The organism is Streptomyces sp. CG4 (genome assembly GCF_041080655.1).
In the GTDB taxonomy this organism is placed as follows: domain Bacteria; phylum Actinomycetota; class Actinomycetes; order Streptomycetales; family Streptomycetaceae; genus Streptomyces.
This window is the reverse complement of record NZ_CP163525.1, coordinates 5,019,058-5,131,749: the sequence shown is the minus strand read 5'-3', so window position 1 is coordinate 5,131,749 and position 112,692 is coordinate 5,019,058. Positions and strand designations below refer to the sequence as shown.

The 112,692-nt window shown below is 71.0% G+C and carries 102 protein-coding genes, 12 tRNA genes, 1 other RNA gene and 4 pseudogenes (2 of these 119 cut by a window edge); 56 read left to right on the top strand and 63 right to left on the bottom strand.

Annotated elements, in window-relative coordinates; all coding sequences use genetic code 11:
- The 3 genes in view from AB5L52_RS23250 to AB5L52_RS23240 are tightly spaced (each overlapping or abutting the next) and all read left to right on the top strand, a layout consistent with a single transcriptional unit that may run on beyond the window.
- Nucleotides 1-347, top strand: partial view of a hypothetical protein gene (locus tag AB5L52_RS23250; protein ID WP_369365953.1) — the 3' end only. Its footprint begins 769 nt before the window's first position; the window shows 347 of its 1,116 coding nt (coding positions 770-1,116); its start codon lies off the left edge, out of view; the stop codon is at nt 345-347.
- Nucleotides 331-882, top strand: coding sequence for a hypothetical protein (locus tag AB5L52_RS23245; protein ID WP_369365951.1), 552 nt, complete (start codon nt 331-333; stop codon nt 880-882). Before AB5L52_RS23250 ends, AB5L52_RS23245 begins: the two co-directional genes overlap by 17 nt.
- Nucleotides 879-1,178 carry a hypothetical protein gene (locus AB5L52_RS23240; protein WP_351016478.1) on the top strand — a complete coding sequence of 100 codons (300 nt, stop codon included), beginning with the start codon at nt 879-881 and terminating at the stop codon, nt 1,176-1,178. The genes AB5L52_RS23245 and AB5L52_RS23240 overlap by 4 nt, the downstream gene beginning before the upstream one ends.
- Before the next feature lie 2 nt (nt 1,179-1,180).
- Here the strand turns inward: AB5L52_RS23240 and AB5L52_RS23235 are convergent, their stop codons facing one another.
- From AB5L52_RS23235 to AB5L52_RS23225, 3 genes are all read right to left on the bottom strand, one after another.
- Entirely contained in the window at nt 1,181-1,909 is a 729-nt protein-coding gene (locus AB5L52_RS23235) for an SDR family oxidoreductase (protein ID WP_369365948.1), read from the bottom strand.
- Nucleotides 1,910-2,008: 99 nt separating this feature from the next.
- On the bottom strand, nt 2,009-2,677 hold the full coding sequence (locus AB5L52_RS23230) for a nitroreductase (RefSeq protein ID WP_351016483.1): 669 nt from the start codon (nt 2,675-2,677) through the stop codon (nt 2,009-2,011).
- Between the two features lie 462 nt (nt 2,678-3,139).
- Nucleotides 3,140-3,625: a MarR family winged helix-turn-helix transcriptional regulator gene (locus tag AB5L52_RS23225; RefSeq protein WP_351016485.1), complete on the bottom strand. Its 486-nt coding sequence runs from the start codon at nt 3,623-3,625 to the stop codon at nt 3,140-3,142.
- Nucleotides 3,626-3,838: 213 nt separating this feature from the next.
- Between AB5L52_RS23225 and AB5L52_RS23220 the strand changes: the two genes are divergently transcribed.
- From AB5L52_RS23220 to AB5L52_RS23210, 3 genes are all read left to right on the top strand, one after another.
- The gene (locus AB5L52_RS23220) at nt 3,839-4,468 is read left to right on the top strand and encodes a DUF4232 domain-containing protein (RefSeq protein WP_369365946.1); all 630 of its coding nucleotides are present in this window, start codon (nt 3,839-3,841) and stop codon (nt 4,466-4,468) included.
- Nucleotides 4,469-4,708: 240 nt separating this feature from the next.
- Entirely contained in the window at nt 4,709-4,909 is a 201-nt protein-coding gene (locus AB5L52_RS23215) for a hypothetical protein (RefSeq protein WP_369365944.1), read from the top strand.
- A 557-nt stretch (nt 4,910-5,466) separates the two neighbouring features.
- On the top strand, nt 5,467-7,104 hold the full coding sequence (locus tag AB5L52_RS23210; RefSeq protein WP_369365942.1) for a serine protease: 1,638 nt from the start codon (nt 5,467-5,469) through the stop codon (nt 7,102-7,104).
- A 74-nt stretch (nt 7,105-7,178) separates the two neighbouring features.
- Here the strand turns inward: AB5L52_RS23210 and AB5L52_RS23205 are convergent, their stop codons facing one another.
- From AB5L52_RS23205 to AB5L52_RS23180, 6 genes are all read right to left on the bottom strand, one after another.
- The gene (locus AB5L52_RS23205) at nt 7,179-7,694 is read right to left on the bottom strand and encodes a hypothetical protein (RefSeq protein WP_369365941.1); all 516 of its coding nucleotides are present in this window, start codon (nt 7,692-7,694) and stop codon (nt 7,179-7,181) included.
- Nucleotides 7,695-7,890: 196 nt separating this feature from the next.
- Nucleotides 7,891-7,963, bottom strand: a tRNA-Lys gene (locus tag AB5L52_RS23200).
- A gap of 110 nt (nt 7,964-8,073) precedes the next feature.
- A complete protein-coding gene (locus AB5L52_RS23195) occupies nt 8,074-9,588 on the bottom strand; it encodes an amino acid permease (RefSeq protein ID WP_351571150.1) in 1,515 nt (504 codons plus the stop codon).
- A gap of 116 nt (nt 9,589-9,704) precedes the next feature.
- Nucleotides 9,705-11,894 (bottom strand): DEAD/DEAH box helicase, encoded by a 2,190-nt coding sequence (locus AB5L52_RS23190; RefSeq protein WP_369365938.1) that lies wholly within the window; start codon nt 11,892-11,894, stop codon nt 9,705-9,707.
- Nucleotides 11,895-12,249: 355 nt separating this feature from the next.
- Nucleotides 12,250-12,774 carry a hypothetical protein gene (locus tag AB5L52_RS23185; RefSeq protein WP_369365936.1) on the bottom strand — a complete coding sequence of 175 codons (525 nt, stop codon included), beginning with the start codon at nt 12,772-12,774 and terminating at the stop codon, nt 12,250-12,252.
- A gap of 145 nt (nt 12,775-12,919) precedes the next feature.
- Nucleotides 12,920-13,270, bottom strand: a complete 351-nt coding sequence (locus AB5L52_RS23180) for a metallopeptidase family protein (RefSeq protein WP_351016508.1) — start codon at nt 13,268-13,270, stop codon at nt 12,920-12,922.
- Nucleotides 13,271-13,352: 82 nt separating this feature from the next.
- Between AB5L52_RS23180 and AB5L52_RS23175 the strand changes: the two genes are divergently transcribed.
- The 9 genes from AB5L52_RS23175 to AB5L52_RS23135 all read left to right on the top strand — a co-directional run bounded on the left by AB5L52_RS23175 (nt 13,353) and on the right by AB5L52_RS23135 (nt 20,519).
- Nucleotides 13,353-14,963 carry a metallophosphoesterase gene (locus AB5L52_RS23175; protein WP_369365934.1) on the top strand — a complete coding sequence of 537 codons (1,611 nt, stop codon included), beginning with the start codon at nt 13,353-13,355 and terminating at the stop codon, nt 14,961-14,963.
- A gap of 80 nt (nt 14,964-15,043) precedes the next feature.
- Nucleotides 15,044-15,116: transfer RNA gene (locus tag AB5L52_RS23170), tRNA-Glu, on the top strand.
- Nucleotides 15,117-15,152: 36 nt separating this feature from the next.
- Nucleotides 15,153-15,227: transfer RNA gene (locus tag AB5L52_RS23165), tRNA-Asp, on the top strand.
- A 24-nt stretch (nt 15,228-15,251) separates the two neighbouring features.
- Nucleotides 15,252-15,325 (top strand) — tRNA-Phe (locus AB5L52_RS23160).
- A gap of 53 nt (nt 15,326-15,378) precedes the next feature.
- The gene (locus tag AB5L52_RS23155; RefSeq protein ID WP_351016512.1) at nt 15,379-15,576 is read left to right on the top strand and encodes a DivIVA domain-containing protein; all 198 of its coding nucleotides are present in this window, start codon (nt 15,379-15,381) and stop codon (nt 15,574-15,576) included.
- The gene (locus AB5L52_RS23150; protein ID WP_351571139.1) at nt 15,573-15,896 is read left to right on the top strand and encodes a hypothetical protein; all 324 of its coding nucleotides are present in this window, start codon (nt 15,573-15,575) and stop codon (nt 15,894-15,896) included. Before AB5L52_RS23155 ends, AB5L52_RS23150 begins: the two co-directional genes overlap by 4 nt.
- A 160-nt stretch (nt 15,897-16,056) precedes the next feature.
- Entirely contained in the window at nt 16,057-20,001 is a 3,945-nt protein-coding gene (gene hrpA / locus AB5L52_RS23145) for an ATP-dependent RNA helicase HrpA (protein ID WP_351016518.1), read from the top strand.
- A gap of 97 nt (nt 20,002-20,098) precedes the next feature.
- Nucleotides 20,099-20,173, top strand: a tRNA-Asp gene (locus AB5L52_RS23140).
- A 154-nt stretch (nt 20,174-20,327) separates the two neighbouring features.
- Nucleotides 20,328-20,519, top strand: coding sequence for a DUF6274 family protein (locus AB5L52_RS23135; RefSeq protein ID WP_351016521.1), 192 nt, complete (start codon nt 20,328-20,330; stop codon nt 20,517-20,519).
- Nucleotides 20,520-20,977: 458 nt separating this feature from the next.
- Here the strand turns inward: AB5L52_RS23135 and bldC are convergent, their stop codons facing one another.
- Together bldC and AB5L52_RS23125 are read right to left on the bottom strand one after the other, a co-directional pair.
- Nucleotides 20,978-21,184 carry a developmental transcriptional regulator BldC gene (bldC, locus tag AB5L52_RS23130; protein ID WP_003949541.1) on the bottom strand — a complete coding sequence of 69 codons (207 nt, stop codon included), beginning with the start codon at nt 21,182-21,184 and terminating at the stop codon, nt 20,978-20,980.
- 538 nt (nt 21,185-21,722) lie between these two features.
- Entirely contained in the window at nt 21,723-22,565 is an 843-nt protein-coding gene (locus AB5L52_RS23125; RefSeq protein ID WP_369365931.1) for a hypothetical protein, read from the bottom strand.
- Nucleotides 22,566-22,777: 212 nt separating this feature from the next.
- Here AB5L52_RS23125 and AB5L52_RS23120 point away from each other — a divergent pair, with 212 nt between their 5' ends.
- Both AB5L52_RS23120 and AB5L52_RS23115 read left to right on the top strand, forming a co-directional pair.
- Complete coding sequence (locus AB5L52_RS23120) at nt 22,778-23,893, top strand: Glu/Leu/Phe/Val dehydrogenase dimerization domain-containing protein (RefSeq protein ID WP_351016527.1); 1,116 nt, start codon at nt 22,778-22,780, stop codon at nt 23,891-23,893.
- A gap of 291 nt (nt 23,894-24,184) precedes the next feature.
- Entirely contained in the window at nt 24,185-24,442 is a 258-nt protein-coding gene (locus AB5L52_RS23115; protein WP_023548946.1) for a DUF3073 domain-containing protein, read from the top strand.
- Nucleotides 24,443-24,536: 94 nt separating this feature from the next.
- Here AB5L52_RS23115 and purM read toward each other — a convergent pair whose 3' ends face one another.
- The 7 genes from purM to purS form a co-directional block, all read right to left on the bottom strand.
- Nucleotides 24,537-25,610 (bottom strand): phosphoribosylformylglycinamidine cyclo-ligase, encoded by a 1,074-nt coding sequence (gene purM / locus AB5L52_RS23110; protein ID WP_369365929.1) that lies wholly within the window; start codon nt 25,608-25,610, stop codon nt 24,537-24,539.
- 34 nt (nt 25,611-25,644) lie between these two features.
- Nucleotides 25,645-27,174 carry an amidophosphoribosyltransferase gene (purF, locus tag AB5L52_RS23105; RefSeq protein ID WP_351016533.1) on the bottom strand — a complete coding sequence of 510 codons (1,530 nt, stop codon included), beginning with the start codon at nt 27,172-27,174 and terminating at the stop codon, nt 25,645-25,647.
- 202 nt (nt 27,175-27,376) lie between these two features.
- On the bottom strand, nt 27,377-27,832 hold the full coding sequence (locus AB5L52_RS23100; RefSeq protein ID WP_369365927.1) for an META domain-containing protein: 456 nt from the start codon (nt 27,830-27,832) through the stop codon (nt 27,377-27,379).
- Nucleotides 27,833-27,882: 50 nt separating this feature from the next.
- Nucleotides 27,883-28,680 (bottom strand): sterol carrier family protein, encoded by a 798-nt coding sequence (locus AB5L52_RS23095; RefSeq protein ID WP_369365925.1) that lies wholly within the window; start codon nt 28,678-28,680, stop codon nt 27,883-27,885.
- Between the two features lie 130 nt (nt 28,681-28,810).
- Nucleotides 28,811-31,093, bottom strand: coding sequence for a phosphoribosylformylglycinamidine synthase subunit PurL (gene purL / locus AB5L52_RS23090; RefSeq protein ID WP_369365923.1), 2,283 nt, complete (start codon nt 31,091-31,093; stop codon nt 28,811-28,813).
- On the bottom strand, nt 31,090-31,770 hold the full coding sequence (gene purQ, locus AB5L52_RS23085; protein ID WP_351016544.1) for a phosphoribosylformylglycinamidine synthase subunit PurQ: 681 nt from the start codon (nt 31,768-31,770) through the stop codon (nt 31,090-31,092). The genes purL and purQ overlap by 4 nt, the downstream gene beginning before the upstream one ends.
- Nucleotides 31,767-32,039 carry a phosphoribosylformylglycinamidine synthase subunit PurS gene (gene purS, locus AB5L52_RS23080; RefSeq protein ID WP_351016547.1) on the bottom strand — a complete coding sequence of 91 codons (273 nt, stop codon included), beginning with the start codon at nt 32,037-32,039 and terminating at the stop codon, nt 31,767-31,769. Before purS ends, purQ begins: the two co-directional genes overlap by 4 nt.
- A gap of 309 nt (nt 32,040-32,348) precedes the next feature.
- Here purS and AB5L52_RS23075 point away from each other — a divergent pair, with 309 nt between their 5' ends.
- The 8 genes from AB5L52_RS23075 (at nt 32,349) to AB5L52_RS23040 (ending at nt 36,964) form a co-directional block, all read left to right on the top strand.
- On the top strand, nt 32,349-32,666 hold the full coding sequence (locus AB5L52_RS23075) for an Lsr2 family protein (RefSeq protein WP_351016550.1): 318 nt from the start codon (nt 32,349-32,351) through the stop codon (nt 32,664-32,666).
- A 192-nt stretch (nt 32,667-32,858) separates the two neighbouring features.
- Nucleotides 32,859-32,930: transfer RNA gene (locus AB5L52_RS23070), tRNA-Gly, on the top strand.
- A 79-nt stretch (nt 32,931-33,009) separates the two neighbouring features.
- Nucleotides 33,010-33,085 (top strand) — tRNA-Gly (locus tag AB5L52_RS23065).
- A gap of 125 nt (nt 33,086-33,210) precedes the next feature.
- Nucleotides 33,211-34,155 carry an ABC transporter ATP-binding protein gene (locus AB5L52_RS23060; protein WP_369365920.1) on the top strand — a complete coding sequence of 315 codons (945 nt, stop codon included), beginning with the start codon at nt 33,211-33,213 and terminating at the stop codon, nt 34,153-34,155.
- A complete protein-coding gene (locus tag AB5L52_RS23055; RefSeq protein ID WP_369365918.1) occupies nt 34,152-34,985 on the top strand; it encodes an ABC transporter permease in 834 nt (277 codons plus the stop codon). Before AB5L52_RS23060 ends, AB5L52_RS23055 begins: the two co-directional genes overlap by 4 nt.
- Before the next feature lie 24 nt (nt 34,986-35,009).
- Nucleotides 35,010-36,254: a sensor histidine kinase gene (locus AB5L52_RS23050; RefSeq protein ID WP_369365916.1), complete on the top strand. Its 1,245-nt coding sequence runs from the start codon at nt 35,010-35,012 to the stop codon at nt 36,252-36,254.
- Nucleotides 36,251-36,865, top strand: a complete 615-nt coding sequence (locus AB5L52_RS23045) for a response regulator transcription factor (RefSeq protein WP_351571108.1) — start codon at nt 36,251-36,253, stop codon at nt 36,863-36,865. Before AB5L52_RS23050 ends, AB5L52_RS23045 begins: the two co-directional genes overlap by 4 nt.
- A 23-nt stretch (nt 36,866-36,888) precedes the next feature.
- Nucleotides 36,889-36,964 (top strand) — tRNA-Gly (locus AB5L52_RS23040).
- Between the two features lie 43 nt (nt 36,965-37,007).
- On the opposite strand, the gene AB5L52_RS23035 is transcribed toward AB5L52_RS23040, so the two are convergent.
- The 6 genes from AB5L52_RS23035 to ffs form a co-directional block, all read right to left on the bottom strand.
- On the bottom strand, nt 37,008-37,907 hold the full coding sequence (locus AB5L52_RS23035; RefSeq protein WP_351016563.1) for a phosphoribosylaminoimidazolesuccinocarboxamide synthase: 900 nt from the start codon (nt 37,905-37,907) through the stop codon (nt 37,008-37,010).
- A 96-nt stretch (nt 37,908-38,003) separates the two neighbouring features.
- Complete coding sequence (locus tag AB5L52_RS23030) at nt 38,004-39,500, bottom strand: N,N-dimethylformamidase beta subunit family domain-containing protein (RefSeq protein ID WP_369365913.1); 1,497 nt, start codon at nt 39,498-39,500, stop codon at nt 38,004-38,006.
- A 252-nt stretch (nt 39,501-39,752) separates the two neighbouring features.
- Nucleotides 39,753-41,678 (bottom strand): hypothetical protein, encoded by a 1,926-nt coding sequence (locus tag AB5L52_RS23025; protein WP_369365911.1) that lies wholly within the window; start codon nt 41,676-41,678, stop codon nt 39,753-39,755.
- Nucleotides 41,679-41,942: 264 nt separating this feature from the next.
- Complete coding sequence (gene purD / locus AB5L52_RS23020) at nt 41,943-43,211, bottom strand: phosphoribosylamine--glycine ligase (protein WP_351016569.1); 1,269 nt, start codon at nt 43,209-43,211, stop codon at nt 41,943-41,945.
- 472 nt (nt 43,212-43,683) lie between these two features.
- Nucleotides 43,684-46,116 (bottom strand): DNA polymerase III subunit gamma and tau, encoded by a 2,433-nt coding sequence (locus tag AB5L52_RS23015; protein WP_369365908.1) that lies wholly within the window; start codon nt 46,114-46,116, stop codon nt 43,684-43,686.
- Between the two features lie 38 nt (nt 46,117-46,154).
- An RNA gene (gene ffs / locus AB5L52_RS23010) (signal recognition particle sRNA small type) lies at nt 46,155-46,251 on the bottom strand.
- Nucleotides 46,252-46,371: 120 nt separating this feature from the next.
- Between ffs and AB5L52_RS23005 the strand changes: the two genes are divergently transcribed.
- Nucleotides 46,372-46,459: transfer RNA gene (locus tag AB5L52_RS23005), tRNA-Ser, on the top strand.
- Nucleotides 46,460-46,523: 64 nt separating this feature from the next.
- Here the strand turns inward: AB5L52_RS23005 and AB5L52_RS23000 are convergent.
- Nucleotides 46,524-47,021, bottom strand: a pseudogene (locus AB5L52_RS23000) (tyrosine-type recombinase/integrase); the annotation flags it as partial.
- Nucleotides 47,022-47,048: 27 nt separating this feature from the next.
- Here AB5L52_RS23000 and AB5L52_RS22995 point away from each other — a divergent pair.
- Nucleotides 47,049-48,074: pseudogene (locus tag AB5L52_RS22995) on the top strand (DUF1152 domain-containing protein); the annotation flags it as partial.
- Nucleotides 48,075-48,160: 86 nt separating this feature from the next.
- The gene (locus AB5L52_RS22990; protein ID WP_369365906.1) at nt 48,161-48,586 is read left to right on the top strand and encodes a hypothetical protein; all 426 of its coding nucleotides are present in this window, start codon (nt 48,161-48,163) and stop codon (nt 48,584-48,586) included.
- A 153-nt stretch (nt 48,587-48,739) separates the two neighbouring features.
- On the opposite strand, the gene AB5L52_RS22985 is transcribed toward AB5L52_RS22990, so the two are convergent.
- The 3 genes from AB5L52_RS22985 to AB5L52_RS22975 form a co-directional block, all read right to left on the bottom strand.
- Nucleotides 48,740-49,144, bottom strand: coding sequence for a Ser-Thr-rich GPI-anchored membrane family protein (locus AB5L52_RS22985; protein ID WP_351571090.1), 405 nt, complete (start codon nt 49,142-49,144; stop codon nt 48,740-48,742).
- Between the two features lie 737 nt (nt 49,145-49,881).
- Entirely contained in the window at nt 49,882-50,211 is a 330-nt protein-coding gene (locus tag AB5L52_RS22980; protein ID WP_351571087.1) for a hypothetical protein, read from the bottom strand.
- A gap of 541 nt (nt 50,212-50,752) precedes the next feature.
- Nucleotides 50,753-51,355, bottom strand: coding sequence for a hypothetical protein (locus AB5L52_RS22975; RefSeq protein ID WP_369365903.1), 603 nt, complete (start codon nt 51,353-51,355; stop codon nt 50,753-50,755).
- Nucleotides 51,356-51,863: 508 nt separating this feature from the next.
- On the opposite strand from AB5L52_RS22975, the gene AB5L52_RS22970 reads away from it, so the two are divergent.
- On the top strand, nt 51,864-54,236 hold the full coding sequence (locus AB5L52_RS22970; RefSeq protein WP_369365901.1) for a helicase C-terminal domain-containing protein: 2,373 nt from the start codon (nt 51,864-51,866) through the stop codon (nt 54,234-54,236).
- 137 nt (nt 54,237-54,373) lie between these two features.
- Here the strand turns inward: AB5L52_RS22970 and AB5L52_RS22965 are convergent, their stop codons facing one another.
- The 8 genes from AB5L52_RS22965 to AB5L52_RS22930 form a co-directional block, all read right to left on the bottom strand.
- Complete coding sequence (locus AB5L52_RS22965) at nt 54,374-55,189, bottom strand: AfsA-related hotdog domain-containing protein (protein WP_369365899.1); 816 nt, start codon at nt 55,187-55,189, stop codon at nt 54,374-54,376.
- Nucleotides 55,186-56,223: an aldo/keto reductase gene (locus AB5L52_RS22960; protein ID WP_369365897.1), complete on the bottom strand. Its 1,038-nt coding sequence runs from the start codon at nt 56,221-56,223 to the stop codon at nt 55,186-55,188. The genes AB5L52_RS22965 and AB5L52_RS22960 overlap by 4 nt, the downstream gene beginning before the upstream one ends.
- On the bottom strand, nt 56,220-56,945 hold the full coding sequence (locus tag AB5L52_RS22955) for an alpha/beta fold hydrolase (protein ID WP_351016584.1): 726 nt from the start codon (nt 56,943-56,945) through the stop codon (nt 56,220-56,222). Before AB5L52_RS22955 ends, AB5L52_RS22960 begins: the two co-directional genes overlap by 4 nt.
- A 29-nt stretch (nt 56,946-56,974) precedes the next feature.
- Nucleotides 56,975-58,387 (bottom strand): class I adenylate-forming enzyme family protein, encoded by a 1,413-nt coding sequence (locus AB5L52_RS22950; RefSeq protein ID WP_369365895.1) that lies wholly within the window; start codon nt 58,385-58,387, stop codon nt 56,975-56,977.
- Between the two features lie 35 nt (nt 58,388-58,422).
- A complete protein-coding gene (locus tag AB5L52_RS22945; protein ID WP_369365893.1) occupies nt 58,423-59,022 on the bottom strand; it encodes a polyketide synthase in 600 nt (199 codons plus the stop codon).
- Nucleotides 59,015-60,175, bottom strand: coding sequence for a beta-ketoacyl-[acyl-carrier-protein] synthase family protein (locus tag AB5L52_RS22940; protein WP_369365891.1), 1,161 nt, complete (start codon nt 60,173-60,175; stop codon nt 59,015-59,017). Before AB5L52_RS22940 ends, AB5L52_RS22945 begins: the two co-directional genes overlap by 8 nt.
- A gap of 95 nt (nt 60,176-60,270) precedes the next feature.
- Nucleotides 60,271-60,534 carry an acyl carrier protein gene (locus tag AB5L52_RS22935; protein WP_351016596.1) on the bottom strand — a complete coding sequence of 88 codons (264 nt, stop codon included), beginning with the start codon at nt 60,532-60,534 and terminating at the stop codon, nt 60,271-60,273.
- A 394-nt stretch (nt 60,535-60,928) separates the two neighbouring features.
- Nucleotides 60,929-61,912 carry a DMT family transporter gene (locus AB5L52_RS22930; protein ID WP_351016598.1) on the bottom strand — a complete coding sequence of 328 codons (984 nt, stop codon included), beginning with the start codon at nt 61,910-61,912 and terminating at the stop codon, nt 60,929-60,931.
- A 75-nt stretch (nt 61,913-61,987) separates the two neighbouring features.
- Here AB5L52_RS22930 and AB5L52_RS22925 point away from each other — a divergent pair.
- Nucleotides 61,988-62,809 (top strand): annotated as a pseudogene (locus tag AB5L52_RS22925) (LysR family transcriptional regulator); the annotation flags it as partial.
- On the opposite strand, the gene AB5L52_RS22920 reads toward AB5L52_RS22925, so the two are convergent.
- The 5 genes from AB5L52_RS22920 to AB5L52_RS22900 all read right to left on the bottom strand — a co-directional run bounded on the left by AB5L52_RS22920 (nt 62,800) and on the right by AB5L52_RS22900 (nt 69,492).
- Nucleotides 62,800-64,767 carry a copper resistance protein CopC gene (locus tag AB5L52_RS22920; RefSeq protein ID WP_369365888.1) on the bottom strand — a complete coding sequence of 656 codons (1,968 nt, stop codon included), beginning with the start codon at nt 64,765-64,767 and terminating at the stop codon, nt 62,800-62,802. The pseudogene AB5L52_RS22925 and the gene AB5L52_RS22920 sit on opposite strands and share 10 nt — an antisense overlap.
- Before the next feature lie 130 nt (nt 64,768-64,897).
- The gene (locus tag AB5L52_RS22915; RefSeq protein WP_351016604.1) at nt 64,898-65,659 is read right to left on the bottom strand and encodes a glucose 1-dehydrogenase; all 762 of its coding nucleotides are present in this window, start codon (nt 65,657-65,659) and stop codon (nt 64,898-64,900) included.
- On the bottom strand, nt 65,656-66,132 hold the full coding sequence (locus tag AB5L52_RS22910) for a cupin domain-containing protein (protein WP_351016607.1): 477 nt from the start codon (nt 66,130-66,132) through the stop codon (nt 65,656-65,658). The genes AB5L52_RS22915 and AB5L52_RS22910 overlap by 4 nt, the downstream gene beginning before the upstream one ends.
- 10 nt (nt 66,133-66,142) lie before the next feature.
- The gene (locus AB5L52_RS22905) at nt 66,143-66,769 is read right to left on the bottom strand and encodes a GNAT family N-acetyltransferase (RefSeq protein WP_369365885.1); all 627 of its coding nucleotides are present in this window, start codon (nt 66,767-66,769) and stop codon (nt 66,143-66,145) included.
- Complete coding sequence (locus AB5L52_RS22900; RefSeq protein WP_369365882.1) at nt 66,766-69,492, bottom strand: penicillin acylase family protein; 2,727 nt, start codon at nt 69,490-69,492, stop codon at nt 66,766-66,768. Before AB5L52_RS22900 ends, AB5L52_RS22905 begins: the two co-directional genes overlap by 4 nt.
- A gap of 98 nt (nt 69,493-69,590) precedes the next feature.
- On the opposite strand from AB5L52_RS22900, the gene AB5L52_RS22895 reads away from it, so the two are divergent.
- The 6 genes from AB5L52_RS22895 to AB5L52_RS22870 all read left to right on the top strand — a co-directional run bounded on the left by AB5L52_RS22895 (nt 69,591) and on the right by AB5L52_RS22870 (nt 73,100).
- Nucleotides 69,591-70,187, top strand: coding sequence for an HhH-GPD-type base excision DNA repair protein (locus AB5L52_RS22895; RefSeq protein WP_351016615.1), 597 nt, complete (start codon nt 69,591-69,593; stop codon nt 70,185-70,187).
- A 160-nt stretch (nt 70,188-70,347) separates the two neighbouring features.
- Nucleotides 70,348-71,016, top strand: a complete 669-nt coding sequence (locus tag AB5L52_RS22890) for an HdeD family acid-resistance protein (protein ID WP_351016617.1) — start codon at nt 70,348-70,350, stop codon at nt 71,014-71,016.
- 133 nt (nt 71,017-71,149) lie between these two features.
- Entirely contained in the window at nt 71,150-71,470 is a 321-nt protein-coding gene (locus AB5L52_RS22885; RefSeq protein WP_351016620.1) for a hypothetical protein, read from the top strand.
- Nucleotides 71,471-71,532: 62 nt separating this feature from the next.
- Nucleotides 71,533-71,655 (top strand): hypothetical protein, encoded by a 123-nt coding sequence (locus AB5L52_RS22880; protein WP_351016623.1) that lies wholly within the window; start codon nt 71,533-71,535, stop codon nt 71,653-71,655.
- 401 nt (nt 71,656-72,056) lie between these two features.
- On the top strand, nt 72,057-72,353 hold the full coding sequence (locus tag AB5L52_RS22875; RefSeq protein WP_003999914.1) for a type II toxin-antitoxin system VapB family antitoxin: 297 nt from the start codon (nt 72,057-72,059) through the stop codon (nt 72,351-72,353).
- A 105-nt stretch (nt 72,354-72,458) separates the two neighbouring features.
- Entirely contained in the window at nt 72,459-73,100 is a 642-nt protein-coding gene (locus AB5L52_RS22870; protein ID WP_369365878.1) for a LytR C-terminal domain-containing protein, read from the top strand.
- A gap of 107 nt (nt 73,101-73,207) precedes the next feature.
- Here the strand turns inward: AB5L52_RS22870 and upp are convergent, their stop codons facing one another.
- Nucleotides 73,208-73,843: a uracil phosphoribosyltransferase gene (gene upp / locus AB5L52_RS22865; protein WP_351016630.1), complete on the bottom strand. Its 636-nt coding sequence runs from the start codon at nt 73,841-73,843 to the stop codon at nt 73,208-73,210.
- A 95-nt stretch (nt 73,844-73,938) separates the two neighbouring features.
- Between upp and AB5L52_RS22860 the strand changes: the two genes are divergently transcribed.
- The 9 genes from AB5L52_RS22860 to AB5L52_RS22820 all read left to right on the top strand — a co-directional run bounded on the left by AB5L52_RS22860 (nt 73,939) and on the right by AB5L52_RS22820 (nt 79,662).
- Nucleotides 73,939-74,181 carry a hypothetical protein gene (locus tag AB5L52_RS22860; RefSeq protein WP_351016633.1) on the top strand — a complete coding sequence of 81 codons (243 nt, stop codon included), beginning with the start codon at nt 73,939-73,941 and terminating at the stop codon, nt 74,179-74,181.
- 334 nt (nt 74,182-74,515) lie between these two features.
- A complete protein-coding gene (locus AB5L52_RS22855; RefSeq protein ID WP_351017396.1) occupies nt 74,516-75,049 on the top strand; it encodes a hypothetical protein in 534 nt (177 codons plus the stop codon).
- 56 nt (nt 75,050-75,105) lie between these two features.
- Entirely contained in the window at nt 75,106-75,537 is a 432-nt protein-coding gene (gene tadA, locus AB5L52_RS22850; protein ID WP_351016636.1) for a tRNA adenosine(34) deaminase TadA, read from the top strand.
- Between the two features lie 69 nt (nt 75,538-75,606).
- Nucleotides 75,607-75,691 (top strand) — tRNA-Ser (locus AB5L52_RS22845).
- Between the two features lie 314 nt (nt 75,692-76,005).
- A complete protein-coding gene (locus AB5L52_RS22840; RefSeq protein ID WP_351016639.1) occupies nt 76,006-76,185 on the top strand; it encodes a hypothetical protein in 180 nt (59 codons plus the stop codon).
- A gap of 10 nt (nt 76,186-76,195) precedes the next feature.
- A complete protein-coding gene (locus AB5L52_RS22835) occupies nt 76,196-76,489 on the top strand; it encodes a Dabb family protein (protein ID WP_351016641.1) in 294 nt (97 codons plus the stop codon).
- A gap of 185 nt (nt 76,490-76,674) precedes the next feature.
- Nucleotides 76,675-77,535 (top strand): RNA polymerase sigma factor SigF, encoded by an 861-nt coding sequence (locus tag AB5L52_RS22830; RefSeq protein ID WP_369368953.1) that lies wholly within the window; start codon nt 76,675-76,677, stop codon nt 77,533-77,535.
- Between the two features lie 335 nt (nt 77,536-77,870).
- On the top strand, nt 77,871-78,809 hold the full coding sequence (locus AB5L52_RS22825; protein WP_351016644.1) for an RNA polymerase sigma factor SigF: 939 nt from the start codon (nt 77,871-77,873) through the stop codon (nt 78,807-78,809).
- Nucleotides 78,810-78,975: 166 nt separating this feature from the next.
- Nucleotides 78,976-79,662, top strand: a complete 687-nt coding sequence (locus AB5L52_RS22820; protein WP_369365873.1) for a hypothetical protein — start codon at nt 78,976-78,978, stop codon at nt 79,660-79,662.
- A gap of 46 nt (nt 79,663-79,708) precedes the next feature.
- Here AB5L52_RS22820 and AB5L52_RS22815 read toward each other — a convergent pair whose 3' ends face one another.
- Nucleotides 79,709-79,912 (bottom strand): hypothetical protein, encoded by a 204-nt coding sequence (locus tag AB5L52_RS22815; RefSeq protein WP_351016650.1) that lies wholly within the window; start codon nt 79,910-79,912, stop codon nt 79,709-79,711.
- A 205-nt stretch (nt 79,913-80,117) separates the two neighbouring features.
- Between AB5L52_RS22815 and AB5L52_RS22810 the strand changes: the two genes are divergently transcribed.
- The 3 genes from AB5L52_RS22810 (at nt 80,118) to AB5L52_RS22800 (ending at nt 84,155) form a co-directional block, all read left to right on the top strand.
- Entirely contained in the window at nt 80,118-80,654 is a 537-nt protein-coding gene (locus AB5L52_RS22810) for a MarR family transcriptional regulator (protein WP_351016653.1), read from the top strand.
- A gap of 13 nt (nt 80,655-80,667) precedes the next feature.
- Nucleotides 80,668-83,220, top strand: a complete 2,553-nt coding sequence (locus AB5L52_RS22805) for an MFS transporter (RefSeq protein WP_369365871.1) — start codon at nt 80,668-80,670, stop codon at nt 83,218-83,220.
- 113 nt (nt 83,221-83,333) lie between these two features.
- On the top strand, nt 83,334-84,155 hold the full coding sequence (locus AB5L52_RS22800) for a YceI family protein (protein WP_351016659.1): 822 nt from the start codon (nt 83,334-83,336) through the stop codon (nt 84,153-84,155).
- A 46-nt stretch (nt 84,156-84,201) separates the two neighbouring features.
- Here AB5L52_RS22800 and AB5L52_RS22795 read toward each other — a convergent pair whose 3' ends face one another.
- Entirely contained in the window at nt 84,202-84,933 is a 732-nt protein-coding gene (locus AB5L52_RS22795) for a 5-formyltetrahydrofolate cyclo-ligase (RefSeq protein WP_351571029.1), read from the bottom strand.
- A gap of 22 nt (nt 84,934-84,955) precedes the next feature.
- Complete coding sequence (locus AB5L52_RS22790) at nt 84,956-85,339, bottom strand: hypothetical protein (RefSeq protein WP_369365868.1); 384 nt, start codon at nt 85,337-85,339, stop codon at nt 84,956-84,958.
- Between the two features lie 204 nt (nt 85,340-85,543).
- Between AB5L52_RS22790 and AB5L52_RS22785 the strand changes: the two genes are divergently transcribed.
- From AB5L52_RS22785 to AB5L52_RS22770, 4 genes and pseudogenes are all read left to right on the top strand, one after another.
- On the top strand, nt 85,544-85,894 hold the full coding sequence (locus AB5L52_RS22785; protein WP_369365866.1) for a hypothetical protein: 351 nt from the start codon (nt 85,544-85,546) through the stop codon (nt 85,892-85,894).
- Nucleotides 85,891-86,313, top strand: a complete 423-nt coding sequence (locus tag AB5L52_RS22780) for an NUDIX domain-containing protein (RefSeq protein ID WP_369365864.1) — start codon at nt 85,891-85,893, stop codon at nt 86,311-86,313. The genes AB5L52_RS22785 and AB5L52_RS22780 overlap by 4 nt, the downstream gene beginning before the upstream one ends.
- A gap of 66 nt (nt 86,314-86,379) precedes the next feature.
- The gene (locus tag AB5L52_RS22775; protein WP_351016665.1) at nt 86,380-86,850 is read left to right on the top strand and encodes a PPOX class F420-dependent oxidoreductase; all 471 of its coding nucleotides are present in this window, start codon (nt 86,380-86,382) and stop codon (nt 86,848-86,850) included.
- Between the two features lie 86 nt (nt 86,851-86,936).
- Nucleotides 86,937-87,044, top strand: a pseudogene (locus AB5L52_RS22770) (PPOX class F420-dependent oxidoreductase); the annotation flags it as partial.
- Here AB5L52_RS22770 and AB5L52_RS22765 read toward each other — a convergent pair.
- The 8 genes from AB5L52_RS22765 to AB5L52_RS22730 form a co-directional block, all read right to left on the bottom strand.
- Complete coding sequence (locus tag AB5L52_RS22765) at nt 87,045-87,806, bottom strand: TetR/AcrR family transcriptional regulator (protein ID WP_351016668.1); 762 nt, start codon at nt 87,804-87,806, stop codon at nt 87,045-87,047.
- Nucleotides 87,807-87,879: 73 nt separating this feature from the next.
- Nucleotides 87,880-89,274, bottom strand: a complete 1,395-nt coding sequence (locus AB5L52_RS22760) for an MFS transporter (protein ID WP_351016671.1) — start codon at nt 89,272-89,274, stop codon at nt 87,880-87,882.
- A 67-nt stretch (nt 89,275-89,341) separates the two neighbouring features.
- On the bottom strand, nt 89,342-91,579 hold the full coding sequence (locus AB5L52_RS22755; protein ID WP_369365860.1) for a glycosyltransferase family 39 protein: 2,238 nt from the start codon (nt 91,577-91,579) through the stop codon (nt 89,342-89,344).
- Nucleotides 91,576-93,063: a glycosyltransferase gene (locus tag AB5L52_RS22750; protein WP_369365858.1), complete on the bottom strand. Its 1,488-nt coding sequence runs from the start codon at nt 93,061-93,063 to the stop codon at nt 91,576-91,578. The genes AB5L52_RS22755 and AB5L52_RS22750 overlap by 4 nt, the downstream gene beginning before the upstream one ends.
- Before the next feature lie 14 nt (nt 93,064-93,077).
- Nucleotides 93,078-94,742, bottom strand: coding sequence for an ATP-binding protein (locus tag AB5L52_RS22745; protein ID WP_369365856.1), 1,665 nt, complete (start codon nt 94,740-94,742; stop codon nt 93,078-93,080).
- Nucleotides 94,739-95,479 (bottom strand): response regulator transcription factor, encoded by a 741-nt coding sequence (locus tag AB5L52_RS22740; protein ID WP_225826737.1) that lies wholly within the window; start codon nt 95,477-95,479, stop codon nt 94,739-94,741. Before AB5L52_RS22740 ends, AB5L52_RS22745 begins: the two co-directional genes overlap by 4 nt.
- Before the next feature lie 373 nt (nt 95,480-95,852).
- A complete protein-coding gene (locus AB5L52_RS22735) occupies nt 95,853-96,728 on the bottom strand; it encodes a DUF2797 domain-containing protein (RefSeq protein ID WP_369365853.1) in 876 nt (291 codons plus the stop codon).
- A 114-nt stretch (nt 96,729-96,842) separates the two neighbouring features.
- Nucleotides 96,843-97,202, bottom strand: a complete 360-nt coding sequence (locus AB5L52_RS22730; protein ID WP_369365851.1) for an HGxxPAAW family protein — start codon at nt 97,200-97,202, stop codon at nt 96,843-96,845.
- 82 nt (nt 97,203-97,284) lie between these two features.
- Here AB5L52_RS22730 and AB5L52_RS22725 point away from each other — a divergent pair, with 82 nt between their 5' ends.
- Nucleotides 97,285-97,788 carry a helix-turn-helix domain-containing protein gene (locus AB5L52_RS22725; RefSeq protein WP_351016690.1) on the top strand — a complete coding sequence of 168 codons (504 nt, stop codon included), beginning with the start codon at nt 97,285-97,287 and terminating at the stop codon, nt 97,786-97,788.
- Nucleotides 97,789-97,899: 111 nt separating this feature from the next.
- On the opposite strand, the gene AB5L52_RS22720 is transcribed toward AB5L52_RS22725, so the two are convergent.
- Both AB5L52_RS22720 and AB5L52_RS22715 read right to left on the bottom strand, forming a co-directional pair.
- Nucleotides 97,900-97,972: transfer RNA gene (locus AB5L52_RS22720), tRNA-Arg, on the bottom strand.
- Nucleotides 97,973-98,188: 216 nt separating this feature from the next.
- A tRNA-Ser gene (locus AB5L52_RS22715) sits at nt 98,189-98,279 on the bottom strand.
- Nucleotides 98,280-98,450: 171 nt separating this feature from the next.
- Here AB5L52_RS22715 and AB5L52_RS22710 point away from each other — a divergent pair.
- Together AB5L52_RS22710 and AB5L52_RS22705 are read left to right on the top strand one after the other, a co-directional pair.
- Entirely contained in the window at nt 98,451-98,936 is a 486-nt protein-coding gene (locus AB5L52_RS22710; RefSeq protein ID WP_369365849.1) for an SSI family serine proteinase inhibitor, read from the top strand.
- A gap of 356 nt (nt 98,937-99,292) precedes the next feature.
- The gene (locus tag AB5L52_RS22705) at nt 99,293-103,882 is read left to right on the top strand and encodes a PAS domain-containing protein (protein WP_369365847.1); all 4,590 of its coding nucleotides are present in this window, start codon (nt 99,293-99,295) and stop codon (nt 103,880-103,882) included.
- 92 nt (nt 103,883-103,974) lie between these two features.
- Here AB5L52_RS22705 and AB5L52_RS22700 read toward each other — a convergent pair whose 3' ends face one another.
- The 8 genes from AB5L52_RS22700 to AB5L52_RS22665 form a co-directional block, all read right to left on the bottom strand.
- The gene (locus AB5L52_RS22700; protein WP_369365846.1) at nt 103,975-105,633 is read right to left on the bottom strand and encodes a long-chain fatty acid--CoA ligase; all 1,659 of its coding nucleotides are present in this window, start codon (nt 105,631-105,633) and stop codon (nt 103,975-103,977) included.
- A gap of 113 nt (nt 105,634-105,746) precedes the next feature.
- Nucleotides 105,747-106,340 (bottom strand): SigE family RNA polymerase sigma factor, encoded by a 594-nt coding sequence (locus tag AB5L52_RS22695; RefSeq protein WP_351016701.1) that lies wholly within the window; start codon nt 106,338-106,340, stop codon nt 105,747-105,749.
- 292 nt (nt 106,341-106,632) lie between these two features.
- Nucleotides 106,633-107,799 (bottom strand): lipid-transfer protein, encoded by a 1,167-nt coding sequence (locus tag AB5L52_RS22690; protein WP_351016704.1) that lies wholly within the window; start codon nt 107,797-107,799, stop codon nt 106,633-106,635.
- Nucleotides 107,796-108,218 (bottom strand): MaoC family dehydratase, encoded by a 423-nt coding sequence (locus AB5L52_RS22685; protein WP_351017402.1) that lies wholly within the window; start codon nt 108,216-108,218, stop codon nt 107,796-107,798. The genes AB5L52_RS22690 and AB5L52_RS22685 overlap by 4 nt, the downstream gene beginning before the upstream one ends.
- A gap of 13 nt (nt 108,219-108,231) precedes the next feature.
- Nucleotides 108,232-109,257 carry an acyl-CoA dehydrogenase family protein gene (locus tag AB5L52_RS22680; protein ID WP_369365843.1) on the bottom strand — a complete coding sequence of 342 codons (1,026 nt, stop codon included), beginning with the start codon at nt 109,255-109,257 and terminating at the stop codon, nt 108,232-108,234.
- A 1-nt stretch (nt 109,258) separates the two neighbouring features.
- Nucleotides 109,259-110,188 carry a bifunctional MaoC family dehydratase N-terminal/OB-fold nucleic acid binding domain-containing protein gene (locus AB5L52_RS22675; RefSeq protein ID WP_369368952.1) on the bottom strand — a complete coding sequence of 310 codons (930 nt, stop codon included), beginning with the start codon at nt 110,186-110,188 and terminating at the stop codon, nt 109,259-109,261.
- A gap of 41 nt (nt 110,189-110,229) precedes the next feature.
- A complete protein-coding gene (locus tag AB5L52_RS22670; RefSeq protein WP_351570979.1) occupies nt 110,230-111,381 on the bottom strand; it encodes an acyl-CoA dehydrogenase family protein in 1,152 nt (383 codons plus the stop codon).
- 256 nt (nt 111,382-111,637) lie between these two features.
- Complete coding sequence (locus tag AB5L52_RS22665; RefSeq protein WP_351016713.1) at nt 111,638-111,955, bottom strand: hypothetical protein; 318 nt, start codon at nt 111,953-111,955, stop codon at nt 111,638-111,640.
- Nucleotides 111,956-112,324: 369 nt separating this feature from the next.
- On the opposite strand from AB5L52_RS22665, the gene AB5L52_RS22660 reads away from it, so the two are divergent.
- A protein-coding gene (locus AB5L52_RS22660; protein WP_369365840.1) for a bifunctional DNA primase/polymerase crosses the window boundary here: on the top strand, nt 112,325-112,692 show its 5' end (the start). It continues 517 nt past the right edge of the window; the window shows 368 of its 885 coding nt (coding positions 1-368); the start codon lies at nt 112,325-112,327; its stop codon lies beyond the right edge, outside the window.

The following is a 112,692-nucleotide window of genomic DNA, read 5'->3' as shown; positions in this document are numbered from 1 at the left end:
AGGAGTACGACCGACGCTCACGCACCGAACCAGGGGCGCCGGGAACGGGCCTGTGGCCCCCGCTGCCCGCCCTGCCGGACTGCCCCTCGCCCGCGCGCCCCGAGCGGCCACGCTGGGAAGTGCTCCTGAACGGCGGGAAGAAGCGGCTGCGCTGGGACTTCACCCTCAAGGGGCTGATCGTCTTCCGACCGGACTGGACGGCGAGGTTCGTACGGTTCGATCCCACGACCGTACGGATGTCCAGCACATGGACACTCAGCCGACTGGTCAAGCGTGAACTCCAGCCCGTCATGGATCAGTTGACCGCGCTCGACACACGGGAGGGGCTTGGTGACGACAATCCCTGAGCCGGAATGGCCGCCGGAGACACCGGATCGGCAGCCGGACTCACCGCACCCGCAGCCGGAGACACCGGGCTGTCGGCCGGAGACCCTCGACCGGCGGTCGGAGCTGCTGGAGCTGTACAAGCTGGCCGTGGAGATGGCCGACCGCGTCTCCGCTCGCCGAGGCACCGCCAACGCCTTCTTCCTGTCGGTGCAGTCGACGCTGGTGACCCTGGTCGGCTTCGGCTCCCCCAGCCTGGAGAAGTCTCCGTGGTGGGTGCCGCTGGCCGTGGCCCTGACGGGCGTCACCCTGTCCGGGGCATGGTGGCTGCAGCTGCGCAGCTACCGGGATCTGAACAGCGCGAAGTTCAAGGTCATCCACGCGCTGGAGGACCACCTCCCCGCGCGGATCATGGCCGACGAGTGGGACCTGCTCAAGCGCCATCCGATGCCCGGCCGGCGCAACCGCTACGCGGAACTGGGCACCTCCGAGCGCATCGTTCCCCTCGTGTTCGCAGCGGCCCACCTGATCCTGTTCGGGGGCACACTGTCCGTGTGACCTACCTGGACTCGCTCGCCGCCCTCATCCGCTCCTGCCTGGCCCCGCAGGCCAAGCCCCCCGCGGACTCCGACGACCTGTTCCGCCTCTACGCCGTGCTCCTGCTGGCCAAGGGGGACCAGGTGACCGACGAGGACGTCCACAACGCCTGGTGCGCCTGGATGCAGACGGTGAACAGCGACCACAAGGCGCTGATCCCCTTCAACGACCTCGACGAGGAAACACGCGCTGCGGACACCCCGTATACCCAGGCCATCCACGCGGCAGTCCGCAGAAGGGCCCGCGGCCACGAGTAGCGTCAGGAGAGCCAGTCGGCGTAGCGGGTGGCGGCGAGGTGGGCGTCCTTGTCGGTGAGGACGTCGCCCTTGACGACGGCGAACATGCCGGCGGTGGGGTCGGTGACGACGGTGCGGTGATCGCCCTTGTGGGCCAGGGTGATCCGGCCCAGCTCGTCCAGGGTGAAGATCTCGGGGCCCGCGATGTTGCGGATGCCGTTCAGCGGGGCACCCGCGGCGACCTCCGCCACCGCGGCGGCCACGTCCTTGGCGGCGATCGGCTGGATCGGCGTGGCGGGCAGCCGGACGGTGTCGCCGTCGGCGGTCCAGGACAGGACGGCGTCCATGAACTCCATGAACTGCGTCGCCCGGACGATCGAGTACGGGATCGACCCGGCGGCGAGGAGGTTCTCCTGGAGCTCCTTGGCGCGGTAGTAGTCCAGCTCCGGCACCTGGTCCGTGCCGACGATCGAGAGGATGACGACGTGGCCGACGCCGCCCTTGCGGGCCGCGGCCAGAAGGTTGTCCATCGAGGTCTGGAAGAAGGCCGGGGAGGCTTCGTCGAAGGTCGGGGAGTTCGTCAGGTTGACGACGACGTCGGCACCCGCCACCGCCTCGTCCAGTCCCTGGCCGCTGATGACGTCGACGCCGGTGGACTTCGAGTGCGGTACCGCCTCATGCCCGGCGGCGGTCAGGTTCTTGACGACCTGCGACCCGATCAGTCCCGTACCGCCGATGACTGCGATCTTCATGGCGTGCCTTTCATAGAGGTTATGTGCGGAATATGGCATATGGACGGCTATGTGGGCGGGGCAAGGAACGGCCCCTTGATCGCCCGAGGAGGGGCGGCGTCACAGGCCGCCGACGAACGTGACCGTCTCGTCGAGCGGCGCCCGGCCTGTGCGGGCATCGCCCGCGGTGACGTCCTCGAACCCGATCGACATGCCGCAGAAGAGGACGAGCTCGTCCGGGGGTGACAGGACCTCCGCGACGGTCCTGTGAAACTTCGCCCAGGCCATCTGCGGACAGCTGTGCAGCCCTTCGGCGCGCAGCAGCAGCATGACGGTCTGCAGATACATGCCGACGTCGGCCCACTGGGCCGGGCCCATGTCGCGGTCGATGTAGCAGAACAGGGCAGCCGGCGCGCCGAAACAGTCCCAGTTCGCGGCAGCGGCCCTCTGCCGCGCCTCCAGATCCTCGCGCGGGATACCGAGCGCGCCGTAGCGCTGCTCGCCGAAGGCGGACCGGCGCTCGCGGTAGGGGGACTTCAGTGCGGCCGGGTACATCTCGTACTCCGGCTCGTCCCAGGGGTCGCCCAGGGCCAGGCGCTCGCCGGCGCGCTTCTTGATCTCGGCCAGCGGCGTGCCGGTCACCACGTACGCGTGCCACGGCTGGAGGTTCGATCCGGACGGCGCCCAGGCCGCGGCGGACAGAACGCGCTCCAGCGTCTCCCTCGGGACAGGACGGTCGGTGAACCCGCGCACCGCCCGTCGGCTCGTGACCGCCTCATAGACGTCCATGTTCGCCCGCCTCCATCCACTCAACGGGTACGCCTTCGCTACACTCGTAACGGTATCACTCAATACCGTATCGCGTGAAACTATCTCGGGTGCCAAATCACGGCTGCCTTCCGCAGGGCACGGGAGGAGCGTTCGCCGCACACGTGGAGCTCATCGAGGACCTGGAGCGGGAGGACGCCGTCCTGATCGGCGCTTAGGGCACCCTGGTTGTCGTCGTCGCCAGCCGCGGCGGCTCTTACGCGCCGGGCGCCACGCGTGAGTGCTACGAGTTCGTACCTCTCCGCCGGTGCCAGTGACGCCTTGGACCTGGGGCAGGCGGCCCGGCGCCGAGCGCGGCCGGAGGCTCGACCTGTCAGCGGGGCTCACGTCGAGGCGCCGGTGACGCGGGGCGGGGGGTGACAGCGCCGAGCACACCGGCGAGGTACGCGACGCGACAGCCGCGCCACGGGTGCGCGGGCGCGCCTACGCCTCGTCGTCCGCGGGATGGGCGAGCCGGGTCAGGAGATCCGTCAGCTGCTCGGGCTCGCCGCGCCCCAGGTCGGCAACCAGACTTTCAGCCAGCGGCTCCGCCGCCACGTGGGCCGCGTCGAAGAGCTCCAGTCCCTGAGGCGTGATCTCCACCGCCCGGACCCGCCGGTCCCCCGGAACGACCTTGCGTACGGCAAGACCCTTGCGCTCCAGGTCGTCCACGATGCGCATGATCCCGGCCTTGTCCGACCCCGTCGCCGCCGCCAGATCCCGCTGCACCGTGGGACCGTGGTTGACCAGCTCGATCAGCACCGCGAAATGCCGCAACTCGATGCCGAGCGGCCGAAGCGCCTCCCCCATCACCGCGGCCGCCCGCCAGTGCGCCCGGCGCAGCAGCAGGCCGAGGGCGAAGGGCGAGGGATCCCCGGGGCGGTCGGTCGCACGCGAGGCGGTGGTGTGGTCAGGAACGTCGGCGGCCATGGAACCAGACTACTTCATTCGATACGGTATCGTTCGAAACTAAATGTGCCTACGGGACCTACGGGCACACCCGGCCCCTATGGCGACAGGCATGAGCGCAGGCCATGCCGTCACCCTCGGGAACCTTCACGGAGGCGTGCGCATCTCCCTGACCGGGAGGCAGAAGCGGGGCACCCGGCCTCCGCAGGGGTGCTTCACCAGGGGGATGTACTCATGGCACGGCGAACAGCGGCAGTCTCCGCGATCAGCCTGGCGGTGGTGGTGACTGCCGCAGCCTGCGGTCCGGAACACCGTGTTGCCGCGCAGCCGACCTCCGGACCGTCACGGACGACGGCACCGTCCGCCGAGCCGTCACGGACGTCCGCGTCACCCTCACCCTCGGCCTCGGCCTCGGCAGGCGTACGGCCGGGTGCCGCATGCGCCACCCCGCAGTTGCGGTGGAGACTGACGCGCCTTGCCGACAAGTCGAGCAAGGCGCCGACGGCCCTGCTGAGCGCGACCAACACCAGCACCGCCCCCTGTGCCTTCAACGGCTACCCGGAGCTTCACGCCTACGCGGGCAAGGGGCCGGCCGTCTGGTCGGAGCCGAAGGCGAAGGCGCCGGTCCGGCTGGTACTGGACCACGACAAGACGGTCGACTTCCCGCTCTTCTACCCCGCGGCCCCTGCCGCGAACGGCTCCTGCTCCATACCGGTCGACGACGACCCGCGCATCGAGGTGCTGCCACCGCACCCCGCGCACACCGACTACGGCGCATCCGTGCAGATCATTGACGCACACGGCCGGCAGGTGCGCCCCGTGTTCTGCGACACCGTTCACGTGGGCGCACCCCGGCTGCGGTAGACGGCGCAAAGGGAACGGCAACTTCTGCCGGGCCGACGCGCCCCGCACACGAACGGGTGTCACCTCACACCCGGCCAGAGGTACACATGTTCGAAGATTGTGCGATCATGGCAACGGCGACCGCTGATCACGGTCGCCTGGTTGCCGTCTCACAGGCGGCATGGGGGAACGCATCGGGGGGTGCGCTGTGAGCTTGACTCGATCATGGGGGCGTCCACGCCTGTCCACAGGTGGCGGCCTGTGCGTCGGATGACCTTCGCCGGACCGGCTGCCGAGTTCGTCGACTGCCGGGACGCCCGGTGTGCGCGCGGGGCAGCCGTCACCGGGTACCGACATCGCATCCATCGCGGGTCCGCGCCGGGCATCCCTGTGCCCATGGCCGCCTTCCTCGGTCGCGCCCTCGCCTCCACGGCATCGACGGTGACCGCACAGGGCGTCTGACCCATGGCCGCGATCCACCGCCCCGACTGAACCGCCGACACCCGGAAAGTCCACGTCACCACGGAGCCTCCCGACCGCGTCGCCGCATGGCGACAGCGATCCGGATGGCGACAGCGGTCCGGCCGCCGATCGAAATCCGTGCCGACGGACCGCACTTCCCCCAGGCAAAGGCGCGGCCTCGCGCTCTGCGTCGGCCGTCAACCACTTGCGTGGCCCAGGGCTCATCGAGCCCTCCGGCCTGCCCTGACCCGGAGCAAATTAAGTTGCAAAATACACGAATAGGCCTGGGGGGTGTGCTCGCGCTGTCCGCCGCACTCCTGCTGGGCACCGCCACCGCGGCCCGAGCCGCCACACCGGTCCCGGCCCCCACCAGACACGTGACGGCCGACCCGGCACGCACCGGCAGGACAACCGCCGCCGCGAGCCCCTCGGCGTCTGCCGCATCAAGCCCCGCGGCGTCCGCCGCACCAAACCCCTCGGCGTCCGTCACACCGTCATCGGCCGGCGGCGGAACCTGGACGGTCCAGGACGCCATCCGGTTCTGGACACCCCAGCGCATGGCCTCGGCCACCGACCCCTCGGGCCGTATCGCGCAGCCGCGAGGCTGGGCGGCACCGCGCGGGAAGCGATCCATCGCCACCGGGATCACCGGCGAGCACTTCGACGGCATCAAGACCGTGGGCACGCTCTTCACCACCACAGGCGACATGAAGGCCCATCACTGCACGGCCAGCGTCGTAAGCAGCCCGGGGCACAACCTCATCCTCACCGCCGGGCACTGCCTCGGCAGCAACGCGGCCTTCGTGCCCAAGTACGACCACACCAAGACGGCGGGCGAGCAGAAGTACGGCATCTGGCCGGTCAAGGAGTGGTTCCGCGACGCGCAGTACGCCTCGGACCGGAGCGCCAACTCCGACCTGGACTTCGCCTTCGCGAGCCTGAAGGAGAACGGCGGGCGCAACGTCCAGGACGTCGTGGGCGGCGCCAACACCCTCGCCCGCACACCCGGGTTCGTCAACCAGGTGACCGTCATCGGCTATCCCATGGTCAGGTACGACTCCCAGGACCGCGCCTTCCACTGCGCCAACGTCTGGACGACGCCCCTGCCCGCCTACAACCAGATGCAGATCGACTGCGCCGGCATGTGGGGTGGAGTCTCCGGCGGGCCGTGGTTCTCCAAGCTCGACCCCTCGGGCGACACCGGCGAGATCATCGGCAATGTGGGCGGCTTCATGCAGGGCGGACCCGATGTGAGGTCCGACAACCCGCTGTACAACCGGATCACCTACAGCCCACTGCACGGCGACCGGTTCTTCCAGCTCTACGACGACGCCCAGCAGGGCCTGCACGCCGACCACGGCTCCTATCAGCAGCCGGCGCTGCCCTACTCCATGGGCAGCGGCACGACGTGGCAGCACGCCAAGCTGATGGCCGCCGGTGACTTCAACGGCACCGGCCACAGCGACCTGATCGTGGTGTGGACCGACGGCGAGGTGACTCTCTACACCAACGACGGCAACGGCCACTTCATCACGGAACGCCAGTTGCTGGCCGCCAACTCCACCTGGACCCACGCGGAGACGATCACCGCGGGCGACTTCACCGGATCGAACCGGTACGACCTGATGGTCCGCTGGTCCGACGGCGAGGTCACCCTCTTCGGCGACGTCGGCCTCAACGGCCTCAACGTGCCGGGCACCCAGCTGACCGGCCCCAACACCACCTGGCAGCACGCCACCCAGATCGCCGCGGGCCGTTTCAACTCCTCGAACTACGTCACGGACCTGATGGTGCGCTGGTCCGACGGCGAACTCACCCTCTACACCAACGTGGGCGCCGGAGGCTTCGGACAGGAGCACAAGCTCCAGGGCCCCAACTCCACCTGGACCCACGCCACACTGCTGACCGCCGGCGAGTTCTCCGGCAACCAGAAGTGGGACCTGATGGTGCAGTGGTCGGACGGTGAACTCGACAACTACGTCGGCACCACCGCCTCCGCCCTCGGCACCGAGGCACGCATCCAGAACCCCAACGAACTCTGGACCCACAACGCGGTCATGACCACCGGCAACTTCACCCCCAACCACCGCACCGACGACCTTGTCGTCCGCTGGTCCGACGGCGAGACCACGATGTACACCGACACCGGCAAGAACACCCTCGGCACCGAGCACAACCTGGTACCCCACGCCTAAGGAACCGATCCCGGCACACGGATGCGGAACGGGCAGGCCACCCACCTGCCCGTTCCGCCCCAGCACCGCGACAGTCAGCGATGGATGGCTGTCTTGGCGACGACGATGATCAGGCCGAACACGAGGTTCACCAGCCCGGACACCATGACCTGCCGGCGCGACGCGCCGGCTTGCACGGCAGCGACGGTCGCCCAGGCGACCTGCTCGGCCAGGGCGACGCCCAGGGCGAACCACGCCGTTCCGGGGAGACCCAGGCCCAGCAGAGGGCTGATCAGCACGGCGATGGCCGGGGGGAACGCCGCCTGGACCATCGGCCACTCACGGCGGGCCGTGACCCATATTTCGTCCCAGGTCCAGCGCTGCGCGTGGACCCGCTCGCCCGCCAGGCGGGCATAGACGTGCGCGGCCCAGAACACGATGCCGGTCACGAGGAGGAGTACCACGAGGGTGGCGCGGGGGAACGGGCCGACCGCTCCGGCCCCTGCCACCACGGACGCGGCCAGGAGCGCGCCGTAGATCGCCCCCGAATACTCGGTCCGCGGCTCACCGTGCGAGGCGGTTCGGCCGCCTCCGGATGTCCCGCTTGCCACGTCTCCAGGATCCCCGGATCCACTGCGCGGCGCAGAACGACCGTCCCCCTGCCGGGGAGCAGGCCGTCCCTTCGGCGCGACTGGGCTCACGCATCGCTCACGCACGGGCCCGAAAACGCCGCAGCGCCCGAGTCAGCCGAAGCCGAATCAGGCGCTGCACAGCAGGTCAGAGGCCATATCCCCCGCCCGCCATCCGTAGGCCCTGTGGGACTCGAACCCACAACCAATGGATTAAAAGTCCACTGCTCTGCCAATTGAGCTAAGGGCCCAGGCGATGTTGCCTGTCCGAGCATAGCCGGACGCGGCCGAGTCTCCGATCGGGTATCGGTGACCCGGCCGCGTCATCCGGGGCCCGGAGGGGGAGTAGGGGGTGGGATGGTCAGTTTTCTACCGGTTCCGGGGTCGAGGCGCGCTCCCCGTCGAGGAACCAGTGGCGGGCCGAGGCCAGCCACCAGGCCGCGGCGAAGCCGAGGACGACCAGGACGGCGACGGGGGCGTAGTTGAAGGTCTTCCAGGTGACCGGCGAGACCTGCGGGAGCATGAAGAGGATCGTGATCAGGACGACCCAGGTGACGGAGACGACCCCGATCGGGCCCGACCAGCGGCCCAGGTGCCACGGCCCGCGGGCGAAGGCGGCGCCCTTGCGGACCCGGAGGAAGGTCGGGATGACGTAGGCGATGTAGAGGCCGATGACCGCGATCGACGTCACCGCCGCGTACGCCGTCGAGTTGATCAGGTAGGGGAGGCCGAGGGCCAGGGCGCCCAGGGCGGCCAGCCAGACCGCCGCCACGGGGGTGCGGGTGCGCGGGCTGACCGTGTGCCAGACGCGGGAGAAGGGCAGCGCGCCGTCGCGGGAAAAGGCGTAGATCATGCGGCTGTTGGCCGTCACCGACGCCATCCCGCAGAAGAGTTGCGCGCCGATCACGACCAGCAGGAGGAGCTTGCCGGTCGTGGCGCCGAGCGCGTCCAGGAGGATCTGGGCCGGGGGCGCGCCGGTCGGGGACGCGAGTTCCTTGTCGTACGACTGGATCGCGAACGTGAAGCCCAGGAGGAGCACGAAGCCGGCTATCCAGGACGTCCAGATCGAGCGGACGATGCCCTTCGGGCCCGCCGTCGACGCGTCGTGGGTCTCCTCCGTCATGTGAGCCGAGGCGTCGTAGCCGGTGAAGGTGTACTGGGCCATCAGGAGGCCGAGGAGGACGACGTACGGGCCGCTGCCCCAGCCCGTCTCGTTCACGAACTTCGTGAACACGAACGTCGCCGACCGGTGGTGGTCGGGTACGAAGGCGAGCGCGCCGACGATCAGCGCCACGCCCAGCACGTGCCACCACACGCTCACGTTGTTCAGGAACGCGACGATGCGCACGCCGAAGGTGTTCAGCAGGCCGTGCAGGAGCAGGATCGCGGCGAAGAGGAGGACCGTGCGGCCGGGGGTCACCCCGAAGTCGAACTGGAGGTTCAGGTAGGCGCCCAGGAAGGACGCCGCGCCGAAGTCGACGCCGGCCGTCACGGCCACCTGGCCCAGCACGTTGAACCACCCCGTGAACCAGGACCAGGCCGCCGCCGAGCGGGGCGGTGCGAGGCGGTGGGCCCAGAAGTACAGGCCGGCCGAGGTGGGGTACGCCGAGCAGATCTCGGCCATCGACAGGCCGACGAACAGCGTCATCAGACCCACCGCCACCCAGCCCCAGGTGATCACGGCGGGCCCGCCGGTGACCATGCCGAAGAGGTACAGCGTGAGGCAGCCGGAGAGCACCGAGATGATCGTGAAGGAGACGGCGTAGTTCGAGAACGCCGACATCCTGCGGGCGAGGACCTGGGTGTAGCCGAGCTGGGCCAGCCGCTCCTCGTCCGACACCGGATGCGTCTCGCCCACTCTCGCGTCATCTGTCATGCCCCCAGCAATTCCCGCTATGAGGGCGTGACATGCGTCATGCTATGGCCAAAAAGGGCCCGTACGACGTCGTCGTACGGGCCCTTCTGAGGTCACTCGGCAGTGCTCACACCGCGTCAGCCGTTGCGCTTCCAGCGCGGCTTGTCCTCGCGGCGGCCGAAGGAGCCGTTGCCGCGGTGGTCGTCACGGCGGCCGTAAGGGCGCTCGTGGCCGCCGGAGCGGAAGCCGGGACGGTCGCCCTGGCGGTCACGGTTGAACGGGCGGTCGCTGCCACGGTGCCCGGCGCGCTCGTCCCGGCGGAAGCCGCCACGGTCGTCACGGCGGTCGAAGGAACGGCCACCACGGTCATTGCGGTCGCCGCGGTCGTTGCGGTCGTTGCGGTCACGGTCGAACGGACGACGGTCGTCACGACGCTCGAAACCACGGCCACCACGGTCGTCACGACGCTCGAAGCCACCACGGTCGTCACGGCGGTCGAAGGAACGGCCACCACGGTCATTGCGGTCGTTGCGGTCACGGTCGAACGGACGACGGTCGTCACGACGCTCGAAACCACGGCCACCACGGTCGTCACGACGCTCGAAGCCGCCACGGTCGCGGTCGAAGGGGCGGCGCTCGTCGCGACGCTCGAAGCCACGGCCACCGCGGTCACCCCGGTCCTCACGGCGCTCGAAGCCCCGCTCGGCACGGTCACCACGGTCCCGGTCGAAACCGCGGCGCTCCCGGCGCTCGTACGGCGCCGAAGCCGCCGGGCGCTCCTCGCGCTCGGCCCGCTGCTCGGCGGCGGCGGCCTCGGCGACCGCCAGCTCCTCCGCGGCCGTCGCCTGGGCCTCGGCCACCGCGGCCTCCGGGTCCTCGCCGCGCTCGCGGGCGACCCGGGCGACCAGCCGGTCCGACTCCTCGCGCAGCTCGGCGGCGCGGCGCTGGGCACGCTCCAGCTGCTTGGTGAGCTGGGCGACCTCGCGCTCGGCCTGCTGTGCGGCGTTGCCCGCGGACTCGGCCTGGACCTCGGTCATGGAGCGGGCGCCGGTGATCTCGGCGACCTCCGGGTCGAAGGCGCCGGCGCCCTGGATGATGTGGCGCGCGGCGTCGACGCCGGCGTCCTCCATCAGGCGGAAGATCTGGCGGCGCTGGTGCGGCAGGGACAGGGAGACGACCGTGCCGGTGCGGCCCGCACGGGCGGTACGGCCGGCGCGGTGCAGGTAGTCCTTGTGGTCGCCGGCCGGGTCCACGTTCAGGACCAGGTCGATGCCGTCGACGTGGATGCCGCGGGCGGCGACGTCGGTGGCGACCAGGACGTTGACGTAGCCGTCCTTGAAGTCGGCCAGGGTGCGGGTGCGCGCGCCCTGGGTCATGCCGCCGTGCAGCGCGTCGGCCTTCACGCCGGCCTCGCGCAGCTGCTCGGCGACGCGGTCGGCGCCCAGCTGGGTGCGGACGAAGATGATCGTGCGGCCCTTGCGGGAGGCGATCGCGGCGGTGACCGGCGCCTTGTCCTTGGGCTTCACGATGAGAATGTGGTGGGACATCGTCGTGACGGCGCCCTGGGCCGCGTCCACCTCGTGGGAGACGGGGCTGTTCAGGTAGCGGTCGACGAGGGTCTGGATCTCGTTCTCCATCGTGGCGGAGAAGAGCATGCGCTGGCCGCCGGCCGGGACCTGGTCGAGCAGCTCGGTGACCTCGGGCAGGAAGCCCAGGTCGGACATCTGGTCGGCCTCGTCGAGTACGGCGATCTGGACGTCCTCGAGCGAGCAGGCGCCGCGGTTGATGATGTCGCGCAGCCGGCCGGGCGTGGCGACGAGGATGTCGACGCCGCGCTCCAGGGCGTAGATCTGGTTGCCCATGGAGGTGCCGCCGCAGACGACCTTCATCTTCAGGCCGACGACGTCGCCGTACGGCTGGAGGGCGTCGGCGACCTGCATGGCCAGCTCGCGGGTCGGGGTGAGGATGACCGCGCGGGGCCGCTTCTTCTCGGTGCGGCCGCCGGCCAGCGTGGCCAGGGTCGGCAGACCGAAGGAGAGGGTCTTGCCGGAGCCGGTGCGGCCGCGGCCGAGGATGTCCTTGCCGACCAGGGCGTCCGGGATGGTCGCGGCCTGGATCGGGAAGGGGGTCGTCACGCCGTTCTGTGCGAGCTTGCGCACGACACCCTCGGGCAGGCCGAGGTCGGCGAAGGTGATCTGGGGGGACTGGTTGGTGTCAGCGGCCTCGTCGGCCTCGGTGACCTCGGTCGTCGCGTCGGCGAGTTCCTGGTCGAGCTGGTTCAGCTCGTTCTCGGACACGACAAACTGGTCAGTACTGGACACGGACATGCGAATGCGAAACCTTCCGGAGTCTCGTCGGCACGCGCCCGTCAACTCCGTGATTCGCTCACGACCGCCTCAATGCGGTCCGCCACGGCAAGGGAGAGTACGCGCCACACGGCGCGCTCTGCGATGGCGCCGGGCAAATGGGATCAAACGATCTACCACCATACGCACTCACCACCCCTGAAGGCAAACCGATCCTCGTGGCCGCGGGGTGAGCCTCATCACCGCGGGTCCGCTCCGGCCCGGCCGCCGACGCCGGCAGCTCCGCCCCGGGCCCTCGCACCGGTGGCCGCGGCCCGGACACTCGCACCGGTGGCTGCAGCCCGGACGCTCGCACCGGCAGCTTCGGCCCGCTCGCTCATGCCGGTGCGCCCGCCGTCGGCGCCGGCTCGCGCTCGACGAGCTGCGGTCCCGGATCCGCGTGCGCCGAGGAGGACGGCTCGGCCGACGGGGGCTCGGAGGTCGCCGGAGGCGGGGTGGAGGGCGGGGGCTCGGGCGGGGCGGAGGTGGCCGGGGGCGTCGGCGGGGCCTGGGTGGGCGCCGGGTCGCCGGGCGGGACGGTCCGGCCCGGCTTGCCGGGCTTCGCCGGGGCCGTGGGGGCGCTGCCCTGGTCGGACGGGGTGGCCGAGGCGGAGGGCGACTTCCCGGGCTTGGCCTTGCCGCCGTGCTCGTGCTTGTTGCCGTCGCCCGCCCTGCCGTCGTGCCCGCCGAAGCCGCCGGCACCGTCGACCGGGCCGCCGTCGGGCGCCTCCCCGCCGTGCCGGCCCGCCGAGTGCGAGGGCCTGGCCGGGACCGCGTCGTCACCCACGCTCACACAGCCGGCGGCAGCGGCGAGGGTCAGCACCGTGACGGTGAGCCGGACGGGTACGGACAAGGGGCGCACGGCGGCCACCTCCGGAGGCAAGGAACGGAGTCAACCTCCCCAACTCCCGCCGCCCGCAAGAAGACACGCGCCCCGTCCGCATCGACGCCCACTCACAAGCCGACATATGTCTACGGCCCCTCAGCCATCGTGCGTACCTCGCCTCTCATCCATAGCCGAGGGCATGCAGCCGGGCGTCGTCGATGCCGAAGTGGTGGGCGATCTCGTGCACCACGGTCACCTCGGCCTCGGCGACGACGTCCGCGCGGCTGTCGCACATCCTCAGCGTCGGCCCGCGATAGATGGTGATCCGGTCCGGCAGCACACCCGCGTACCACTCGCCGCGGTCGGTCAGCGGCGTTCCCTCGTACAGTCCGAGCAGCTCGGGGTCGTCGGCGGCCGGTTCGTCCTCCACGAACACCGCCACGTTGTCCATGAGCCGCGTCAGCTCCGGCGGGATCCGGTCGAGCGCCTCGGCGACCAGCTCCTCGAACTCCTCACGCGTCATCTCCAGCACACGGTCATTGTCCGGTACGGGGCCCCGTACGAGAGCGGTGCGGCACCGCATATCCGCGCCTGGACTTGGGCATACGGCACCAATGGTCCGCGTTCCCGTCGCTGCCCTCCGCACGATGACGCACCGCCTGCGCCCCGCCGGACACGGCAGCCGCCCGCTCCCCGCCGCAGAACTCCGTGCCCCGAAGCTCCCCGCCCCGGAAGTCACCGCCCGCCCACGCCCCTGGCTGCGCGCCCTCGGTCTCACGGCCGTCGTCCTCGTCGGCGCCTGGCTGGGCCTGCTGATCGTGGGGAACGTACGGGCCCCGGTCGGCCCCATGAACACGACGATGGCGCTGCGCCCGTCGCTCAGCGGCGGCACGAAGATCAATATTTCGCCGTTGGGCGCGCTCACCCTGGACAGCCATGTGGCGCCCGTCCGCCTGGACGTGAACGTGGACCAGCTCGACCCGCTCCGCTCCCAGGCTCTGGTCGACCACCCCGAGCGGATCTCCGGCCTGCAGGACGAGGTCGTCAAGGACGTCGAGCACGACACGCTGGACCTGGCCGTGCGCTCCTGTGCCGCCGTGGTCGCCGGCGCCACCGCCCTCGGCCTCGCCGTCTACCGCAGCCCCCGCCGGGCCCTCACCGCCGGGGGCCTCGCCCTGACCCTGCTGGCCGCGTCCGGGGTGAGCGCGGCCGCCACCTGGAACCCGAAGTCGATTCTGGAGCCGAAGTTCTCCGGACTGCTCAGCTCGGCACCGTCGGTGGTCGGCAACGCGCGCAGCATCGTCTCCGACTTCGACGTCTACCAGAAGGAACTGGCCCGCCTGGTGACGAACGTGACGAAGCTCTACGACGTCACCTCCACGCTCCCGGCCTACCAGCCGGACCCCTCCACCATCCGGGTGCTGCACGTCTCGGACATCCATCTCAACCCGGCGAGCTGGAAGATCATCGCCTCGCTGGTGGAGCAGTACAAGGTGAACGTGATCGTCGACTCCGGCGACACGATGGACCATGGCATCGCGGCGGAGAACGGCTTCCTGGACCCGATCCGGGACCTGGCAGTGCCGTACGTCTGGGTGCGCGGGAACCACGACTCGCAGACCACCCAGCGCTATCTGGAGCGGATGAAGAACGTGCACGTCCTGGACGACGGCCGGGCCCAGACGGTCGCCGGACTGCGCTTCGCGGGCATCGGCGACCCGCAGTTCACCCCCGACCGCTCGGTGGAGCCCGGTGGCGACGCGGCCGAGCAGCTGGCGGGCGACCGGCTGGCCAGCGCCCTGCGCGACCAGAGGGTCCGGCACACCCCGGTCGACGTCGCCGTCGCCCACGAACCGGCCGCGGCGCGCGAGACCGACGGCGAGGTGCCGCTGGTGCTGTGCGGCCATCTGCACCACGAGGGGGACGAGAAGCTGCCCTACGGCACAAGGCTGCGCATGGAGGGCTCCACGGGCGGCAGCGGGCTGCGTGCGGTGGAGCGCAGCTACCCCGCCCCCATCGAGGCCTCGATCCTCTACTTCGACCGCGACAGCCGCCGGCTGCAGGCCTGGGACGCGATCAAGCTGGGCGGACTGGGCGAGACGACGGCGGAGGTCAGCCGCCACCTGGCCGACGACGCCCTCGGCCGGCGGGCCCACCACGGGAAACAGAGCGCCACCCGCACCCCGACGGCCCCTTCGCCCGCCTCTTCCGCACCGTCGCCGTAAACCGTTTTGGCGATACTCCCCGCCATCCCATATGCTTCTCACGTCCCCGACGCGCTGAGAAGCGCCCAGGCGGGCCGATAGCCCTCATCGTCTAGCGGCCTAGGACGCCGCCCTTTCAAGGCGGTAGCACGGGTTCGAATCCCGTTGGGGGCACGCAATACCGTGTGCGACACTGTTGCACGCACGCTTGGTCCTGTGGAGCAGTTTGGAGTGCTCGCCACCCTGTCAAGGTGGAGGCCGCGGGTTCAAATCCCGTCAGGACCGCTGGTGTTTCACGTGAAACACCGTGGCTGGGTAGCTCAGTTGGTACGAGCGTCCGCCTGAAAAGCGGAAGGTCGCCGGTTCGACCCCGGCCCCAGCCACAGCCACGAAGGCCCCGTTCGTCGAACGGGGCCTTCGTCATAGGGGGACACGCATGGCAGACGACTTCCGGGGTTTCGAGCTCGTCCGACGCGGATACGACCGTGCCCAGGTGGACGCCTATCTGACCCGGCTGACCTCGGGTACGGCACCGGAGGCGCCGCCCGTCTTCGACATTGTCCGGCGTGGGTACGACCGGGCACAGGTGGACGCACGAGTCGCGCAGCTGCTGAACGGGGGAGCGGGGAAATGAGCCAGGACCAGGCCACTGCCGTGACGACGGACAGCGCGCTGGAGAAGACCCAGGCGCGGTACGGGCTGCTCGCGTTGATCATCAGCAATCTGGCGATAGCCGCCGTCGCGATCTTCGGGGTGTGGCAGCTCGACGGGGACAAGTCCGTGATCGTCGGCATCCTGACCGCCGCGTTCACCGCCGTGAGCAGCATGACGACCGCGTACATGGGCATCAAGGCCGTCTCCAACACGGCGAAGTCGATCGCCCTGGGCCAGCAAGCCGCTGCGTCGGCCTCGACGCCGACCGTCTCCGCGCCGCCGGCCCAGCGCACGTCCTGAGGCAGCCGACGGTCTCCCGCCGTGGGGTGCCTGTCCTTCACCGAGCGCGGGTCCGTTGTGGTTGATCGCCTCCACGCGGCGGAGCCGCATATCGATACAGCCCCGCCCCCGGTCAAATCGTTCGCGTGTTTTTCCGATGGGGTGCGATCCTGGATCGCGTATGTCTACGCATCCCGCCCCCGTTCTCGGCACCCTCGCTCCCCGTCTGACCGAGTTGTCGCTGCGCGACGCGCATCGACTCGGCCGGCGGCTCGAGGGCGCGCGCAAGATCCGTAAGCCTGAGGCCCGCGCCGCCGTCCTCGCCGAGATCGAGGCGGAGGTCGGCAAGGCCGAGGTCCGGATGGCCGAGCGGCGCACCCGTGTGCCCGCGGTCGGCTACCCGGAGCAGCTGCCGGTCAGCCAGAAGAAGGATGTGATCGCGGCGGCCATCCGCGATCACCAGGTCGTCATCGTGGCCGGTGAGACCGGGTCCGGCAAGACCACGCAGATCCCCAAGATCTGTATGGAGCTGGGGCGGGGCGTGCGCGGCATGATCGGGCACACCCAGCCGCGCCGTATCGCCGCCCGGACCGTCGCCGAGCGGGTCGCGGAGGAGCTGCGGACGCCCCTCGGTGAGGCCGTCGGCTGGAAAGTCCGCTTCACCGACCAGGTGAACCCGGACGCCACCTTCATCAAGCTGATGACGGACGGCATCCTGCTCGCCGAGATCCAGACCGACCGCGAGCTGCGCGCCTACGACACGATCATCATCGACGAGGCCCACGAGCGGTCCCTCAACATCGACTTCCTGCTCGGCTATCTCGCGCAGCTGCTGCCGAAACGGCCGGACCTGAAGGTCGTCATCACCTCGGCGACCATCGATCCCGAGCGCTTCTCGCGGCACTTCGGGGACGCGCCGATCATCGAGGTCAGCGGCCGTACGTATCCGGTGGAGGTCCGCTACCGCCCGCTCCTCGAAGAGGACTCGGAGGACGCCGACCGCGATCAGATCACCGCCATCTGCGACGCGGTGGAGGAACTCCAGGCCGAGGGCCAGGGCGACATCCTCGTCTTCCTCTCCGGTGAGCGGGAGATCAGGGACACCGCCGACGCGCTGGAGAAGAAGAAGTACAGATTCACCGAGATCCTGCCCCTCTACGCCCGGCTGTCGCACGCCGAGCAGCACCGGGTCTTCCAGCCGCACACCGGGCGCAGGATCGTTCTGGCCACCAACGTCGCCGAGACGTCCCTGACCGTCCCCGGGATCAAGTACGTCATCGACCCCGGCTTCGCCCGGATCAGCCGCTACAGCCACCGCACCAAGGTCCAGCGGCTGCCGATCGAGCCGATCTCCCAGGCCAGCGCCAACCAGCGCAAGGGCCGCTGCGGCCGGACGAGCGACGGCATCTGCATCCGGCTGTACTCCGAGGACGACTTCGCCGGCCGCCCGGAGTTCACGGACGCGGAGATCCTCCGGACGAACCTCGCCTCCGTCATCCTGCAGATGACCGCCGCCGGCCTCGGCGACATCGAGAAGTTCCCCTTCATCGACCCGCCGGACCACCGCAACATCCGCGACGGCGTGCAGCTGTTGCAGGAGCTGGGCGCGCTCAACCCGGCCGAGAAGGACGTCCGCAAGCGGCTCACCGATACCGGCCGCAAGCTGGCCCAGCTGCCCGTCGACCCGCGCCTGGCCCGGATGGTCCTGGAGGCCGACAAGAACGGCTGTGTCCGCGAGGTCATGGTCATCGCCGCCGCGCTGTCCATCCAGGACCCGCGCGAGCGCCCGGCCGACAAGCAGACCCAGGCCGACCAGCAGCACGCCCGCTTCAAGGACGAGACCAGCGACTTCCTCGCCTATCTGAACCTCTGGGGCTATGTCCGCGAGCAGCAGAAGGAGCGGGGCTCCAGCTCCTTCCGCCGGATGTGCAAGCAGGAGTACCTGAACTTCCTGCGCATCCGCGAGTGGCAGGACATCTACACCCAGCTGCGCACGGTCGCCAAGCAGATGGGCATCCACCTCAACGAAGAGGACGCGGCCGGCGACCGCGTCCATGTCTCGCTCCTGGCCGGCCTGCTCTCCCACATCGGGATGAAGGACGTACGGGACGGCAACAAGAACGAGTACCTGGGCGCCCGCAGCGCCAAGTTCGCGATCTTCCCGGGCTCGGCGCTGTTCAAGAAGCAGCCGAAGTTCGTGATGTCGGCCGAGCTGGTGGAGACGAGCCGGCTGTGGGCGCGGGTCAACGCCAAGATCGAGCCCGACTGGGTCGAACCGCTCGCCGAACACCTCCTGAAGCGGACGTACAGCGAACCGCACTGGGAGAAGGACCAGGCAGCCGTGATGGCGTACGAGAAGGTCACGCTGTACGGCGTCCCGATCGTCGCCCAGCGCAAGGTGAACTACGGCCGGATCGACCCGGAGACGAGTCGCGAGCTGTTCATCCGCAACGCACTGGTCGAGGGCGACTGGCGTACGCACCACAAGTTCTACGCCGACAACCGCAGACTCCTCAGCGAGGTCGAGGAGCTGGAGCACCGGGCACGGCGCCGGGACATCGTGGTCGACGACGACACGCTCTTCGACTTCTACGACCAGCGAGTCCCCGAACACGTGGTGTCGGGCGCCCACTTCGACTCCTGGTGGAAGCGGAAGCGGCACGAGCAGCCGGACTTCCTGGACTTCGAGCGGGAGATGCTCATCCGGGAGTCGGCCGAGGCGGTCACGAAGGCCGACTACCCGGACTCCTGGCGGCAGGGGCAGCTGAAGTTCCGGGTGACGTACCAGTTCGAGCCGGGCGCCGACGCGGACGGGGTGACGGTGCACATCCCGCTCCAGGTCCTCAACCAGGTCACGGACGAGGGCTTCGACTGGCAGATCCCCGGCCTGCGCGAGGAGGTGGTGACGGAGCTGATCCGTACCCTCCCCAAGCCGATCCGCCGCCACTACGTGCCCGCGCCGAACTACGCGAAGGCTTTCCTTGAGCGGGCGGTGCCCCTGCAGGAGCCGCTGACCGTGACGATGACGCGCGAGCTCAAGCGGATGGTGGGCGTCCCGTTCGAGGCGGAGGACTTCGACTGGGCGAAGGTCCCCGACCACCTCAGGATCACCTTCCGGATCGTGGACGAGCGGCGCCGGAAGCTGGCCGAGGACAAGGACCTGGAGGCGCTGAAGCTCCAGCTGAAGCCGAAGGCGAGGAAGGCCCTGTCCCAGGCGGCCGCGGCAACCGCCTCCCGCGAGGGCGGCGAGTCCCTGGAGCGCAAGGGCCTCACCGACTGGACGATCGGCACGCTCACCCGGGTCTTCGAGACCCGCCGCGCGGGCCAGCCGGTGAAGGCGTACCCGGCGCTGGTGGACGACGGCGACACGGTCTCGGTCCGCCTCTTCGACACGGAGGCCGAGCAGGCCGAGGCGATGTGGAAGGGCACCCGGCGCCTCATCCTCCGCAACATCCCGGTGAACCCCGCGAAGTTCGCGTCCGAGAAGCTCACCAACGCCCAGAAGCTGGCCCTGTCGGCGAATCCGCACGGCTCCATCCAGGCCCTGTTCGACGACTGCGCGATGGCGGCGGCGGACAAGCTGATCGCGGACTTCGGCGGGCCGGTGTGGGACGAGGAGTCGTACCGGAAGCTGTACGACAAGGTGCGCGCGGAGATCGTCGACACGACGGTCCGTACGGTCGGCCAGGTGCAGCAGGTCCTCGCGGCCTGGCAGGCCTGTGAGCGCCGTCTGAAGGCCGTCGGCAGCCCCGTCCTCCTCGCGAACCTGACAGACGTCCGCAAGCAGCTGGACGCCCTCGTGAAGCCCGGTTTCGTGACGTGGGCCGGGATACGCCGCCTCCCCGACCTGATGCGCTACCTGGTCGCCGCCGACCGGCGCCTGCAGCAGATGCCGACCAACGTCCAGCGGGACACCACGCGCATGGAGAAGGTCCACGAGATGCAGGACGAGTACGCCTGGCTCCTGGAACAGCTCCCCCAGGGCCGCCCGGTGCCGCGGCAGGTCCTGGACATCCGGTGGATGATCGAGGAACTCCGGGTCAGCTATTTCGCCCACGCCCTGGGCACGGCGTACCCCGTCTCGGACAAGCGGATCGTGAAGGCGATCGACGCGGCCGTGCCGTAATCACGTGCGTACAGGGGGTGAGTTCGACCAGGCGGCCCCACCTCCTGTACAGTCTCTTCTCGCAGCGCAACGCACCAAAGCAAGCGCCGCGAAACCTGGTCCTGTGGAGCAGTTTGGAGTGCTCGCCACCCTGTCAAGGTGGAGGCCGCGGGTTCAAATCCCGTCAGGACCGCATAGCGAAGGGCCCCCTCGTGGGGCCCTTCTTCTGTTTCTGCCGCAGGCGTCCGTTGTTTCTGCCGCAGGCGTCCGTCACCTTGACGGCGTCACATTCCGTCGGTACCCAATGACCAGGGCCCGTTCCCCTGCGTGGTCCGCGGAGGTGGGGTATGGCGGCATCGGTCAGGCATGAGACGCGGGCGCTACTGAGGGCCCATCTGTCGGCCGCCTCGTCCTACCGGCACCTCACCCGCCACTGCCCCATCTGTCACCACCTGCTACGGCTGGCCATGGACGCCGGCCCACAGGCCCGGGAGGCGGGCGGGGAGGGCGTCGAGGACGAAGGTCCCCGCAGCGCATGACCAACGCCGGTCCCAACGGCCCGCCCAGCGTGGCACGCTGGAACAGGCCGTTCCACTAGCGCACACATGCCATCGGCAACAACCAGCAGGGCATGTGACGGGAGTCACCGCATGAGTTTCTGAAAGGGTGGAACTTACCCCTGCCCTACAACTGGTCAATTTAATATGTGCAATTGCACCCCCCTCAGGGGCACACGCAGCGGTTCCGACAGCCCTGCCCAGACTCCGACAAGGCCGCTCACAGAGACCCACCCAGGCCCTGACCAGCGCACAAAAAAGATCGCGCTGGACCCGGCGGAGTCCAGCGCGATCTACGACGCACCCTGTGTCGCTGCCTACAACGTTCTCTTCGGCTTGGGCGTGGGCCTGTTGGGGCAGGTCCCGCGTCGCTTGGAGCTAGGGTTCCGGGCGCCTCGACAGATTGGGGGACCCGCCGTTTTGCCCGGTTATGCAGTTGTTCAGGCTTCGCTGCGCTGCTGCGGGATGCCCGCGAGCAGAGCGCGGACCTCAGCCTCGCGGTAGCGGCGGTGCCCGCCGAGCGTGCGGATGGACGTGAGCTTGCCGGCCTTCGCCCACCGCGTGACCGTCTTGGGGTCGACGCGGAACATGGTGGCGACCTCAGCCGGGGTCAGCAGCGGCTCGGCATCAGGGGTGCGAGCGGTCATGAGCGGCCTCCTCGGGAGAACCGAACCTTCTCGGTTCTTTCCTCTAAATTCTGCACCTTGACCCGCGTTGCCCGAAATGGTGGACGCGAGTCGAGTCGGTTATAGGACGAACGGCTTGTCCTCGGCACTACAACTACACCATCTGTCCAGCCGCGTCGGCCAAACCGATGGAATTGCCCTCCCAGGTGTTCATCAGCGACGGAAGCCGATGGACCATGCCATAGCGGACAGTCACGCCGCTGTGACGATCAGTCACAGGGCGATCAGGAGCCACGAGACCCCCCAAAGCGTGCAATGCCGAGATTCCACCCAAGATGGAGCATAGTTGGACGGAAGGAGTCCTCCCCGGACTCCTTGTCCTATTTTGGCATGAGGGGCGGCAAGCGACGCAAGGGCCGCGTAAGTGCCGTCCATCACCCTTGAGGCAAAAGTCCAGATCGGGACCAACATCCCCTGACGGGGTCAAGTGTCGTAGACCGTACGTCGTTCGACACCATTCGAGCCGTGACGTACGTCACTTTGCGGCGTTCGGGGAACGTCAGTTTGCGGAACGCCGTTCCCGTACCGCCCGCCAGCGCTCCACGAGCCGCACATAGGCCTCCCCGGCCGCCGCCCCGTCACCCCGGCGCAGCGCCTCGATGCCGTCGGCCACGTCCGCCGCCGAGTGATCGCCCTCCAGATCGCCGGCCGGCAGCACATGCACCAGGCCGCCGTAGTCCAGCTCCACCAGCGAGCGCGGGTGGAACTCCTCCAGCCAGCGGCCGACGTCCACGAGACCGTCGATCAGGGGGCCCTCTCCGACGGTGTCCTTCAGCGTGCGCAGCGCCCGCGCGACCCGCCGCCGGGCCTGCACCATGGGCGTGCGGTAGCGCAGCAGCGGCGGCACCTCGGCGGTGCCCTTCTCGTACCGCCGCTCCTCGTCGGAGACCAGCACGAACCAGTTCAGCGGCACGTGCCAGGTCGCCGTACGGATCCACGGGCGGGCGTCGGGGTTGCGGGCGAGCCAGCGCTCGTAGTCCTGGGCGGCCTGGCGGCGTACGACCGGCGGGAGCACCGCGTCCAGGACCGGGGCGGGCAGCTCCTCCGCCAGCTCGCCGAGCGCCTGCCAGCCGCGCAGCCGGGTCCGCCAGGGGCAGACACAGACCACGCCGTCGACCTCCAGCACGAAGGCGTCGCCGCTCTCGTGCACCGGCACCGCGACCGGCGGGGTGGGCAGCAAGTCGGCGAGGGAGCGCCGCAGTTCGTCCTGGTAGGAGGGGCGGTCGGGGCGGCGGGCGTAGCGCGCCCAGTGGCCGCGCTCCGGCTCCGGGAAGGCACCCAGCGGCTCGTACACACGCAAGTACGCGGCATAGGGGACGACCACGGAGGACACCTTCGGCACGCCTGCTCCCTCCCCATCGGGCCCGGCTCGAAAACCGCTGCAAAACCACTGCAAATCGTGCCACGGACATGCGTGCACGAGCGGCCCGCGAGAGTGATCCTGAACACTGCACAGATGGTGGTCGTACCCAGGCTCTACGCTCAGGGCACGGCGCCCCGCCACCTGTACGGGGCTCCGCCCCACTCGCCGCTATTTACACAGGAGTCACCACAGTGACCGACGTAACCGGCGCACCCGCTGATGTCCTGCACACCCTGTTCCACTCGGATCAGGGGGGTCATGAGCAGGTCGTGCTCTGCCAGGATCGCGCCAGCGGCCTCAAGGCCGTGATCGCCATCCACTCCACCGCCCTGGGCCCGGCCCTCGGCGGCACGCGCTTCTATCCTTACGCCACCGAGGCCGAGGCCGTCGCCGACGCCCTCAACCTCGCGCGCGGGATGTCGTACAAGAACGCCATGGCCGGTCTGGACCACGGCGGCGGCAAGGCCGTGATCATCGGCGACCCGGAGCGCGACAAGACCGAGGAACTGCTCCTCGCCTACGGCCGGATGGTCGCCTCGCTCGGCGGGCGCTACGTCACCGCGTGCGACGTCGGCACCTACGTCGCCGACATGGACGTCGTGGCCCGCGAGTGCCGCTGGACCACCGGCCGCTCCCCCGAGAACGGCGGCGCCGGAGACTCCTCCGTACTCACCGCGTTCGGCGTCTACCAGGGCATGCGCGCCTCCGCGCAGCACCTGTGGGGCGACCCCTCGCTGCGCGGCCGCAAGGTCGGCATCGCGGGCGTCGGCAAGGTCGGCCACCACCTGGTGAAGCACCTGCGCGACGAGGGCGCCGAGGTCGTCGTCACGGACGTGCGCACGGACGCCGTGCAGCGGATCCTGGAGCAGTACCCGGTGGGCGTGACGGCGGTCGCCGACACCGAGGCGCTGATCCGGGGCGCCCATGTCGGCGGTCTGGACATCTATGCCCCCTGCGCGCTCGGCGGCGCGCTGAACGACGGCAGCGTGCCGGTGCTCACCGCCAAGGTGGTGTGCGGCGCGGCCAACAACCAGCTCGCGCACCCGGGCGTGGAGAAGGACCTGGCCGACCGCGGCATCCTGTACGCGCCGGACTACGTGGTGAACGCCGGCGGGGTCATCCAGGTGGCCGACGAACTGCACGGGTTCGACTTCGACCGGTGCAGGGCGAAGGCGGCGAAGATCTTCGACACCACGCTGGCCATATTCGCACGTGCGAAGGAAGACGGGATCCCGCCGGCCGCCGCGGCCGACCGGATCGCCGAGCAGCGGATGGCCGAGGCCCGCGCGGGACGCACCGCACACTGACTCGGTCGCACACGTGAGCGGTACCCGTCGGCGGGAACTTAGAGAGAACTCTCACTTCCCCCGGCGGGTCGTTCCCCGATAAGTGGTTAAAATCGCCACTGACCAGCGAGGACAGGGCGCCTCGAAGGTCCTGGGCACACGCGCGTGCTGCGGGCGACGTACCGTATGGGCGCGGGCTCAGGTACCGTGGAAGCCCTACGGACCGGCCTCTCCACGGAGAGTCCGTTCCAGATCATGAACGCGTGTCAGACTCTGGGGCCGTTGAGCCCCTGTCACCGAGGGGGTCGAGCCATGGGGCGCGGCCGGGCCAAGGCCAAGCAGACAAAGGTCGCCCGCCAGCTGAAGTACAACAGCGGTGGGACTGACCTGTCACGTCTGGCCAGTGAACTGGGCGCATCGACTTCGAGCCAGCCGCCGAACGGCGAGCCGTTCGAGGACGATGAGAACGACGAGGACGATCTCTACTCTCGTTACGCCGACCTCTACGAGGACGACGACGAGGAAGAGGACGACAAGGATCCTCACCAACAGCACCGTCGCGGCGCTTGACCTTGCAGTGACCAGTCCGGTCGGTGGCTCTGCCACCGACCGGTTTCTGTGCTTTCCGCACGGTCACCGCCCGCCGGACCGGGCGGCGGCGCTCTTAACGTGAATACGTCCCGACCAGCTCGGCGCCGGTCTCCTTCGTGCCCCGGTCGGTGATCTCGCCGGCCACCCAGGCGTCGACGCCGCGGTCGGCCAGGGTCGCGAGGGCCGCCTCGGTGGACTCCTCGGGGACGATCGCCATCATGCCGACGCCCATGTTGAGGGTCTTCTCCAGCTCCAGGCGCTCGACGTTCCCGGTCTGCCCGACCAGGTCGAAGATCGCGCCCGGGGTCCAGGTGGAGCGGTCGACGACGGCGTGCAGCTCGTCCGGGATCACGCGGGCCAGGTTGGCCGCGAGCCCGCCGCCGGTGATGTGCGAGAACGCGTGCACATCGGTGGTGCGGGTCAGCGCCAGGCAGTCCAGCGAGTAGATCTTGGTGGGCTCCAGCAGCTCCTCACCGAGGCTGCGGCCCAGCTCGGCGATCTCCGCCTCCAGGGCGAGGCCGGCGCGGTCCAGCAGGACGTGCCGGACCAGGGAGTACCCGTTCGAGTGAAGCCCGGAGGACGCCATGGCGATCACCGCGTCACCCTTACGGATGCGATCCGCGCCGAGCAGCCGGTCGGCCTCCACGACGCCGGTACCGGCGCCGGCGACATCGAAGTCGTCCGCGCCCAGCAGGCCCGGGTGCTCGGCCGTCTCGCCGCCCACCAGAGCGCACCCGGCGAGCACACAACCCTCCGCGATGCCCTTCACGATGGCCGCGACCCGCTCGGGGTGGACCTTGCCGACACAGATGTAGTCGGTCATGAACAGCGGCTCGGCGCCGCACACCACGATGTCGTCCATGACCATGGCGACCAGGTCGTGGCCGATGGTGTCGTAGACGCCCATACGGCGGGCCACGTCGACCTTCGTGCCGACGCCGTCCGTGGCGGAGGCGAGCAGCGGGCGCTCGTAACGCTTGAGGGCGGAGGCGTCGAAGAGGCCGGCGAAACCGCCGAGGCCGCCGAGGACCTCGGGGCGCCGGGTCTTCTTCACCCACTCCTTCATCAGCTCTACGGCGCGGTCGCCCGCCTCGATGTCGACACCGGCAGCCGCGTAGGAAGCACCGGAGGACTGACTCTCAGACATTGCCTGGGATCTTTCGGGTTGGTTTCTACGAGGCTTACGGGCGACGGATCGCGTCGGCCGCGGCCGTGGCGGCGGGACCGGCCGCCAGCTCGGTCTCCAGCAGCTGCTTGCCGAGCAGCTCGGGGTCCGGCAGCTCCATCGGGTACTCGCCGTCGAAGCAGGCGCGGCACAGGTTCGGCTTGGCGATGGTGGTCGCCTCGATCATGCCGTCGATGGAGATGTACGCGAGCGAGTCGGCGCCGAGGCTGGTGCCGATCTCCTCGATGGTCATGCCGTTGGCGATCAGCTCCGCGCGGGTGGCGAAGTCGATACCGAAGAAGCAGGGCCACTTCACCGGCGGCGAGGAGATCCGGATGTGGACCTCGGCGGCGCCGGCCTCGCGGAGCATGCGGACCAGGGCCCGCTGGGTGTTGCCGCGCACGATCGAGTCGTCGACGACGACCAGGCGCTTGCCCTTGATGACTTCCTTCAGCGGGTTCAGCTTCAGGCGGATGCCGAGCTGGCGGATGGTCTGCGAGGGCTGGATGAAGGTCCGGCCGACGTAGGCGTTCTTCACCAGGCCCGCGCCGAAGGGGATGCCGGAGGCCTCCGCGTAGCCGATGGCGGCCGGGGTGCCGGACTCCGGGGTGGCTATGACCAGGTCGGCCTCGACGGGCGCTTCCTTGGCGAGCCGGCGGCCCATCTCCACCCGGGAGAGGTACACGTTCCGGCCGGCGATGTCGGTGTCCGGGCGGGCCAGGTACACATACTCGAAGACACAGCCCTTGGGCTTCGCTTCTGCGAATCGGGAGGAGCGCAGGCCATTCTCGTCGATGGCGACGAACTCGCCCGGCTCGATCTCGCGGACGAAGCTGGCGCCGCAGATGTCCAGGGCTGCGCTCTCGGAGGCGACGACCCAGCCGCGCTCCAGGCGGCCGAGGACCAGCGGACGGATGCCCTGCGGGTCGCGGGCGGCGTAGAGGGTGTGCTCGTCCATGAAGACGAGGGAGAAGGCGCCGCGCACCTTCGGGAGCACCGCGTGGGCGGCCTCCTCGATGGTCAGCGGCTTGCCGTCCGCGTCGACCTGGGCGGCGAGCAGGGCCGTCAGCAGGTCGGTGTCGTTGGTGGCCGCGACCCGGCTGGAGCGGCTGTTGTTGTCGTTCGGCAGGTCGGCGACCATCTCGGCGAGCTGGGCCGTGTTGACCAGGTTGCCGTTGTGGCCGAGCGCGATCGAGCCGTGCGCGGTGGCACGGAACGTCGGCTGGGCGTTCTCCCACACGGAGGCGCCGGTGGTCGAGTAGCGGGCGTGTCCGACCGCGATGTGACCCTGGAGCGAACCGAGCGAGGTCTCGTCGAAGACCTGGGAGACCAGGCCCATGTCCTTGAAGACGAGGATCTGGGAGCCGTTGCTGACCGCGATTCCCGCGGATTCCTGACCCCGGTGCTGGAGGGCGTAGAGCCCGAAGTACGTGAGCTTTGCGACCTCTTCACCCGGAGCCCAGACGCCGAAGACGCCGCAAGCGTCCTGGGGGCCCTTCTCGCCGGGAAGCAGATCGTGATTGAGTCGACCGTCACCACGTGGCACGGCACCGAGTGTAGGCGAGGTCGACCACTGGTCCGAATTGGGGATACGCGCCTCTAACGGATCACTTCGTGTCGATCTCCTTGGCGGTTTCCTCGTTTGCACTGGTCAGCCGAGGTGTTCTTGCCCTTTGGGTGATCGTCCGGGGCTCGCGGCGCGGCGGTCGCGGGCCCGTTCACGGGGTGCCTGAGTGAGGTGTCGCACATCATTCGGGCGTACTGCGGGTGAGCTGGATGCGGTCGCCGGCGCCGTCGGTGAGCGTCAGCTTCCCGTCGTCGGCCTTGGCGACGAGCGTGCCGGTGGTGAGGGCGCCGGAGAGGGCGCGCTCGAAGTCCATCCGGTCCGGGGCGCAGGCCATCCTGGTCGTGCGCAGGGCGCCGAAGGTGATGTGGTCGCCGTGGACCGTGGCCCGGGCGCTGAACTGGTTGCAGCCGAGGTTTCCGGCCGCGCTGCCGTCCGCGTCGATGCGGAGGCGGGCGGCGGTGGGCGCGTGCCGGGTCGTACCGCCGGCGGTGAGGCTGTCGACCCGCCAGTCGACGCCGGTCACGGGCTGCTGGACGCTCACCCGTCCACTGTCCGCCTTTCCCGTGCCACAGGCCACCGTGAGCGGGACGAACGCGGCGGCCACCGTCAGGATCATGCGCTGCTTGTACCGGTTCATGCCGGTTCGACGCTCCGGCGGTACGACCGGTTCCGCAACGACCGGACCCGCTACGCCATCAGCGGCAGCAGCCCCCCGATGTCCGCCCGCTCCCCACTGGCGCTCACCTTGGCCGCTTCCACCGCCTGCTGCCAGCTCACGCGCCCGGTGGCGAGCCGCAGCCAGGTCAGCGGGTCGGTCTCGACGACGTTGGGCGGGGTGCCACGGGTGTGCCGGGGCCCCTCGACGCACTGCACGACGGCGTACGGCGGCACGCGCACCTCGGTCGAGCCGCCGGGCGCCTTCACGGCGAGGGCGTCGGCGAGCAGCCGGGTGGCGGCGGCCAGGGCCTGCCGGTCGTACGGCACGTCCAGCCCGGCCACGGCGGCGTTCAGGTCGTCGGTGTGGACGACGAGTTCGACGGCGCGGGTGACCAGGTAGTCGTCCAGCGGCAGCGTGCCCGCGTTGGTCTCCAGCAGCCGGCCGCCGGGGTGCTCGGCGAGGAGGGTGCGCAGGGACGCGTCGATGTCCGCGAGACAGGCGTCCAGGTCGGGCTGGTCCGCGGCGAGGCCGCGGGTGAACTCGTCGATGGCCGAGGCGCTCGCGGCGGTGGCGAAGGGCCACTCGACGACCGTCACGTCCTGCTTCGGCGGCGCCGGCCGGTCGAGGGCGCGGTGCACGGCGGTGACCGCCATGGCGATGTGCGCGATCAGCTCCCGTACGGTCCACTCGCCGAGCCGCGTGGGCAAGGCCAGTTGCTCGGCGTCGAGACCGCGCACGGCCTCCCGCACATGGCCGAGCTGGGCGAGGACGGCGGCGCGGGTCCTGGCGGGGTCGTAGCTGCGGGCACGCTTCTTGGCCGGAGGCATGGCGGTGAGCCTATGCCGTCACGGCCTGGCCCTTCCCCTCCGGGCCACCCTCTCCGGCACGCCCCCGGCCGCCGCTACGAGAAGGGCCCCGCCCGGAGTTCCGGACGGGGCCCTCACCGGCGTACGACGATCACGCCAGCAGCGCCGGAATGGTCTCCTCGTGCGCCTTCCGCAGCTCCTCCAGGGTCAGCGCGAACGCGCCCTGGACCTCGACCGAGTCTCCGTCCACGACACCGACGCGGGTGGCCGGCAGGCCCCGCGCACCGCACATGTCGTTGAAGCGGACCTCCTCCGAGCGCGGCACGGCGACGATCGCGCGCCCGGCCGACTCGGAGAACAGGAAGGTGAAGGCGTCGAGCCCGTCCGGTACGACCAGACGCGCGCCCTTGGCGCCGAGCAGCGCCGACTCCACGACCGCCTGCACCAGACCGCCGTCGGACAGGTCGTGCGCGGAGTCGATCATGCCGTCGCGGGAGGCGGAGATCAGGATCTCGGCCAGCAGCCGCTCGCGCTCCAGGTCCACGGTCGGCGGCAGACCGCCGAGGTGGTCGTGGACCACCTGGGACCAGGCCGAGCCGCCGAACTCCTCGCGCGTGTCGCCCAGGAGGTAGATCAGCTGGCCCTCCTCCTGGAAGGCGACCGGGGTGCGGCGGGCGACGTCGTCGATGACGCCGAGGACGGCGACCACCGGCGTCGGGTGGATGGCCACCTCGCCCGTCTGGTTGTAGAGCGAGACGTTGCCGCCCGTGACCGGCGTGCCCAGCTGCTGGCAGGCGTCCGCCAGACCGCGTACCGCCTCCGCGAACTGCCACATCACCGCCGGGTCCTCCGGCGAGCCGAAGTTCAGGCAGTCCGACACCGCGAGCGGCCGGGCGCCCGTCGTCGCCACGTTCCGGTAGGCCTCCGCCAGCGCCAGCTGGGCGCCCGTGTACGGGTCCAGCTTGGCGTAACGGCCGTTGCCGTCCGTGGCGATGGCGACGCCGAGGCCACTCGACTCGTCGATGCGGATCATGCCCGAGTCCTCGGGCTGGGCCAGCACCGTGTTGCCCTGCACGAAGTGGTCGTACTGGGACGTGATCCACTTCTTGGAGGCCTGGTTGGGTGATCCCACCAGCTTCAGGACCTGGTCCTTGAGCTCTTCGCCGGACGACGGCCTGGGCAGCTTGTTCGCGTCGTCGGCCTGGAGGGTGTCCTGCCAGGACGGGCGGGCGTACGGGCGCTCGTAGACCGGGCCCTCGTGGGCCACGGTCCGCGGGTCGACGTCGACGATCTTGCCGCCGTGCCAGTAGATCTCCAGGCGGTCGCCGTCCGTCACCTCGCCGATGACGGTGGCGATGACGTCCCACTTCTCGCAGATCTCCAGGAAGCGGTCGACCTTCTCCGGCTCGACCACCGCGCACATGCGTTCCTGCGACTCGCTCATGAGGATCTCCTCAGGAGACAGGGTCGAGTCACGCAGCGGGACGTCGTCCAGAGTCACGCGCATGCCGCCGGAGCCGTTCGACGCCAGCTCGCTCGTCGCACACGAGAGGCCGGCCGCGCCCAGGTCCTGGATACCGACGACCAGCTTCTCCCGGAAGGCCTCCAGGGTGCACTCGATGAGCAGCTTCTCCTGGAAGGGGTCGCCGACCTGGACCGCAGGGCGCTTCGACGGCTTGCCCGTGCCGGAGGCACTGTCAGATGCAGTGTCGAAGGTCTCGGACGCGAGGATCGAGGCACCGCCGATGCCGTCACCACCCGTACGAGCCCCGTACAGGATGACCTTGTTGCCCGCGCCGGAGGCCTTGGCGAGGTGGATGTCCTCGTGCCGCATCACACCGATGGCACCGGCGTTGACCAGGGGATTTCCCTGGTAGCAGGAGTCGAAGACGACCTCGCCGCCGATGTTGGGCAGGCCCAGGCAGTTGCCGTAGCCGCCGATGCCCGCGACCACGCCCGGCAGGACGCGCTTGGTGTCGGGGTGGTCGGCGGCGCCGAAGCGCAGCGGGTCCACGACCGCGACCGGGCGGGCGCCCATCGCGATGATGTCGCGGACGATGCCGCCGACGCCGGTGGCCGCGCCCTGGTAGGGCTCGACGTACGACGGGTGGTTGTGCGACTCGACCTTGAAGGTGACCGCGTAACCCTGGCCGACGTCCACCACGCCCGCGTTCTCGCCGATGCCGACGAGCAGGGCGTCGTTCTCGGGGGCCTTCTCGCCGAACTGGCGCAGATGGACCTTGGAGGACTTGTACGAGCAGTGCTCGGACCACATGACCGAGTACATGGCGAGCTCGGCGCCGGTCGGGCGGCGGCCGAGGATCTCCACCACCCGCTCGTACTCGTCCTTCTTCAGGCCGAGTTCGGCCCAGGGCAGCTCGACGTCGGGGGTCGCGGCCGCGTGCTCGACCGTGTCCAGAGGCGTCCGGCTCATGCGTTGACCAGCTTCTTGAGGATCGAGGTGAAGAAGGGGAGACCGTCCGTGCGGCCGGTGCCGATCAGCGGCTCCACGGCGTGCTCCGGGTGCGGCATGAGGCCGACGACGTTCCCGGCCTCGTTGGTGATGCCGGCGATGTCCCGCAGCGAGCCGTTCGGATTGAAGTCCAGGTACCGGAAGACGACCCGGCCCTCCGCCTCCAGCTTGTCGAGGGTGTACGCGTCGGCGACGTACCGGCCGTCCATGTTCTTCAGCGGGATGTGGATCTCCTGGCCGGCGCGGTAGTCACCGGTCCAGGCGGTCTCCGCGTTCTCCACCCGCAGCTTCTGGTCGCGGCAGATGAAGTGGAGGTGGTCGTTGCCGAGCATCGCGCCCGGGAGGAGATGGGCCTCGGTGAGGACCTGGAAGCCGTTGCAGATACCGAGGACGGGGAGGCCGGACTTCGCCTGCTCGATGACGGTCTCCATCACCGGTGAGAACCGGGAGATGGCACCGGCGCGCAGATAGTCGCCGTAGGAGAAACCGCCGGGGAGGACGACGGCGTCGACCTGGTGCAGGTTCTTGTCCTTGTGCCACAGGGCGACGGGTTCGGCGCCGGCCAGGCGGATCGCGCGCTGGGTGTCCCGGTCGTCGAGGCTGCCCGGGAAAGTGACGACGCCAATACGAGCGGTCACTTGGCCGCCTCCGCGACTTCCGCCGCCTCTTCCACCTTGACGGTGAAGTCCTCGATCACGGTGTTCGCGAGGAAGGATTCCGCAAGATCGTGGATGCGGGCGAGCGCGGCCTCGTCGACCGGCCCGTCAACTTGAAGCTCGAAACGCTTTCCCTGACGTACGTCCGAGATCCCCTCGAAACCCAGGCGCGGCAGCGCACGCTGGACCGCCTGGCCCTGGGGGTCGAGGATCTCCGGCTTGAGCATGACGTCGACTACGACGCGTGCCACTGGCACTCCCGGTGTGTGGTGCTGAGCAGGTTCCTTCAGACTACCCGCACAAAATTTCTACGCGGGTAGAGTTGGAGGAAAGTACGTGAGGCGCATCACGATCCGGTGTCGAACCCGTGCGGCCACGAAAAGTTCTGGGAAAGTTCCACGGTCCGCCCGGTCCGCCTATTGTGTTCGGACACGCGGGCGGATTTAGTCGGGCTTCACTTTGGATTGCCGGGCACTGTACAAATGAATTGGCAATAGCCGATACTCGGCACGTCATCGCCGTGAGCTGTATCGACGTGCCGCACGAAGGGACCGATATTCGTGGCGCAAAAGGTCGTGGTCACTCTCTTTGACGACATCGACGGCTCGGAAGCGGCGGAAACGATCGCCTTCGGACTCGACGGCAAGTCGTACGAGATCGACCTGAACTCAACCAACGCCAAGAAACTGCGCAAGGCGCTCGCGCCCTACGTCGAGGCCGGCCGCAAGCGGTCGCGGTCCGGCAAGGCGTACAAGCAGACCGAGGTCGCCCCCGACCCGGCGGCCGTCCGCGCCTGGGCCCAGGCCAACAAGATGGACGTCCCGGCCCGCGGCCGCATCCCCAAGAAGGTCTACGAGGCCTTCAGTGCCGCGCGGTAGCGCCCGCGCAGTGAAGCCCGCGAAGGGGCGGTCCTCAGGGTCCGTCAGTGGACCCTGAGGACCGTGCACTTGACCGGCGAGGGGCGCCTACGAGGCCGTGCGGGAGCCGACTTGCGCTACCCCCCTGCTGATCAGCTAATGTCTGGGACACGCCGAGGGGCGAGGCCGAAAGGCCACAACCCCGAGGACCGTGCGGGTGTAGTTCAGTAGCAGAACATCCCCCTTCCAGGGGGAAGGCGCAGTGTGCGATTCCTGTCACCCGCTCTGGCACCGGTCAGAACCACTCTCGTGGATCAGGTAGGCTGGTGCTCGCACCGATCGGTGGGAGCCGGTCGGGAGCAGTGCGGACGTAGCTCAGTTGGTAGAGCGCAACCTTGCCAAGGTTGAGGTCGCGAGTTCGAGCCTCGTCGTCCGCTCCATGAAAGAGACCCCGGTCCACTGGACCGGGGTCTTTTCGTGTGCCCCGCCCTTCTCTGACATTTGTCATGCCGGGCGATGACATCGCGCACTGCCGACCCGCCGCGGCCGCCGGGACGCTGGGTTCATGCACTACGACGAACACGAAGACGTGATTGAGGTCACCGATCTCAGGCGTGTCTACGGGGGCGGGTTCGAGGCCGTACGCGGAATCACCTTCTCCGTGGCCCGTGGGGAGATCTTCGCCCTGCTCGGCACGAACGGAGCGGGCAAGACGTCGACGGTCGAACTGCTGGAGGGCCTCGCCGCACCCGCCGAGGGCCGGATCAGGATCCTCGGCCACGACCCGTACCGCGAGCGGGCCGCCGTACGGCCCCGCACCGGAGTGATGCTCCAGGAGGGCGGCTTCCCGGCCGAGCTGACCGTCGCCGAGACCGCCCGGATGTGGGCCGGCTGCACCGGCGGGGCCCGGCCCGAGTCCGAGGTATTGGGGCTGGTCGGGCTCACGGAACGGCACGAGGTGCGGGTCAAGCAGTTGTCCGGCGGCGAGCGGCGGCGGCTCGATCTGGCGCTCGCCCTGCTCGGCGACCCCGAGGTGCTCTTCCTCGACGAGCCGACGACCGGGCTCGACGCGCAAGGCCGCCGGGACACCTGGGAGTTGGTGCGGGCCCTGCGCGACGCGGGCACGACCGTGCTGCTCACCACCCATTACCTGGAGGAGGCCGAGGGGCTCGCCGACCGGCTCGCCATCCTGCACGAGGGCCGGATCGCCGTCTCGGGAACCCCGGCCGAGGTCACCGCGGGGCAGCCGTCCCGGATGTCCTTCGAACTGCCCGACGGCTACTTCCTCGGCGACCTTCCGCCGCTCGCCGACCTCGGGGTCTGCGGCCACGAGAGCGACGGCGGGGTCGTACGGCTGCGCACGACCCAGTTGCAGCGGACCGCGACCGGCGTACTGGCCTGGGCCGAGCGCACCGGGATCGAACTGCGCCGCCTGGATGTGCGCTCCGCCTCCCTGGAGGAGGCGTTCCTGGGGATCGCACGCGAACAGACACAGGGGGTGGCGGCATGAGCGGGGCCGGAGTGAGGGTGGAGAGCCGTGGGGTGAGCGGCGTGCGGGGGACCGAGCGCGGCGGGGGGACGTCGGCGGGCCGGCGGCTGTGGGCGCTGGGGCGGGCCGAACTCACCCTTCTGGGCCGCAACCGCGGGGTCGTCTTCACCGCGCTGGCCGTGCCGCTCCTGCTGCCGTTCACCATACGGCCGGCCATGGACCAGGTGGATCTGAAGAAGCAGGGACTGACGATCGGCACCACCCTGCTGACGGCCGCGATCGGGTTCTCCTTCCTCTTCGCCGTGTACACCTCGCTGGTCAACGCCTACGTCGCCCGCCGCGAGGAACTCGTCCTCAAGCGGCTGCGCACCGGTGAGCTGTCCGACACGGAGATCCTCACCGGCACCGCGCTGCCCGCGCTCGTCATCGGCCTGGCCCAGGCGCTGGTGCTGTGCGTCGGGTGCGCGGTCCTGCTGCACACCGGCGCGCCCAGGGCGCCGTATCTCATCCTCCCCGGGCTGGTGGCCGGTTACCTGGTCAGTGCCGCGCTCGCCGCGCTCACCGCGTCCTTCACCCGGACCGTGGAGAGTGCCCAGGTCACCGCGCTGCCCCTGATGTTCGTGTCGATGCTCGGCTCCGGGATCACATTCCCGACGGAGATCATGCCCGACAAGCTGGCCAGCGTTTGCGAACTGCTCCCGCTGTCCCCGGCGGTCCGGCTCGTCCGCGCCGGCTGGACCGGCCAGATGAGCGCGTACGAAGCCCTCGGCGCCCTCACGACCGCGCTGGCCTGGATCATCCTCGCGGTGTTTGCTGTACGGCGGCGGTTCCGGTGGGAACCGCGGCGCTGAGGCACGTGAGGCACGGGGGAACACATGGTGGGCCGGATACGGCGGTGGCAGCAGCGGCACTGGGGGGAGCGCAGCAAGGCCGAGCGGGTCGAGCTGTTCAGCCTCCTCACCTGGCACTGCACGATCTGGTTCACGATGCTCTCCTGGCTGTCGCTGCCGCTGGTCGGCGGGATCGCCCACCGGCCCGTGGCGGTCGCCCTCGGCGCTCTGCTCGTCCTCGTGGGGGCCGTGCAGTGCGCCGTGTCGAACCGGCTGATGAGGCGGGTGCTCGACCACTACCTCGGGCGTGCCGCGCTGCCGGCCGGCACACACCGCGCGCCGGCCGTCCTGCTGGGGCTCGCGCTGGGGCTGATCGTGGCGATCGCCGCGACGGACGCGGCCGCTCCGATGGCGGTCCGGTTCGCCATCGGCGGTGTCGCGCTGCCGTTCGGGCTGCTGTACGGGCTCACGGTGCCGGTCCGGGTGTTCCTGCGCCGGTCGGCGGGGTTCACGGTCCTGCTCACGGCCGCCGTCGGGATCGCCGATCACGACGGCCCCGGCCTGGTGGCGACCGCGGCGACGGCCGTCTTCCAGGTGCTCTTCGCGCTGCTCGCGGGCCGCTGCGGCGCCTGGACGCTCTCCGTGCTGTGGGAGGCGGAGCGGGCCCGTGAGGTGGAGGCTCGGCTCGCCGTCGCCGAGGAGCGGCTGCGGTTCGGCCGGGATCTGCACGACGTGCTGGGCCGGAACCTGTCCGTGATCTCGCTCAAGAGCGAGCTGGCGGTGCAACTGGCCCGGCGCGGGCGGCCGGAGGCCGTGGAGCAGATGATCGAGGTGCAGCGGATCGCGCAGGAGTCCCAGCGCGAGGTACGGGCCGTCGTACGCGGCTACCGGGAGGCCGATCTCGGGGCCGAACTCACCGGCGCGCAGGGCGTGTTGACGGCTGCAGGGATCGCCTGCGAGGTCAGCGCGGAGACCGCGGGGCTGCCCGCCGACGTGCAGTCCGCGCTCGGCTGGGTGGTGCGCGAGGCCACCACCAACGTGCTGCGGCACGGGGACGCGGGGCGCTGCACGCTGTGCCTGCGGGTGCTGGAGGAGCGGGTGGTGCTGACGGTGGAGAACGACGGGGTGACCGGAACCCCTCACGGGGGTGGGGGTTCCGGGCTCGCCGGATTGCGGGAACGGCTGGCCGTCGTGGCCGGGACGCTGGAGGCGGGGGCCGTCGCCGGGGACCGGTTCCGGTTGGTGGCCGAGGTGCCATTGGGGCAGAAAGTGAGTGAAGTCACGTCATGAGCACTCCGGTACGGCTGTTGCTCGCCGACGACGAGCATCTGATCCGGGGCGCGCTGGCCGCGCTGCTCTCGCTGGAGGACGATCTCCTCGTCGTCGCCGAGGCGGCCAGCGGACCCGAGGCGCTGGCGATGGCGCGGGCCCATGAACCCGATGTGGCCGTACTGGATCTCCAGATGCCGGGCGCCGACGGTGTGAAGGTCGCCACATCCCTGCGGACCGAACTGCCCGGCTGCCAGGTGCTGATCGTCACCGGTCACGGACGGCCCGGCCACCTGAAACGAGCCCTCGCGGCCGGTGTGCGCGGGTTCGTCCCGAAGACCGTCAGCGCCCAGCGGCTCGCCGAGATCATCCGCACCGTGCACGCCGGAAACCGTTACGTCGATCCCGAGTTGGCCGCCGACGCGATCTCCGCCGGGGACTCCCCGCTGACCCTGCGGGAGGCCGAGGTGCTGGAGCTGGCGGCCGACGGGGCGCCCGTCGCGGAGATCGCCGAACGGGCCGCGCTGTCCCCGGGGACCGTGCGGAACTACCTCTCCTCGGCCGTCACGAAGCTCGGTGCGGAGAACCGGCATGCGGCGGTGCGTCTCGCACGGGAGCGAGGTTGGGTATAGTTGCTCTCGCGCAGCAGCGCAGTGCGGACGTAGCTCAGTTGGTAGAGCGCAACCTTGCCAAGGTTGAGGTCGCGAGTTCGAGCCTCGTCGTCCGCTCCATGAAGAAGACCCCGGTCCACTGGACCGGGGTTTTTCCGTTCCGCTAGCTCCAGCCGAGGCCCGTGAGGCGCTCGTAGGCCTCCACGTACTTCTGCCGGGTCTGCTGGACGACCTCCTCGGGCAGCGCCGGCGGGGGCTGCTCGCTCTTGCGGTCCCAGCCCGACGCGGCCGAGGTCAGCCAGTCTCGGACGAACTGCTTGTCGTACGACGCCTGGGCGCGGCCCGGCTGCCACTGGTCGGCCGGCCAGAAACGGGAGGAGTCCGGGGTGAGGACCTCGTCGGCGAGGACGAGGGTGTCCCCGTCGAAGCCGAACTCGAACTTGGTGTCCGCGAGGACGATCCCCCGGTCGCGGGCGATGTCCCGGGCGCGCGCGTACACGGCGAGGGTGGCCTGGCGCAGCTGGGCGGCGGTCTCGGCGCCGACCTGGCGGGCGACCTCCTCGTAGGAGACGTTCTCGTCGTGCTCGCCGACCTCGGCCTTGGTGGCCGGGGTGAAGATCGGGGCGGGGAGTTCCGAGCCGTCGACCAGGCCTTCGGGGAGGGCGAGGCCGCAGACCGTACGGGACTCGTTGTACTCCAGCAGGCCCGAGCCGGTGAGGTAGCCGCGGGCCACGCACTCGACCGGGACCATCTTCAGGGACTTGCAGACCAGGGTGCGGCCCGCCCAGTCGGCGGGGGCGCCCTCGGGCACCTCGGTGCTGATGACGTGGTTCGGGACCAGATCCCGCAGCTGCTCGAACCACCACAGGGAGAGCTGGGTGAGGACGCGGCCCTTGTCGGGGATCTCCGTGGGCAGCACCCAGTCGTAGGCGGACATGCGGTCGCTGGCGACCATCACGAGGTCGCCCGCCTCGTTCTGGTACAGCTCGCGCACCTTTCCGGTGTGCAGGTGCACCAGGCCCGGAACCTGGATCGGCTCGGGCTTTTCTACGAATCCGGACACGGTTCCTCCCCGTGGTTCTGTCCAAGTGCCTCGATTCTCCCGTATGCGGTGGTCCACTGCGTTCGGGGGGTCGGTCGGGCGGGTCGATCAGGTGGCTCAGTCGCGTTTGCAGATGCGGTCGAGGAGGTTCGCCGTGGCGCGCTGGATGCGGGGGTCCACATGGCCGGGGCGGTCCAGGGCCGGGGACCAGGCGAAGGTGCCGGAGGCGAAGACCCAGGCGCCGGAGGGGGCGCGGTACAGGGAGGTCTCCTGGTGGCGCAGGGCGCCCTCGGTGTCGGTGTAGGGGGAGTGGGCGAGCAGGATGCGCTCCTCGTGCACGGGCAGCGCGGTGCGCGGGAAGTACCGGTCGGCCTCGCCGGCGACCAGGCCCTCGATCTCGTCTCCCTCGTGGGCGCCGGTCGCCTCCCACAGCCAGTGGCCGGCGTTGCGGACGATCAGCGGGTGCGGCTCGGGCACCCGGCCCGCGTACTGGATGCCGACCAGCTGCTGCTCGGGCCGGTCGATCTCGCGCCACAGCACCGGCTTTCCGGGGCCCTTGCGCTTGCGGCAGGTCAGCAGCCGGTTCGGGACGCCGGACGGGGACGGGCCCAAGTCCACCTGCCAGTACATGGTGTTGGCGGAGAGGAAGACCAGCGAGGTGCCGCGGTCCCGGGCGTCCTCGACGGCCCGGCGCATCGGCACCGACCAGTACTCGTCGTGGCCGGGGAAGACCAGGCCCCGGTAGCGGCCGGGGTCGACACGGCCCGCGTGCAGATCGCGGGCGTCGGCATAGGCGAGGTCGTAGCCGTAGCGCTCGGCCCAGCGGATGAAGTCGTAGGCGTGGCCGACATGCAGGGGCAGGCCCGCGCCCGCGTAGGGGCGGTCGAAGGAGACCGTGGTCGCCGCGTCCGCCTCGCCGAGCAGCCGGCCCTTCTCGTCCCAGGCGTGATAAAGACTGGCGCCGGTACGGCCGTCCTCGGGATACAGGTTGTACGCCTGCCAGGTGATGTCCGGCAGCAGCAGGAGGAGGTCGGCGGGGTGGTCGTCGCGGACCGTGAACGGCACATGGGAGCGGTAGCCGTCGGCGGTGGTGAGGACGGCCACATAGGCGCCGATGCGCCAGTGCGGGGGGACCTGCAGCCGCCAGGACAGCCACCAGTGGTGGCAGGAGACCGTACGGTCGGCGGCGAGCGGCGGGAGCTGGACGATGCCGGACAGGCGCGGGCTGGTGGTGATCTGGGCGGCTCCGTCGCCGCCGTAGTGGCCGATCCGGTAGATGTCGACGCTGAACTCCTGAGGCGGGTCGACCGTGATGTGGAAGTCGATCGCCTGGCCGGGCGCGACCGCGCCGGTGGAGGTGAAGCCCTTGATCTGGCGGTGCACGTCGTCGGCCGAGCGGGGTCCGGTGTCGCCCGAACGCGGCGCGGGCACCCGGCGCCTGCCGTCGGCGAGCTGCTGCGGGCTCGGGTCGACGTACCAGGGCACGACATGACCGGTGTCGTCGAAGTAGGTCTCGGTGCCGCGCAGCCAGGGCACCGGGCCCTGGCCGAAGGGGTCGGTCACGGCGTGTGCGAGCGCTCCGGACTCCCAGCGGCGAATGTGGTCCGAGCCCATGGTCGCTCCCCTCCCTCAGCCCCCGTGTCGTCCTGTCTCGGTGGTGCCAGCGGTGCTCGGTGGTACTCGCTGTGCTCAGTGGAACGCGCGCTGCTCGCTGTGCTCGGCAGTGCTGTCGTATGTCGCACGCCTTTGCCAGGTGCGTGGTCGCTCCCAGCACATCACATAACGCACGGGCTCGGTCACTAGTCGTTGCGAATTGACCTGAAGTGGAAGACGGAGCTCCCGTTGAGCGAGAGGACGGAGCCTGCGTCAAACGAGCCGTACCGGCTTCTCGGGACGTATCCCGGACGCGGCCAGCCAGTCCCGCAGCGGGCCCGGGTCGCCCTCCTCGATCAGGCTGAGCACCTTGGGCGCGAGGTCGGCGGCGCGCTCACCGCCGAGCAGCAGGGCGGGACCGTCCAGCCAGTCCAGGGCGGGGACCGCGCCGGCCGTGTCGACCGCCGCGCAGCACACCATCGCCGTGACGTGCTCGGTGAGCAGGTCGCGGGCGGTGCGCGGGGGCTGCAGCGGGAAGAGCGGCAGTCCGCCGTCGTCCCACAGGCCGCGCTCGGGACTCTGGCCGGTAGCCGTCGCCCCGGCTCTCGGCACGGCGGCCTCCTCACGAGCCAGCTCGGCACTCAGCCCTGCGGCGAGGGCGGCGCTGCGCTCCGTGCCGGGGTCGTCGGGCACCGGTCCCGCCCCGGCTTCGCGGGTTGCCTGCGGTGCTTCGGCGCGGGAGGCGTCCGCCTCGGGTTCGCGGGTTGCCTGCGGTGCTTCAGCGTGGGAGGCGTCCGCCTCGGCTTCGACTTCGGCGGGGATTGGGCTGCCACCTGCACCACTCGCACCACCTGTGCGGTCGTCGTCGTCGGGTGCGGGTGGCCTCTGGGTGGGGTTCTCGCCGTCGGCGGCTTGCGAGTGGTCCTTCGGGGCTGTCGCGGGCTCGGTCAGGTGGTCCAGGACTCGGGTCAGGGTGGGGCCGCCCGGGTCGCGGGAGGGGCGTACGCCGAGGGAGTCCAGGACGCGGTGCAGACGGGCCGCGCCGGCACGCCAGGTGCGGTCCACGACCTCCTCCGGATACGCCTGCCAGTCCACCGGTGCCCAGTCCGGGCCGGACTCCGCGGGGCCGCCGTGGAAGAGGCGTGCGGCGAGCAGCGAGGCGGCCTCGTCCACCGCGCCGGGCTCCTCCAGCAGGTCACAGGCGGGCCGCTCGCCGAGCCGGGAGGTGAAGCCCTCGGCCAGTCGGTCGCGCCGGGACAGCTCGGTGAGCGCCGCCACCACGCCCGCGTCCAGCCGGGCGGGCCAGCGGCCCATGCGCCAGGCGGGCAGCGCGACCCTGGTCAGCAGCCGGTCCCAGCCGGCGTAGGCGAGGCCGACCTGCTCCTGGGCGACGATCCGCAGGCCGTAGTCCACGGCCTGGGCCCGCTCGGCCGCCGCCGCGGCGACCCCGCGCTCCATCTGCGTCGCGTGCTCCCGGCAGCCGCGCAGCAGCAGCCGGACCACCCAGCCGAGGGCCGCGCAGCCGCCGCGGGTCAGCGGACAGCGGCCCGGTGTCGAGGCGACCGCGACGGCCGCGTCCAGGCCGCGCACGAAGCGCCGGGCGGCGGCTATGTCCGGGTGCGCCGAGGGGCCCGTACCGGCGATGACCGGGGCGAGGACCGCGCGGAGCTCGCCGACGCGCATCCACCACAGGAACGGGGAGCCGATGACGAGCACCGGCGCGACGGGGACGCGGCGGCGGCCGGGGCCCGCTATCTCGTCGGGCCCGGGGCGCGGCGGTGGGCTGTGGGCCGGGTGCGTGCGGTCCTCCAGCCAGCTGTCGCAGTCCGGGGTGAGCGCTATGGCCGAGGGCGCCGGCACGTCCAGCCGCTCGGCGAGGTCGCGCACCATCCGGTACAGATCCGGGGCGGACTCCTCGGGGATCGGGACCGTCGGGACGACGGCGGGGCGGGCCCGGGCCACGACCAGGGCGACACCGGCCGCGGCCAGCAGCGCCAGCACGGCGAGCACGCCCACGGCCCAGCGGGCGGTGTCCCAGCCCGGGCCGACGAAGTGGCCGGTGGAGCCCCCGGTCAGCAGGATCACCGTGGCAGCCGCGGGCAGCAGGGCCACGGCCAGCGCCCGGCCGCGGACCCGCAGTACGGCGAGGGCTCGGGAGCGCGCGGCCTGCGCGCCCGCCTCTGCACCGATTCCGGTCACGTCCCGCCCTCACCCCCTCGCCGCCGAAGCCGTGCTGTCCTGGTGGTGCTCACTCCCCCACTGTGGCACCCGCCACTGACATCGCAATGCCGGTGGGCCAAGTGCCGGAACGCTTGCGCGGCACCCTAGTTGGGGCTCCGGCCCTCGTCAGCCGTATAGCTGATTGCTCACTCGATGGAATGGCTTTGGTCAGAGGTGGGTGACAGACAGCAAAGATCAGGCCCCGGATTCGGAGGTCCGGGGCCTGGATCAGGAGAGGGCAGGTCAGGCGGTTGCCGCCGGCGCGGCCTGCGCCGCCTTCGCGGCGATGTCGGTGCGGTGCTGGGAGCCGTCCAGACGGATCCGGCCCACCGCCCGGTACGCCCGCTCGCGCGCCTCGGTCAGGTCCTTGCCGGTGGCGGTGACGGACAGCACCCGCCCGCCCGCGCTGACGACCGCGTCGCCGTTCCGCTTCGTCCCGGCGTGCAGGACGTACGCGTGCGGGGCGTCCTCGGCGGTCACCTCGTCCAGACCGGTGATGGGGTCACCGGTGCGGGGGGTGCCGGGGTAGTTGTGCGAGGCGACGACGACGGTAACGGCCGCGTCCTCGCTCCAGCGCAGGGGCGGCAGATCGGCGAGGGTGCCGTTCGCGGCGGCGAGCAGGACACCGGCCAGCGGGGTCTTCAGCCGGGCCAGCACGACCTGGGTCTCCGGGTCACCGAAACGGGCGTTGAACTCGATCACCCGGACACCGCGGCTGGTGATCGCCAGACCGGCGTAGAGCAGACCGGAGAACGGGGTGCCGCGCCGGTGCAGCTCGTCCACGGTCGGCTGCAGGACCGTCTCCAGCACCTCCTCGACCAGCTTCGGCTCGGCCCACGGCAACGGCGAGTAGGCACCCATGCCGCCGGTGTTCGGGCCCGCGTCGCCGTCCAGGGCGCGCTTGAAGTCCTGGGCGGGCTGGAGCGGTACGACCGTCTCCCCGTCGGTGATCGCGAAGAGGGACACCTCGGGGCCGTCGAGGAACTCCTCGATGACGACCCGGTCGCAGCCGGCGGCGTGCGCCTGAGCGGCATCCAGGTCATCGGTGACGACGACACCCTTGCCGGCGGCGAGGCCGTCGTCCTTGACCACGAAGGGCGCGCCGAACGCGTCGAGGGCCTCGGCGACCTCCTCGGCCGTCGTGCACACGTAGGAGCGGGCGGTCGGCACCCCGGCCGCCGCCATGACGTCCTTGGCGAAGGCCTTGGAGCCCTCCAGCTGCGCGGCCTCCCGCGAGGGGCCGAACACCGGGATGCCCACCGCGCGGACGGCGTCGGCCACCCCGGCGACCAGCGGCGCCTCCGGGCCTACGACGACCAGATCGGCGCCCAGGCCTGCGGCCAGCCCGGCCACCGCCTTGCCGTCGAGCGCGTCGACCGGGTGCAGCTCGGCCACCTCGGCGATGCCGGCGTTGCCGGGGGCGCAGTGCAGCGCGGTGACGTCGGGGTCGAGGGACAGGGAGCGGCACAGGGCGTGTTCGCGGGCGCCGCCGCCGATGACGAGGACCTTCACGGGGGCCAGCCTAATGGCAAGGTTGCCGAAGCTTGGGAGCCGGGTTTATCGGGCTTTCCTCCAAGGGGTCGCGATGCCGATGTGACCGCCCCTGGGGGCTCCGCGCCGCAGTCCCCGCTCTCGCCCACCCGCCCACCCGACTCGGTCGGCTGGGAGGGTGCCGTTGGGGGGTGGGGTGAGGGGCGGAGTGGGGGGTGGAGGTGGAGTGGGGGTGGGGACGGTGTGGGCCCGCGCGGGGAGAGTCGGCTCCGCTGGCTGGGAGCGTGCCCTTCGGGGCTGGTGTGTGCGGTGCGGTGCCGAACCGCACAGGGAAACTCGGCTCGGTCGGCCACCCGTGCCGGGTCGGCTCGGTCGGCCACCCGTTCCCGACTCGGGCGCGGCTCCTCGCTCCGGCTCCGGGGCAACTCGCTCCCGTCTCGGCAGCTGCTCGCCCCGTCCCGGTGAGCCGGGGCGTCGCCCTGGCTCACCGGGACTACTCGTTCGAGAACTCCTCCATCACCGTGGCGCCCAGCTCCCGCACGATCAGTTGGGTGCCGGAGAGGGCCGACTCGTCCAGGTCCGGGTCGTCGTCCTCGGGGATGTCGTCCTCGGGGGCGGTCGTGGGCCGGGGAGCGGGCGGGGTGGGTGCCGACGGAGCCGCCGCGGGGCTGGGCTGCGGGGACGCGGAGGGTTGCGGGGCGGCCGGCTGGGGAGCCGCGGGACGGGGGGCTGCCGGGGCGCCGTAGCCACCGCCACCCGCGGCGGGTGCGCCGCCGTAACCGCCTCCGGCGGGTGTGCTGCCGTACCCGCCCCCGCCGCCGAAGCCCGAGCCACCACCGCTGGACGGGGGTGCGGATCCGCCGCCGGACGGGTCGACGACCGCTTCGATCTTCCACTGGACGTTGAACTGCTCGGCCAGCGCCGCCCGCAGCACGTCCTCGCTGCCGCTGCCGGCGAAGTTGTCACGGGCACCGGCGTTCACGAAGCCGAGCTGGAGAGTGGTGCCGTCGAAGCCGGTCACCTGCGCGTTCTGGCTGAGCAGGATCCAGGTGAAGCGGCGGCGGTTCTTGACGGCCTCCAGGATGTTCGGCCAGAGCATGCGGGGGTCGAGGCCACCGGTCGCCGCAGCCGCTGCCGGGGCAGGGGCAGGGGCAGGGTCCGCGGGAGCCGTCGGCGTGGGGCCCGCCGCCTGGTGCTGCGGCTGGGCGGGAGCCTGGCTCTGCTGTCCGCCCGCCGGAGCGGCGGCCGTGGGCCAGCCGCCAGGACGTCGACCGCTTCCGGCGGCAGCGGCGGTGGGCCAGGCACCGGGTGCGCCGGAGGGCGGGGCGGAGGGGGGCGCGGCGGGCGGCGTCGGGGGCTGGGCAGCGGGGGTCGCCGGGGTGGCCGATGCCGCTGCCGGTGCGGATTCCGGGGCCGGTGCGGGCGCCGACGGAGCCGTGGGGGCCGTAGGAGCTGCGGGGGCCACAGGGGCCGGGGGCGCGGGAGCAGCCGGAGCTGGACCACCGACGGAACCGGGACCACCGACACCGGGGCCGCCCGCAGCAGGACCACCTGCACCGGGACCACCGGCACCAGGACCACCTACGCCTGGACCGCCTACACCCGGAGAACCAACCCCCGGCGCACCCGCCCCCGGACCGTTGGACGCCCGTACGGCCGCGCGGGCCGCCGCCGGGCCGCCGCCCGGTGGGACGGGGGCACCGGCGCCATGGGCCTCGGGACCGGGGACGTACCCCATGGCGGGGGCGTTTGCGCCGCCCGAGAAGTTGACGCCGCGTTCGAGGCGGTCCAGGCGAGCCATCATCGAGCGCTCGTCGCCGTAGGCGGCGGGGAGGAGCACGCGGGCGCAGATCAGTTCCAGCTGGAGGCGGGGCGAGGTGGCGCCGCGCATCTCCGTCAGGCCCTCGTTGACGAGGTCGGCGGCGCGGCTCAGCTCGGCCGCGCCGAAGGTGGCGGCCTGGGCCTGCATGCGCTCCAGGACGTCGGCCGGGGCGTCGATGAGCCCCTTCTCCACGGCGTCCGGAACGGCGGCGAGGATCACCAGGTCCCGCAGCCGCTCCAGCAGGTCGGCGACGAAACGGCGCGGGTCGTTGCCCCCCTCGATGATGCGGTCCACGACCTCGAAGGCGGCGGCCCCGTCACCGGTGGCGAAGGCCTCGACGACGGAGTCGAGCAGCGAGCCGTCGGTGTAGCCGAGGAGGGAGGTGGCCATGGCATACGTCACACCCTCCTCGCCGGCACCGGCGAGGAGCTGGTCCATGACGGACATGGAGTCACGCACGGACCCGGCGCCGGAGCGCACGACGAGCGGGAGGACGCCGTCCTCGACCGGGATGTTCTCCTGCCCGCACACCTCGGCGAGGTAGTCCCGCAGGGTGCCGGGCGGGACCAGCCGGAAGGGGTAGTGATGGGTCCGGGACCGGATGGTGCCGATGACCTTCTCGGGCTCGGTCGTGGCGAAGATGAACTTGAGGTGCTCCGGCGGCTCCTCGACGACCTTCAGCAGCGCGTTGAAGCCGGCCGACGTGACCATGTGGGCCTCGTCGATGATGTAGATCTTGTACCGGCTGCTCGCGGGGCCGAAGAACGCCTTCTCGCGCAGCTCACGGGCGTCGTCCACACCACCGTGCGAAGCCGCGTCGATCTCGATGACGTCGATGGAGCCCGGTCCGTTCCGCGCGAGGTCGCGGCAGGACTGGCACTCGCCGCACGGGGTCGGAGTGGGACCTTGCTCACAGTTCAGACAGCGGGCGAGGATGCGCGCGCTGGTCGTCTTGCCGCAGCCGCGCGGACCGCTGAACAGGTACGCGTGATTGACCCGGTTGTTCCGCAGCGCCTGCTGCAGCGGGTCGGTGACATGCTCCTGCCCGATGACCTCGGCAAAGGTCTCCGGGCGATAGCGGCGGTACAGCGCGAGAGACGACACGCCTACGAGGTTATAGGCGCCCACTGACAACCCGGGAAAACAAGGGCCCCCCACGCACCCGCCAGAGCCGACCTACCCTTGCTGCCTTCCGGCCCTGGGGGAGTTCAGTCAGATAGCGCCGCGTGAGGGGCTGTGCCCCACAGTACCCGATCCCGGCCCGCGGTCAGTACCCGATCACCGGCCACCGCCACACCCGATCCAGGCCTGCGGGAACGAGTTCGCGAGCACTCCCCTCGGTCATGTAATGTTTCCGGCGGAGGATTCGCCTAGAGGCCTAGGGCGCACGCTTGGAAAGCGTGTTGGGGGCAACCCCTCACGAGTTCGAATCTCGTATCCTCCGCCAGCTCAGAGGGCCGGACCATGAAAGTGGTCCGGCCCTCTGGCGTTTGCCCGTCTCAGTTTCCGTCTCAGTTGGCTTCCTGGCCCGCTCCAGGCGCCGCCCACAGGGCGTCTCCGACTTGCTGAGCGACCTTCCGGAGCATGACGCCGGTCACATGCACGTAGCGGGCGCGCATCCGTGCCGCTCCCCCAGGCTCCCAGCCCATGATCGCGTCGATCACGACGTCCGGGACGCCGAGGATCAGGAGCACGGTCGCGGCGGTGTGGCGAGCGTCGTGGAGGCGCCCGTCCCGTACGCCAGCGTCCCGCAGGAGCTGCTTCCAGACGTGGTAGTCGGTGTTGGGGCTGAGAGGCTCGCCGACCGGCGAGGCGAAGACACAGCCCTTGTCCTCCCAGTCGGTACCGGCTTCGGCCCGCTCCCGCTCCTGCTCCTCCTGGTGATACCGGAGGAGCTTGATCAGCGGGTCCGGGAGACCGATGGTGCGCCGTCCGGCACGGGACTTGGTGTTCTTGTGCTCGCGTCGGATCTGCTGCCGCTGGGGGCAGTAGCCGGCCTTACGGCCACAGGAGGGGGCGACGCGGTCGCCGCCGCAATGCTCGATGCCGCCCTGTACGGCGACGATGGCAATGCGGTGATCTTCACGTACGCGTGGGACCGCCTCCTGATCGACCCACTACCGGGCCCACGAGGAGTGGCCGACTTCACGGGCCTCGAACCCATGACACCCGCCGTCTGGTCGGTGTCGGCCACGGCCCGCCCGATCGCTCCAGCGGGATCGACGCTCCCCCGACTCGCCGCAGAACTCCCGCACGCCTTCGCCCTGATCGGCCCCCACCACGGCGCCGAGGGCATCACGCGCCAACTCGAAGAGCTGGTCAGTCACTTGGGCCCGGAGTCGATTGACCTCCTGGACGTGGGGGGTGACATCCTCGCGCGAGGCGATGAGCCGACGCTGAAGAGTCCCCTTGCCGATGCCCTCACCTTGGCCGCGTGCTGCCAGGTAAACACGGCCATCCGGCTGTTGGTGACAGGCCCAGGCTTGGACGGTGAACTCCCGGCAGACGATCTTCGCGGCTTGCTGGGCCCCCTCGTGCACACCTTCACGACAGGGGACGTGGAGCCGATCGGCTCCGTCCTGGAGTGGCACCCCTCCGAGGCAACCGGGATGCTCGCGGCCACGGCGCGAGGAGTACGGGGTACTTGCGAGGTGCGGGATGCCGGCCTTCCCGTTCCGCTGACTGACGAAGGGCCGACGGTCCATGAGGTCGACCTGGACCAAGCGTTGAGCCGCAACCAGCTTGCCCGCTCCATCTTGACGACCACGACACTGGACGAGGTCGAGGCGTACAGCCGTGAAGTCTGCGGTTTCTCGGAGATCGACTACGAGCGCAACAAGGCCTCATGGCTCAAGGACCAGCCATCGGTGCCGATGGACCCCGAAGCGATCCTGCCTCAGCTCGACCAGTTCGAGGCCGAGGCCCGAAGCCGCGGAGTCACCCACACGACGTTCCGCCACATCACCGAGGCCCTGAACCTCAACGGCAACCAGCGCCACGATCTACGCGAGCTGCTCCTCAACAGCCGTCCGGAGCAGTACGACGCGTCTCTGTGGCGCATCACGGTGAATCTTGATCTGGGTCGGCGAAGCCGCTGCTCAGGCGTGAGATCACCCCACCGCTCTCCTAGCACTGATTCACTAGCCAGATGAGCACGTTCGATGACTATCTCGCAGACTGGGAGTTCGGCGAAGACTGGCGGCCAGTGGTCGAACACCTGGCGGCCCGCGTCACAAGCTGGCCGAGTGGAGCGCCGGAACCTGAAGACTTTTGCGTGGACTTCCCCACCGAAGTGCTATGGACAGAGGGCCTGCTGGTGTGGACGCGACTCGGGAGTACCTGCCTGGGCGGACAGATCGACCGTACAGGTCTGCGCTGTGGCACCCTGAACCCGCACAATCCAGGAGACCATCTCGACTGCCGCTTTGTCCTTCTGGGCGAGGGAAGATCCCTTTCCGATCTGGCGGACGCGCTTCTGGACTGGGTGACCGCCCAGGCCGGTCGGGCAGGCTCTGTACAGCAGCGCAGTACCGCAACCACAGCAACCGGCAGCGCCCCACACCGGCCCTCATGAGCCTCCCGGCAGCCTGTATGACCTTCAATGACCCGTCTCTGTAGAGCTACGGATCAGAAGGTTGCAGGTTCGAATCCTGCCGAGTGCACACAGATCAGAAGCCCCGGATCATTCCGGGGCCACTGGCGTTTCAGGGGTCGTACAGCAGCGAGCCTATGGACGAACACAACTGTGGTCAGGGCCGTCATTGATGGTGAATGGGGCGCTCTGGGCAACTTGGCCTGTGCTGTCCTTGAGGGTCAGTCCCACGCTCGTCCCCGCCGGAAGGTCAGCCGTCCACGTGTACGAGGTCCCATCCTGCTGGCCGAGATCCCGCAACGGTGCTGCACCGGGTTGCGAGCCAGGCAGAATCGTCAGGGAGTACGGCGCCTCTCCGCCCGACCAAGTGATCAGGACAGGCTGGCAGACCACGACGTTCGTGGGGGTGTTGATCGTGAATGATTCGACGGCGGGCGCCTCCGCCACGGTCGTACCGAGCGTGACGAACGCACTCAACGCGAGTACGACTGCGATCCGCGACAGCGAGCGACCCCGGCCGGTCGGCAGCACTGAAACCATGGCTACCTTCTTTCTTTCAACGTCGTGGCGGTCTCGGCCCTGCCACGGGTGCCTACCGTCGCGGTCTTGTTGACAACCCTTCCGCCGCCGCGTCTCACCCGCACGAGGCATCCACCGTGCGCGTTGGGGGTGCCAGCCATCGCGGCTTGCTGTCGTCGACGACAAAGCCCGATAGCGCGGCTGCGGCCGCTGGGGGTGCAGCGAGGCACACGCGCGCCCAATCGTTCGCCGCACTCGCCATCGTGGTTGACGTTCGTCGGCTGAGGCCCACGGAAACGCGGTTCTCGGCTAGGGCAGGCGGGTAGCGAGGCCGTTTCCGTCTCATCCAGCTCCGTTCACGGCCGTTCAGGCGAGACCCCAAGCCATGCCCGCGTCGGCGGCCGGCCGACCATGAACGCAGGTGAACGCCCCTGCACGTGGCTTTACGAGCCACCAACAGACTTCGAAAGCGTGTGAGGTGGGCAGCAGCAGCCGACGTTTTCGATCAGAGTCGCGCCAGCCATGGCCGCTGTTCCCCTCGACCTGCTCGACCGGATCGCGTCCTTGAGCGCTAGGTCCGCGAAACGGCCGGCCGGGCACAGACCCGACCGGCCATGACACAGATCCGGCACGTCTACCGCGTGGTGTCAGGGTGTCTGGGGGTGTCAACACCGCACACCACGATGAGGCAGCCAGGCCCGCCTGTAGCTCCGGGACTACCGCCGGGCCGTGGCCATGCCGAGCTGGGACCTGTCACCTCAGAAGCCAACGCCGACACCGGCGGTGGCACGTGAGGGCTTGTACTTGTGGTCGCCTTCGAATTCGACCGTGTAGCCACTGGAGAGCGCCTGGACCCACTCCAGAGGCTGTCCGGCGTGCTGCCCGGCGTTGGTGTGCACCTCGCCATTGGCATCGGTGAGGTCGGTGGCGACCTCCTTGCCGCCGACGTAGAAGTGGATCATCTCGCCCTCGACGCCCTCGCCGTCCGCGTCCGTGAGGCGGCAGAGGACCGTGTCGCCAGCCAGCCGGCCAATGTGGCCCGTCGCGTCACTGGCCTTGAGCCTGGTCGGCTTCTTGTCCTTCGACATTGCACTACTCCTCTTCTCTTCCCCCGTCTGGTGGCTCCCCTCCGCCATCAGGCTGGCCTGAGGCATATGCACACGCCATACGCGTTAGCCCATTCGAGCGACATCGTGACCCTTATGGGTTGGGAACTGCGGTGAAGAACCCCGCAGGTCAGACGACCTACAAGACGACGGCTGTTCGTTGCCACGATCCTCGGGGCAGTCCTGCTCGTGTCGCCAACCTGGGCCCGGACGGCAGGTGCCTACACAGACAGCGAAGCATGCGCGCGCCTGACCGGTCGGCGGACCCGCCATCGTGGCTGACTGTCGTCGGCTGTGGATCAGACCCTCAAGACCGAGCTTCCGCCCAGGGTTCTCCGGAGCGAACGGGTCGTGCCATTCGCATACCAGATCATGCGGGGACCCACGGGGAACAGCGGAGACTGGCCACAAAGGCGACCTGGGCTCCAACACGACTCCGCCGCAGGTCAACACAGCAAATGCCGCCAGAAGACCCAAGCTTCCCAAGCTAAGGACGCCCGCCGGTCTCCGCAGGTCTCAGAACTCAGAGAAGGTCGCGCCAGAAGGGGACTGTTGCTCTCGGGTCCCAGGTCTCGTCGACATCGCTTCGTGCCTCGTCGAACTCCTGGTGCATGTAGTCGACCAGGTCCAGCCCGTAGTAGATGATGTCGGTCTGCCACACCGAGAGCACCGGATGCCCGAAGCTTCCCCGGCCGGCAGGAAGGTACCGGTGGCCGTACACCGGCACAAGCAACGGCACATCTGGAAGACGACGCTGTGCAGTGGCCAGGGCAGCCGCGGCATCAGCCGGACGCTCACCCCATGCCTCGTGCCAGAATGCGTTGCGCTCGACGTCGAAGAGAACGCCCTCGACCGGCCAGCCGAGCTGATCGCGCAACCTTTCCGGATCGCCGCTGCGCCACTCGGGCCAGGGCTTGGACCAGGTCTGCCCCTCCTCGGGAGGCACGTTGACTGGAAGGCCCGCCGCAAGGAACGCGCGGTGATCGTCCGCGAACTCGAACCCGAACTCCTGCTCGATGCGCTCGAACTCGGCATCCGTCAGTCCTGACTCGAACTCGTAGAGCCCTGTCTGCGCCAAGCGCCGTGCGGCCTCCGCACCCAGACGTACTCCCTCATTGCTGATCACCGCCGCACGGTAGCGTCGATCGCAGCCCACCGTCACCCGGGTTACGCGCGGGTCCGTCTCAGTTTCCGTCTCATTCAGCGCCGTTCATGGCCGTTCAGACGAGACCGACGGCGCTCGCCACCCTCACGAGCGGCCGCCCATGAACCCAGGTGAACGGCCATGTTCGATGCCCCCGGGACCACCAACAGACTTGGAAAGCGTGTTGGGGGCAACCCCTCACGAGTTCGAATCTCGTATCCTCCGCAGCCGCCTTGACAGGCGATACGAAGACCCCGGTCCGCTCAGCGGCCGGGGTCTTCGGTATCCGCACAGAAGCGGGTTTTTGTTGCTGCGGGACGCGGGCGGCCCGCGGCATGCGCCATTCTGGTGTCCTGTGCAGGACCGGTTGCGGTCCTGAAGCGAACGGTGCTCGTTCTCGTGAGGTGCCCCCATCGGTAAGCCCAGCGGATCAACACTGACCACGTGGCTGAGCGGCCTCGAAGTCTCCCGGCTGGAGCGGGTCCTCGCCATGCGCGGGGACGCCGTGTCGCCGCCGGAGCCACGATCCTTCGGTGAACTGGCGGACCGGCTCCAGCGCCCGGCGTCGGTGGCGCTCGTGCTGCCCGGGCTCGCGCTGCCACACCTGCAGGTGGCCGAGGCGCTGGCGGCGCTGGGGCCGACTCCACGTGCCGCACTGGGAGATCTTCTGGGTGTGTCCGCAGCGGAGAGCACCGCCGGGCTGGAGGAAGCCCTCGGAACGCTGGCCGATCACGCGCTGGTCTGGCCGGACGGCGAGGGGCTTCTGCATATGGCGGCACCGTTGCGGCAGGCATGGCGGACGCCGCTGGGACTGGACGCGCCGCTCGCCCGGCTGCTGGCGGACACGACCTCCGAGGAACTGCGCCGCATGCTGGTGGCCCTGGGCGTACGGACAACCGGCAACACCAGACAGCAGCGGCTGACGGCCCTCGTGGATCACTACAGCGATCCGGAGCGGGTCGCCGCGATGGTGGCCGGGGCGCCTGCGGTCACCCGGGAACTACTTGAGCGGCTGGCGGGTCATGAGACCGGACAACCCGAGTCCCAGGCGGAGTTCGCCGTCCTCGGGGTCCCCGGAATCCCGCACGCCGACTCCGAGCCGGGTGCGCGCTGGGCGCTGGAGCGGGGACTGCTCGTCCAGGACCACCGCCGGTACGGAGCCACCCGTATGCCGGCCGAGGTGGCGCTCGCCCTGCGCGGGGCCGCGTGGCACGCTCCGTTCGCGCCCGTCCCGCCCCCGGTGCGTTCGACGCCCGTCTCCTCGGCGGACGTGGACCGGGAGGCGGCGGCCGCGGCCACGGCGTTCGCCGCTCACGCCGCTTCGGTCCTCGCGGTGTGCTCCGCCTCTCCTGTGACCCGGCTGAAGTCCGGTGGGGTCGGGGCGCGTGAGCTGTCGCGGATCGGCAAGGCGGCGCAGTGCGACGACATCGTCGTACGCCTCGCTCTGGAGGCGGCGTACCACGCCGGGCTGCTCGCCCGGGACGGCAGCCAGGTCGCGGCGACGAAGGGCTACGACGCCTGGGCGGAGCGGGAACCGGCGGAGCAGCTCGCCGTGCTGCTCCAGGCGTGGCGGACGCTGCCGCTCACCCCGACCCAGGCCCGCGACGAAGAGGGCAAGGTACTGCCCGCACTCGCCGGAACACCGCCCTGCGAGGGCTGTGCGCAGGCCCGGGACGGGCTTCTCACCGCCGCAGCGCACCTCCCGGCGGGCCGGGGGGCGAAGAGCGCGGCGGAACTGGGGCCGCTGGTCGCCTGGTACCGGCCGCTCGCCGATCAACTCCCCCAGGACGGCACGCCCTTCGCCACCCTGGCACGAGAAGCGGAACTACTCGGAGTCGTCGGCCGCGGCGCCCTGTCCGGCATCGGTGCCGCTGTGCGGGCCGACGACGCCGAAGCCTTGGCCGCGGCTTGTCGGCGCCTGCTGCCCACGGCCACCAGGACCGCCCACTTCGGCGCCGACCTCACCGCCGTCGTGACCGGCACGCCTTCCGCCGGGCTCGCCGCGCTCCTGGATGCCGTCGCGGACAGGGAGGTCGGCGGCACGGCGTCGGTGTGGCGCTTCAGCCCGGGGTCCGTCCGCCGCGCCCTGGACACCGGCCGTACCCCCGAAGCCATCGCGGCCGACCTGACCGCCGTCGCCGTCGGCGCCCTCCCTCAGCCGCTGTCGTACCTGATCGACGACACCGCGCGCAGCCACGGCCGGATGCGCGTCACGTCCGCGGCCTGCGTGATCCACGGCGAAGAACCCGCCCTCCTCGCCGAACTCGCCGCCCACCGAAAGCTCGCCGGCCTCGGCCTACGGCTGTTGGCACCGACCGTGCTGGTCAGCCGCACCCCGCTCGACAAGACCATCGCCGCGCTCCGAGCGGCGGGCTACGCACCCGTCGCCGAGGGCGCCGACGGGACCGTACGCGTGGAACAGAACCGGCACCGCCGCGCCGTCACCCCGGTACCGCACCCCCGTGCGCCCGGCGGCGCGTCAAGCCGCCAGGGCGCGAGCGCCCGTACACAGGGGTCCCTGGCCGCCGTCGACGTGGGTGCCCTGGCCGCCACATTGCGGGCTGCCCCACCCACCGCACCGGAACCCGATCCGGCGAGCGGAATCCCCTTCGGCACCGATACCGAGGAAATCGTGTCCGGGCACGCGCGCCGGCTGGCCCTGGCCGACGTCCGGCAACTGGCCCATGCCATCGACGACGGCCTGCCCATCACGATTGAGTACGTGGCCGCCTCGGGCAGCCGCACCGTACGCACCCTCAGCGAACTCGATCTCGACCCGCCCTACCTGTACGCCTGGTGCCATCTGCGCGACGACGAACGCGTCTTCACGCTCTCCCGCATTCACGGTGTCATGCCCGCGTAGCCAGGGCACCACCGACCGTGCAGCCCCGGCAGCGGGGTGCGGGAGCTGCGGTCAGCCGGGGCCGCGGCGCGAAGAACGACGAAGGCTCCGACCGCGATGTGATCGGAGCCTTCGCCCGCCCTGGCGGGCGGCTGTGTCTAACCGATGAGCACCGTGCCCTCGAAGACCCGTCTGCCGGACTGGAGCGCCCAGACCTCGACGGCGTTCCCCGGTGCCTCCGCCGGGTCGTCCGCCGTGGGTGCGGCGGCGTTGCGCAGGTGGAAGCGGCAGAGTTCGTCGGGGACCGTGTAGCCGGTGAACGTGCAGGTCAGGCCCGTCGGGGTGAGACCTGAGCCGGTCATCGCGGCGCGGGCCGCGTCGAGGGCCGCGCCGGCCAGCACCATGCCGGGGATGTGATCCATCGTCTTCCCGCGGAACGTCAACTGCTCCGGAGTGGGACGGAACTCGTGGCCGCCTGTGCCGGATTCGCTGGGTTCCCCGGATTCCCCTGCCTTGTCTCCGCTACCGGAGGAATTCCGGACGAAGCGGTAGACGGCCGGTGACAGGAAGGCGAAGTCGACCTCGGCCTGGCCTGCCGGCGGCTCGCCGTCGGCCGTCTCCGCCCGGAACCGGGCGCCGACGAGCCGGCCACGGCGCAGATCCGGCTCCAGGCAGGCAAGCCGCAGCGTGATCTCCGTACCCGGTTCCGGCGCGGCGAGGGACCCGGACGGCACGGTGCACGACAGGGACCGGAAGACACAGTGGTCGCCGCGCGGTACGCCGTACGCCTCGTGGGCCACCAGCAGCGCTGCCTGCCGCACGGCGTGCACGAGGGCCAGTGGCGGCTCGCCCTGCCGGTAGCGCAGCCGGACGGTGAACCGGTACTCGCCCGTCTGCTCCCAGTTGACCGGCGTGAATCCGGCGGCCGGATCGTCGAGGTCGGCCGGTGCTCGGTGCACCTGGGGGGCCGTCATCGCGCGCTCCGGCGCCGCAGCGTCGCCTCGCTCAGCTCCGGTGGCAGCCATCCGCCGTCCTCCACGTTGAGGGTGCGGCCCGGTGGGACGATCTCGTCGATGCGGTCGAGGACGTCCCGGCCGAGGCGGACGTCCGCGGCGCTCAGCTGGCTCTCCAGCTGCTCCATGGTGCGGGGGCCGATGATCGCCGAGGTGACCCCGGGGTGTTCCATGACGAAGGCCAGGGCGAGTTCGATCAGCGTGAGACCGGACTCCTCGGCCAGCAGGGCCAATTGCTCCACCGCGTCCAGCTTGCGCTGGTTGGCCTCGGCCGACATGTCGTACCGCTTGCCCCAGCGGTTCGCCCGGCGGGTGGGTGCGATCTCCTGGCCCTTGCGGTAGCGGCCGGTCAGCCAGCCGCCGGCGAGTGGGCTCCAGGTCGCCACGCCCATCCCGTACTTCTGGCACACCGGCAGCACATCGGCCTCGATCTCCCGGGCGAGCAGGGAGTACGGCGGCTGTTCGGTGACGAAGCGTTCCCGGTGGCGCCGCTCCGCCGTCCACTGCGCCTCGACGATCTGATGGGCCGGGAACGTCGAGCTGCCCAGGTAGCGGATCTTCCCGGCGCGTACCAGGTCGGTGAGGGCGCCCAGCGTCTCGTCGATGTCGGTGTGCGGGTCCGGACGGTGCATCTGGTAGATGTCGATCCAGTCCGTCCCCAGCCGTCGCAGGCTCGCGTCCACCGCCTGGTGGATCCAACGGCGGCTGTTCCCACGGGAGTTGGGGTCCACTCCCATCGGCGCGTGGCACTTGGTGGCCAGCACCACCCGGTCCCGCCTACCCGACCGGGCCAGCGCCTTTCCGAGGATCTCCTCCGACTCGCCGCGCGAGTAGGAGTCCGCGGTGTCGATGTAGTTGATGCCGGCGGCCATCGCCCGGTCGATGATGCGTATCGAGTCGTCGGCGCTGTTGTCACCCCAGGCGCCGAACATCAGCGTGCCCAGGCACAGTTGGCTGACGCGCACGCCCGTGGTGCCGAGATAGCGGTACTTCATGCGGTGGCGACCCCCTGCGCCTCGGTGGCGGTCACGCGCGCGGCGACGTGCTCCGGCCAGTCGTAGAGGAAGTAGTGACCGCCGGTCAGGTACTCGACGTCGACGGGACCGGTGGTGTAGTCCGACCAGCGGGGAAGCTGGTCCGCCTGTGTCATCTCGTCCTCCCGGCCGGCCAGGACGAGCACCGGGACGGCGATCCGGTGCACGGGGCGGGCCGGGGTGTAGGCGTGCACCATGCGCTGGTCGTTGCGGATGATGTGCAGGAAACCCTCGGCCATGGCGCGGCTCAGGCCCTTGGGGACACCCCCGACCGAGGAGAGCTCGGCGAAGAGCTCGTCGTCGGGGAGCCCGGCCACCCGCTTGCCCCACGCGGTCTGCAGATGCGGGGGGTTGCGACCGGAGACGATGAGGGTCCGCGGGCTCTTCAGCCCCTGGCGTTCCAGGTGGCAGACCATCTCGTACGCCAGCAGCGCCCCCATGCAGTGGCCGAGCAGCACGAAGTCGTCGCCCGTCAGCCGGTCCAGCAGCGTGTCGCACAGGTCGGCCGCGGCGGCCGACAGGTCGGTGGCGAAGGGCTCCGAGCGGCGCACGCCGCGGCCCGCGGGTTCCAGCGGGACCACCTCGACGTGTTCGGGGAAGCTGCGCTGCCAGGGACGGAAGACCCCCGCGGAGCCGCCGGCGTGGGGCACGCAGAAGAGCTGGGTACGGTCGTTGTTCGGCACGGTGCCGGTCCTCTCTCCCGCTACGGGAGTCACTTGTGCTGCGCGGTCGCGGCCAGGGGAACGATCGTGATGCGCCGGGGGCGTTCGCTGCGCATCAGCAGGGGGCGGAGGGCCTCCCGCACCATCGCCTCGGTGACCAGTACCGGTTCGGAGGCGTGGATCTCCAGGTCGACGCAGTTCTCGCCGTCGTCGTCCCGGCCGACCACCGGCACGCAGCGGGCCACGCCCGGCACGGTCTGCACGGCCTGGCGGATCGAGTACAGGGAGACCTTCTCGCCGCGGATCACCACGAAGTCGGAGAGGCGCCCCTGGTAGTACAGGTAGCCGTCCTCGTCGCGGCTGAAGAGGTCGCCGGTGGCGACCACACCCGGTTCGACCAGCGGCTGGCGCGCCGCGGGACCCACCTTGCGCAACAGCGCGGTATCGGTGGTCACGACCAGTTCCCCCACCCCGTCGGCGTCGGTGTCGCGCAGGGCGACGGTGACGTCGTCCAGCGGCAGCCCGACCGAGGCGTGGCGGTGGGCGGGTTCGGTGTGGGCCGCCAGGGTGGCCACCCGTGGGCCGGCCTCGGTGAGTCCGTAGGTGAGGTACAGCTCGCCACCGGGGTTGAGGTCCAGCAGCCCGGAGACATGGCCGGGCGTCAGACGGTCGCCCCCGACGGCGAGCGAACGCAGCGGCGCGGGCAGTACTGCGCCGATCTCCAGCAGTTGCCGGGCGATCGTCGGGGTGACGGAGGACGAGGTGATGCCGTGGCGCTCGATGGTCGCGCGGTAGGCGGCGGGGTTGAAGGGCGGACCGGAGATCACCAGCCCGGCACCGGTGACCAGCGCGGTCATCGCCTGGGCGACGATCGCGTACGAGTAGTACAGGGGCAGGCTGATCAGCAGTCGGTCGTCGGCCCGGACACCGACGGCGGCGCTGTGCCGGCGGGCGTTGCGCAGCAACGAGTCCAGCCGGTGCAGGCAGGCGCTGAACATCCCGGAGGTACCCGAGGTGAGCATGAGCACCTCGCCCGCCCGGTAGGCGCCCTGCGGTCCGCCCATGGGGAGCAGGACCGCTTCCTCGGCGCCGGCCCGGTGGACCGTGTCCACGCCGTAGCGGGCGGGATCGATCCGGGCGGCGATCAGGGCGCCCGCCTTGAGGTGCCCGGCGAGCGCGGCGATCCGCGCCGAGGAGGTCGAGGGGGACACCGCCAGCGGGACACAGCCGCTGAGCAGCACGGCGAAGTACTGCTTGAGCAGGTGCGCCCCGTTGGACAGGGCGATGACGACGGGGGTTCCCTCGGCCAGTCGCAGGCTCTGGACGTCGGCGAGGACGTCGTCGAAGTCCGGCGCGTCGCCGGTGCCGTGCGGGTGGCTGAGGTCGACGGTACGGGACAGCAGGGCGACGACGTCGTCGCGGGTGATCTCCAGGGCCGGGGCGGCCAGGGCATGGATCGGCATGACGGACGGTCTCCTCTTCAGCAGTTCCGCGGCGTTCACAGGTCCGCGGCGGCCGCATGGACCGGGGCCGTAAGACGCTTCAGATCGGGCTCGGGGCACGAGTCCGGAGCGGTGGAGGACTGCAGTACGTAGCAGCGGGCGCTGTGCGCGTCCCCGTCGCGGCGATGTGTTCCGACGAGGACGAGGCGCGCGCTGCCGCGGGCGATCCAGCCCTCCGCCATCGCCAGAGCCGCCGGCAGCGCCGCCTCGGGCGGCATCGACAAGGTCAGCGTCGGTCCGCGGAAGCCGTTGCGGATGCAGGGCAGTCCGGCGACGGAGCCGGGATTGGCGCCGGCGAACTTCAGCGGTGACAGCCGGCCGCGGGGCGTCGCGCGGGCGATCGTCCGCATGGTGTCCAGGGTGCACACGTCGCTGATGGCGACCATGCCCACGTGGTCCCTGACGGCGGCCAGGTCGACCGCGCAGTCCTCGACGGCCCGGGCCACCGCCTCGGCCATGAGCCAGGCGACCGGGTCGGCGAACAGGGACGAGCCGTTGTGCGCGTGCTCGGCGGGCGCGGTGGTGACCACTTCGCCGTACCCCGCCGTGACGAGGGAACGGCGGCCGGCGGCCGGCGTGGCGCGGGGGTCACTCATGGGCGCTCCCGGGGTGGGTGAGGAGCAGTGCGGTGTTGAAGCCGCCGAACCCCAGGGTCAGGCTCAGTCCCGACGTGCGGGGCACCGGACTGGGCGCGCCGATCGGCAGCGGGAGCGGAAAGTCGTCCATCGGGGTGCCGAGCCCGTGCACGGGCGGCACCAGACCGTCGTCGAGCGCCTTGACGACGGTGATCGCCTCGATGATTCCGCAGGCACCGAGGCTGTGGCCGAGCGCGCCCTTGGTGCCGTAGACGACGGGACCGGGCGCACCGGAACCGAACAGCGTGCGCAGGCTGGTGGCCTCCACGGCGTCGTTGACGGGGGTGCCGGTGCCGTGCGCACTCACCACCGCGATGTCGCGCGCCGTCACACCGGTGCCGGACAGGGCCCGTTCCACGGCGAGCACGACGCTGGCGCCGCTCGGGTCGGGGGCCGTCATGCCGGCCGCGTCGTTGGCCGATCCGGTGCCCCGCAGCAGCGCGTGTGCCCGGGCCGCACGCTCGCGGGCGTGGCCGGCCGATTCCAGGACGAGGACCCCGGCTCCCTCGCCGAGCACCATGCCGTTGTGGCGGCTGTCGAAGCTGCGCAGCGCCTGGTCGGTCATGGTGCCGAGCAGCGAGTGGCCGAGCCGCTTGGCGGGCGTCACCACGTCGGTGCCGACGCAGACGCAGATCTCGCGGCGGCCGGAGCGGATCAGCTCGGCCCCCATCACGACGGCGTCCGAGCCGGCGGAGCAGGCGGTGGTCACGCAGAGCGGCGGCCGTGCGTGTCCGAGGCGTTCCGCGACCTGCTGGGCCCACGTGTAGAGCGAGGGCGTCTCCGGGTCGTCGAGGTTTCCGGCGTAGCTGGTGCCGAGAATGAGTTCAAGGCCGTCCGCGTCGATGGTGATTCCGGCGTCGGCGAGCGCGGATTCGACTGCGGAAATAGTGAAGCGAAGATTCCGAGAATGCGGGTCCTCGCTCAGTGGTACGGTCGGCACAATGGCCGCGAGATCACTGCGGAGCGGAATTTCCGACGGCGTCGGCCGTATTCCGGTCTCGCCTTTCAGCAGGTCGTTCCACACGTCGTGCACGGAGTTTCCGAGCGGTGTGACCCAACCCATTCCGGTGATGACGATCGGATCCGGTGGAACCGATACGGCGGGGTTGTCCATCCCCATTCCCCCTGAGACAGATGGGTGCGGGACAAAAGCGGTGTCCGGTGGCACCCGGCAGCCGGACACCGCCTTGCGCTGCGCTGTGTCCGGACTCAGGCGCCGGCCGCCGCGACCTGCTGCTGACGCTCGACGAGCGAGGTCAGCGAGGCGATCGTGGCGAAGTGCTCGGGCGTGAAGTCGTCGTCGTCGATCGTGATGCCGAACGCCTCCTCGACCTGCACACGCAGTTCGACGAACCCCAGCGAGTCCACGCCCAGCACGTCCCGCAGGCTGTCCTGCTCACCCATGCGGTCGACCGGGACCTCGACGTACACATGCGAGACGAGAATGTTCTTGATGGTTTCGGCGATAGCCATGAGAAACCTTTTCCGATCCCCCGAAACGGAAATTCGGGAATTGATGGCGATGAGCATCCCGGGAATCCCCGAGACGTTTTAGATGCTAGATTCAATCAACCCCGGACGTCAAACGATCAAGACGTGGGCTAAATCTCATCAGGGCCGCGTGTACCGCTCGCACCATAAATAGCGCAACAAAAAAATGCCGTTGCGAATTCCGGTAGGTTTCTTTTGTGTTACCGGGTTGCAGACAGGCGAAAAGGCCGCCGTCGACGGAACGCCTGTGTTCGCGGACGGCGGCCCATGGGCCGGGAAAGGATCACATGAGGGACGGTGCTCAACCGGCCGCGCCGGCACGCGCACGCCGCGCCGGGCTCTACGCCGAGCGCTCCGCCGGGCTCTGCGCCGGGCTCTACGCCGAGCGCCGCGCCGGGCGCTGCGACAGTGCGGCGCCCGCCAGGATGACCAGCGCGCCGACCGGCTGGTTCCACTTGAGTACTTCGCCCAGGACGACCACGCCGGCGGCGGTGGAGACCACCGGCACCAGGTACGTGACCATGGACGCCGCCGTGGCGCCCGCGTCCCGCACCAGCCCGTACTGGATGAGGAAGGCGAATCCGGTCCCCACCGCGCCGAGAACGAGCAGCGACGCGGTCTGGACGAGCGGGAAGTGCGTGGGCACCGACGTCAGGAACGGGGTCGCGACGGCGAGTTCGACGGCCCCAGCGGTGACCTGGGCGGCGGACAGCGCCACACTGGAGTGCCCGGAGTCGGTCAGGAAGCGGCGGACGTACACCCACCCGGCGCCCATGCTCAGCGCGGCGCCCAGCGCCATGCCGGCCCCGGCCGGGTCGCCGACGTTGGCGCCGTTCCAGATGCCGAAGACCACCAGCACGCCGAGGAAGCCGATGCCCATGCCCGCCATCCGGTTCCGGTCCGGCCGCTCGCCGGGCAGCGCGCTGACCGCCACGAGCAGCGTGAACAGCGGAGTGGTGGCGTTGCATATTCCGGCGAGCGCGGAGGTGATGCGCTCCTCGGAGTAGGCGAAGAGGGTGAACGGCAGGGCGTTGAGCAGGAAGGCGGCCACGGCCAGATGCAGCCAGAGCCGGGGACTGCGCGGCAGCGACTCGCGTTTGACGGCGAGCACGATCAGCAGGGTCACCGCGCCGAAGAGCACCCGCCCCAGGGAGACCTGGACCGGTGCGTAGGCCTTACCACTGATCTTGACGAAGAGGAAGCTCAGCCCCCAGAGCAGCGCCAGGAGCACGAAGCGTATGCGCCAGTCGAGGCGCGGACCGGGTGCCGCCGCGGGCACACCGCTGGAACGGGCCGCGGGGACCGGAGGCGCGGGAGCCACGGCTCCGTCGGCCTCGGCCGCGGAAAGGGAGGGGTCCATGGCCGGAACTTTGCTGCACGCTACACGGAAGGACAAGCGAGAAAATCTGAGAGCTGATTGTAGGGTTGCTTCAACATGCTCAACCTCGAACGTCTCCGCATCCTTCAGGCGGTAGCGACATACGGCTCCATCAGCGGCGCCGCCGAAGTGTTGCACGTCACCACCTCGGCCGTCTCCCAACAGATCCGCAAACTGGAGCAGGAGACCGGCCACCAACTGGTGAAACGCAGTGGCCGAGGGGTGAAACTGACCTTCATGGCCCATCTGTTGGCCACCCGCGCCGGGCAGATCCTGGCGCTCGTGGAGGAGACCGAGGCCGAGATGCAGGTCTACCGGGGCGCGCCCATGGGCGAGCTCACCCTCGGGGCGTTCCCCACAGCCGCCCGCGGCCTGGTGCCGCCGACCCTCCGTCTCCTCGCCGAGAGCGCACCCGAACTCTCCCTGCACATACGCGAATTGGACTTCGACTCGCCCCTCGTCCAGGTCGAGCGCGGCGACCTGGACGTCGGCCTGGTCCAGGACTGGCTGCATGTGCCGATCACTTGGCCGACGACCGTGCGCAAGAAACTGCTCATGACCGACGGCGCGCAGGTCGCCCTGCCCGCGAACCACCGTCTGGCCGACCGGCCGTCCGTCCGCATCACCGACCTGGTCGACGAAGGGTGGATCAGCAGGGTGCGCCGCTCCACGTGCCACGAGTGGCTGCTGTTCACCATGCGGGAACACGGCACCGAACCGCGCATCGTGCACACGGTCAACGAACACCCCACCCAACTGGCCCTGGTCGCGGCGGGCGTCGGACTGGCCATGGTGCCCACCCTCGGCCTCGCACCCCTCCCCGCGGGCGCCCGGGTCGTCCCCGTCGAACCCGAACTCACCCGCCGCGTCTACGCGGTATGGCGCAACGAGGGCTCCGTACGCCCGTCGGTACAGGCCACGGTCAACGCCCTGTCGGCGGTCGGCGAAGAGCTGTCCCCGGGTACGCCGGGTATGCCGGGTATCCCGACGACGGGTGTCTGAAGCCGGGCGAGCCCCAGGGCACCCCGTGGCACCCGTACCGGTGCCGACACCGTCACCTGGTCCAGGTCCGACACCCGTACCGTCGCCTTCATCGTCCAGGTTCCGGGGAGGGGGAGGTCGAAGGAGTCGGTGGCCCAGTAGCCGCCGCGGTCGGTGACCCTGGTGTCGAGGGGGCCGATCCGCTGGGCCGCGAGGGTGAGGGTGACGCGGAGTTCGGGGACCGTGGCCAGGCCGCCGTCGGGGCCGTAGACGACCGCCTGGACGGAGGTCCGGCCCACGCGGCCGGGGTTCAGGGTGACCTGGACCCTGCCATGGCCGCCCGGGGTGCCGACGTCGAAGGGGATCGTCGTCACGGATGCCGTCGGGATGCCGTACTGCGCCGTGGTGCCGGACTCCGTCGCTTCGGTCGCCGTGCGGCCGGGGACGGTGCTGGTCAGGAGCGTCGTCAGGGCCAGGACCAGCACCGCCACGGCCGCCTCCGCCAGCACCGAACGGCGCAGGGCGCGCAGCGGGACGGGCGGGGGCGGAACGGGAGCGACGGGCTCCTCGGAGAGCGGCTCGGGGAACGGGGGGCCCGTGGCCGGTTCGGGGACGCGGGCGGGGGGCGTCCTGGTCGTGCGCGCCCGGGTCCGTGGCTGTGCCATGCGTGACGTCCAGGTGCGGGAGCAGGCCGCCGCCAGCAGGAGCGCGGTGACCGCCGCCAGTTTGGCCAGCAGGGTACGGCCGTACGTCGTGTCGGTGAGCGCCTGCCAGGAGCCGAGGCCGCGCCAGGACTGGTAGACGCCGGTCAGGACCAGGACCGTCACCGAGGTGAGGGCCAGGCGGGAGAAGCGGGCCGGGACCGAGAGCGGGAGCGCCGGGGCGCGGGACAGGAGGCGCAGGAGCGCGGCCAGGCCGCCCAGCCAGACGCCCATGGCCAGCAGGTGCAGCGTGGCCGAGGTGATCGCGAGCGGGACCTGGATGCCCGCCGCGGCGTGTTCGGCCGCCGTCCAGGTCAGGGCGAGGGGGAGGGCGAGCGCCGCGGCCACCGCGAGCGTCGTACGGCGCGGGAGTCTGCTGCGCCGGGCGCGCAGCAGCGCCATGCCGGCGCCGGACAGGAGCAGCAGCGCCAGGCGGGCGAGCAGGAGTGCGCCGGGCCGGGTCGTGGCCGTGTGGGCGAGGGCGCCGAGAGAGCAGGCCCGCAGCGGTGACGTGCCCTCCTCGTACGGCGCGCGCAGGACGAACAGGAGGGCCGTCGAGGCGATGAGGGTCCAGGCGGCCACCAGGACGGGGGTGCGCAGGGGGGCGGCCTTCGGTGGGCGGCAGTACGCCACGAACGCCGCCGTGCCCAGCAACACGGCCAGCGAGAGGTACGCGAGGTAGCGGGCGATGTTGTACAGGGCGGTGGTGGCCGGGTTGTCCGCGTCGTCGGGGGCCGGGGCCGCCGTCGTCGCCGTGCGTTGGCCGACCGAGAAGGTGAGCGCCCCGGACACCGGGTGGCTGTCCGCCGACACCACCCGCCAGGCGACCGTGTAGGTGCCCTCGGCGAGCCGGGTGGTGGGGAGGGTGACGCGGGCCGTGTCCGGGTGACCGGGGGCGTGTGCGGCGGGGCCGGTGCGCAGCCGGTGGTTGTGGGGGTCGTAGACGCGGAAGGAGTCGGTGAGCAGGCCGACCGACTCGGTGAAGGTCAGGGTGAGCTGCCGGGGGGCGGTGCGCAGCACGGTTCCGTCGGCGGGGTCGGTCGCGCGCAGGGCCGCGTGGGCCGACGCGGGGGCCGCGGTGCCGAGCAGGAGGAGGAACAGGCCCGCGCAGAGCAGGGCCAGCCGTCGTGGCCATCGGTGTCGGTCCCGCAGCACCTCGTCCCCTCCCTGTGCCTCGCGCCTCCGTCGGGCCTGCGTGTACGTGCCTCCCGGTAGGTACGGAAAGATCGGCCGCGCTGCTCACCGGGGCGGGCGGTCACCGGGGCGGGGGCGCCTGGTCGGGCGGTCACCAGGTCGGGCGGGCCGAGACGCCGCCGTCCACGGTCAGGTCGTGGCCGGTGATCCAGCTCGCGAGCGGCGAGGCCAGGAAGACGCAGGCGTCGGCGACGTCCTCGGGGCGGCCCAGCCGGCCGGTGGGTGCGGCGGCCAGCCAGCGCCGTACGCCGTCCGGCCAGGCCTCGGCCAGGCCCTCGCGGTGGATCAGGCCGGGCGAGACCGTGTTGACGCGGATGCCGTCGGGCCCGTACTCCAGGGCGGCCGCGCGGGCGTGCATGACCACGGCCGCCTTGGCCGCGCTGTAGTGGGCGTGGCCGGGGGCGGGGTGGGCGGCCTCGATGGAGGCGATGTGGGTGACGGTGCCGCCGCCGTGCACCCGCATATGGGCGGCGGCGGCCTGGGTGCAGGCGAAGACGCTGGTGAGGTCGGTGTCGACGACCGTGCGCCACTCGGCCGCGGTCATGCCGGGGAGGGGGTGGACCGGTTGTACGGCCGCGTTGTTGACCAGTGCCGTGAGGCGGCCGCCCGACCAGGCCGTCGTCTCCTCGACCAGCCGGTGGCAGGCGTCGTCGTCCGTCAGGTCCGCCCGCAGTACGACGGCCGCGCCGCCCGACTCCCGGATACGGGCCGCCACTTCCCCAGCCGCGTCCACTGCCGTACGGCAGTGGACGGCCACCGCCGCGCCCTGTTCGGCGAAGCGCAGCGCGATGGCGCGGCCGATGCCGCCGCCCGCGCCGGTCACCAGCGCCGTCTGTCCGTCGAGAAGGTTCATGGACGGCAGAGTTCCGTGATCCGGGCGGCTTCGGAGGGGTAACGCGCCGTCAGTTCGCGGGCGTCACCGTGTTCGTAGTCCGCATCGGTGTATCCGGGGGCCATCGTGGTGCCGAAGAGGGTCCACGCACCGCCCGGGGCGACCCGCGCGCCCATCCAGGTTCGGGCGGGCACGGTCAGCTGGACGTGCTGGCCGGCCAGCGGGGCGGGGCCGAGGACGGCGGTGCGGGTGGTGCCGTCGGGGGCGAGCAGCAGGAGGCGGAGCGGGTCGCCTAGGTAGAAGTGCCAGATCTCGTCGGTGGGCAGGCGGTGCAGGGCGCAGTAGTCGTCCCCGGTGAGCAGGACGACGATGGCGGAGCCCTCGGGACGGCCGTCCGGGCGTACGGGCCCCGCCCAGGTACGCCGGTACAGGCCGCCTTCGCGGGGGAGGGGTTCGAGTCCGTAGTGGGCGATCAGCTCTTCGGGCGTCGTCACTCGAAGAAGGCTAGCCGCCGGGCAGGGCCACCGCCCGGTCCAGGAAGGCGAGTTGGGCGTGCTTCTCCGGCAGGTACACGTCGGGGAGGTCCACCTCGGGCAGGACGACCGCCGGGCCGAGCACGAAGCCCTGGCGTTCGAAGCGGGCGATCGCCCTGGTGTTGCGCACGTCCGGGTCGACCACGAGCCGGCGCCGGTCCCGGACCCGCAGCGTGTAGGTCGTCATCGCGGTCAGCAGCGCGGACGTCCAGCCGGGGCGTGGTCCGTCCGGGCCGGCGGGGCCGAGCAGGACGTGGATGCCGAGGTCGCCGGGGCGTACGGCATAGCACTCGCCGACCCGGTCGGCGGCGGGCTCGTACGTCTGGAGCAGGGCGGCGGGTGCGCCGTCCACGGTGACGAGGTGGGCGTGGTGGGTGTCGAGGCCGGCCATGTGGGCGTAGATCTCGGCGACCTGGTCGCGGGTGAGGCCGTTCATGCCCCAGAAGACGGCGCGTTCCTCGCTGACCCAGCCGTGGATCACGTCCGCGTCGGACGCCGGGTCGAGGGGGCGGATGCGGACGGTGCCGAAGTCGGGGGTGTCGTGGATATCGGGGATGTCGGGGATGTCGGGGATATGGTCTGCGAAGAGGTCGGTCATCGGGTTTCCTCGGTGCGTTCCGGGTGTTCCGGGCATTCCAGGCGTTCCAGCAGGGTCAGCCGGGTCCAGTCGGTGATTACGGGGGCCAGTTCTCCCTTGCTCCACAAGGGGAGTTGGTCGTGGTGGTGGGGGGCGCCGGGGACGCCGTCGGCGCCGAAGGGGACCACCCAGGCGCTGTTGTCACGGTCGGCGAGGTCCCAGACGTAACGGGCGGCCGGGCCGCGCGCCGCGCGGTCGGTGAGGCCGGGGACGGCGGAGGTGCACAGCACGCAGTCGTGGTCCCCGGCGAGCCCGGGTTCGTCGTACGGCTCCCCCGGCAGCGCGCGCCAGGGGGCGAGGCGGTGGGTCTCGGACCAGGTGCCGGACGGCGGGGCGGCGGCCACCTCCTCCAGGGCCGCGCGTACGGCGGCGGGGCGGTCGATGCCGTACAACTCCTCGGCGCGCAGCAGGTGTTCGAGGGCGTATCCGATGCGGGGGACGAGGGCCAGCCAGGGGAGCAGGACCTCCGGGTAGGCCGGGGGCTCGGCGAGCGGGGCGAACACCGGGTGCGCGGCGAGCCGGCGTACGACCGCGCCGCGCACCGCCGCGTAGGCGGCCGCGTCGGTGCTGCCGGCGTCCATCCGGCGGTTCCAGGCGAGCAGGCGGTCGCGCAGCCGGGCCGCGGCGGGGGTGAGGCCGTCGAGGGCGGCGAGGTGGTCGAGGAGGGGCGCGGCGGAGGCGAGGTGGGTGTCGGTGTGGATGGCCGGTATGGCGTCGGCGGTCCAGGTGCGGCGGGCGTCGAGGAGGGTACGGATGCGGTCGGCGCGGTGGGGTGGGGCGAACTCGACGCCGAGGGGGGTGGCGAGGCCACGCTGGTTGGCCATCACGGCGATGTCGTCGCTCACGGGTGCGTACGGCGTCTTGTGCCAGCCGTGCCACTCGTGGCCGGGTTGCCAGGCGGGGACCGGGTGGAGGCGGTTGGCGCGGGCGCGGACGGGGACGCGGCCGGCGATGCGGTGGAGGGTGGCGCCGGCGGTGTCGGCGGCCTGCACCACGTTGACGGGCTCGACCCAGGCGTCCAGGGCACGGTCGACGTCCTGGACCGTACGGGCCCTCAGGAGGGGGAGCAGGGCGCTGAAGCCGAGGTCCGCTGTGACGCGGGGTGGGTATCGCAGAGCCAGAGCAGCGGCGTGCCCACCCGCACCACCCGTACAACTTTCGTCGCCGGGCGCGGGTGGCCCCTGTGGGACATCCTCGCCATCGACGGCCTGCGACCCACGGTCACCGACCCCACCCTCCGGCCCCCCGGCTGCCACTGGACCCCGGTCCCGCTCGATCCCGACGACCTCAGCCTCAAGGCCCACCTGGCCCCCTACGAACTCCGCTCCTCGGCCGCATTCGATCCCAACACCCCCCGCCTCAAGACCCTCCGGCCCCGCAGCGCACACCGAACCCCGGTCCCCCTCAATCCCGACCACCCCCGCCGCCAAGCCCTCCGGCCCCCCGGCGATCACCGGACCCCGGCCCCGCTCGATTCCGACGACCCCCGCCTCAAGCCCCTCGCGGCTCCCAGCGAACTCCGGTCCTCGGCCCCGTTCGATCCCAACGGCCCCAGCCTCAAGACCCTCCGGCCCGCCAGCCAACACCGGACCCCGGTCGCCCTCGACTCCGACGACCCCCGCCACCAGGCCCTCCGGCCCCTCGGCGATCACCGGACCCCGGCCCCGCTCGATCCCGACGACCCCCGCCTCAAGACCCTCCGGCCCCGCAGCGCACACCGACCCTCGGTCACCCTCGACTCCGACCACCCCCGCCGCCAAGCCCTCCGGCCCCCCGGCGATCACCGGGCCCCGGGCCGTCTCGATTACCTCGATCTCCAGGGGTGGCTCGCCCGCGATCTGGATGGTCTCCGTGTGGCGGGTGGCTCGGTGCCAGTGGCCGTCCGGGCCCAGGGACTGGACGCCGGCGCCGGTGCGCCGCAGGCGTTCGCGGTACAGGTCCTGGTAGTCGGCCATGGCGTTGGTGATGGCCCAGGCGACCGTGCCGGTGTGGCCGAAGTGGGCGATGCCGGGGACGCCGGGCACGGCGAGGCCGACGACGTCGAACTCGGGGCAGGAGAGGTGGATCTGCTGGTAGACGCCGGGGTCCTCGATGAAGCGGTGCGGGTCGCCGGCGATCAGCGCGTGTCCGGTGGCGGTGCGGGCGCCGGAGACGAGCCAGCCGTTGCTGCCGGCCGTGCCGGGCCCGTCCGTGGCGAACAGGCCGACCGCGTCGGGGCCGAGGTGCCGTATCACCTGCTCGCGCCAGAGCTTGGCCGGGAAACCGGCGAACAGGATGTGCGTGGCGAGCCAGACGCCGAGCGGGGTCCAGGGCTGCCAGGGGGCGGGAGTCAGGCCGGTGCGGGCGAATTCGGGCGCCCGGCCGGCACCGGCCGGCAGGCCCTCGTTGACGCCGTCGACGTACGCACGCACCCAGTCGGCCGTCTCGGGGTCCCGGCGTTCCAGCGCGGCGAAGCAGCGGCGGGCGGTGTCGTCGAGCCGGGCCCGGCGGGCGAGGACGTCCCAGGAGAGGGCGTCGGCGCCGAGGAAGGAGGCCGAGGTGCCCTGGGCGCGATGGCGCTCGACCTCCAGCTGCCAGGCACGGTCCAGGGCGGTCACCCGGCCCTGGGCGCGGGCCAGGTCCAGGACGTTGGAGGCGCGCAGATGGGGGAGGCCCCAGGCATCGCGGTACGTCTCGGTCGTCACCCGGTAACCCCACTTCATTTTAGGTTAGCCTTGCCTAAGTTTCCGCTGGGAATCGTACGCGAGGTGTGTTCGTATCGGGTGCGCGGGATCATCGACGCATGGACGTCACCCTGCACCTCGCCCAGGACCCCGAAGCCGACGCGCTGCTCGGGCGCTCGCCGCTCGCCGCGCTGGTGGGCATGCTGCTCGACCAGCAGGTCCCGATGGAGTGGGCGTTCAAGGGGCCCCGGACCATCGCCGACCGGCTCGGCGCGGACGCCGCCGGGGACCTCGACGCGCACGACATCGCCGCGATGGACCCGGAGGCCTTCGCCGCGCTGCTCTCCGAGAAGCCGGCCGTGCACCGCTACCCGGGTTCCATGGCCAAGCGGATCCAGCAGCTGTGCCAGTACCTCGTGCAGCACTACGACGGGGACACCGAGGCGGTCTGGCGGGGCGTGGGCAGCGGCGCCGAACTGCTCAAGCGGCTGGAGGACCTGCCCGGGTTCGGCAAGCAGAAGGCACAGATCTTCCTCGCGCTGCTCGGCAAGCAGCTCGGGGTCACACCCCAGGGCTGGCGCGAGGCCGCGGGCGCCTACGGCGAGCCGCGGTCCTTCCGCTCCGTCGCCGACATCACCGGGCCCGAGTCACTGGCCAAGGTGCGGGCGCACAAGCAGGAGATGAAGGCGAAGGCCTCCGGCAAGTCGGGCCGATAGCCGTAGAGCCGATAGCCGTAGAAGGGCGGCGTGTTGTCCGCTGCGGGTGCGTGGTGGCTGTCGATCACCCGGCCCTAAAGGCCCGTAAAGGCACCCCGGGGCGTCACCCGAACGGCCTTCCCTGATGGCACGCGAGCCCCCCTCGATCACAGCATGAACCATGACCGAGGCACCGAACAGCGGTCCGGACTGGGGCCGCGAGTACGACGACCGGAAGGTCCACGCGACACCGCCGCCGGGTGAACGGCACGAGCCCGAGCCGCCGTTCGAGGGCCCGCTGCACGCCCTGTCCAAGGCCGCCTGGCAGGTGGTCCTGGTCACCGGGATCGCCTCGCTGATCCTCGGCGTCCTGGTGCTCGTCTGGCCGGGCGCCTCCCTGCTCGCCGCCGGTGTCCTCTTCGGCCTCTACCTCGTCATCAGCGGCATCTTCCAGCTGGCCTCCGCCTTCGGTACCCACATGGCGACCTCGCTGCGCGTACTGGCCTTCATCAGCGGCGCCCTGTCGATCCTGCTCGGACTGTTCTGCTTCCGCGGGCCCATGCAGTCGATCCTGCTGCTCGCGCTGTGGATCGGCATCGGCTGGCTGATCCGCGGGATCACCCAGACCCTGGCCGCCCTGCACGACTCCCGGATGCCCGGCCGCGGCTGGCAGATCTTCCTCGGGGTCATCACGTTCATCGCCGGCATCGTGCTCATCGACTCGCCGTTCCGGTCCGTCGCCGTGCTGACCCTCGTCGCCGGCATCTGGCTGGTCGTCGTGGGCATCACCGAGATCGTCACCGCGTTCAGCATCCGCAGCCGGGCCAGGGCAGTCCCGCGGACCGTGTGACCCGGACGCCGAGAACAGCGCCGTGAACACCCCCGTGAACACCGGTCAACCGCAGGCCTCGCGGGTACGCCGCACGGGCGGATCCGGACTCCGGAGTGCTGCATTCCCCGCCCGTCCCGGGCATACCCCTGCCGTGAGCGGGATCACGGGCCGCACCCGCAGCCATACCTGGCTGCGGGTGCTCGTGCTGCTCCTCGCCCTGTGGGTGCCCTGCGCCCATGCCCAGGCCCAGGCGGCCCCCGCGCTCGGCCTGTCGGCCGAGGCCTTCGAGCACGAGGCCCTCGACTCGCTCGTACGACCGCCCGACAGCGCCCTCCACCAGGCCGACGCGCCCGAACGCCCCGCGCCCCTCCCCGACCCGGCGCCGACCGGGCCGACGGCCCGCATGTGCCCCGGCACGCCCCGGGTGGCGTACGCCCCGCTCCTGCTCCGCACGGTGGTCCTGCGCTGCTGACAGACCCGCGCCCCTCGCGAAAGGGCACCGCGCAAGGTCAGTCAGACGCAAGGAGCACAGTCATGCCCATCGATCCCTATGCCGTCCTGCGCGCCCTGGTGCGCGCGGAGGCCCGGCGTGCGACGACACCCCGGCCGGAACAGAAGGACGAACCACAGCAGACACCGGAGGAACAAAACCGCTGAACCAACCCCGGCGGGGGCGGCACCCCACCACCCCCGCCGGACCTACGGCTACCCGCTGCCGCGATCCCGCGTCCCGCGCCCACCCTCGGCTGTACGGCCCGTCCTCGGCCGTACGGCTCGCCCTCGGCTGTACGGCTCGCCCTCGGCCGTACGGGGGAAACCGGCCGTGTCGAATTTCCGGCTCGCCGGAGGGTGAAGACGTACCCGGAGGCGGTCCTCCGTGCCTCGGCGCGGAGCGCGGCGGCGCCCTCGGGGGTGGCGGGCGGCCCGGTCTCGCTGTCACTCATCTCGGCCCCCTGCTCCCGGTAGCAGCGTTTTTGCCCCTTTTGGCGCATCTTTTCAAGCGGCGCACTCCGCCGCCATGGCTGCGCCCGGAAGGTCTTGACCGGTAGGCTTTCCGTGTGATCTTCAAGCGCATCGGAAACGGCCGGCCGTACCCCGACCACGGCCGGGAAAGCACCCGGCAGTGGGCGGACGTCGCGCCGCGCCCGGTCCGCCTCGATCAGCTCGTGACGACCAAGGGGCAGCTCGACCTGGAGACCCTGCTGGCCGAGGACTCGACGTTCTACGGCGACCTCTTCGCGCACGTCGTGAAGTGGCAGGGCGACCTCTATCTGGAGGACGGGCTGCACCGCGCGGTCCGCGCCGCCCTCCAGCAGCGCCAGGTGCTGCACGCACGCGTGCTCGAACTCGACTGACCCGGCGCGGCACGGCCGTTGCCCCTTGACCCTTTCGGGTTCCACTGAGCGGCATCGACTGATCATCTAATAGGCATCGTCGCTCGGGCGCACTACGCTGCGCCCATGAGCATGCTGACTCCCCCCGGCATGGGCGGCCAGTACCGGATCACGGGGGACAAATACCCTCGGATGCGTCCGCCGCGCCGACGCGGCAGGCTCGTGGCCGCCGTGGTGGCGGGCATCTGCGCGCTCGGCCTGATCGGCTGGGGCACCCTGCAGCTCATCGACGTCTTCGCCGGCGGCACCAAGAAGTCGACGGCCGCCGGCACCAAGGAGGACTGCCGGACCAAGGCCGCGGCGGCGGCCCGGGGCACGGCCCTGCCCAAGCCGGGCGAGATCACCGTGAACGTCTACAACGCCACCGGTCGCACCGGCCTCGCCAAGGACACCGCGGACGCGCTCAAGAAGCGTGGCTTCAAGATCGGCGACGTGGGCAACGCGAGCAAGGACTTCGACAAGAAGGTGAAGAACGCCGGGGTCCTGCTCGGCCCGCCCTCCGCCCAGAACACCTCACTGGCGGTCCTGGGCACCCAGCTGGCCGGCGCCCAGCAGCGCACCGACGCCACCCGCAAGGGCGCCGACCTCGACCTCATCCTCGGCGACACCTTCAAGGGCCTGTCCCAGCCGGCAGCGGCCGACCAGGCCCTGGCCAACCTGAACGCGCCCGCACCGACACCGGCGCCGCCGGCGAAGAAGGGCTGCTGAAGAAGCGCTGCTGAAGAAGAAGGGCCGCTGTAGCCGTACACCATCAGGCGCAAAACCACTCAGCGACCATTCAACGATCATTCAACGACCACTCAGCGAGCGGAAGACTACTCAGCCGCCCCGTAGAGGCGATCTCCCGCGTCGCCCAGCCCCGGCACGATGTACCCGTGCTCGTTGAGGCGGTCGTCCACCGCCGCGGTCACCACCGTCACCGGCGTCCCCGCCAGCTCCCGCTCCATGAGCTCGACGCCCTCGGGCGCGGCCAGGAGCACCACCGCGGTCACGTCATCGGCCCCGCGCTTGATCAGCTCCTGGATCGCCGCGACCAGCGTGCCCCCCGTGGCCAGCATCGGGTCCAGCACGTACACCTGGCGGCCCGAGAGGTCCTCCGGCATGCGCGAGGCGTACGTGGAGGCCTGCAGCGTCTCCTCGTTGCGGATCATGCCCAGGAAGCCGACCTCGGCGGTCGGCAGCAGCCGGACCATGCCGTCCAGCATGCCGAGACCGGCCCGCAGGATCGGCACGACCAGCGGGCGCGGACGGGCGAGCTTGACCCCGGTCGTCCCGGCGACGGGGGTCTGGATGTCGACCGCCTCGGTGCGCACGTCCCGCGTGGCCTCGTAGGCGAGCAGGGTGACCAGTTCGTCGGCCAGTCGGCGGAAAGTCGGGGAGTCGGTGCGCTGGTCGCGCAGCGTGGTGAGCTTGTGGGCGACCAGGGGGTGGTCGACGACGTGGAGACGCATGCCCATAACGGTACCTGCGCTCAGGACCCCCTGGTACTGGCGTCAAACCGCCCATCCGAGGGAAAGTTGGGAGGGACGGACTGGGGTGGTGTGACGTGCCTGACCTGCCTGACCTCCCGCAGAACTCGCCCGGGGACGCCGCCGGCTCCGCGGACACCGGCGAGCCCCCGATACGCGGCGCCGACGCACCCGAGACGGACGCCGAGCGGCGGCGTCGGCGCGCCCAGTTCCTGCGTGACCTCGCCGAGGCCCGTGAGCTGCGCGCCCGGGTCCAGCCGCGACGCGCCAAGGCCGCCCGGCTGCGCCACGCGATGCGCATGCGGACATTCCGCTGGTAGGCCGCCTGAAGGGGGAAAGCGCTTGGGCAAGGCCGGGTGAGAAAATTTCCGGGTGAGGAAGATCCACGCCCCTGGCGGAGTTTGCGTGGTGGGCGTGCGTGAGTGTCCGGCAAAGCCGCGTACGATCCGCAGGTGGCGGGAACGAGCGGTCGGTTGCGTCGATGACGGATCCACGATCGAAACAGCAGACACAGGGTGCCGAAGACGTCCCCTGAAAGCCTTGTTTCTGCCACGATTCCGAGTGGGTGGGGCTCGGAGCCCAGCTCTCTCCGCCCAAGTACCTCCGCCGGGGGGACCCCCAACCGGCACGCCTATGACCAGTGGGAGAGTCACGGTGTACTTCGCCGCACTGCTCGCGCGCACCGAAGACGGGTGGGAAGCGAGCGACACAGAGCTCGACGATGTGGAGACCCTGTCGGATCTGGCCGACCTGGCCCGGGAAGCCTCTCCCGACGACGACACGGTGCTCGTCCTGATCGAGCAGGAGGACGCCTGGTTCGGCGTCGTCCGCGTGGACGGCGAGGACGACCCTCGCATCTACGTCTCGGACGCCGCCGCCGCCCAGCGCAGCGCGTACGGCGAGCTGCTGCTCACCGACGAGCTGCTCGGCCGGGAGCCGGGCGCCGACGACGTCGACGACCTGGACTCCCTGGACCTCGACGGCACGGAGGACGGCGAGTCCGAGTCCGACGAGGACGACGAGGAGAGCGGCGCCGACGCGGTCCCGCACAGCCCGGTCGGCGACAGCCAGATCCTCGACGACCTGGGCATCAGTGAGAAGGAGCTGCGCTCGTTGGACGCCGACGACGCGCTGAGCTCGATCGCCGAGGCCCTGGGTGCCTCGGAGGTCCTGGAGACCGTCCGCTGACCGTCGAGAACCCGGCCGCCCCACCGGACCCGGTACGCGACCGCTGGCGGGCCGCGATGCGGCTCGCCCTGGGCGAGGCCGAACGGGCCGTCCAGGGCGGGGACGTCCCCGTCGGCGCCGTCGTACTGTCCCCGGACGGTACGACGGTGCTCGCCGCCGGGCACAACGAACGCGAGGCCACCGGAGATCCCACGGCCCACGCGGAGGTCCTCGCGATCCGGCGGGCCGCGGCGCTGCTCGGGGAGTGGCGGCTGTCCGGCTGCACGCTCGTGGTCACCCTGGAGCCGTGCACGATGTGCGCGGGCGCCATCGTCCAGTCCCGCATCGACCGGGTCGTCTACGGCGCCCGGGACGAGAAGGCCGGCGCGGCGGGCTCGCTGTGGGACGTGATCCGCGACCGACGGCTCAATCACCGTCCGGAGGTCGTCGAGGGCGTACTCGCGGCGGAGTGCGCCCGGGTCCTCACCGATTTCTTCCGGGACCGGTGACCGGACCGGTCACGGGACCGCCGAATTCCGATTTCGAACCATGCCCCACCTTGCTGTAAGGTCTCCCTCGGTAGCGTGTCCGAGCGGCCGAAGGAGCTCGCCTCGAAAGCGAGTGTGGCGCAAGTCACCGAGGGTTCAAATCCCTCCGCTACCGCTCGAAGAAGGGCCCCGTCAAAAGACGGGGCCCTTCGTACGTCCTGAGGAAGGGACGCGGCGGACCGGACCCTCAAGTGCGCGCCGCCTTCGGGAGGATGTCGCGGCCCGCACCCCGCAGTCGGGGTCCTGTCCCCGCCCCGCGGATTCCTGCCGGACCCGCCGGGCACCGTCCATCCTGCGCCGCGCGGCCGTCGATCGGGCCCGGCAAAAGACCTCGGACGGCGGGCCGTTGGTCCCTAAAAGGGGCGTGAAGGTTACACTCGCCGCCGTCAGCAGGGCGCCTACAGGGCATACAGGGCAGGGGAGGCCGCGGTGGCGGTGAACGCCAAGAAGATCGCCATATACGTGCTCGTGGTCTTCTGTCTGTACGTGATCATCACGGACCCGCCCAAGGCGGCCCACTACGTCCAGATAGTCTTCGAGGGCATATCGGACGCCGCCAAGGCCGTGGGCACCTTCATGACCTGGGTCGCCAACGGAGGAAAGAGCTGAGGTACATCCCATGATCCGCCATCTGGTCCTCTTCAGGCTCAACGAGGGCGTCGAGCGCGACGATCCGCGGGTCGTGGCCGGGGTGGAGGCCTTCCGGGCCCTCGGCGGCCAGATCGAGGAGCTGCGCTTCTGGGAGTGCGGCTGGAACGTCAGCGACCGGCCGATCGCCTACGACTTCGCGATCAACTCGGCGGTCGAGGACACCGACGCCCTCAAGCGCTATCTGGAGCATCCGGCCCATCAGGCGGGGGTCGCGCTGTGGCGCGAGTTCGCCACGTGGGTGATCGCGGACTACGAGTTCTGAGCCCTTCGGGACCTCTGATCGTGTTGCAGCCCTCCGCCGGAACGGCGGGGGGCTTTCGTCTGCGCGGGCCCCGACTTGAAGATGTTTGAAAACAACACGGCGTTATCTGGTGCTTGCACACAGTGCACATCTCTTGTGATGCTATGACCACTTTTGACGGATAGTTGACCGATGAAGAGGTGGCGTTGACCGTGTCGGCCAGTACTGCGCCGCCCCAGGAAGAGGCATCCGCTCCCGTCCCCACGCCCGCCCCCACGCCCGCTCCCCCAGCCCCCGAGAAGCGGCGCGGTGCCGACACCCGAGCCCTCACCCAGGTGCTCTTCGCCGAGCTGAAGGACCTGACGCCGGGCACTGCGGAGCACCACCGGGTGCGCGGAGCGCTGATCGAGGCGAACCTCCCGCTCGTGCGCTACGCGGCCGCCCGCTTCCGCTCCCGCAACGAGCCGATGGAGGACGTCGTCCAGGTCGGCACCATCGGCCTGATCAACGCCATCGACCGGTTCGACCCGGACCGGGGCGTGCAGTTCCCGACCTTCGCGATGCCGACCGTGGTCGGTGAGATCAAACGGTACTTCCGGGACAACGTCCGCACCGTCCACGTACCGCGCCGGCTGCACGAGCTGTGGGTGCAGGTCAACAGCGCGACCGAAGACCTGACCACGCTCTACGGCCGCTCCCCGTCCACCGCCGAGATCGCCGAGCGGCTCCGGATCAGCGAGGACGAGGTGCTGAGCTGTATCGAGGCGGGACGGTCGTACCACGCCACCTCGCTGGAGGCCGCGCAGGAGGGCGACGGACTGCCCGGCCTGCTGGACCGCATCGGCTACGAGGACCCGGCCCTGGACGGCGTGGAACACCGCGACCTGATCCGGCATCTGCTCGTCCAACTCCCCGAGCGCGAACAGAGAATCCTTCTCCTGCGCTACTACAGCAATCTCACCCAGTCACAGATCAGTGCCGAACTCGGCGTCTCCCAGATGCATGTCTCCCGGCTCCTCGCCCGCAGCTTCCAGCGGCTGCGCTCCGCGAATCGCATCGACGCATAGCGGCCGCAGAAGCCCTTGAGGCGGAGCACAGCGGGCGCACGGAAGCACGCACCCGAACACGCCCTGCATCGCAAACCCGATCGATGCCTCACCGCCGCGGGCGAATCGCTCACCAGCACAGATGCCGACAGTTCAGACCCGAATTAGCGTCAGACCCCCTCTTTCCAGGGCCGATTCGCATCTTGCATGTCGACATGTCACTACAGCGTGTTGCCGACATGTGACATTCTGCGGGAGACGCGTTTGCCGGGCCTTCCGCTCCGGTATTCAGGTGAAGGCTGCGTTGCTCGAAAGGCGGCGCCGCCCCGACCGTCCCGCGACCCAAAGGGGGTGGCATGTCCGCAGACCAGGGCAGCTCGAAGGTGCTGACGCCCGCGACGAGCGAGGCAGCGCCCAAGGAGCTCGACGCGCTCGACGTCCTCCACGGCATCGAGGGCGTCACGGCCCTCGATGCCGTGCCGGCCCCGCCCGCCGCGGTGGCCGCCGACATCCCGGCCCCGCCGGCCTCGGGGGACATCGACACCCGCACCCTGTCCCGCTCCCTCTTCCTGCGGCTCGCCGCCCTCGGCGAGGACAGCCCGGAGCGGGCCTACGTGCGGGACACCCTGATCGAGCTGAATCTGCCGCTGGTCCGCTACGCGGCCGCGCGCTTCCGCTCCCGCAACGAGCCGATGGAGGACATCGTCCAGGTCGGCACCATCGGCCTGATCAAGGCGATCGACCGCTTCGACTGCGAACGGGGCGTGGAGTTCCCGACGTTCGCCATGCCGACGGTGGTCGGCGAGATCAAGCGCTTCTTCCGGGACACCTCCTGGTCGGTGCGCGTCCCGCGCCGGCTGCAGGAGCTGCGCCTGGCGCTGACCAAGGCGAGCGATGAGCTGTCCCAGAAGCTGGACCGCTCCCCGACGGTGACGGAGCTGGCCGCGGTGCTCGGCGTCTCCGAGGAGGACGTGGTCGACGGCCTCGCCGTCGGCAACGCGTACACCGCCTCCTCGCTGGACTCCCCGGCCCCCGAGGACGACGGCGGCGAGGGCTCCCTGGCCGACCGGCTCGGCTACGAGGACACCGCCCTGGAGGGCGTGGAGTACCGCGAGTCCCTGAAGCCCCTGCTGGCCAAACTCCCGCCCCGGGAGCGCCGGATCATCATGCTGCGCTTCTTCGCCAACATGACCCAGTCGCAGATCGGCGAGGAGGTCGGCATCTCCCAGATGCACGTCTCCCGGCTGCTGACCCGGACGCTGGCCCAGCTGCGGGAAGGCCTGATCTCCGACTGAGGGTCCGGTCCCGAAGGTTCACTTCTGACGAACCGTCAGCGACACTGGCCCGATGCTGCGAGCGACAGGGCCGAAGGACACCGCTCGAACGACACGTGCGACATGGACACGTGGCCGCCGAGGCGCCGTTACGGCTGCGTCGGCGGCCGTCGTCGTTCTGGGCGGGGTGGCTGCCGCGTGCGGAAGTCACGGTTCGGGCGGCGGCTATGTCGCGGTCGGCGCGGCGGGCGGCCCGCAGCGAGGGGGCACGGCGGCGCCCACACCGACCGGCTCGGTGTCACTGGTACCGCTGGACGGCGGGAAGGGTGACGGGAGCACGCCGGGCAGCGGCTCGGGGCAGGGCGACTCCCCGTCCGGCACGCCCGGTTCGGGACAGCCGAGCGGCTCGTCCGGCACCGGCGGCCCGGAGCGGACCGCACCCTCGCCGGGCACACCCGCCCCTTCCGGCGACATCGGCGGCACATCCGGTCCCACCACACCCGCCACACCCGCGCCGCCCGTATCCGGCGCGCCCACCCCAACTCCCGGCGGCGGCGCGCCTGTCGGCCCCGCCGCGCTCTCCTGGGGCAGGCCCACGACGAAGCCGGCGGATCAGCGCTGGTGCCAGAAGGTCACCGTCGCCTTCCGCAACTCCGGTGGCACGGCGGTGCGTTCGGGCTCGGTGACGTTCGGGACGCACATCATCGGCCTGCTCGGTATCGACTGGGGGACGGTCGACTCGACCGCCGGCCTGCCGGTGCCGATCGCGCCGGGCGCGCGCAGGAGTCCCACCTGGACGGTGTGCGTCGACGCCTGGCGCGTGCCGCTCGGCATGCACATCGAGACGCGGGACGTGTCCGTCCGGTGGAAGTAGGAGAAGCGGGCGCCGAGAGCGCCGTACTCCTTGAGCGTCGTACTCCTTACATGAGCGCCAGCCAGGCCACGCCCGCCACCACGGCGACGGCCACGATGACGCCGATGATCAAGCCGATGCGGGGACCGGAGGAGGCGGAGGCGGCGGCCTGCGCCTGGCGCCCCTGGGGAGCCTCGTCGACGAACGCGCGGAACATCTGGGTGCTGCCGGCGGGGTCGTAGTTGCCCTGGGGGCCCTGGGTGTTAGCCATGGCCCGAGACATTAGCGAATCCAGGTGACCGGCCCAAGTGCGGGGCCACCGGGACAGAGGGGGGCACCTCACCCGCACCGACCTGCACGTTTACGTTCGCAATACTTGCCTTTGCCAAGTTTTTGCGCCACCGGACGCCGATTTGTTTGCCTGCAGCAACCAAGCAGATCTATGGTTGCCCGAAGCAACGAATACGGGAGGTGTGATGGCCGAGCAGGCGCAATTCGAAGAGCTGGCGCGTCAGCTCAGTGCCGTCGGAGCCGTGAAACGGGACATGGGGCGGATCCTGCCGCCCGACTGTCCGGCCGGTTCGGCCGCCGTGCTGACCCTGCTCGGCCGCCACGGGGACATGCGCATGAGCAAGCTCGCGGAGCTGCTCGCCGTGGACATGTCGGTCACCAGCCGGCATGTCGCGCACGTCGCCGCGCGCGGCTGGATCGAACGGCACCCGGACCCGGCGGACAAGCGCTCGCGCATCCTGCGCCTGACGCCCGCGGGCCTGGCACAGCTGGACGAGCTGTCCCGGCGGACCACGCGGCTGCTGGCCGAACGGCTCGCCGACTGGACCGACGACGAGGTCGGCCAGCTGATCCGGCTGATGACCCGGCTGCGCGACTCGTTCGGCGACTGCCGGTCCGCACCGCTCCGGCTCCCCGCGCCCGGGGTCCACGAGACCGCGCTCGCGGTCTACGCATCCGCTCCCGTAGTCGAAGAGACCACCCGTACACCCGCAAACACGTAAGAGAAGGAAGCCCATGGCAACGACCACACCAGCCGGTGTGCGGGCTCATGCCAAGCACGGGGGAGGCTCCGCCGAGCACGCCCCGATGACGCACCGGCAGATCATGGAGGCCCTGTCCGGCCTCCTCCTCGGCATGTTCGTGGCGATCCTGTCGTCCACGATCGTCTCCAACGCCCTCCCGCACATCATCGGAGACCTCGGCGGCGGCCAGTCCGCCTACACATGGGTGGTCACCGCCGCCCTGCTGTCGATGACGGCGGCCACTCCCCTGTGGGGCAAGCTCGCCGACCTGTACAGCAAGAAGGCTCTCGTCCAGATAGCCCTCGTCATCTACGTGGTCGCCTCGATGGCGGCCGGTCTGTCGCAGAACCCGGGCATGCTGATCACCTTCCGGGTGTTCCAGGGCATCGGTGTCGGCGGTCTGTCGGCCCTCGCCCAGATCGTCATGGCGGCGATGATCTCCCCGCGTGAGCGCGGCCGCTACTCCGGCTACCTGGGCGCGACCTTCGCCGTCGCCACCGTCGGCGGCCCGCTGCTCGGCGGTGTCATCACCGACACCTCCTGGCTGGGCTGGCGCTGGTGCTTCTACGTCGGTGTCCCGTTCGCGATCATCGCGCTGATCGTGCTGCAGAAGACCCTGCACCTGCCCGTGGTCAAGCGGGAGGTCAAGGTCGACTGGGGCGGCGCGTTCTTCATCTCGGCCGCTGTCTCGCTGCTGCTGATCTGGGTCACCTTCGCCGGTGACAAGTACGACTGGCTGTCCTGGCAGACGTACGCCATGGTCGGCGGTTCGGTCGTCCTCGGCGCACTGTTCGTGCTCGTCGAGTCCAAGGTGAGCGAGCCGATCATCCCGCTGCGCCTGTTCAAGAACCGCACCATCACCCTGGCGTCCCTCGCCTCCCTGTTCGTCGGTATCGCGATGTTCACCGGCACGGTGTTCTTCAGCCAGTACTTCCAGCTGGCCCGGGACAAGTCCCCGACGATGTCCGGCGTCATGACCATCCCCATGATCGGCGGCCTGTTCGTCTCCTCCACCGTCTCGGGTCAGTTCATCACCCGCACCGGCCGCTGGAAGGCATGGCTGGTCAGCGGTGGCGTCCTGGTGACGGCCGGCCTGTGCCTGCTCGGCTCCATCCGGTACGACACCGCGTACTGGAAGATGGCGATCTTCATGGCGCTGCTGGGTCTCGGCATCGGCATGATGATGCAGAACCTGGTGCTCGCCACGCAGAACCAGGTGGCCCCGTCCGACCTCGGCTCGGCCAGCTCCACGGTCACCTTCTTCCGCTCCCTCGGCGGCGCGGTCGGCGTCTCCGCGCTCGGCGCGGTGATGTCCCACCGGATCACGCACTACGTCCAGGACGGCATCTCCGCCCTGAGCCCGAAGTACCAGGCGGCTCTGGCGGGCTCCAGCTCCACCGACAGCATCCCGGACATGAGCAAGCTGCCGGCGCCGCTGCGGACGCTGCTGGAGAGCGCCTACGGCCACGGCATCGCCGACGTCTTCTTCATCGCCGGCTGCCTCGCCGCCCTCGCCTTCCTGATCACCCTGTTCATCAAGGAGGTCCCGCTGAAGACCAAGGGTGCGCTCGCCCAGGCCGCCGAGGCCGACGCCCCGGCCGCCGCCCCCGTGGAGGCCGTCGTGGAGACCGTTGTGGAGAACGCCGTGCAGGAACCCGCACAGCAGCAGGTGCCCAGCTGGGCCACCCCCGTCGTCTCGGACACCTTCGAGGCCCCGGCCACCGCCGCCCAGCCGGTGGCGACCGCCGTCGCCACCCTCTCCGAGCCCGGCACGGGTGCGGGCGGCGGCACCCCGGTGCACGGCTTCGTCCGCGGCGCCGAGAGCGCCCCGGTCCCGCAGGCCGCGGTCACCCTGATCTCGCTGGCCGGCCGCCAACTGGGTCGCGCGGTGGCCCAGTTCGACGGCTCCTACTCCCTCGACGCCCCGGGCACGGGCTCGTACGTCCTGATCGCCTCCGCCGACGGCTACCAGCCGCAGGCCTCCACGATCGTGGTGGGCGAGGAGCCGCTGTCGTACGACATCCTGCTCAGCGGCACCAGCGGGCTGACCGGTGTGGTCCGGGCCGCCGGGAGCGCGCTGCCGGTCAAGGACGCGATGGTGATCGTCACCGACGTCCGCGGTGACCTGCTGGCCACCGCCGCCACCGGCGAGCAGGGCGAGTTCGGCTTCGCCGACCTGGTGCCGGGCACGGTCACCATGGCCGTCAACGCGAGCGGGTTCCGGCCGCGCGCGCTGCCCGTCGAGATCGGCACCACCGGGGTCACCCGGATCGAGATCGACCTGGACGCCGGCGCCCGCCTCCAGGGTGTCGTCAAGGCCCCGCACGGACCGCTGGCCGACGCCCGCGTGACCCTCGTCGACCAGGCGGGCAACGTGGTCGGCACGGCCACCACCGGCACGGACGGCGCGTACGCCTTCACCGACCTGGACAGCGGCGAGTACACCGTCATCGCGACGGGTTACCCGCCGGCGGCGACGGCCCTGACCGTGGCCGGCACCGGAGTCGACGGCCACGACATCCGGCTCGCCCACCCCGGCGAGTAGTTCCACCCGGCCCGTGGCGGGGCACGCTCCGACCGGAGAAGCCCCGCCACGGGCGGGTTGCCCATATGACGCACATGCGACCGATTTTGTAAGGCTTTGCAGGGAGAAACGGGATGGGACTGACCGCGAAGATCCGTACGCGGGACGGGTGGGCCGTGTCGCACGCGGTCGTCACGGTGACCGACATGACCGGTACGCAGGTGCTGCGCGCCGAGACGGACGCCGAGGGAGCCGTACGGGATGCCACCGAGCTGGCACCGGGGGCGTACACGGTGATCGTGACGGCCGTGGGGTACGCCCCCGTGGCCTCCTCCGCGATCGTCACCGCGAGCGGCCGGGCCGAGGTCGGCACGGTCACCCTGGCCCGCCAGGGCGGCAGCGAACTGCCGCCGCCCGGGCCCTGGACCATCGACCCGGTGCACTCCTCCGTCGCCGCGGTCGCCCAGCACCTGGGGATCTCCAGCGTGCACGGCCGGTTCACGGAGTTCGGCGGCACGATCGAGATCGCGCCGGACGACGTCACCAAGTCCCGCGTGGAGGCGGTCATCAGGGCCGCGTCCGTCGACACGGGCAACGGTATGCGCGACACGCACCTGAAGTCCGGGGACTTCCTGGACGTCGAGCGGCACCCGGAGCTCACGTACCGCTCCACGGGTCTGACCGCGGCCGGCTCGGACCGCTGGACGGTCCACGGCGAACTGTCCATGCACGGCGTCGTACGACCGGTCGACCTGGACCTCGCCTACCTCGGCACCGGCGCGGACCCCTGGGGCGGCACGCGCGCCGCGTTCCGCGCGACCGCCGAACTGCACCGCGAGGACTTCGCGATGAACTACAACCAGGTGCTGCAGGCCGGGATCGCCGCCATCGGTACGACGCTGAGGGTGGAGCTGGACATCCAGGCGGTACAAGGCGACTCCCTGCCGACCGCTTGAGGGGTGACCGCGCCGCCACGACGTACTCGCGGACGGGCCTGCGGTGTCAGCGCCCCTGCGCCGGGGCACGGGCCGCGAGTACCGGAATGGAAGCGATCTTCTCCGGGTCCAGGTGCTCCCAGACCAGTCCGGCCGGGCGGTACGGTGACGGGCAGGAGATGACCTCGTCGGGTGTGACGATGAGGTCCACCCCGAAGTCGTGATCAGTTGCCGGGAGATCCTCGTCCAGCACTTGAAGCGAGTGGACGGTGGACACGACCACCGTGCGGTCGCTGATCAGGCCGGCCTCCATCAGGAACGCGAACTCAAGATCCGAATACCCGGCTCCCTTGCCGATACGTGCACCTGCCCGGTTTACCGCAACGCTCCCGACGACCACCATGTCGACCGGCTGGAGATCGGCAACTTCGACTCGTGGAGCCACAGTTGCCGCAATCTTGCTGGAAGCTGCCTCCTGGGGTGCGACGGAGAGCGCGGCGGGGTCAAGAAGGTAAAAGGGGCGCGGGTCGGCGAGTTTCGGCACCGCCATGAAGACGGTTTTTCCCTCCGCGAGGGCACGCGCGCGTACGGGCAGTTGGGCTTTGTCGGGTACGGCCTTGATGACGCGTGCGTTGTGCCAGGGCTCAAGCTCGGCGAGTCGGTCTGCCGCGGTTTCAGAGCCTTTGAAGTTCGGGATACGGCCATGAGCCGTTGCATCGAGGACGGCACTTGACGCGTCGAGCAGGCTCCAGACCTTCTCGCGTACTTGCTGCTTCTCCTGGTCCACCTGTGCACGCATGCGGGGCTCCTTCATGCCTTGGTCATGCCGCTTCCATCAACGCCATCAGCCGGTCCTGTGCCTCCTGCACCGCGGGGTCGTTCCGCCATGGACGCATCTCTCGGGCGGCTCGGAAGACGATGTTGATTCCACCACCTCCGCGTGTGCCGCGCAGTTCGCTCACAGCGTCGTTGAACGCGATGAGTGCGGCGTCCAGGTCGCCGTTGCGGAGGCGGGCCAGAGTGAGGTTGCCGAGGACGATCGCCCGGGACTTGCGCCGGTCGTGCAGCGCATCGGCAGTGTGAACCAGGAGTTCTTCGGCTTTGCGGTAGTCGCCGAGGGAGAGGTAACAGGAGCCGGCCAAGCGGCCGAAGTGAGTGGGAGAGAACAGCTCATGGGCCGCGTCCGCGCCGTGAGCCTGGCTCAAGTGTCGTTCACCGCCTGTCAGAGCGCGTTCGCACTCGCCTGTCTCGCCAAGGTAGGCGTATGCCTCCGCAGCATGGAGCATGGCGAGCCCCGTGAGGACGTGGCTGGTGTACCGGGCCGTACGGGCTGCCTGGAGTGCCAAATCCAAGCCTTCTTGGTAGTTGTTCGCCCCGTAGAGGGCCACGTGGCAGGTCCGTAAGAGGGCGTGCCCTTCCGTGTTCGCGTCGCCCAGGTGGCGAGCCACTTCGACGCTCTGCGAGTAGTACGAACGGGCTGTGGTGTGGTCTCGTCGCTGAGACGCGTCCCAGACGAGCTGCCCCATGAAGGTCGTCGCATCCGCCTGGAGAATCCGCATCTCCCCGAGATCCCCGCCCGCGAACTCGCCCTGTACGCACGGGCCGTCGAGACGCTGCGTGGCATGAACGTGCCCGTCGTCGTCCTCGACACCGGGAGGGCCACTCCATCGGAGGGAGCCGCACAGATCGCCTCGTCCATCACCCGCCGCCCCGGTAGCGTCGGCCCCAGTGACCCCGACTCGCTCACGGTGACCAGATGACAGCCATCCTCGACACGCACGTGATCCTGCGCAGCGGTGACAAGATCCTCATGTCCCAGCGCGGCGGCTCCTACGGCAACGGCCGATGGCATGTCCCGTCCGGGAAGCTCGACCCCGACGAGCCGTTGCCCGACGGCGCCGCGCGGGAACTCCTCGAAGAGACCGGCGTCACCGTGGACCCCGCGCATCTGCGCATGGTCCACGTCGTCCACCACCGCCAGGCGGAGGGCGACCGTGTCGGCTTCTTCTTCCTGGCCACCGAGTGGACCGGCGAACCCGTCAACCGCGAGCCTGACAAGTGCCTCGACCTGCGATGGTTCGATGTGCACGACCTCCCGGACGACATCATCGAGTACCCCGCCGCAGGGCTGCGCGGCTATCTCTCCGGCACCGGCACGCTCACCCTGCACGACTGGTAATCCGCCCCGGCGTAGGCACAGCAGGGTCAGCCACCGGGGCGGACATTGCCCCTAGGCTGCGTTGCCATGGCACCGAACATCGCGACCAACACCCGTGTATCGCTCGCCGAACTGCTGGACTTCGTACGCCCCCGGCACCGGGCCCTGCTCATCACCCGCCGCGCCGACGGCGGGCCGCAGGCCTCTCCGCTGACCTGCGGGGTCGACGACGCGGGCCGGATCGTCGTCTCGACCTACCCCGAGCGCGCCAAGACCCGCAACGCCCGGCGCGACCCCCGGGTCAGCCTGCTCGTCCTCAGCGACGAGTGGAACGGCCCCTGGGTCCAGATCGACGGCACGGCCGAGGTCATCGACGCCCCCGACTCGGTGGAACCGCTGGTCGAGTACTACCGCAACATCGCCGGCGAACACCCCGACTGGGACGAGTACCGAGCGGCGATGGTGAAGCAGGGCAAGTCGATCATCCGCATCACGCCCGAGCGCTGGGGCCCGGTCGCCACGGGAGGCTTTCCGGCGCGGCTCGTGACGGACCAGTAGACACCGCTCACCCACCCGACGGACGGAGTCCGGCGCAGCACCCCGAAGCCTGCGAAGCAGTGCGAGGGGCGCAGACAAGAGGGGCCCGAGCGGCGATGGTGAAGCAAGGCAAGTCGATCATCCGCATCACGCCCGAGCGCTGGGGCCCGGTCGCCACCGGCGGGTTCCCGGCGCGGCTCGTGACGGACCAGTAGTCAGCCGCGTTCGACCATCGCCTCGATGCCGGCGATCAGCAGGTCCAGGGCGAAGGTGAAGTCGCGGTCGAGCATTTCGGCGACCGTGTCCCCGCCACGGGCCGCCATGATGTCCTTGGACTCCCGGATGACCTCGGCGGTCTCCGGCGTCTCGTTCACCGCGTCCATGGCCAGGCGGAAGTACTCGTCCGGGGTCATACCCGCGGCCGCGACCCGGGCGGCGAAGTGGCTCTCGATCGTGCCGTAGCCGTACACGAACTGGAAGACGGCCGAGATGGCACCGGTGATGCCGTGCGCGGGCAGCCCCGCCCGGCGGACCACCCGCTGGACCACCCGGGAGAAGGCCAGCGAGTTCGGGCCGATGTTGAGGTAACGCCCCGCCAGCGGTGACAGCCAGGGGTGGCGCACCAGCAGAACCCGGTACTCGCCGGCCAGCCCGCGCAGCTGCTCGCGCCAGTCCTCGCCCGCGGCCTCGGGGTCGGGCAGCCGCAGTTCGCCGAAGGCGGCGTCCAGGGCGAGTTCGAGCAGGTCGTCCTTGGTGTCGACGTACCAGTACAGGGACATCGCGGTGACGTTCAGCTCGGCGGCCAGCCGCCGCATCGAGAACTTCGCCAGCCCCTCGGCATCGAGCAGCCGCACGGACGCGCCGGTGATCCGTTCCCGGTCCAGCCCGGAGGGCTGACTGCCGCTACGACCACCCCGACGGGCCTTCTCCTCCAGCCACACACTGGCTCGCGCCGACCGACCCGCATCCTTCACCACCGGCGCACCTTTCTCGATTCCGGCCACTGGACCAACCTAAAGGGGCGCCCCGCCACCCCGCTGCCCCGAGCTCTCAGGCGGCCACCCGTTCCGCCCGCCGGAGCAACCCCGCTGCCACGAATCCTCCCATCAGCACAGCAACCGCCCCCACCATCTGACCGGCCCCGAGCCCGGCCGACAACGACTCCCCCGAAGCCACGGAAGAGCTCAGCACGGCACCCAGAACGGCGACACCAAGACCGTTCCCGAATTCGGCAAGGGTGCCGTTGATACCGGCTCCGACCCCCGCCTTCTCCGGAGGAATCGCACTCATGATGGCGTGCGCCATCGCCGGGTTGGCGATCGCGCACCCCGCGCCGATCAACAGCAGACCGAGCAGCGTCCCGCCGTATCCCCCGGAGTCCAGCTCCGCTATGGCCACCAGTCCGCAGGACATCAGCACCATTCCGAGCGCGATGGACACCGGCGTACCCAGTCGTCCGGACCACTTCGCCGACAGCCCGGAGAAGTTGAGCACCACGACCGTCAGCGCCAGCGGAGCGGTCCGCAGCCCCGCCTCCAAGGGCCCGTATCCGAGCACGAACTGCAGATGCTGGGTGAGCAGGAACAGCGCCCCGCCCATGCCGAAAGTGATGAGCACGGCCCCGGACACCGCGCCGATGAACCGCTGGTTGCGGAAGAAATGGACGTCGAGCATCGGATCGGCGACACGGCTCTCCCACCAGGCGAAGGCACCGAGCACCAGCACCGCCACCGGGACCGAGACGAGGACGTGCGCCGACGTCCAGCCATACCGCGGCCCGGAGATGATCGCGAAGACGAGCGAGGCCATACCGATGGTCGACAGTACGGCGCCCAGCAGGTCCGGGCGGTCGCCCCGGGGGTTCTTGGACTCCGGCACCAGGGCCACCACCGCGACCAGGCCCAGCGCCGCGACGGGGATGTTGATCAGGAAGATCGCACCCCACCAGAAATGGTTCAGCACGAACCCCCCGATGAGCGGACCCCCCGCAAAGCCGAGCGCGGCCACCGCGCTCCAGATCCCGATCGCCTTCGGCTGCTCCTCGGGCGTGAAGATCTGCATGGCCACGGCGAGCGTGGTGGTGAGCAGCAGCGCGCCGCCGATGCCCATGCCGGCCCGCGCGGCGATCAACTGGCCGGTGGACCCGGCGAGTCCGGCCACCAGCGAGCCGATGCCGAACAGGGCGAGCCCCGTGACGAGCATCTTCTTGCGGCCGTAGCGGTCGGCGGCGCTGCCCGCGGTGAGCAGCAGCCCGGACTGCACCAGGGAGTAGGCGTTGATCATCCACTGGATGTCGGAGGTGGCCGCGTGCAGCTCGTGGGTGAGCGAGGGGATGGCCACGTTCAGAACGGTGTTGTCGAGCAGCACGGTGAGCTGCGCGAGACAGATGACGCCGAGGATCAGCCAGCGCTGGGGATGACCTTGACGGCTTTGGGGAGCAGACATGTCGTACACCGTATAGCAGTGCCTATACGGTGTACGACTCCTTTTTCCGTCGGCAGAACTACCGCCGTCAGCCGCTCTTCTTCTGCGTGAGGTCGTAGAAGGTGGCCGAACCGACCGTCACCTTTTTGAAGGTCTTCTGGACCCACGAGCTGATCTGCGAAGCGGTGCCGTTGCTGCTGCCGCCCCTGCCACCGCCGATGCCGCCGCCCATGCCGCCGCCCGCGATGAAGTAGTGGACCCTTCCGTCCTCCACGTACTTCATGAACTGCGCCAGCGTCGGGGACGGGTCGGTGCCGTTGAAGCCGCCGATCGCCATCACGGGGTCGCCGGTGGCGAGCTGGTAGCTGGCCGCGTTCTGAGACCCGATGGACGCGGCGGCCCAGGTGTACCGGGACGCGTTCTTCTCCAGCAGCTGCTTCGCGGCGGAGGAGACGTTCGCGCCGTTCAGCAGGCCGCCGGCACCCATACCGCCGCCCAGACCGCCCTCGCCCCACCGGCCGCCGCCGGGGAACCCGTTGCCGTTCAGCCGGCCCTGGCCGTTCTGGCCCTGCCGGCCTTGGCCGTTCTGGCCCGGCATGCCCCCGCCCGGGAAGCCACCGGTACCGCCGCCCGGGAAACCGTTGCCCTGCCCATGCCCCTGCTGCCCCCGCATGCCGCCGCCGAAGCCGCCGCGCATGGCGCCGGCCTTGCCGCCGCCCATCCGGCCGCCGCCGAAGCCCATCATGCTCGCACCCGCCGGACCGGCCGTCGGGATGGAGCCGGTGTGCGCGGAGTCCACTGTGCTCAGGGTGTTCGCCGTCGGGCCGGCGAGCGCGGCCACCAGGCCCACCGCCGCCGCCCCGAGGGCCAGTTGCCGGGAGATGCGGCCGACGAAGACGAGGCCCAGCGCGGCCGCCAGACCGCCGATCAGCACCAGCCACTTCAGCCAGGGGAGATAGCTGGAGGTGCGGTTGAGCAGGACGTATCCCCAGATCGCCGCGGCCACGACGGACGCGGCGAGCGTGATCGACGCCCAGATCTCCGTGCGCCGCTCCCACAGCAGCCCGGCACCCATGCCGATGACGGCCGCCAGGTAGGGCGCGAGCGCCACCGTGTAGTACTGGTGGAAGATGCCCGCCATGTAGCTGAAGACCACCATCGTGATCAGCAGCGAGCCGCCCCACACCAGGAACGAGGCCCGGGTGACGGACGTACGGCGCGTCTTCCTGGTCGCCCACAGGCCCGCGACCAGCAGGATCAGCGCGGCCGGGAGCAGCCAGGAGATCTGGCTGCCGATCTCGGAGCTGAACATCCGGTCCCAGCCGGTCGCACCCCACCGGCCCGAGCTGCCCGCGCCGCCACCACCACCACCGCCACCGCCACCGCCGCCGACGCTGCCGGTCTCGTCGCCGTTGATGCGGCCGAGGCCGTTGTAGCCGAAGGTCAGCTCCAGGAAGCTGTTGTTCTGCGAACCGCCGATGTAGGGGCGGGAGGAGGCCGGCCACAGCTCCACGATCGCCACCCACCAGCCACCGGAGACGACCAACGCGGCCGTGGCGAGGGCCAGTTGACCGAGGCGCTTCCTCAGCTTCACCGGGCCGCAGACGGCGTAGACGATCGCCAGCGGCGGCAGGATCAGGAACGCCTGCAGGGTCTTGGCGAGGAACGCGAAGCCGATGGCCACGCCCGCCCACACCAGCCACTTCGTGCGGCCGTCCTCCACCGCCCGTACGACGAAGTAGCAGGCCAGCGCCATCAGCAGGGCCAGCATTGCGTCCGGGTTGTCGAACCGGAACATCAGCGCCGCGACCGGGGTGAGTGCGAGCACCGCGCCCGCGACCAGACCGGCCACCGGGCTGAACCGGCGCCGTACCGCCGCGTGCACGACCGCCACTGTGCCGACGCCCATCAGGACCTCGGGGGTGAGGATCGCCCAGGAGTTCAGGCCGAAGATCCGCACCGACAGCTCCATAGGCCACAGGAAGGCCGACGGTTTGTCGACGGTGATCGCGTTGCCCGCGTCCAGCGAACCGAAGAAGAACGCCTTCCAGGACTTGCTGCCCGCCTGTACGGCCGCCGAGTAGAAGGAGTTGGCGTAGCCGGAGGCGCTGAGGTTGTAGAGGTAGAGCACGAGGGTGGCGGCCAGCAGGCCGAGGAGGGCCGGGCGCGCCCAGCGCGGATCCTCGGGCCGGCCGCGCCACAGTCTGTGGACGAACGGCTGCTTGGGCTCAGCACCGGCCCGGTGGGGGTGCGGGGCAGCGGTCGGTGCCGGGCCCCAGGCGGCGGGGCTGCCCGCCTGCGTGGACTGGTCGTAGTGCGCGGTCATCGGGGATCCCCCGGATCGGTGTCGTGAGGGCGCACCGGCTGCAGGTGCGGGGTGGCGTCCCTCCAGCTGCCGTCCCCGGCTGCACCGGCGCGGACCTGGGTGGTCTGGTGCGGTTGCTCGTACGGCTGCTGTCCGTACGACTGCCCGTACGACTGCCGTCCGTACGACTGCTGGCGCGGCACCGGCCGCTGCGGCAGCGGTGCGTACGGAGCGGCGGTGACGGCCGTCGAGTCGGTGCCGGAGCCGTCGCGGTCCGGGAAGACCCAGGCGCGGAAGAGCAGGAAACGCAGCACGGTCGCGGCGAGGTTGGCGGCGATCAGCACCGCCAGCTCGGTGGAATGCGCCGGGTTGTCGCCGGCCGCGTTCAGGGCGGCCAGGGAGCCGCTGGTCAGCACGAGACCGATGCCGAAGACGACCAGGCCCTGCGCCTGGTGCCGTACGGCGCCGGCCCGGCCGCGCACCCCGAAGGTGAGCCGGCGGTTGGCGGCCGTGTTGGCGATCGCCGAGACCAGCAGGGCGAGCGCGTTGGCGACCTGGGAGCCGGAGAACTGCCGGAAGAGGCTGTAGAGGACGAGGTAGAAGAGGGTGGACAGGCCGCCGACGACGCAGAAGCCGACGAGCCGGCGGGTAAGTCCCTTGGGGACGTCGGTGAGATCGCGGTCGCGCGGGTCGTCACCGAAGGGCCTGGTCAGCCGGTCCAGCGCGAGCGAACCGGTGGCCAGTGCCCGGCCGACCCGCCACACGCCCCGCAGGTCGTCCGTGGCCGTCTTCACGAGGTGCACGGTGGAGTCCGGGTCGTCGACCCAGTCGACCGGCACCTCGTGGATCCGGAGCCCCGCCCGCTCGGCGAGCACCAGCATCTCGGTGTCGAAGAACCAGCCGGTGTCCTCCACCAGCGGCAGCAGCACCTGCGCCACATCCCGCCGGATCGCCTTGAAGCCGCACTGCGCGTCGGAGAAGCGGGCCTGGAGCGAACCGCGCAGGATCAGGTTGTAGGCCCGGCTGATGAACTCCCGCTTGGGGCCGCGCACGACCCGGGAGGAGCGGGCGAGCCGGGAGCCGATCGCGAGGTCCGAGTGACCGGAGATCAGCGGCGCCACCAGCGGCAGCAGGGCGTTGAGGTCGGTGGACAGGTCGACGTCCATGTAGGCGAGGATCGGCGCGTTCGACGCCGACCACACGGTCCTGAGGGCCCGCCCCCGGCCCTTCTGCTCCAGGCGGAAGTGGGTGACCTCGGGGATCTCCTGCTCCAGCCGCGCGGCCACCTGCGGGGTGGTGTCCGTCGACGCGTTGTCCGCGATCGTGATGCGGAACGCGTACGGGAAGGTGCGCTTGAGGTGCTCATGCAGCCTGCGCACACATGGCTGGAGGTCCTTCTCCTCGTTGTAGACGGGGATCACTACGTCCAGGACAGGCGTACCGGCGTCGCCGGCCGGGAGGTGCTCCCGCGCCGGCAGAGTGCCGGGAGAAGAGTCGGTTCGCATGGAACCGACTCAACTCAAGCGCCCTGTCGCACCCATGTGGTGGCACTGTGCTGTGCCTGTGAGTGCGATTGCCGGTCCGTTTCGGGAGCGGGCCGGGGCACGGCGGCCGGGGCGAGCGCGGGCAGATGCACGGTGAACACGGTCCGCCCCGGACCGCTGTCCACGGTCACGGCACCGCCGTGCGCGGCGGCGACCGCCTGCACGATGGCGAGCCCGAGCCCGGTGGACCCGGTGGCCCGCGACCGCGCGGAGTCGCCGCGCGCGAACCGCTCGAAGACGTGCGGCAGCAGATCGAGCGGAATGCCCTGCCCGTTGTCCTCGACGTCGACGCACATCCACGGCCCGCGCCGCTGCACGCGCGCGGTGACGGTCGTACCGGGCGGGGTGTGCTTGCGGGCGTTGCCGAGCAGATTGACGAGCACCTGCTGAATGCGGGCGGCGTCGGCGGAGACCAGGGCGGGCTCGTCGGGCAGGTCCAGCCGCCAGTTGTGGTCCACGCCGGCCGCGCGGGAGTCGCTGATGGTGTCCACGACGAGCGGGATGAGATCGGTCTGCTCGAACTGCAGCGGCCGCCCGGCGTCCAGGCGGGCGAGCAGGAGGAGATCCTCCACGAGGAGGGTCATCCGGCCCGCCTCGGACTCGATCCGCCCGAGGGCGTGCCGGGTGTCGGGGCCCACCTGCTCCCGCCCGCGCCGGGTCAGCTCGGCGTACCCGCGAATGGACGCGAGGGGCGTCCGCAGCTCATGACTGGCGTCGGCGACGAACTGCCGTACCCGCATCTCGCTCTGCTGCCGGGCGTGCAGGGCGCCGTGCACGTGGTTGAGCATGCGATTGAGCGCGGCGCCGACCTGCCCGACCTCCGTGTGCGGATCGCACTCGGACTCCGGAACCCGCTCGCTGAGGTTCACCTCGCCCGTGTGCAGCGGGAGTTCCGAGACACGGGTGGCGGTGTTGGCGACCTTGCGGAGGGGGCGGGTGGCGACGCCGACGATGACGGTGCCGGCGATACCGGCGGCCACAAGTCCGGCCACGGTGACGCTGACCTCGATGAGGATCAGGGCGTCGATGTTGTCGTCAACGGCCTTGGTCGGGATGGCGACGTAGTAGGTGCCGTTGGGGCCGGTGACGTACTGCGCGCGGTAACTACCGAGGCCGGGGAGGTCCACGGTGTGCCTGTTGATGTCCTTGGGCACGGCGTTGAGAGCCGCGAGCTGCGCCTTGTTCAGCGACCTGGCGCTCATCGAGAAGTCGTCGTCGGACTTGTGGCCGACCTTGCCCTCGGTCGTCCCGCCGTTGTCCACCTTGGCCACAGCCGTGTTCTGCGACGGCTGTGGGCCTCGGCTGACGAACTCGGTGAGGTTCACCGTGTGACCGTTCTGCCCGCCATCCGGCTGGCCGCTCTGCCGACCGTCCGGCCCGCCGCCGGGCACGACCGCGTCCTTGCCCTGGCCGAGCGGACCGAACTGCCCGGACGCCCGGGCGCCGACCTCGCGCAACTGGCCGTCGAGCTGGGCATACAGATGTGAGCGCAGCGCCACCGTGGTCACCGTACCGATCACCGCGCACACCACCGCGATCAGCACCACCGACGCGACGACGAGCCGGGTCCGCAGGGTGCGCGGCTGCCCCGCCCGCCACTTCCGCCGTTTCTGCGGACCCGGCCGTCGTCGTCCTCTCATGACACGGCTGGCTTGATCAGATAGCCGGCCCCACGCCGGGTGTGGATCATGGGCTCACGGCCCGCGTCGATCTTCCGCCGCAGATACGAGATGTACAGCTCGACGACGTTGGCCTGCCCGCCGAAGTCGTACGACCAGACCCGGTCCAGGATCTGCGCCTTGCTGAGCACACGCCGCGGGTTGCGCATCAGGAAGCGCAGCAGCTCGAACTCGGTGGCGGTGAGGTGTATCGACTCCCCGGCCCGCGACACCTCATGGCTGTCCTCGTCGAGGGTCAGATCCCCGACGACGAGCACGGAGTCGGACCGCCGATCGGCGGCGCCGGACCGCCGGATGAGCCCCCGCAGCCGCGCCACGACCTCCTCCAGGCTGAACGGCTTGGTGACGTAGTCGTCCCCGCCGGCGGTGAGCCCGGCGATACGGTCCTCGACGGCGTCCTTGGCGGTCAGGAACAGCACCGGCACGTCGGGCAGTTCGCGCCGCAGCCGGCCGAGGACGGCCAGCCCGTCCATGTCGGGCAGCATCATGTCGAGCACGACGGCGTCGGGCCGGAACTCACGGGCGGTCTGAACGGCGCCCTGACCGTCCCCCGCACTCCTGATCTGCCAGCCCTCGTAACGAAGGGCCATGCTCAGCAGTTCAGTGATCGACAACTCGTCGTCCACCACAAGCACTCGGACGGGGCTCCCGTCCGGCCTGAGCAGTTCGGTGCGCCCCTGGGGCGAGGTCGTGGTCATGGTGGACACCATGTCGCCGTCCTCTGAGAGGAGACTTTCCCCAGTCTGTGATTTCCCTGAGAAACACCCAGGCATCTCTCAGGCAGCGCCTGGGAGACGGAAGGGGATCGGACCGGGTGGCCGAGGGCCCGACTTCGGCGACCGAAGGCCGGACTTCAGCGGCTGAAGACGTGACCGTGCTCGACCCGGGCGATGTGGATCGCGTACCGCTCGTACCACCGCTGACGCCCGCGCCGCTTGGCCGCCAGGTGCTCGGGATGGTCACGCCACCGCTCGATCCCTTCGAGGTCCCGGAAGTAGGCGACGCTGATGGCGAGTCCGCCGGGGGTGTGGGCGAAGTCCTCGCCCAGGAAGCCGGGGATGTCACGATCCCTCAGAACAGCCCGCCCTGCTCGCCCCGGAACTCCCGCACGGCAAAGGTGAGTCGGTGAGAAGGCGAACCGGGCGGCGGCACCAGCTCCCACCCCGCCATCAGCCGCGTGTCGAGTACGACGACCCCGCGCGCTCCGACCGCCACATGCAGATCGGGCCCGGCGGCCGCGACCAGCTCACCGCTCACGGCTCCGCCCGGGACCAGCTCCACGACCTCACCGCACGCGGCCGCCGACCGGTCGAGCCCGAAAACCCCCATGTGATCGGTCACTTCACAGGGCTCCGGCCGCAGCGACTCCGGCCACCCGGCGAGCGCGACGGCCCGCGCATGCAGCTCCCGCACCTCGGCGGCACGCTCGTCCGCGCTCTCCGGGAGGGCCGCTCGCACCGCGCGCTTCTCGGCGTACGGAATCCGGTCCGGCACCTGGAGCGCGGCCCGCAGCAGCTCTTCGGTACGCCGGGCGGCCATCAGCGGACCGGTGCCGAGCCGGCTGAAACAGACGGCGCCCTGTTCGAGCAGCCGAGCGCTGCCCCGCTCGACGGCGGTGATCCCGACCTTGACCATCCCGGGCCCGAACCACGCCAGATACACCCGGTACGGCCGAGGGTCGTCGGCGATGGTGTCGGCGGCCACGGAATGCGCCCGGTCCAGCCGCGCACACTCCTCGCACCGGGCCCCCGTACTCCGCCCCGGCACCACGGCCCGCACCGGACACGCATGCCCCCGCGCCCCCACACACGTCCGCACACCCCCTTCCGGCACGGCGAAACCGACCCGCTTCCCGCAGGGCAGCGCACTGCACCGCCCGCCGTCCCAGACCAGCACGGGCCCCTCGGACGACCAGCGCAGTCCGGTGCACTTCCATACAGGTGCCATCACTCGTCAGGGTATGGGGTGGGTCTGACAACGGACTGCGGGAGCAGGCGGAGTACGGTACGAAGCCGTTGATGTCATTCATCGATCACCAACGGCCCTTCGCCGAAAGCACATTCACTCGACGGGCGACAGAGGCATCGATTCGGCAGCCGTCGGCGTCGCGGCCACCGGGGCCGCCGCACGTCCCCGCCCCGCCAGCCGGCAGCCGACGCAGCCGGTGTGGCCCTCCCGGGCCCGGGTGTCCCGGATCCGCATGCCCCACTGGCCTCGCGGCCGTACGCCCGGCGGCTTGCCCCAGCCGGACAGATGCAGGACCCATGTCACCAGAACGCTCACGGCCACGACCGTGAGCCCGCCCGCGACCAGCGGCAGGGAGGCCACGCACACGCCCGAGCCGACCACGCCGCCTCCCACGGTCGCGATGCCGAAGCCGGTCCAGCCGGCGATCGTGTGACCCTCGTCGTACAGACTCATACCGCGCCTCCGGGGACGAGATTCCCTCACGAGCTAAGACATTTACCAATCGAATATCTCACCAGCTAAGGGAATCCGAAAGATGCACGGCACGCCGCGACCGCCCGCCACCCCGGCCCAGGCGCTGTCGGCGATGGACCATCTCATCGCCGCCCACCTGATCGGACAGCAGGAGCTGGCCCGGCGGCTGGGGCTGAACGTCACCGACCTGACCTGTTTCGCCTTCGTCCTGGAGGCCGGCGAAGACCTGCTGACGGCCGGCGACCTCGCCGCCCGCGCCCACGTCACCACCGGCGCGGTGACCGGCATCCTCAACCGCCTCGAACGCGCCGGCTATGTCACCCGCCGCCCCGACCCCACGGACCGCCGCCGGGTCCGCGTGGCAGCCGTACCGGCCGCCGTCACCCGCGTCGAGGCGGTGTACGCGGGTCACTACCAACGCCTGACGGCCCTGTTCTCCGACTACTCCCCCGAGGAACTGGCGATCATCACCGACTGGTTCACCCGCGCCACGACCCTGGCCCACGCGTACCTGGAGAAACTGAACCGGAACGACCCCGAGGAGGAGGGTGAGGAGGAGGGCTGACGCACGCCGCCACCTGAACGCCTGCCCCCATCTGTGATCGGGCTACGCGTTCGGCGTCGTCGGGACCGAAATGCCAAAGGCCCCGGATCTCTCCGGGGCCTTTGTTCTGTGTGCACTCGGCAGGATTCGAACCTGCAACCTTCTGATCCGTAGTCAGATGCTCTATCCGTTAAGCTACGAGTGCTTGTTCTTTTGTTTTGGCCCCCGCTCCCGGCCCTTTCGGCCCGCTCGCGGCGACAGGAAGAACATTACATGACTGCCGCCGTCATGTGAAATCCGTTCCGCACACCCCTTGTGACCTGCGAAAACGCCGACATGGGGGTGGCTGGGGGCGTCGGGAGAACCGTGGGGTGGGAACGCCGAAGCCCCGGTCCTGGGGACCGGGGCTTCGGGATCGGGGCGGAGGCGGAGGGATTTGAACCCTCGATGGGCTTTAAGACCCAAACCGCATTAGCAGTGCGGCGCCATAGACCGGACTAGGCGACGCCTCCAGCACAACCGCTCACGCGAGCGCGCGATTGGTGCTTGCAGATGATGACACAGCCGAGTGGCCCGTCACCAATCGCCCCCCACGGTACTAGGCAGTCGGGTCGCAGGGCAAAGGGCTTTCGTCCGGCGAGGCGCGGACGCAACGTCCGGCGGGCGGGGGCGTTGAGCAGGGCATGATCTTTCGTCTTCAGCGGGGCCCGGTGCGCGGCGGCGGGATGTCCGTCCTCGCGGTCGTCTCGGGTCTTCTCGCCCTCTCCGCCGTACCCGCCGCCGCCGTACCCGTACCCGCCGTGCCGCCGCCCGTGCGGCCCGAGGACCAGGCCGGTGATCACCTCACCGTGGTCGTGCGGCACGCCGGACCCGAGCGGGACGGGACGCACGAGCTGTTCTGCCACCCGGCCGGCGGGAGCCGGCCGGACGCGGCGGATACCTGCCGGGCGCTGGACGGGCGGACGCGGTGGGGGCAGGACCTCTTCGCCCCGGTGGCGCCCGGCACCACCTGCACCATGCTCTACGGCGGACCGGCCACCGCACATGTGACCGGCACCTGGGCCGGACGCGACGTCGACGCCACCTACGACCGCAGCAACGGGTGCGAGATCGGGCGATGGGACCGGATGGTGCCGCTGCTGCCGCAGCTGGGCGGCCCCACGGCATAGGGGCGGGCCCCACGGCACAGGGGCAGGTCCGACGGCAAAAGGGCCGGTCCGAGGCGGTTCGAGGTGGTCCATGGGTGGGGATCGGCCGGATCGTCGGGCACGTAAAGGTCCCGCGAAGGTCTCGCGGAGCGTCCCTGGTGGCCGGAGGCTGTGGCCGGGCCGTGGCCGAGGTGTCGTCGGGGTGTGGTCGGGGTGTGGGCACGGGTTCGGTGTCACTTCGTCGTGGGACCTCCCTCTCATCCGGCGTCGCGAGCGCAATGTGTGCGCTTAGACTCCCTCGCGTGACACGTCGCGGGCCCCTTGGCAAGATGGCCCGAGCGGTCGGCAAGGTGCGGTAACAGGGAGGAAGGCGTCTCGTGAGCAGCAGGCCATCCCGAGGCGCTGCTCGCCTCGCAGCCATACTCGACGCGCTGCCGGACGCGTTGGTCCTGGTCAACGCCAACGGAACCGTCGTCAACGCGAACACCATCGCGCTGGAGGCCTTCGAGGCGCCGGGCACGGCGCTGGTCGGGCGCGGGCTGCTCGATCTGCTGCCCGAGTTCGACTCGCGGCTCATCCCCGGGTCGATGCGCCGGCCCGATCACATGGATCCGGCGGGGCGGACCAAGCCGACCCGGATGATCGCCCGGCGCACCGACGGGAGCGAGTTCCCGGTCGAGGTCACGAGCGCGAATCTGGAGAACGGTCAGCAGGCCTACGACGGTTACGGCTACACCGGCGACGAACTGCTGATGATCGTCGTACGGGACCTGTCCGGGACCGTCGACACCGAGGCGGAGCTGGCGCGCTCGCAGCGGCAGACCGAGATGATTCTGCGGGCTGCGGCGGAGGGCGTCGTCGGCACCGACACCGACGGGCGGATCGTGCTCGTCAATCCGGCCGCCGCCCAGATACTGGGCTACCGGGCCGGTGAGCTGGGCGGCAAGGAGCTGCACGCCCTCGTACTGCACTCGCGCCCCGACGGCTCCCCCTTCCCGTACGAGGAGTCCCCGCTCGCCGACACCCTGCGCTCCGGGCGCAAGCACCGGGTGCGCGGGCAGGTGCTGTGGTCCAAGGGCGACGCGAAGGTGTCCGTCGACCTCACCACCGCGCCGGTGCGCGACGGGGACCAGCTCGTCGGCGCCGTGATGACCTTCACCGACCGGCGGCCGTACGAGGCGCTGGCCGAGGAGAAGGCCGCGCAGGAGAAGGCGCACGCGGAGGAGGTCGAGCGGCTCACCGAGGAGCACGCCTCCGATCTGACCGCGCTGCGGCAGTCGCACGTCACCGAGGTCGAGGAGCTGCGCGAGCAGCACGTGGAGGAGCTGGCGGCCGGCGAGGAGCGGTACGCCGCGCTCGCCGAGCGGGAGAAGGACCGGTACGAGGCCCTCGCCGGGCGGCACGAGCAGCTGCTGACCCTGCTCGCCCAGTCGCTGCGCGGGCCCCTCGACGAGCTGCGGCGCGACCTGGCCGCGCTGGCCGCCGACGACGCCGGGCAGCTGTGGCCCGAGGCCAACCAGGTCCTCCACCACCTGTCGGCCGGGTACTCGCGCATCACCACCCTCATCGACAACGTCCTCGGCTACCAGCGGCTGGACGCGGGCACCGAGGACATCAGCCGTACGAAGGTGATGCTGGACGCCGTCGTCGCCGCCGGTGTCGACGGCGCGGTCGAGCTGATCGGTCCCGGCCGGGTGCAGTTCGCCGTGCACGCGCCGCCCATCGAGGCCGAGGTCGACCCGCAGCGGCTCGCCACCGCGCTCGCGCACCTGGTGGCGGACGTGGCCGGGGTCGACGCGACCGGCAACTCGCCCGTCTCCGCGGGCGGTTATCTGGACAACACCGTCGTGGTCGCGGCCGCGCAGCGCGGTGAGGTCGCGCGGATCGAGGTGCGCGGGCCGTACGCCGGGGGCGACCCGGTGCACGAGCCGATCGTGCGCGGGATCGTACGCGCCCACGGCGGCGTGCTGCAGACGCACGAGGTGCCGGGCATGAGCGGCAGCGCGTATGTGCTGGAGGTGCCGCTCGGCGGTGGCGCCGGGGCGGTCGTCGGGGCGGTCGTCGGTCAGATGCCCGCCGCGCTTCCCGCCGCCCAGGACTCGACCGGGCAGATCTCCGGCGCCGGTGACGGCGGTGCGGAGGAGGCCGGTGGCGCCGAGCAGGGCGCCGGTGGCGGCCGGCGACGGGCTCGGCGGGCCTCCACGGACGCCTTCCTGGAGAGTGAGGTGCCCGGCGCGGGCCAGGCCGGTGAGCCGGAGGCGCCCGCACCGACCGGGCGGCGCCGCAGGCGCGCGGGCGCGCCCGCCGAGGAGGCCACCGCGGTCCCGGCCGAGAGCACGGACACCGCGTCGGGCGGCACCGGACGGCGCCGGGGCCGGCCGGCCGAGGGCAGCGCCGGGGCCGGCGAGGAAGTGAGCGAGGGCGCGGTGGTGACCGCGGCCGAGCATGCCGCGGGGGCCGCCGCCTCCGGTACGGGGCTGGGCTCCGCCGTACCGCCGCAGGGTGTGCCCACGCCCGCGGGACTTCCGGCTCGCGCCGAGTCCGGTGCCCAGCAGGCTGCGTTGCCGCCTGCCCTGCCCGCGGCGGGCGGCGAACAGGGCGGTCCGGGCGGTCCGGGTACGGAGGTCGTGCCCGCCGAGGGTGCCCAGCCGACCGGGCGGCGCCGGCGTGCGCTGGCCGCCGCGGCGGAGCGTGCCGCGGCCCAGGAGGCGGGCGGCGCGCGTACGGTCTTCGCCCTGCCCCCGGCCGAGGCCGACCGCTCACCGCGGTCCGCGGACTCGGCGACCGGGGTGGGCGTGGTTCCGGCGGCCGGTGGGGTTCCTGGGACCGGCGGGGTTCATGGGGTTCGTGGGACCGGTGGAGTCCCGGGTGCCGGTGGGCGGCCTGGTGCTGCCGAGGGGCAGCCGCAGGCTTCGGGGCCGGGTGCCGGACCGGTGCAGGTGCCCGCTCAGCTGCCGGTGTCCGTCGCAGGGGCCCATGGTGACGCCGGCCGGCACGACGCCGTACCGCTCGACCAGGCCGCGGACCACACCCCGCCGCAGCCGCATCCGACCAGCGCACCGACCGGCCGGCGCCGCCGGGCCGCGGCCCAGCCGGCCGAGACCGCTCAGCCGGCGGCGGCGCAGGGGGCCGCGCCCGCACTCGCGCCAGGTGCCGCGCAGCCCGGTGCCGCACAGCCGGCTCCGGCGGTGACGCCCGCGGTGCAGGGCGCTCCGGGACAGCTCGCTCCCGTGCAGCCGGTCCCGGCGCAGGCCGCGCCAGGGCAGGCCGGGGCGCGCCCGGCAGGAGCCCCGGTTCCCGGCCAGGGCGCACCAACTCCCGGTCAGGGCACGCCGGTTCACGGCGTTCCGGCACAGGGGACGGTCGGGCAGGGCATCCCCCTCCAGACCGGTCCCGTGCCTGCCGCCGGGCAGCCGCCCGCTGCGGCGCAGAGGGCCGCGCAACCGGCGCCCGGCGCCTCCGCACCCGGCGCCCAGCCCGCCGTACCGGCCGTACCGCATCCCGGCGCGCCCGCGCCGGACTCCGCGGGCCGGCCCGTGCCGCCCGCTCCCGGGCAGGCGGTCCCGGCCCAGCGGCCCCCGGCGGCATCGGCCGCGACCCCGCCCGGCGGGACCCCGGCCGCCCAGCCGCTGCCCGCCGAAGGTGCCGGCCCGGTGCCGGCGCCCGGTGTCCCGCAGCAGTGGCCCGGCACCGACGACACCTCCGGCGCGGGCACTCCCGTACCGCAGGCCGGTACGCCGGCCCCGGGCACCCCGCTGCCCGCGGAACGTGCCGGTCTCCAGCCGCCGCGGGCCGCACAGCCGTTGCCCGCCGAGGGCTCCGCGGTCGACCCGAACTCGACACAGGGCCGGGCGATCAGCGTCCGTACGCTCGGGCAGGGCGTGCCGTTCTCGCGGCAGGCCGCGCAGGTGCAGCAGCCGACGGCGACCCCGCCGCCGCACGCGCCGGGCGGTTCCGGCCGCCGGCGCAAGCTGGGCACGCCTCCGGACCCGGGCAAGCGGCAGGACGAGCAGCCGGAGCAGACGGCTCCCGGACAGCAGGGCGCCGGACAGGCGGCCGCGCAGACGTCGCTCGCCGGGCAGTCCCGGCTCGCCCCCGGTACCGAGGGTGCCGGGCGGTCGTACGCCATAGGCGCGCCGGACGCGGACGCCGCCGAGGGGCCGGAGCCGCTGGACGGTCCCGGCGGGGCCATCGAGGTCGCCGACGCGCCGCTGCCGCAGCCGCTCGACGACGAACTGCCCCCGGAGCCGCTGGACAACCCGCGCCGGCTGCTGGTGTGGCCCGCGCCGGACGTGACGACCCAGCAGGCGCTGAGCGACCGCGGCTACCGGCCGGTGATCGTGCACTCCCGTGAGGAGGTCGACGCGCAGATCGCGGCGTTCCCGGCCGCGCTGTTCGTGGACCCGCTGACCGGACCCATCACGCGTACGGCCCTGCAGTCGCTGCGTCAGGCCGCCGTCGCCGCCGAGGTGCCGGTGCTGGTCACGGCCGGGCTCGGGCAGGCGACGCGCGAGGCGGCGTACGGCGCCGACCCCGCCGTACTGCTGAAGGCGCTGGCGCCGCGCGACAGCGAGCAGCATCCGCCGCGGGTGCTGCTCATCGAGGAGCACGCGGAGATCGCGCTGGCCCTGACCTCGACGCTGGAGCGGCGCGGGATGCAGGTGGCGCGGGCCGCGAGCGACAGCGACGCGGTGACGCTCGCGGGGCAGTTCCGGCCGAACCTCGTGGTGATGGACCTGATGCAGGTGCACCGGCGGCAGGCCGGCGCCACCGGCATCATCGACTGGCTGCGCGCGAACGGGCAGCTCAACCGCACCCCGCTGGTCGTCTACACCGCCGCCGTCGACCAGGCCGACCTGCCCCGGCTGGCCTCGGGCGAGACGGTGCTGTTCCTCGCGGAGCGCTCCACGAGCTCCGAGGTGCAGAGCCGGATCGTGGACCTGCTGGCCGGGATCGGCACGAATTAGCACGACGAACAGACACGAATCAGCACGACGAACAGAACAGCCCCTGGCACGCGCCTGGGGCTGTTCGGTCGTCCGGTGGTCGTCCGGTGGTGTCAGCCGAGACTGGTGACGTCCAGCTGCCCGTCGGCGTACTGCCTCCGCAGCACCTTCTTGTCGAACTTGCCCACGCTGGTCTTCGGCACCGACTCGACGGTCGTCCAGCGCTCGGGGAGCTGCCACTTGGCGATCTTGCCCTCCTCGGCGAGGAAGGTGCGCAGGGTCGCGAAGTCGGCGGTGGCGCCCTGCCGCAGGACGACCGTGGCCAGCGGGCGCTCGCCCCACTTGTCGTCGGGTACGGCGACCACGGCGGCCTCGGCGACGTCCGGGTGGGACATCAGCGCGTTCTCCAGCTCGACCGAGGAGATCCACTCGCCGCCGGACTTGATGACGTCCTTGGCGCGGTCGGTGAGGGTCAGGAAGCCGTCGGGGGAGATGGTGCCGACGTCGCCGGTCTTGAGCCAGCCGTCCGCGCTGAACTTGTCGCCGGGGCGCAGGGGTTCGGCGTCGGGGCCGTTGTAGTACGCGCCGGCGATCCACGGGCCGCGTACCTCCAGCTCGCCCGCCGACTCGCCGTCCCAGGGGAGGCGTTCGCCGCCGGGGCCGCTGAGGCGGGCCTCGACGCCGGCCGGGAAGCGGCCCTGGGTGAGGCGGTAGGCGAACTCCTCCTCGGTGCCGATCGCGTGGGCCGGCGGGCGGGCGACCGTGCCGAGCGGGGAGGTCTCCGTCATGCCCCAGGCGTGACAGACCCGCATGCCGAGCTTGTCGAAGGCCGCCATGAGGGACGGCGGGCAGGCCGCGCCGCCGATGGTGACCTGGGTGAGGGAGGAGACGTCCCGGGGCTTGGCGGTCAGCTCGGCGAGCAGGCCCTGCCAGATGGTCGGGACGGCCGCCGCGTGCGTCGGCTTCTCGCGCTCGATCATCTCGGCGAGCGGCGCGGGCTGCAGGAAGCGGTCCGGCATCAGCAGGTTGACGCCGGTCATGAACGTGGCGTGCGGCAGGCCCCAGGCGTTGACATGGAACTGGGGCACCACGACGAGTGAGGTGTCCTGGTCGGTCAGGCCCATCGACTGGGTCATGTTGACCTGCATGGAGTGCAGATAGATCGAACGGTGGCTGTACACCACGCCCTTGGGGTCGCCGGTCGTGCCGGAGGTGTAGCACATGGCGGCCGCCTGGCGTTCGTCGATCTCCGGCCAGTCGTACCTCGTCGGCCGGTCCGCGATCAGCTCCTCGTACTCGTGGATCCGGGCGTGCGTGCCCTGGAGCGGCGCCCGGTCGCCGGGGCCGGAGACCACCACATGCTCGACGGTCGGCAGCTTGGACAGCAACGGCGCGAGCAGCGGGATCAGCGAGCCGTTGACGATGACGACCTTGTCGGCCGCGTGGTTGACGATCCACACCAGCTGCTCGGCCGGCAGCCGCAGATTGAGCGTGTGCAGCACAGCGCCCATGGACGGGATCGCGAAGTACGCCTCGACGTGCTCGGCGTTGTTCCACATCAGGGTTGCCACCCGGTCGTCACCCCGAACGCCCAGCTCGTCCCGCAGGGCGTTCGCCAGCTGTACGGCACGCACCGCCGCCTCGGCGAAACTGCGCCGCTGCGGCTCGGACTCCCCGGTCCAGGTGACGATCTGGGACCGTCCGTGCGCCAGCGCACCGTGGACGAGGAGACGGGTGACGGTCAGCGGTACGTCCTGCATGGTGCTCAGCACGGTGGTCCTCCCGGGGCGGCGTTGCCCTGTGCGGCAGCAAGGGTTCCGCTGATTCTGCTCACATACCGTGCGGTATGTCACTAGGGGCGCGTCACCGGGGAGGAAAACGCGAGCTAGCGCACCAGGCCCAGCTCGGGATCCTCGCGGAGTTTCCCCAGCGCACGCGACACCGCCGATTTCACCGTGCCCACCGACACGTCGAGCACCTCGGCGGTCTGGGCCTCGCTGAGGTCCTCGTAGTACCGCAGGACGACCATCGCCCGCTGGCGCGCCGGGAGCTTCATGACCGCGCGCCACATGGCGTCGTGCAGCGCCTGCCGCTCGGCCGGGTCGTCGTCACCGGTCCCGGGCTCCGGCTCGGGCAGCTCGTCGCAGGAGAACTCGTCCACCTTGCGCTTGCGCCACTGCGAGGTCCGGGTGTTCAACAGCGCCCGCCGCACATAGCCGTCGAGCGCCCGCTGGTCCTCGATCCGCTCCCAGGCCACATAGGTCTTGGCGAGCGCGGTCTGCAGCAGGTCCTCGGCGTCGCTCAGGTTCGCGGTCAGCGAGCGCGCGGTGCGCAGCAGGACCGGCTGGCGGGCTCGCACATACGAGGCGAACGACGGGTATGCGGGAGCCTCCTCGCCCGCCCGGAGCCGGGGGTGGGGGAGGGTCTGCCGCCTTGGTGCGGCGGCGGCCGAGGCGCGGGTGCAGACGGGTGTGGTCATGGCTCCACGCTAGGAGCGGGCCACCCTCCGGCGGATCGCCCGCAGGTCCCGAAGCGGAGTCCCCCTCAGGTTGTAGGGGTGGGGCTGACTGCACCTCCTGAAGGTGGACGGCGAGTGCACCCCGCGTGCGGGTACGACCCTGACCCCGCCCTGATCATCGCCGGCCCCGTCGGCCGAACCGACCCTGACGTCGAGGGCGGACTCCGGGTGCGGATCCCACCGCCAACCGACAACCGACAACCGCCGACCGTCAGCCGTCAGCCGTCAGCCGTCAGCCGTCAGCCGTCAGCCGTCAGCCGTCAGCCGTCAGGATCAAGCCCGATGTCGGGACACCGGTGCCGGCCGTCACCAGGGTCCGGGTCGCGCCCGGTATCTGGTTCACCGCCGTACCCCGCAGCTGGCGTACCGCTTCCGCCATGCCGTTCATCCCGTGCAGGTAGGCCTCGCCCAGTTGCCCCCCGTGGGTGTTGAGCGGCAGCCGCTCCTCGGCCACGAAGTCCGCCGCCTCCCCCTTTCCGCAGAACCCGAACTCCTCCAGCTGCATCAGCACGAACGGCGTGAAGTGGTCGTACAGGATCCCGACGTCGACGTCGGCCGGGCCGAGGCCGGAGGTGCGCCACAGCTGCCGGGCCACCACGCCCATCTCCGGCAGGCCGGTCAGATCGTCCCGGTAGAAGCTGGTCATCTGCTCCTGCGCCCGGCCCGCGCCCTGAGCGGCCGCCGCGATCACGGCGGGCGGGTGCGGCAGGTCCCGGGCCCGCTCCAGGGAGGTGACGACGATCGCCTGTCCGCCGTCGGTCTCCTGGCAGCAGTCCAGCAGCCGCAGCGGCTCCACGATCCAGCGCGACGCCGCGTGCTCGGCGAGCGTGATGGGGCGGCCGTGGAAGTACGCCGCCGGATTCGTCGCCGCGTATCGGCGGTCCAGCACGGCCACGTGCCCGAACGCCTCCGGCGTCAGCCCGTACGCGTGCAGATACCGCTGGGCCGCCATCGCCACCCAGGACGCCGGGGTGAGCAGCCCGAACGGCAGCATCCAGCCGAGTGCCGCGCCCTCCGCCGACGGCTCCCGGTGCTGCACGCCCGCGCCGAATCTGCGGCCCGACCGCTCGTTGAAGGCGCGGTAGCAGACCACCGCCTCCGCCACGCCCGTCGCCACCGCGAGCGCCGCCTGGAGCACGGTCGCGCACGCCGCGCCGCCGCCGTAGTGGACCCGGGAGAAGAAGGACAGCTCGCCCATCCCACAGGCCTGGGCCACCGTGATCTCCGGGTTGGTGTCCATCGTGAACGTCACCATCCCGTCCACGTCCGCCGGCGTCAGCCCCGCGTCGTCCAGCGCGGCCCGCACCGCCTCCACGGCCAGCCGCAGCTCGCTGCGCCCGGAGTCCTTGGAGAACTCGGTGGCCCCGATCCCGACGATCGCGGCGCGCCCGCCCAGGGCGTCACGGGTCCGCAGGCTCATGAGCGGCCCTCCGGGTCCGGGGCGGACGCGGGTGCCCCGGCCGGGACCGTGACCGTCACCGTGCCCGTCACATGTCTGCCGAGCCCGTTGGCGCCGACGACCCGTACGGTGGCGGTGTCGCCGTCGACCGCCTCGATCCTGCCCGTCAACACCATCGTGTCCCCCGGATAGTTGGGCGCACCCAGCCGGATGGCGACCTTGCGCAGCACCGCCGTCGGGCCGAAGTGGTCCGTGATGTACCTGCCGACGAGGCCGTTCGTCGTCAGGATGTTCATGAAGACGTCCGGGGAGCCCTTCTGCCTGGCCAGCTCCGCGTCATGGTGCACGTCCTGGTAGTCCCGCGAGGCGATCGCCCCCGCGACGATCAGCGTCCGCGTGACCGGGATCTCCAGCGGGGCCAGCTCGGCGCCCACGCGCATCGCCGCCACGGCCTCACCCCCCATGTGCGATCAACTCCCCCAGTTCCTGGAGCACTTCGGCCCCGCAGCCCAGATACGCGTCCAGCTGCCGGCCCCACAGGAAGTGCCGGTGCACCGGATGATCGAGGTCGGCTCCCGTCCCGCCGTGCAGATGCTGGCCGGTGTGCACCACCCGCTGGCCCGCCTCGGACGCCCACCAGGCGGCGGTCAGCGCATGGGGGGCGTACGGGAGCCCGGCGTCCCGCCGCCAGGCGGACTCGTAGGCCGTCACCCGTATCGCCTCGGTGTCCATGTGGGCGTCGGCGGCCCGGAGCTGGACGGCCTGCCGGGTGGCGAGCGGGCGCCCGAACTGCTCCCGGGTGCCGGTGTGCGCGACGGCCCGGGCGAGGGAGCCCGCGCAGACGCCCGCCTGCAGCCCGGCGAACGCCGTACGGGCGGTGGCGAGGACGTCGGCGTAGGCGCGCCGGCCGCCGAGCGGCTCGGCCGGAGCCCGCTCGAGAGTGAGACGGGCCGCCGACCAGGGAGCCGTCAGCTCGACCGGGGTGATGCCGGTGCCCCGGCCGAGCGGGGCCAGCCACAGCCGGCGCTCGGCGTCGGCGACCAGGACATGGGTGGCGTCCCGCAGCCAGGGGACGACGGGGACCGTGCCGGTCAGCTCACCCCGCGCCGAGGCCCGTACACCGCTCTGCGCGGGAAGCGCCCCCGCCACCACCGCCGAGCCGTCCTCGACCGCCGGGAGCAGCCTGTCCCGCTGCTCCGCGCTGCCGTGCGCGGTGAGCGCCAGCACTCCGTACACACAGCTCGCCGCATACGGCGCCTGGGCCGTCGTCCGCCCCTGTTCCTCCAGGAGCAGCACCAGCCCCAGCAGGCCGAGTTCCGCCACGGCGGCCACCAGCCCGGCCGCGCACAGGGACTTCCACAGCTCCGGGTCGCTGCCGGTGCCGGCGGCCTTCAGCCGGTCATGGGTGGCGAGGTCGCCGAAGATCCGCGCGGCCAGGTCACGGGCCTCGTTCTGTGCCTCGGTGGGCGTGAAGTCCATGTCAGCCCTCGCCCTCGGCCGCACCCTCGACGACCCGGAAGACCGGCAGCACCAGCGCGCCCTCCGCGCCCTCCGCATCTTCGTAGGTCCGGAACTCCACCCGGACCGGCAGCCCGATCCGCACTTTGTCGTACGGCACCCCGACCACATTGCTCACCATCCGCACGCCCTCGGCGAGTTCGACCAGGCCGACCGCGTAGGGCGGCTCGAAGGCCGGGAAGGGCGGGTGGTGCATCACCACGTACGAGTAGACCGTCCCCGCGCCGCTCGCCTCGACCGTGTCCCAGTCCGGGCCGCCGCACGCGTTGCAGCCCGGCAGCCAGGGGTGGCGCAGGGTGCCGCAGTCCGTGCAGCGCTGGATGAGGAGCCTGCGGTCGGCCACGCCCTCCCAGAAGCCGGCGTTGTCCCGGTTGACCACCGGGCGGGGACGCGGGGCCGGGGGTGTGCGGCGGGCCGGGGCGTACTTGAGGATGCGGAAGCGGTGTGTGCCGACGAGGTCGCCGTCGACCCTGACGTCCGTACGGGTCGTGACGAAGTGCCCGGTGCCGAGCTTCGTCGTCTTGCGGCCGGAGACCGACTCGATCACCGAGTCGAACGTGACCCGGTCGCCCGGACGCAGGGGCCGTAGATACTCCTGCTCGCAGTCGGTGGCCACCACCGACGTACAGCCCGAGGCGTCGAGGAGGGACAGCAGGTCGTCGTAGGCACCCGTGCGGCCCTCGTGGCCGGACAGGCCGCCCATCGTCCAGGCCTGGAGCATCGTGGGCGGGGCGATGGCGTACGGGCCCGAGTAGGCCGGGTTGGTGTCGCCCATGGCCTCGCACCAGTGCCGGATCATCGGCCCGTTCACCGGGTCCTTGGCCACTCCGGCGACGGCGGCGGACTGCCCCTCGTAGGCCTTGAGCCGCGCGCCGAGCGCATCAGGATCCACGCCTGCCGCCGCCTCGCCCCCCGGCTGCACACCCTCGCTGCTCACCGCCGCCCCCTCCTCATCCCGAGCCGCATCGTCGCGACGATCTCTCGCTGCACCTCGCTCACCCCGCCCCCGAACGTGTTGATCTGCGCCGCCCTGTTCCGTCGCTCCAGCTCGCCGTCCCCGAAGGCTCCCGGGGAGCCGGAGCGGACGAGTCCCGCCTCGCCGGCGATCTCCTGACACATGCGATACGTCGCGACAGTCGATTCCGTTCCCGCGAATTTCACGCCGCTCGCCTCGCCCGGGGCCAGGCGGCCCGCCCCCACGTCGGCCACCAAACGCCAGCTGAGCAGGCGATTCGCCGCCAGCCGGGCATGCGCCTCGGCGGCCCGGAGACGTACCCACGGCTCATCGATCCGGCGCCGCAGATTCACCGGATCGGGTGTACGGGCGGCGGTGAGCGCGGCGGCGAGGAACTCCTCGGCCTGCATGCCGAGGGCGGCGAGCGCGACCCGCTCGTGGTTGAGCTGGCCGGTGATCAGCGACCAGCCGTCGTTCTCGGTGCCGACCAGGTTCGCGGCCGGGACGCGGACGCCGTCGTAGTAGGTGGCCGTCGTCGTCTGCCCGCCCACCGTCTCGATCGGCGTCCAGGAGAACCCCGGCGCGTCGGTCGGGACGAGCAGGATGGAGATGCCCCGGTGCTTGGGCGCCTCGGGGTCGGTGCGGCAGGCGAGCCAGATCCAGTCGGCGTGCTGGGCGCCCGAGGTGAAGAGCTTCTGGCCGTCGATCCGCCAGCCGTCGCCCTCGCGTACGGCGCGGGTGCGCAGCGAGGCCAGATCGGTGCCGGCGGAGGGCTCGGTGTAGCCGATCGCGAAAACGGCCTCGCCGCTGAGGATGCGGGGCAGGAGGCAGGCCTTCTGCGCCTCGCTGCCGTAGGTCATGAGCGTGGGGCCGACCGTGTTGAGGGTGACCATGGAGACCGGGGCGCCGGCCCGGTTCGCCTCATCGAAGAACACGAACTGCTCGTCCGCACCCCGGCCCTGGCCGCCGTACTCGACCGGCCAGCCGATGCCCAGCCAGCCGTCGGCGCCGATGCGGCGCAACAGGGCGCGGGCGTCGTCGGGTTCACGGGGATCCGGCAGCACGGCACGGAAGTAGGCGCGGAGTTCGGCGCGCAGGCGCTGCTGCCGCTCCGTGGGGGCGAGGTGCACGGCGGGGGCCCTCCCGGCCTCGCGTACCTGACAGGGACGGTTTCTGACTGTCCGTCAGATACCGGTGGGTGTCAAGGTCGGCCACCGCCCCCGGCTCCGCCGCGAGATCCACGGCGAGGTCCGCCACGTCCGCCACCACGGAACGGACACCGCGCACACGTCTGCGCGGCGGCACCGAAGTACCGCCGCGCAGACGTGTGATGACCCCTGAGCACACCCCACGAGGACCCTCAGCGGGAGGGACCCCGCCCGAAGCTCACCACAGGTGGGTGAAGTAGACGGCCGCGTTCTCGCTGCCCTGCTGGACGGGTGCGAACGCGGAGTCGTTGGCCTGGGCGGTGCTGCTCTGGTTCGAGGCTCCGTCGCCGGCCGCGTTCTGCGGCGCGGTGGACGAGTTTCCCAAGTTGTCGTGGCCGACCCCGCTGCCGATGATGCCCGCCACACCGGTGTTGGCGCTCGATCCGTTGTCCGCGAGGGCTCCGTTGTCGGCCGTCGCGACGCCACTGAAGAGGGCGGCTGCGAGCGGAACTGCGGCGACGGCGGCGCATACGCGGGCGGTACGGATACTTGCCATGGTGTTCCTCCAGAACCAAGAAATGGGCGGCCCTAGGGCCGGAAGTAAGTGAACTGCGGCTTGCGTCAGGGCAGTTGGCCGACTGCTCCGACTCCGTGGGCGACGTCGCGAGATCAGAGTTGCCCACCGAATCCCCGGCGAACCACCCCGGAAGCCTCAATTGGCACGCAAGCGTGATGGAAAGTCGATAAACCTCTATCGCCATCTTTTGCCATCTGCCGCCACAGGAGGGACGGGGGGTGGGCTGCCGCACCTCAAGCGACACAAGGGATGAATCGTTTCCCCGGATATCCGGCCATTTTCCCTGCACCCGGCGCGCCACTCCGGCCTCCCCTTCCCTTTTTCGAACGTACGTACGAACATGGAGCCATGGCCACCCCCGACCGGCAGGCCACGACGCTGGCCCTCGCACACGCCCTCTCAGCCGCCGAGCGCGGCCTGGCCGTCATCCCCCTGTCCCGGACGAAGCTCCCGGCCCTGCGCTCCCCCCACCGCGACGACCCCGACCCGGCCGGACCGCGCTGCCACGGCGAGTGCGGCCGCTTCGGTCACGGTGTGTACGACGCCTCGACCGACCCGTTCCGCATCCGCGAGCTGTTCGCCGCCGCGCCCTGGGCCACCGGCTACGGCATCGCGTGCGGGCTGCCGCCGTACCACCTGATCGGCATCGACCTGGACACCAAGTCCGGCACCGACTCCTCGACCGCGCTGCGCGAACTGGCCCTGCGCCACCTGTT

Excerpts from the sequence above, each read along its gene's own strand:
- AB5L52_RS23230 (WP_351016483.1), bottom strand. The coding sequence starts at position 2,677 with ATGGACGTCTATGAGGCGGTCACGAGCCGACGGGCGGTGCGCGGGTTC.
- AB5L52_RS22835 (WP_351016641.1), top strand. The coding sequence starts at position 76,196 with ATGATCCGCCATCTGGTCCTCTTCAGGCTCAACGAGGGCGTCGAGCGC.
- AB5L52_RS22870 (WP_369365878.1), top strand. The coding sequence starts at position 72,459 with ATGAGCATGCTGACTCCCCCCGGCATGGGCGGCCAGTACCGGATCACG.
- AB5L52_RS22805 (WP_369365871.1), top strand. The coding sequence starts at position 80,668 with ATGGCAACGACCACACCAGCCGGTGTGCGGGCTCATGCCAAGCACGGG.
- AB5L52_RS22735 (WP_369365853.1), bottom strand. The coding sequence starts at position 96,728 with ATGGCACCTGTATGGAAGTGCACCGGACTGCGCTGGTCGTCCGAGGGG.
- AB5L52_RS22725 (WP_351016690.1), top strand. The coding sequence starts at position 97,285 with ATGCACGGCACGCCGCGACCGCCCGCCACCCCGGCCCAGGCGCTGTCG.
- AB5L52_RS23055 (WP_369365918.1), top strand. The coding sequence starts at position 34,152 with ATGAGCGGGGCCGGAGTGAGGGTGGAGAGCCGTGGGGTGAGCGGCGTG.
- AB5L52_RS22905 (WP_369365885.1), bottom strand. The coding sequence starts at position 66,769 with ATGACCGACCTCTTCGCAGACCATATCCCCGACATCCCCGACATCCCC.
- AB5L52_RS23045 (WP_351571108.1), top strand. The coding sequence starts at position 36,251 with ATGAGCACTCCGGTACGGCTGTTGCTCGCCGACGACGAGCATCTGATC.
- AB5L52_RS23150 (WP_351571139.1), top strand. The coding sequence starts at position 15,573 with ATGAGCCAGGACCAGGCCACTGCCGTGACGACGGACAGCGCGCTGGAG.
- AB5L52_RS22980 (WP_351571087.1), bottom strand. The coding sequence starts at position 50,211 with ATGTCGAAGGACAAGAAGCCGACCAGGCTCAAGGCCAGTGACGCGACG.
- AB5L52_RS23235 (WP_369365948.1), bottom strand. The coding sequence starts at position 1,909 with ATGAAGATCGCAGTCATCGGCGGTACGGGACTGATCGGGTCGCAGGTC.
- AB5L52_RS22755 (WP_369365860.1), bottom strand. The coding sequence starts at position 91,579 with ATGACCGCGCACTACGACCAGTCCACGCAGGCGGGCAGCCCCGCCGCC.
- AB5L52_RS22730 (WP_369365851.1), bottom strand. The coding sequence starts at position 97,202 with ATGAGTCTGTACGACGAGGGTCACACGATCGCCGGCTGGACCGGCTTC.
- AB5L52_RS23225 (WP_351016485.1), bottom strand. The coding sequence starts at position 3,625 with ATGGCCGCCGACGTTCCTGACCACACCACCGCCTCGCGTGCGACCGAC.
- AB5L52_RS22970 (WP_369365901.1), top strand. The coding sequence starts at position 51,864 with ATGCGCGGGGACGCCGTGTCGCCGCCGGAGCCACGATCCTTCGGTGAA.
- AB5L52_RS22940 (WP_369365891.1), bottom strand. The coding sequence starts at position 60,175 with ATGGACAACCCCGCCGTATCGGTTCCACCGGATCCGATCGTCATCACC.
- AB5L52_RS22960 (WP_369365897.1), bottom strand. The coding sequence starts at position 56,223 with ATGAAGTACCGCTATCTCGGCACCACGGGCGTGCGCGTCAGCCAACTG.
- AB5L52_RS22710 (WP_369365849.1), top strand. The coding sequence starts at position 98,451 with ATGATCTTTCGTCTTCAGCGGGGCCCGGTGCGCGGCGGCGGGATGTCC.
- AB5L52_RS23220 (WP_369365946.1), top strand. The coding sequence starts at position 3,839 with ATGGCACGGCGAACAGCGGCAGTCTCCGCGATCAGCCTGGCGGTGGTG.
- AB5L52_RS23155 (WP_351016512.1), top strand. The coding sequence starts at position 15,379 with ATGGCAGACGACTTCCGGGGTTTCGAGCTCGTCCGACGCGGATACGAC.
- upp (WP_351016630.1), bottom strand. The coding sequence starts at position 73,843 with ATGCGTCTCCACGTCGTCGACCACCCCCTGGTCGCCCACAAGCTCACC.
- AB5L52_RS22690 (WP_351016704.1), bottom strand. The coding sequence starts at position 107,799 with ATGAGCCTGCGGACCCGTGACGCCCTGGGCGGGCGCGCCGCGATCGTC.
- AB5L52_RS23030 (WP_369365913.1), bottom strand. The coding sequence starts at position 39,500 with ATGGGCTCGGACCACATTCGCCGCTGGGAGTCCGGAGCGCTCGCACAC.
- AB5L52_RS22965 (WP_369365899.1), bottom strand. The coding sequence starts at position 55,189 with ATGACGGCCCCCCAGGTGCACCGAGCACCGGCCGACCTCGACGATCCG.
- AB5L52_RS23210 (WP_369365942.1), top strand. The coding sequence starts at position 5,467 with ATGGCCTCGGCCACCGACCCCTCGGGCCGTATCGCGCAGCCGCGAGGC.
- AB5L52_RS23195 (WP_351571150.1), bottom strand. The coding sequence starts at position 9,588 with ATGACAGATGACGCGAGAGTGGGCGAGACGCATCCGGTGTCGGACGAG.
- AB5L52_RS22950 (WP_369365895.1), bottom strand. The coding sequence starts at position 58,387 with ATGCCGATCCATGCCCTGGCCGCCCCGGCCCTGGAGATCACCCGCGAC.
- AB5L52_RS22665 (WP_351016713.1), bottom strand. The coding sequence starts at position 111,955 with ATGGCAAGTATCCGTACCGCCCGCGTATGCGCCGCCGTCGCCGCAGTT.
- AB5L52_RS22815 (WP_351016650.1), bottom strand. The coding sequence starts at position 79,912 with ATGGCTAACACCCAGGGCCCCCAGGGCAACTACGACCCCGCCGGCAGC.
- AB5L52_RS22780 (WP_369365864.1), top strand. The coding sequence starts at position 85,891 with ATGACAGCCATCCTCGACACGCACGTGATCCTGCGCAGCGGTGACAAG.
- AB5L52_RS22685 (WP_351017402.1), bottom strand. The coding sequence starts at position 108,218 with ATGCGCGTGGGCGCCGAGCTGGCCCCGCTGGAGATCCCGGTCACGCGG.
- purM (WP_369365929.1), bottom strand. The coding sequence starts at position 25,610 with ATGTCTGAGAGTCAGTCCTCCGGTGCTTCCTACGCGGCTGCCGGTGTC.
- AB5L52_RS22880 (WP_351016623.1), top strand. The coding sequence starts at position 71,533 with ATGCCCATCGATCCCTATGCCGTCCTGCGCGCCCTGGTGCGCGCGGAG.
- AB5L52_RS23115 (WP_023548946.1), top strand. The coding sequence starts at position 24,185 with ATGGGGCGCGGCCGGGCCAAGGCCAAGCAGACAAAGGTCGCCCGCCAG.
- AB5L52_RS22750 (WP_369365858.1), bottom strand. The coding sequence starts at position 93,063 with ATGCGAACCGACTCTTCTCCCGGCACTCTGCCGGCGCGGGAGCACCTC.
- AB5L52_RS22740 (WP_225826737.1), bottom strand. The coding sequence starts at position 95,479 with ATGACCACGACCTCGCCCCAGGGGCGCACCGAACTGCTCAGGCCGGAC.
- tadA (WP_351016636.1), top strand. The coding sequence starts at position 75,106 with ATGCGGCTCGCCCTGGGCGAGGCCGAACGGGCCGTCCAGGGCGGGGAC.
- bldC (WP_003949541.1), bottom strand. The coding sequence starts at position 21,184 with ATGACCGCTCGCACCCCTGATGCCGAGCCGCTGCTGACCCCGGCTGAG.
- AB5L52_RS22890 (WP_351016617.1), top strand. The coding sequence starts at position 70,348 with ATGACCGAGGCACCGAACAGCGGTCCGGACTGGGGCCGCGAGTACGAC.
- AB5L52_RS22695 (WP_351016701.1), bottom strand. The coding sequence starts at position 106,340 with ATGACCACACCCGTCTGCACCCGCGCCTCGGCCGCCGCCGCACCAAGG.
- hrpA (WP_351016518.1), top strand. The coding sequence starts at position 16,057 with ATGTCTACGCATCCCGCCCCCGTTCTCGGCACCCTCGCTCCCCGTCTG.
- AB5L52_RS23100 (WP_369365927.1), bottom strand. The coding sequence starts at position 27,832 with ATGAACCGGTACAAGCAGCGCATGATCCTGACGGTGGCCGCCGCGTTC.
- AB5L52_RS22745 (WP_369365856.1), bottom strand. The coding sequence starts at position 94,742 with ATGAGAGGACGACGACGGCCGGGTCCGCAGAAACGGCGGAAGTGGCGG.
- AB5L52_RS22930 (WP_351016598.1), bottom strand. The coding sequence starts at position 61,912 with ATGGACCCCTCCCTTTCCGCGGCCGAGGCCGACGGAGCCGTGGCTCCC.
- AB5L52_RS22810 (WP_351016653.1), top strand. The coding sequence starts at position 80,118 with ATGGCCGAGCAGGCGCAATTCGAAGAGCTGGCGCGTCAGCTCAGTGCC.
- AB5L52_RS22795 (WP_351571029.1), bottom strand. The coding sequence starts at position 84,933 with ATGCGTGCACAGGTGGACCAGGAGAAGCAGCAAGTACGCGAGAAGGTC.
- AB5L52_RS23190 (WP_369365938.1), bottom strand. The coding sequence starts at position 11,894 with ATGTCCGTGTCCAGTACTGACCAGTTTGTCGTGTCCGAGAACGAGCTG.
- AB5L52_RS23050 (WP_369365916.1), top strand. The coding sequence starts at position 35,010 with ATGGTGGGCCGGATACGGCGGTGGCAGCAGCGGCACTGGGGGGAGCGC.
- AB5L52_RS22775 (WP_351016665.1), top strand. The coding sequence starts at position 86,380 with ATGGCACCGAACATCGCGACCAACACCCGTGTATCGCTCGCCGAACTG.
- AB5L52_RS22990 (WP_369365906.1), top strand. The coding sequence starts at position 48,161 with ATGAGCACGTTCGATGACTATCTCGCAGACTGGGAGTTCGGCGAAGAC.
- AB5L52_RS22680 (WP_369365843.1), bottom strand. The coding sequence starts at position 109,257 with ATGGACTTCACGCCCACCGAGGCACAGAACGAGGCCCGTGACCTGGCC.
- AB5L52_RS22945 (WP_369365893.1), bottom strand. The coding sequence starts at position 59,022 with ATGAGTGACCCCCGCGCCACGCCGGCCGCCGGCCGCCGTTCCCTCGTC.
- AB5L52_RS22935 (WP_351016596.1), bottom strand. The coding sequence starts at position 60,534 with ATGGCTATCGCCGAAACCATCAAGAACATTCTCGTCTCGCATGTGTAC.
- AB5L52_RS23135 (WP_351016521.1), top strand. The coding sequence starts at position 20,328 with ATGGCGGCATCGGTCAGGCATGAGACGCGGGCGCTACTGAGGGCCCAT.
- AB5L52_RS22760 (WP_351016671.1), bottom strand. The coding sequence starts at position 89,274 with ATGTCTGCTCCCCAAAGCCGTCAAGGTCATCCCCAGCGCTGGCTGATC.
- AB5L52_RS23095 (WP_369365925.1), bottom strand. The coding sequence starts at position 28,680 with ATGCCTCCGGCCAAGAAGCGTGCCCGCAGCTACGACCCCGCCAGGACC.
- AB5L52_RS22985 (WP_351571090.1), bottom strand. The coding sequence starts at position 49,144 with ATGGTTTCAGTGCTGCCGACCGGCCGGGGTCGCTCGCTGTCGCGGATC.
- AB5L52_RS22895 (WP_351016615.1), top strand. The coding sequence starts at position 69,591 with ATGGACGTCACCCTGCACCTCGCCCAGGACCCCGAAGCCGACGCGCTG.
- AB5L52_RS23175 (WP_369365934.1), top strand. The coding sequence starts at position 13,353 with ATGGTCCGCGTTCCCGTCGCTGCCCTCCGCACGATGACGCACCGCCTG.
- AB5L52_RS22800 (WP_351016659.1), top strand. The coding sequence starts at position 83,334 with ATGGGACTGACCGCGAAGATCCGTACGCGGGACGGGTGGGCCGTGTCG.
- purL (WP_369365923.1), bottom strand. The coding sequence starts at position 31,093 with ATGAGCCGGACGCCTCTGGACACGGTCGAGCACGCGGCCGCGACCCCC.
- AB5L52_RS22915 (WP_351016604.1), bottom strand. The coding sequence starts at position 65,659 with ATGAACCTTCTCGACGGACAGACGGCGCTGGTGACCGGCGCGGGCGGC.
- AB5L52_RS22825 (WP_351016644.1), top strand. The coding sequence starts at position 77,871 with ATGTCCGCAGACCAGGGCAGCTCGAAGGTGCTGACGCCCGCGACGAGC.
- AB5L52_RS23060 (WP_369365920.1), top strand. The coding sequence starts at position 33,211 with ATGCACTACGACGAACACGAAGACGTGATTGAGGTCACCGATCTCAGG.